At 69.7% G+C, this 81404-nt stretch carries 78 protein-coding genes and 4 pseudogenes (1 of these 82 only partly in view); 61 read left to right on the forward strand and 21 right to left on the reverse strand.

The annotated features are described in order from the left end of the window. Nucleotides 1-425, reverse strand: partial view of an N-acetylglutaminylglutamine amidotransferase gene (locus tag JDV09_RS01820; RefSeq protein ID WP_221367375.1) — the start only. It extends 1393 nt beyond the left edge of the window; only the first 425 of its 1818 coding nucleotides appear in the window; its start codon is at nucleotides 423-425; its stop codon lies off the left edge, out of view. Nucleotides 426-595: 170 nt separating this feature from the next. Next, nucleotides 596-2125, reverse strand: a complete 1530-nt coding sequence (locus JDV09_RS01825; RefSeq protein WP_221367376.1) for an amino acid permease — start codon at nucleotides 2123-2125, stop codon at nucleotides 596-598. A 207-nt stretch (nucleotides 2126-2332) separates the two neighbouring features. Here JDV09_RS01825 and JDV09_RS01830 point away from each other — a divergent pair, with 207 nt between their 5' ends. The 9 genes from JDV09_RS01830 to JDV09_RS01870 all read left to right on the forward strand — a co-directional run bounded on the left by JDV09_RS01830 (nucleotide 2333) and on the right by JDV09_RS01870 (nucleotide 12063). Continuing rightward, complete coding sequence (locus JDV09_RS01830) at nucleotides 2333-3700, forward strand: glutamine synthetase family protein (protein ID WP_221367377.1); 1368 nt, start codon at nucleotides 2333-2335, stop codon at nucleotides 3698-3700. After that, nucleotides 3687-4460, forward strand: a complete 774-nt coding sequence (locus JDV09_RS01835) for a gamma-glutamyl-gamma-aminobutyrate hydrolase family protein (RefSeq protein ID WP_221367378.1) — start codon at nucleotides 3687-3689, stop codon at nucleotides 4458-4460. The genes JDV09_RS01830 and JDV09_RS01835 overlap by 14 nt, the downstream gene beginning before the upstream one ends. Next, nucleotides 4457-5833, forward strand: coding sequence for an aldehyde dehydrogenase family protein (locus JDV09_RS01840; protein WP_221367379.1), 1377 nt, complete (start codon nucleotides 4457-4459; stop codon nucleotides 5831-5833). The genes JDV09_RS01835 and JDV09_RS01840 overlap by 4 nt, the downstream gene beginning before the upstream one ends. Continuing rightward, the gene (locus JDV09_RS01845; RefSeq protein ID WP_221367485.1) at nucleotides 5830-6606 is read left to right on the forward strand and encodes a 3-oxoacyl-ACP reductase; all 777 of its coding nucleotides are present in this window, start codon (nucleotides 5830-5832) and stop codon (nucleotides 6604-6606) included. Before JDV09_RS01840 ends, JDV09_RS01845 begins: the two co-directional genes overlap by 4 nt. Nucleotides 6607-6615: 9 nt before the next feature. Next, the gene (locus tag JDV09_RS01850) at nucleotides 6616-7347 is read left to right on the forward strand and encodes a FadR/GntR family transcriptional regulator (protein ID WP_221367380.1); all 732 of its coding nucleotides are present in this window, start codon (nucleotides 6616-6618) and stop codon (nucleotides 7345-7347) included. Nucleotides 7348-7436: 89 nt separating this feature from the next. Then, nucleotides 7437-7757, forward strand: a complete 321-nt coding sequence (locus JDV09_RS01855; protein ID WP_221367381.1) for an ArsR/SmtB family transcription factor — start codon at nucleotides 7437-7439, stop codon at nucleotides 7755-7757. Nucleotides 7758-7781: 24 nt separating this feature from the next. After that, nucleotides 7782-8582, forward strand: a complete 801-nt coding sequence (locus tag JDV09_RS01860; RefSeq protein ID WP_221367382.1) for a GntR family transcriptional regulator — start codon at nucleotides 7782-7784, stop codon at nucleotides 8580-8582. A gap of 57 nt (nucleotides 8583-8639) precedes the next feature. After that, complete coding sequence (locus JDV09_RS01865; protein WP_221367383.1) at nucleotides 8640-9563, forward strand: phosphotransferase; 924 nt, start codon at nucleotides 8640-8642, stop codon at nucleotides 9561-9563. A 28-nt stretch (nucleotides 9564-9591) separates the two neighbouring features. After that, nucleotides 9592-12063: a GcvT family protein gene (locus JDV09_RS01870; RefSeq protein WP_221367384.1), complete on the forward strand. Its 2472-nt coding sequence runs from the start codon at nucleotides 9592-9594 to the stop codon at nucleotides 12061-12063. A gap of 39 nt (nucleotides 12064-12102) precedes the next feature. Here the strand turns inward: JDV09_RS01870 and JDV09_RS01875 are convergent. Further along, nucleotides 12103-13088 (reverse strand): annotated as a pseudogene (locus JDV09_RS01875) (IS110 family transposase). A gap of 297 nt (nucleotides 13089-13385) precedes the next feature. Continuing rightward, nucleotides 13386-13967, reverse strand: a complete 582-nt coding sequence (locus JDV09_RS01880; RefSeq protein ID WP_255604632.1) for a hypothetical protein — start codon at nucleotides 13965-13967, stop codon at nucleotides 13386-13388. A gap of 147 nt (nucleotides 13968-14114) precedes the next feature. On the opposite strand from JDV09_RS01880, the gene JDV09_RS01885 reads away from it, so the two are divergent. The 7 genes and pseudogenes from JDV09_RS01885 (at nucleotide 14115) to JDV09_RS01915 (ending at nucleotide 19088) form a co-directional block, all read left to right on the forward strand. Then, entirely contained in the window at nucleotides 14115-14846 is a 732-nt protein-coding gene (locus JDV09_RS01885) for a Crp/Fnr family transcriptional regulator (protein ID WP_221367487.1), read from the forward strand. A 50-nt stretch (nucleotides 14847-14896) separates the two neighbouring features. Further along, nucleotides 14897-15439, forward strand: a complete 543-nt coding sequence (locus JDV09_RS01890; RefSeq protein WP_221367385.1) for a protein disulfide oxidoreductase — start codon at nucleotides 14897-14899, stop codon at nucleotides 15437-15439. Continuing rightward, nucleotides 15436-16325 (forward strand): annotated as a pseudogene (locus JDV09_RS01895) (cytochrome c biogenesis CcdA family protein). The gene JDV09_RS01890 and the pseudogene JDV09_RS01895 overlap by 4 nt, the downstream one beginning before the upstream one ends. Before the next feature lie 111 nt (nucleotides 16326-16436). Next, the gene (locus JDV09_RS01900; RefSeq protein WP_221367386.1) at nucleotides 16437-17141 is read left to right on the forward strand and encodes an energy-coupling factor ABC transporter permease; all 705 of its coding nucleotides are present in this window, start codon (nucleotides 16437-16439) and stop codon (nucleotides 17139-17141) included. Next, complete coding sequence (locus JDV09_RS01905; RefSeq protein ID WP_221367387.1) at nucleotides 17138-17506, forward strand: PDGLE domain-containing protein; 369 nt, start codon at nucleotides 17138-17140, stop codon at nucleotides 17504-17506. The genes JDV09_RS01900 and JDV09_RS01905 overlap by 4 nt, the downstream gene beginning before the upstream one ends. 1 nt (nucleotide 17507) lies before the next feature. Continuing rightward, on the forward strand, nucleotides 17508-18287 hold the full coding sequence (gene cbiQ, locus JDV09_RS01910) for a cobalt ECF transporter T component CbiQ (RefSeq protein WP_221367388.1): 780 nt from the start codon (nucleotides 17508-17510) through the stop codon (nucleotides 18285-18287). Nucleotides 18288-18347: 60 nt separating this feature from the next. Continuing rightward, the gene (locus tag JDV09_RS01915) at nucleotides 18348-19088 is read left to right on the forward strand and encodes an energy-coupling factor ABC transporter ATP-binding protein (RefSeq protein WP_221367389.1); all 741 of its coding nucleotides are present in this window, start codon (nucleotides 18348-18350) and stop codon (nucleotides 19086-19088) included. A 115-nt stretch (nucleotides 19089-19203) separates the two neighbouring features. Here JDV09_RS01915 and mtr read toward each other — a convergent pair whose 3' ends face one another. Then, entirely contained in the window at nucleotides 19204-20628 is a 1425-nt protein-coding gene (gene mtr, locus JDV09_RS01920) for a mycothione reductase (RefSeq protein WP_221367390.1), read from the reverse strand. Next, nucleotides 20621-21652, reverse strand: coding sequence for an alpha/beta hydrolase (locus JDV09_RS01925; protein ID WP_221367391.1), 1032 nt, complete (start codon nucleotides 21650-21652; stop codon nucleotides 20621-20623). The genes mtr and JDV09_RS01925 overlap by 8 nt, the downstream gene beginning before the upstream one ends. Before the next feature lie 133 nt (nucleotides 21653-21785). Here JDV09_RS01925 and mqo point away from each other — a divergent pair, with 133 nt between their 5' ends. The 9 genes from mqo to JDV09_RS01970 all read left to right on the forward strand — a co-directional run bounded on the left by mqo (nucleotide 21786) and on the right by JDV09_RS01970 (nucleotide 34066). Continuing rightward, the gene (gene mqo, locus JDV09_RS01930; RefSeq protein WP_221367392.1) at nucleotides 21786-23339 is read left to right on the forward strand and encodes a malate dehydrogenase (quinone); all 1554 of its coding nucleotides are present in this window, start codon (nucleotides 21786-21788) and stop codon (nucleotides 23337-23339) included. Between the two features lie 3 nt (nucleotides 23340-23342). Further along, nucleotides 23343-23789, forward strand: coding sequence for a GNAT family N-acetyltransferase (locus JDV09_RS01935; protein ID WP_221367393.1), 447 nt, complete (start codon nucleotides 23343-23345; stop codon nucleotides 23787-23789). 68 nt (nucleotides 23790-23857) lie between these two features. Next, nucleotides 23858-25660, forward strand: a complete 1803-nt coding sequence (locus JDV09_RS01940; protein WP_221367488.1) for a magnesium chelatase subunit D family protein — start codon at nucleotides 23858-23860, stop codon at nucleotides 25658-25660. Nucleotides 25661-25670: 10 nt separating this feature from the next. After that, nucleotides 25671-26285, forward strand: a complete 615-nt coding sequence (gene cobO / locus JDV09_RS01945; RefSeq protein ID WP_221367394.1) for a cob(I)yrinic acid a,c-diamide adenosyltransferase — start codon at nucleotides 25671-25673, stop codon at nucleotides 26283-26285. Between the two features lie 91 nt (nucleotides 26286-26376). Further along, a complete protein-coding gene (locus JDV09_RS01950) occupies nucleotides 26377-27771 on the forward strand; it encodes a cobyrinic acid a,c-diamide synthase CobB (RefSeq protein ID WP_221367395.1) in 1395 nt (464 codons plus the stop codon). A gap of 80 nt (nucleotides 27772-27851) precedes the next feature. Beyond that, nucleotides 27852-29051 (forward strand): uroporphyrinogen-III C-methyltransferase, encoded by a 1200-nt coding sequence (gene cobA, locus JDV09_RS01955; protein WP_221367396.1) that lies wholly within the window; start codon nucleotides 27852-27854, stop codon nucleotides 29049-29051. Nucleotides 29052-29084: 33 nt separating this feature from the next. Beyond that, nucleotides 29085-30692, forward strand: a complete 1608-nt coding sequence (locus tag JDV09_RS01960; protein ID WP_221367397.1) for an MFS transporter — start codon at nucleotides 29085-29087, stop codon at nucleotides 30690-30692. A gap of 110 nt (nucleotides 30693-30802) precedes the next feature. Further along, nucleotides 30803-32284 carry an MFS transporter gene (locus JDV09_RS01965; protein ID WP_221367398.1) on the forward strand — a complete coding sequence of 494 codons (1482 nt, stop codon included), beginning with the start codon at nucleotides 30803-30805 and terminating at the stop codon, nucleotides 32282-32284. A gap of 27 nt (nucleotides 32285-32311) precedes the next feature. After that, nucleotides 32312-34066, forward strand: a complete 1755-nt coding sequence (locus JDV09_RS01970) for a proline--tRNA ligase (RefSeq protein ID WP_221367399.1) — start codon at nucleotides 32312-32314, stop codon at nucleotides 34064-34066. A 9-nt stretch (nucleotides 34067-34075) separates the two neighbouring features. On the opposite strand, the gene JDV09_RS01975 is transcribed toward JDV09_RS01970, so the two are convergent. Next, nucleotides 34076-34546, reverse strand: a complete 471-nt coding sequence (locus tag JDV09_RS01975; RefSeq protein WP_221367400.1) for a ferritin-like domain-containing protein — start codon at nucleotides 34544-34546, stop codon at nucleotides 34076-34078. Then, nucleotides 34543-35076, reverse strand: coding sequence for a hypothetical protein (locus JDV09_RS01980; protein WP_221367401.1), 534 nt, complete (start codon nucleotides 35074-35076; stop codon nucleotides 34543-34545). Before JDV09_RS01980 ends, JDV09_RS01975 begins: the two co-directional genes overlap by 4 nt. A 156-nt stretch (nucleotides 35077-35232) precedes the next feature. Between JDV09_RS01980 and rimP the strand changes: the two genes are divergently transcribed. From rimP to JDV09_RS02015, 7 genes are all read left to right on the forward strand, one after another. Beyond that, complete coding sequence (gene rimP / locus JDV09_RS01985; protein ID WP_221367402.1) at nucleotides 35233-35766, forward strand: ribosome maturation factor RimP; 534 nt, start codon at nucleotides 35233-35235, stop codon at nucleotides 35764-35766. Further along, nucleotides 35763-36818, forward strand: a complete 1056-nt coding sequence (gene nusA / locus JDV09_RS01990; RefSeq protein WP_221367403.1) for a transcription termination factor NusA — start codon at nucleotides 35763-35765, stop codon at nucleotides 36816-36818. The genes rimP and nusA overlap by 4 nt, the downstream gene beginning before the upstream one ends. A gap of 68 nt (nucleotides 36819-36886) precedes the next feature. Next, nucleotides 36887-37261: a YlxR family protein gene (locus tag JDV09_RS01995; RefSeq protein ID WP_221367404.1), complete on the forward strand. Its 375-nt coding sequence runs from the start codon at nucleotides 36887-36889 to the stop codon at nucleotides 37259-37261. Nucleotides 37262-37339: 78 nt separating this feature from the next. Continuing rightward, a complete protein-coding gene (infB, locus tag JDV09_RS02000) occupies nucleotides 37340-40084 on the forward strand; it encodes a translation initiation factor IF-2 (RefSeq protein WP_221367405.1) in 2745 nt (914 codons plus the stop codon). A 264-nt stretch (nucleotides 40085-40348) separates the two neighbouring features. Then, nucleotides 40349-40873, forward strand: coding sequence for a 30S ribosome-binding factor RbfA (gene rbfA / locus JDV09_RS02005; protein WP_221367406.1), 525 nt, complete (start codon nucleotides 40349-40351; stop codon nucleotides 40871-40873). Beyond that, nucleotides 40854-41846 carry a DHH family phosphoesterase gene (locus JDV09_RS02010; RefSeq protein WP_221367407.1) on the forward strand — a complete coding sequence of 331 codons (993 nt, stop codon included), beginning with the start codon at nucleotides 40854-40856 and terminating at the stop codon, nucleotides 41844-41846. Before rbfA ends, JDV09_RS02010 begins: the two co-directional genes overlap by 20 nt. Before the next feature lie 8 nt (nucleotides 41847-41854). Further along, nucleotides 41855-43174 (forward strand): MATE family efflux transporter, encoded by a 1320-nt coding sequence (locus JDV09_RS02015; protein WP_221367408.1) that lies wholly within the window; start codon nucleotides 41855-41857, stop codon nucleotides 43172-43174. A gap of 66 nt (nucleotides 43175-43240) precedes the next feature. Here JDV09_RS02015 and JDV09_RS02020 read toward each other — a convergent pair whose 3' ends face one another. Both JDV09_RS02020 and JDV09_RS02025 read right to left on the reverse strand, forming a co-directional pair. Further along, a complete protein-coding gene (locus JDV09_RS02020; RefSeq protein WP_221367409.1) occupies nucleotides 43241-43855 on the reverse strand; it encodes a class I SAM-dependent methyltransferase in 615 nt (204 codons plus the stop codon). 184 nt (nucleotides 43856-44039) lie between these two features. Beyond that, nucleotides 44040-44813, reverse strand: a complete 774-nt coding sequence (locus JDV09_RS02025) for an enoyl-CoA hydratase (RefSeq protein ID WP_221367410.1) — start codon at nucleotides 44811-44813, stop codon at nucleotides 44040-44042. Between the two features lie 45 nt (nucleotides 44814-44858). Here JDV09_RS02025 and JDV09_RS02030 point away from each other — a divergent pair, with 45 nt between their 5' ends. Beyond that, nucleotides 44859-45125 (forward strand): DUF2277 domain-containing protein, encoded by a 267-nt coding sequence (locus JDV09_RS02030; protein ID WP_221367411.1) that lies wholly within the window; start codon nucleotides 44859-44861, stop codon nucleotides 45123-45125. After that, nucleotides 45122-45691: a DUF1802 family protein gene (locus JDV09_RS02035; RefSeq protein ID WP_221367412.1), complete on the forward strand. Its 570-nt coding sequence runs from the start codon at nucleotides 45122-45124 to the stop codon at nucleotides 45689-45691. Before JDV09_RS02030 ends, JDV09_RS02035 begins: the two co-directional genes overlap by 4 nt. A 5-nt stretch (nucleotides 45692-45696) precedes the next feature. On the opposite strand, the gene JDV09_RS02040 is transcribed toward JDV09_RS02035, so the two are convergent. Both JDV09_RS02040 and JDV09_RS02045 read right to left on the reverse strand, forming a co-directional pair. Next, the gene (locus tag JDV09_RS02040) at nucleotides 45697-47373 is read right to left on the reverse strand and encodes a CocE/NonD family hydrolase (protein WP_221367413.1); all 1677 of its coding nucleotides are present in this window, start codon (nucleotides 47371-47373) and stop codon (nucleotides 45697-45699) included. A gap of 10 nt (nucleotides 47374-47383) precedes the next feature. After that, nucleotides 47384-48001 carry a TetR/AcrR family transcriptional regulator gene (locus JDV09_RS02045; protein WP_221367414.1) on the reverse strand — a complete coding sequence of 206 codons (618 nt, stop codon included), beginning with the start codon at nucleotides 47999-48001 and terminating at the stop codon, nucleotides 47384-47386. 41 nt (nucleotides 48002-48042) lie between these two features. On the opposite strand from JDV09_RS02045, the gene JDV09_RS02050 reads away from it, so the two are divergent. The 5 genes from JDV09_RS02050 (at nucleotide 48043) to truB (ending at nucleotide 52877) form a co-directional block, all read left to right on the forward strand. Then, nucleotides 48043-49194, forward strand: coding sequence for a sulfotransferase family protein (locus JDV09_RS02050; protein WP_221367415.1), 1152 nt, complete (start codon nucleotides 48043-48045; stop codon nucleotides 49192-49194). Further along, nucleotides 49184-50248, forward strand: a complete 1065-nt coding sequence (locus tag JDV09_RS02055) for a DUF7064 domain-containing protein (protein ID WP_221367416.1) — start codon at nucleotides 49184-49186, stop codon at nucleotides 50246-50248. The genes JDV09_RS02050 and JDV09_RS02055 overlap by 11 nt, the downstream gene beginning before the upstream one ends. Nucleotides 50249-50332: 84 nt before the next feature. Then, a complete protein-coding gene (pptH, locus tag JDV09_RS02060; protein ID WP_221367417.1) occupies nucleotides 50333-51283 on the forward strand; it encodes an ACP phosphodiesterase PptH in 951 nt (316 codons plus the stop codon). Then, a complete protein-coding gene (pptT, locus tag JDV09_RS02065) occupies nucleotides 51280-51957 on the forward strand; it encodes a 4'-phosphopantetheinyl transferase PptT (protein WP_221367418.1) in 678 nt (225 codons plus the stop codon). The genes pptH and pptT overlap by 4 nt, the downstream gene beginning before the upstream one ends. Then, a complete protein-coding gene (truB, locus tag JDV09_RS02070) occupies nucleotides 51954-52877 on the forward strand; it encodes a tRNA pseudouridine(55) synthase TruB (RefSeq protein WP_221367419.1) in 924 nt (307 codons plus the stop codon). The genes pptT and truB overlap by 4 nt, the downstream gene beginning before the upstream one ends. Nucleotides 52878-52889: 12 nt before the next feature. Here truB and JDV09_RS02075 read toward each other — a convergent pair. Then, nucleotides 52890-53320 (reverse strand): annotated as a pseudogene (locus JDV09_RS02075) (type II toxin-antitoxin system Rv0910 family toxin). A 21-nt stretch (nucleotides 53321-53341) separates the two neighbouring features. Further along, a complete protein-coding gene (gene mntR / locus JDV09_RS02080; RefSeq protein ID WP_221367489.1) occupies nucleotides 53342-54013 on the reverse strand; it encodes a manganese-binding transcriptional regulator MntR in 672 nt (223 codons plus the stop codon). Nucleotides 54014-54126: 113 nt separating this feature from the next. Between mntR and JDV09_RS02085 the strand changes: the two genes are divergently transcribed. The 5 genes from JDV09_RS02085 to JDV09_RS02105 all read left to right on the forward strand — a co-directional run bounded on the left by JDV09_RS02085 (nucleotide 54127) and on the right by JDV09_RS02105 (nucleotide 59978). Then, nucleotides 54127-55101 (forward strand): bifunctional riboflavin kinase/FAD synthetase, encoded by a 975-nt coding sequence (locus JDV09_RS02085; RefSeq protein ID WP_221367420.1) that lies wholly within the window; start codon nucleotides 54127-54129, stop codon nucleotides 55099-55101. A 144-nt stretch (nucleotides 55102-55245) separates the two neighbouring features. Next, nucleotides 55246-55515 (forward strand): 30S ribosomal protein S15, encoded by a 270-nt coding sequence (gene rpsO / locus JDV09_RS02090; protein ID WP_067799314.1) that lies wholly within the window; start codon nucleotides 55246-55248, stop codon nucleotides 55513-55515. A gap of 22 nt (nucleotides 55516-55537) precedes the next feature. Continuing rightward, nucleotides 55538-56038 carry an LppU family putative lipoprotein gene (gene lppU, locus JDV09_RS02095; protein ID WP_221367421.1) on the forward strand — a complete coding sequence of 167 codons (501 nt, stop codon included), beginning with the start codon at nucleotides 55538-55540 and terminating at the stop codon, nucleotides 56036-56038. Between the two features lie 333 nt (nucleotides 56039-56371). Then, on the forward strand, nucleotides 56372-58654 hold the full coding sequence (locus tag JDV09_RS02100) for a polyribonucleotide nucleotidyltransferase (protein ID WP_221367422.1): 2283 nt from the start codon (nucleotides 56372-56374) through the stop codon (nucleotides 58652-58654). Then, nucleotides 58632-59978, forward strand: coding sequence for a M16 family metallopeptidase (locus tag JDV09_RS02105; RefSeq protein WP_221367423.1), 1347 nt, complete (start codon nucleotides 58632-58634; stop codon nucleotides 59976-59978). Before JDV09_RS02100 ends, JDV09_RS02105 begins: the two co-directional genes overlap by 23 nt. A 36-nt stretch (nucleotides 59979-60014) precedes the next feature. On the opposite strand, the gene JDV09_RS02110 is transcribed toward JDV09_RS02105, so the two are convergent. Continuing rightward, nucleotides 60015-60572, reverse strand: coding sequence for a DUF4334 domain-containing protein (locus tag JDV09_RS02110; RefSeq protein ID WP_221367424.1), 558 nt, complete (start codon nucleotides 60570-60572; stop codon nucleotides 60015-60017). A 45-nt stretch (nucleotides 60573-60617) separates the two neighbouring features. On the opposite strand from JDV09_RS02110, the gene JDV09_RS02115 reads away from it, so the two are divergent. Then, the gene (locus JDV09_RS02115; protein ID WP_221367425.1) at nucleotides 60618-60995 is read left to right on the forward strand and encodes a YchJ family protein; all 378 of its coding nucleotides are present in this window, start codon (nucleotides 60618-60620) and stop codon (nucleotides 60993-60995) included. Between the two features lie 17 nt (nucleotides 60996-61012). On the opposite strand, the gene ald is transcribed toward JDV09_RS02115, so the two are convergent. Then, nucleotides 61013-62128: an alanine dehydrogenase gene (gene ald / locus JDV09_RS02120; protein WP_221367426.1), complete on the reverse strand. Its 1116-nt coding sequence runs from the start codon at nucleotides 62126-62128 to the stop codon at nucleotides 61013-61015. A 108-nt stretch (nucleotides 62129-62236) separates the two neighbouring features. Here ald and aldR point away from each other — a divergent pair, with 108 nt between their 5' ends. Then, nucleotides 62237-62752, forward strand: coding sequence for an HTH-type transcriptional regulator AldR (gene aldR, locus JDV09_RS02125; protein ID WP_221367427.1), 516 nt, complete (start codon nucleotides 62237-62239; stop codon nucleotides 62750-62752). Between the two features lie 12 nt (nucleotides 62753-62764). Here the strand turns inward: aldR and hypB are convergent, their stop codons facing one another. Both hypB and JDV09_RS02135 read right to left on the reverse strand, forming a co-directional pair. Next, on the reverse strand, nucleotides 62765-63535 hold the full coding sequence (gene hypB / locus JDV09_RS02130; RefSeq protein ID WP_221367428.1) for a hydrogenase nickel incorporation protein HypB: 771 nt from the start codon (nucleotides 63533-63535) through the stop codon (nucleotides 62765-62767). Continuing rightward, nucleotides 63528-63896, reverse strand: coding sequence for a hydrogenase maturation nickel metallochaperone HypA (locus tag JDV09_RS02135; protein WP_221367429.1), 369 nt, complete (start codon nucleotides 63894-63896; stop codon nucleotides 63528-63530). Before JDV09_RS02135 ends, hypB begins: the two co-directional genes overlap by 8 nt. Before the next feature lie 182 nt (nucleotides 63897-64078). Between JDV09_RS02135 and hypF the strand changes: the two genes are divergently transcribed. From hypF to hypE, 4 genes are read left to right on the forward strand one after another with little or no spacing between them, the layout of a single operon-like run. Then, a complete protein-coding gene (gene hypF / locus JDV09_RS02140) occupies nucleotides 64079-66475 on the forward strand; it encodes a carbamoyltransferase HypF (protein ID WP_221367430.1) in 2397 nt (798 codons plus the stop codon). Further along, complete coding sequence (locus tag JDV09_RS02145) at nucleotides 66448-66759, forward strand: HypC/HybG/HupF family hydrogenase formation chaperone (RefSeq protein WP_221367431.1); 312 nt, start codon at nucleotides 66448-66450, stop codon at nucleotides 66757-66759. Before hypF ends, JDV09_RS02145 begins: the two co-directional genes overlap by 28 nt. Then, nucleotides 66756-67889: a hydrogenase formation protein HypD gene (hypD, locus tag JDV09_RS02150; protein ID WP_221367432.1), complete on the forward strand. Its 1134-nt coding sequence runs from the start codon at nucleotides 66756-66758 to the stop codon at nucleotides 67887-67889. Before JDV09_RS02145 ends, hypD begins: the two co-directional genes overlap by 4 nt. Further along, nucleotides 67882-68958 (forward strand): hydrogenase expression/formation protein HypE, encoded by a 1077-nt coding sequence (hypE, locus tag JDV09_RS02155; protein WP_308123970.1) that lies wholly within the window; start codon nucleotides 67882-67884, stop codon nucleotides 68956-68958. The genes hypD and hypE overlap by 8 nt, the downstream gene beginning before the upstream one ends. A 66-nt stretch (nucleotides 68959-69024) precedes the next feature. Here the strand turns inward: hypE and JDV09_RS02160 are convergent, their stop codons facing one another. Next, on the reverse strand, nucleotides 69025-70086 hold the full coding sequence (locus tag JDV09_RS02160; protein ID WP_221367433.1) for an AraC family transcriptional regulator: 1062 nt from the start codon (nucleotides 70084-70086) through the stop codon (nucleotides 69025-69027). Between the two features lie 246 nt (nucleotides 70087-70332). Between JDV09_RS02160 and JDV09_RS02165 the strand changes: the two genes are divergently transcribed. The 11 genes and pseudogenes from JDV09_RS02165 to JDV09_RS02215 all read left to right on the forward strand — a co-directional run bounded on the left by JDV09_RS02165 (nucleotide 70333) and on the right by JDV09_RS02215 (nucleotide 80624). Beyond that, complete coding sequence (locus JDV09_RS02165) at nucleotides 70333-70884, forward strand: DUF1641 domain-containing protein (RefSeq protein ID WP_221367434.1); 552 nt, start codon at nucleotides 70333-70335, stop codon at nucleotides 70882-70884. Between the two features lie 96 nt (nucleotides 70885-70980). Beyond that, on the forward strand, nucleotides 70981-71946 hold the full coding sequence (locus JDV09_RS02170) for an NADH-quinone oxidoreductase subunit B family protein (RefSeq protein WP_221367435.1): 966 nt from the start codon (nucleotides 70981-70983) through the stop codon (nucleotides 71944-71946). Nucleotides 71947-71973: 27 nt separating this feature from the next. After that, the gene (locus tag JDV09_RS02175) at nucleotides 71974-73584 is read left to right on the forward strand and encodes a nickel-dependent hydrogenase large subunit (protein WP_221367436.1); all 1611 of its coding nucleotides are present in this window, start codon (nucleotides 71974-71976) and stop codon (nucleotides 73582-73584) included. Nucleotides 73585-73702: 118 nt separating this feature from the next. After that, nucleotides 73703-74476, forward strand: coding sequence for a hydrogenase maturation protease (locus JDV09_RS02180; RefSeq protein WP_221367491.1), 774 nt, complete (start codon nucleotides 73703-73705; stop codon nucleotides 74474-74476). Nucleotides 74477-74481: 5 nt separating this feature from the next. After that, complete coding sequence (locus tag JDV09_RS02185) at nucleotides 74482-74745, forward strand: hypothetical protein (protein ID WP_221367437.1); 264 nt, start codon at nucleotides 74482-74484, stop codon at nucleotides 74743-74745. Nucleotides 74746-74771: 26 nt separating this feature from the next. Further along, on the forward strand, nucleotides 74772-76040 hold the full coding sequence (locus JDV09_RS02190) for a tetratricopeptide repeat protein (RefSeq protein WP_372452824.1): 1269 nt from the start codon (nucleotides 74772-74774) through the stop codon (nucleotides 76038-76040). Continuing rightward, a complete protein-coding gene (locus JDV09_RS02195; protein ID WP_221367438.1) occupies nucleotides 76037-76900 on the forward strand; it encodes a NifU family protein in 864 nt (287 codons plus the stop codon). The genes JDV09_RS02190 and JDV09_RS02195 overlap by 4 nt, the downstream gene beginning before the upstream one ends. Continuing rightward, nucleotides 76897-78096 (forward strand): NHL repeat-containing protein, encoded by a 1200-nt coding sequence (locus tag JDV09_RS02200; RefSeq protein WP_221367439.1) that lies wholly within the window; start codon nucleotides 76897-76899, stop codon nucleotides 78094-78096. Before JDV09_RS02195 ends, JDV09_RS02200 begins: the two co-directional genes overlap by 4 nt. Next, nucleotides 78093-78923, forward strand: coding sequence for a hypothetical protein (locus JDV09_RS02205; RefSeq protein ID WP_221367440.1), 831 nt, complete (start codon nucleotides 78093-78095; stop codon nucleotides 78921-78923). Before JDV09_RS02200 ends, JDV09_RS02205 begins: the two co-directional genes overlap by 4 nt. A gap of 87 nt (nucleotides 78924-79010) precedes the next feature. Next, nucleotides 79011-79307, forward strand: a pseudogene (locus JDV09_RS26510) (GNAT family N-acetyltransferase); the annotation flags it as partial. A gap of 492 nt (nucleotides 79308-79799) precedes the next feature. Next, nucleotides 79800-80624, forward strand: a complete 825-nt coding sequence (locus JDV09_RS02215) for a crotonase/enoyl-CoA hydratase family protein (protein ID WP_255604633.1) — start codon at nucleotides 79800-79802, stop codon at nucleotides 80622-80624. Here JDV09_RS02215 and JDV09_RS02220 read toward each other — a convergent pair. Together JDV09_RS02220 and JDV09_RS02225 are read right to left on the reverse strand one after the other, a co-directional pair. Further along, a complete protein-coding gene (locus JDV09_RS02220) occupies nucleotides 80619-80990 on the reverse strand; it encodes a DUF222 domain-containing protein (protein ID WP_372452825.1) in 372 nt (123 codons plus the stop codon). The genes JDV09_RS02215 and JDV09_RS02220 overlap by 6 nt on opposite strands. Before the next feature lie 6 nt (nucleotides 80991-80996). Then, nucleotides 80997-81272, reverse strand: coding sequence for a hypothetical protein (locus JDV09_RS02225; RefSeq protein WP_221367443.1), 276 nt, complete (start codon nucleotides 81270-81272; stop codon nucleotides 80997-80999). Between the last annotated feature and the right edge of the window lie 132 nt (nucleotides 81273-81404).

The raw sequence follows: 81404 nt of genomic DNA on the forward strand, positions 1-81404 counted from the left end.
AGGCGGTCGCGGCCCAGCAGCACCCGGCCGCTGTCGCGCTCGACGATGGCGAACGCGTACATGCCCTTGAGGTGCTCGACGAACCCGTCACCCCAGTGGTGGTAGGCCTTGATCAGCACCTCGGTGTCGCTGTGCGAGAAGAACCGGTAGCCGTGGCCCATCAGGTCGGTGCGCAGCTGCTCGTAGTTGTAGATGCAGCCGTTCCAGGCGATCGACAAACCGAGTTCGGAGTCGACCATCGGCTGGGCACCGGCCTCGGACAGATCGATGATCCTCAGGCGCCGGTGGCCGAGTGCGACCCTGCCTTGCGACCACACTCCCGCGGAGTCGGGCCCGCGGGGGACCATGACCTCTGCCATCGCAGCGACGGCACCGATATCTGGGGTTCTTCCGTCGAGGCGTACCTCGCCGGTGGCTCCACACACCCGTTCGACCCTACTCCGTGACGTCCCACAACGACCGACTTTGTCGTCCCCGCGACCGGCCGGGCCGACGCGGTTGCCGATTGTTTACCCCAGGGCAACTCGATCGAACGGGGGCCCTGAGATCAAGATCGAGATCCTCGTCACAGGCCGCAACGGCCCATCCGGGCGGCTCAGTCGGTGTGGCCCTTGAGGATCTCATCCTCGATGGTGCCGCCCAGGCCCTCGGACTCCGGGTCGTAGCCGTGCAGACCGCCGGTGACCGCGTACTCCTCCTCGGGCGAGAGCACCAGCCGGTGGCGGCCGTAGAGACCGAACACCAGCAGGCCGATGACGTAGAAGATCACGATGGTGATGACGGCGGGCCGGTAGGCCGGGTTGATCAGCACCGCGACGAAGGTGACGGCGGCGATGACGAACGCCACGACGGCGCCCGCGTTGCCGGTGGGGCTGACCCACGGCCGCCGGGCGTTGGGGAACTTGCGGCGCAGCAGTACGAACGACACCATCTGCAGCATGTAGGCCAGCACCGCACCCCAGACCGCGATGTTGAGCACCACGTCGCCGGCGCCTTCGTTGAAGTTGACGATCAGCAGCGCGACGAAGCCGATGATCGCGCCGGTGACCAGCGCGACGTAGGGCGTCTGACGGCTACCGGTCAGCGACAGCACCTTGGGGTAGTAGCCGGCCCGGCTCAGCGAGTACAGGTTGCGGCCGTAGGCGTACATGATGCCCTGCAGGCTGGCCAACAGGCCGATCAGCGCGAACGCCGACAGGATGGCGGCCCAGCCGCTGGGCAGGAACGCCCGGAAGCCGTCCAGCAGTGGTTCGTCGGACGCGCCGAGCGCCTCGGCGCCGGTGACCGCGGGGTTGAGGAAGTAGACGATCGCCGCGCAGGCGACCAGCGAGATCATCCCCCAGATGCCGGCCTTGGGGATGTCCTTGCTCGGGTTGTGGGCTTCCTCGGCGGCCAGCGGCAGCTCTTCGATGCCCAGGAAGAACCACATCGCGAACGGCAGCGCGTAGAGCACGCCGACGATGCCGAACGGCAGGAACGTGCTCGAGCCCGCGGCGGCCGGATCCGCCGCGATGTCGAACAGCTTGCCGAAGTCGACCGCGCCGTTGGCCAGCGCCAGCACGCCGAACAGCACCAGGATGCCCACCGAGATGACCGCGACGGCGATGGCGAACTTGAACGACACCTCCGCGCCCCACGAGTTCAGGCCGACGAAGATCGCGTAGAGGATGATCCACCACACCCAGCCCGGCATCGACAGCCCGAACAGGTCGTTGGTCACCGCATCGGCGTAGCTCGCCGAGAAGTAGACCACCACCCCGGTGGTGAACACGTACTCGATGGACTCGGCGAAGCCGGTGATGAACCCGCCCCACGGCCCCATCGCGGCGCGGGCGAACGAGTAGGCGCCGCCGGTGTGCGGCATGGCCGCCGACATCTCGCCGATCGAGAACAGCATGCCGAAGTACATGACGATGATGACGATCGACGCGATGCCCAGGCCGCCCCAGCCGGCCTCGCCGATGCCGAAGTTCCATCCGGAGAAGTCGCCGGAGATGACCGCCGCGACGCCGATGCCCCACAGTCCCCAGAATCCGGCGGTGCGCAGCAGCGTGCGCTTCTCGAAGTAGTCCGATCCCGCCGATGTGTAGGTGACCCCGGATGTCTTCAGTCGCTCATCGGCCATGGCGGTCCTCCTCGTGTCCGGTGGGGGCCGCCCCGCCCATGCGGGTGCGCCCTCTGAAGAGGCACAATAGGATTCCAAAGGTCTGTTGTCCTACCTTTGGCGGTGAAAATGTTGTAAATGCAGCCTGTGAAGGACCTGTGATCGGTCTTTCGGCTCTGGCCGTGGCGGCACAGTGGTGGGAGCCGGAAGGTGTGGCGAGGAGGATTGATGGGTCAAGAGTCGGGCAAGCTCACGCTCGCCGACCTCGAACGACTGGTCGCCGTCGGCGACATCGACACGGTGATCGTGGGGTTCTGCGACATGCAGGGCCGGCTCACCGGCAAGCGGGTCGCGGCCCGGCTGTTCGTCGAGGACGTCGCCCAACACGGCGCGGAGTGCTGCAACTACCTGCTGGCCGTCGACGTCGACATGAACACCGTCGGCGGCTACGCCATCTCCAGTTGGGAGACCGGCTACGGCGACATGGTGATGACCCCCGACTTCGCCACGCTGCGGCTGCTGCCGTGGTTGCCCGGCACCGCGCTGGTGATGGCCGACCTGTCCTGGATCGGCGGCGACCCGGTGAAACAGGCGCCGCGCAGCATCCTCAACCGTCAGATCGACCGGCTCGCCGAGCGCGGCCTGGAACCCTTCGTCGGCACCGAGCTGGAGTTCATGGTGTTCGACGACACCTTCCGCGACGCCTGGAAGGCGGGCTACCGCGGCCTGACGCCGGCCACCGACTACAACGTCGACTACGCGATGCTGGCCTCCACCCGGATGGAGCCGTTGCTGCGCGACATCCGCCTCGGCATGGCCGGGGCCGGGATGTACTGCGAGGGCGTCAAGGGCGAGTGCAACCTCGGGCAGCAGGAGATCGCGTTCCGCTACGACCATGCGCTGGTGACGTGCGACAACCACACCATCTACAAAAACGGCGCCAAGGAGATCGCCGACCAGCACGGCAAGAGCCTGACCTTCATGGCCAAGTTCGACGAGCGCGAGGGCAACAGCTGCCACATCCACATCTCACTGCGCGGCACCGACGGTTCGGCGGTCTTCGCCGACGACGGCGATCCGCTCGGGATGTCGGCGATGTTCCGCAGCTTCGTCGCGGGCCAGCTGGCCACGTTGCGCGAGCTGACGCTGTTCTATGCGCCGAACATCAACTCCTACAAGCGATTCGTCGACGGCAGCTTCGCGCCGACCGCGATCGCCTGGGGCATGGACAACCGCACCTGCGCGCTGCGGGTGGTCGGCCACGGCCACGGCATGCGGATGGAGTGCCGGGCCCCCGGTGGTGACGTCAACCAGTACCTCGCGGTCGCGGCGCTGATCGCCGGCGGCCTGCACGGCATCGATGCGGGCCTGCAGCTGCCCGAGGCGATGACGGGCAACGCCTACACCAGCGGAGCGGCGCGGCTGCCCACCACGCTCGCCGAGGCCGCCGAGCTGTTCGGCAACTCGGCGGTCGCCCGCGACGCGTTCGGCGACGACGTCGTCGATCACTACCTCAACAACGCCCGCGTCGAGCTCGACGCGTTCAACTCGGCGGTCACCGACTGGGAACGGGTGCGTGGCTTTGAGCGGCTCTGATCCCGAGGGGCGCCGGCCCGTCGTCGGGCTGACCACCTATCTGCAGCAGGCCCAAACCGGCGTGTGGGACGTGCGGGCCAGCTTCCTGCCCGCCATCTACTTCGAGGGTGTCGGGATGGCCGGCGGCATCCCGGTGCTGCTGCCGCCGCAGCCGGCCGACGCCGCGGTCGCCGAGCGGGTCGTCGGCGGTCTGGACGGCCTGATCATCACCGGCGGGCGCGACGTGGACCCGTCGGCGTACGGCCATCAGCGTCATCACACCACCGACGAGCCCATCGACGACAGCCGCACCAGGGACAGCTTCGAGTTCGCGCTGCTGCGGGCGGCGCTGGCCCGCGGCGTGCCGGTGCTGGGCATCTGCCGCGGAGCGCAGGTGCTCAACGTCGCGCTCGGCGGAACGCTGCACCAGCATCTTCCCGACGTGCTCGGCCACACCCGCCATCAGCAGGGCAACGCGGTGTTCAGCACCTCGGAGGTCACCACCGTGCCGGGTAGCCGGGTGCATGCGCTGGTCGGCCCGAGCACCGAGGCGCAGTGCTATCACCATCAGGCCATCGACCGGCTCGGCGACGGACTGGTGATCAGCGCTTGGGACGCCGACGGTGTGGTCGAGGCCGTCGAGGTCGACCCGGCCCACCACCCGCGGCGCTGGGTGGTGGCGGTGCAGTGGCACCCGGAGGAACGGCTCGACGACCTGCGGCTGTTCGCCGGCCTGGTCGGGGCCGCGGCCGCGCACGCAACCGGGAAGGTGAGCTCATGACGTCCTGCGATGTGATCAACCCGGCGACCGAGGAGTTGCTGCGCACGGTCGAGCTGACCGACGTCGCCGGCGTCGACGCTGCGGTGGCGCGGGCACGGGCGGCGCAGCGGGTGTGGGCACGCCGGGCACCGGCCGAGCGGGCGGCCGCGCTGCGTGCGTTCGCCGCGGTGGTGGACGCGCACATCGAGGAGCTCGCCGCGCTGGAGGTGGCCAACTCCGGGCACCCGATCGGCAGTGCCCGGTGGGAGGCCGGCCACGTCCGCGACGTCCTGCAGTTCTACGCGGCCACCCCGGAACGGTTGTCCGGCAAGCAGATTCCGGTGGCAGGCGGTTGGGACGTCACGTTCAACGAACCGCTCGGCGTGGTCGGGGTGATCACCCCGTGGAACTTCCCGATGCCGATCGCCGCCTGGGGGTTCGCCCCGGCGCTGGCCGCGGGCAATGCGGTACTGGTCAAACCCGCCGAATGGACGCCGCTGACGTCGATGCTGCTCGGCGAACTCGCCGTGGCGGCCGGGCTGCCCGCCGATCTGTTTCAGGTACTGCCCGGGAAGGGCTCGGTGGTCGGGCAGCGGTTCGTCGAGCATCCCGACGTGCGCAAGATCGTGTTCACCGGGTCGACCGAGGTCGGCACGGCGGTGATGGCCGGTGCCGCCGCGCAGGTCAAGCGGGTCACGCTGGAGCTGGGCGGCAAGAGCGCCAACATCGTGTTCGACGACTGCGATCTGGAACGCGCCGCCGCGACGGCCCCCTACGGGGTGTTCGACAACGCCGGCCAGGACTGTTGCGCGCGAAGCCGGATCCTGGTGCAGCGCAACGTCTACGAGCGGTTCATGGAGTTACTCGAACCCGCGGTCAAGGGGGTGGTCGTCGGCGATCCGGGCATCGACGGCACCGAGATGGGTCCGTTGGTGTCCAGGGCGCACCGAAATTCGGTGGCCTCCTACGTGCCCGACGACGCGCCGGTGGCCTTCCGCGGGCAGGCACCGACGGGCCCGGGGTTCTGGTTCCCGCCGACGGTGCTGACCCCGCAGCGCGGCGACCGTGCGGCCACCGAGGAGATCTTCGGCCCGGTGGTGGCGGTGCTGCCGTTCGAGGACGAGGCCGACGCGATCGCGCTGGCCAACGCCACCGAGTACGGGCTGTCCGGATCGATCTGGACCGACAACCTGTCGCGTGCGCTGCGGGTGTCGCGTGCGGTCGAGGCCGGCAACCTGTCGGTCAACTCGCACTCGTCGGTGCGCTACAACACCCCGTTCGGCGGCTTCAAGCAGTCCGGGCTCGGCCGCGAGCTCGGCCCCGACGCCCCGCTGTCGTTCACCGAGACGAAGAACGTGTTCATCGCCGTACCCGCCGAAGAGGAGACACCCTGATGGATCTGACCCAACGACTGGCCGGCAAGGTCGCGGTCATCACCGGCGGCGCCAGCGGCATCGGCCTGGCCAGCGCGCGGCGGCTGCGCGCGGAGGGCGCGACGATCGTGATCGGCGACATCGACCCGGCCACCGGAAAGGCGGTCGCCGACGAGCTCGGCGGAATCTTCGTCGCGGTGGACGTCGCCGACGAGGCGGCGGTGGACACGCTGTTCGACACCGCCGCGCTGACCTACGGCTCGGTCGACATCGCGTTCAACAACGCGGGCATCTCGCCGCCCGACGACGATCTGATCGAGCACACCGGGCTCGAGGCCTGGCAGCGCGTGCAGGACGTCAACCTCAAGTCGGTGTTCCTGTGCTGCAAGGCCGCGTTGCGGCACATGGTTCCGCGGCAGCAGGGGTCGATCATCAACACCGCGTCGTTCGTCGCGGTGATGGGATCGGCGACCTCGCAGATCTCCTACACCGCGTCCAAGGGCGGGGTGCTGGCGATGTCGCGAGAACTCGGGGTGCAGTTCGCCCGGCAGGGCATCCGCGTCAACGCGCTGTGCCCGGGGCCGGTCAACACGCCGCTGCTCAAGGAGCTGTTCGCCAAGGATCCCGAGCGTGCCGCCCGCCGCCTCGTGCACGTTCCGGTCGGCCGGTTCGCCGAGCCCGAGGAGCTCGCGGCCGCGGTGGCGTTCCTGGCCAGCGACGACGCCTCGTTCATCACCGCCTCGTCCTTCCTCGTCGACGGCGGGATCAGCTCGGCCTACGTCACCCCGCTGTAGCGCCCGGTGATGGCAGCAGAACCGCACCCCGATGACCGGGCCGATGCCAGCGACGCGCTGTTGCGCCCGGTGCGGCCCCTCAACGCGTTCGAGGACACGGTGGAACGGCTGCTGCAGACGATTCGTCTCGGGGTGCTGCACCCCGGTGACTCGCTGCCGCCCGAGCGGGAACTGGCGGCCCGGCTGGGGGTGAGCCGGGACACCGTGCGGGAGGCGATCAAGTCGCTGGCCGACGCCGGATACCTGGTGTCGCGGCGCGGCCGGTACGGGGGCACGTTCCTGGCGGACGAGCTTCCCGTGCACAGCGGTGACGAGATCCGGATCAGCCGCGCCGAGATCGACGACGCCCTGCGGCTGCGGGAGGTGCTCGAGGTGGGTGCCGCCCGGATGGCCGCCGGGCGGACCCTGACCGCCGCCGAGCGGGAGGCGTTGGGCAGCAGGCTCGCCGACGTGTGCGGTGCGGCCGCCGAGGACTACCGCAGGCTGGACTCCCGGTTGCACCTGGCCATCGCCGAGGCCGCCGGGGTGCCCTCGCTGGTGCCGCTGGTCGCACAGAACCGGATGCGGCTCAACGAGTTACTCGACCGGATCCCGTTGCTGGCCCGCAACATCGCACACTCCGACCAGCAGCACCGGACGATCGTGTCGGCGATCCTGGCCGGTGACGCCGATCGGGCGGCGGCCGCGATGTCGGCTCACGTGTGGGGTTCGGCCGCCCTGCTGCACGGCTTCCTGGACTGAGTCATCTGCGCGAGCGAGCGCGTCTGAACACCGACACGCCGCACGCGCTGGCATTTTGCGCGCGCTCGCGGGGGTCTAGATTTGCCTGTGTGGAGGACGAACAGCTGGTCGATCGGGCGTCGTCGGCGCTGGCCGAGGTCGACACACCCGGCTGGGCCCAGCGCTTCGACCTGCTTTCCGATCCGCACCGCCTCGAGATCCTGCTGTGCCTGCACCGCGCGCCGGGGATCTGCGTCAGCGATCTCGCCACGGCGCTGGGCCGCTCCGAGAACGCAGTCTCCCAGGCGTTGCGGGTGCTGCGCCAGCAGGGCTGGGTGACCAACACCCGGTCCGGCCGCTCGGTGACCTACCGGCTGGACGACGAGGTGGTGCACGACCTGCTGCACTGGATCGGTGCCCGCCACGGGTGAGGCCGCGGCACCTAGACTTCTGGCGTGCGCGTGTTGAGCGTCGACCAGCCGCCGCTGGCGCCCCCGCCGCACCTCGGCGGCGGGTCCGGCCTGCCGGTCCACGCGCGCATCGGCCGATGGCTGGAGACCCTGATCGCCTCGGGGGAGCTGGTGCCCGGCGACCGGCTGCCCCCTGAGGTGGAGATCGCCACCGCGCTCGGGGTCAGCAGGATGACCCTTCGGCAGGCGCTGGGCGCGGTCGAGGCCAAGGGCCTGATCGACCGGCGCCGCGGGCGTTTCGGCGGAAACTTCGTCGCCGCACCGCGTTTCGAGTTCGACCACGCCAGCCTGCCGGGGTTCACCGAGCAGATGCGCCGGTTCGACGTGGCGCCCGGAGCCCGGGTGCTGCGGGCCGCGACCCACCGGCCCGATGCGGCGGTGGGCCGGGCGCTGGGGTTGCGGCGGGCCGGGCAGGTGCACGAGATCCACCGCGTCCGCACCGCCGACGGGGAGCCCATCCTGCTCGAGGAGGCCTATCTGCCTGCGGCGGCGTTCCCGGAGGTGCTCTCTCGGGACCTGCAGGGCTCGCTGTACGCGCTCATGCGTGACTACGGCCGCCCACCGGTCTCGGCGGACCAGCGCATCGAGGCCACCCAGGCGACCCCGGAACAGGCGCAGGTCCTGCACGTCGCACCCGGAAGCCCGCTGCTGCTCATCGTGCGGACGTCGTTCGCCGACGACGGCACGGCCGTCGAGTTCTCGCGCGACTACCATCGCTCGGACCGCACGGCCATCCGGATCCGCTCCCGCGCGGGGGACGACCTCGCCGGCCCGTCGAATCCATAAGTCTAGACCTTTGACGGGCCTCGGTTTACACTGAAGCCCCCCGCGCCGAGGACCCGGATGTCGTCACCGCTCTCCGATGAACAACTGGATAAGACGTTCGACCAGATCCCGACTCTGGCCGGGCGGCCGAGGACGGTCGAAGAACTCTCCGGCGGCCTGACCAACCGCAACGTCAAGATCACCACCCCGGACGGGGTCTACGTCGCGCGCTGCGTTGACACCGGCCGCAACCTGCTCGGCATCGACCGGGGCCGGGAGTACCACAACACCCTCGCCGCCCAACGGGCCGGCGTCGGTGCTCCGGTGATCGACTACCGCCCCGACCTCGGTATCCTCGTGCTCGGCTTCCTCGCTGGAAAGACGCTGGAAAATCACGATTTCCAGCGCGCAGGCGTGATCGCCAAGGCCGCGGCGGCCTGCCGGGCGCTGCACCGGGGCCCGCGCTTCGACGGCCGGTTCGACATGTTCGAGCGTCAGCCCGCCTATCTGGCCACCATCCGGGCACACGGATTCCGGATCCCGGACGGCTATCTCGAGCACGCCGACGCGTTCGCCGCCGCGCGGCGCGTGCTCACCGCGACCGACCGGACGACGGTGCCCTGCAACAACGACCTGTTGGCCGGCAACTTCATCGAGGACGGCGACCGGATGTGGCTGATCGACTACGAGTACTCCGGCAACAACGACCCGTGCTTCGAGCTGGGCAACATCTGGAGCGAGTGCGGGCTGTCGCTGGACCAGCTCGACGAGCTGGTGACCGGGTACTACGGCCGGCCGCTGCGCCACAAGACCGCCCGCGCGCACCTGCAGGGGATCGTCGCGAAGTACGGGTGGACACTGTGGGGCTGCATCCAGCACGGTTCCAGCGGAATCGAATTCGACTTCCGGGACTGGGCGATGGAGCGCTACGAGGCGGCCGTCGCGGAGTTCCGCAGCCCGGGCTATGCCCGGCTGCTCGACGACGTCGCGGCGAGCGACTGAACCGCAACCCGCCCGAAAGCGAGATCGCATGACATCGGCAAAACCGTTGCCCGAGCGCGCCCGCGTGGTCATCGTCGGTGGCGGGGTGATCGGCACCAGCGTCGCCCATCACCTCACCAAGCTCGGCGTCACCGACGTCGTGCTGCTCGAACAGGGGCAGTTGTCCAGCGGAACCACCTGGCACGCAGCGGGTCTCGTCGGTCAGCTGCGGGCATCGGAGGGGATGACCCGGTTGGTCCAGTATTCGACCCGGTTGTACGCCGAGCTGGAGGCCGAGACCGGGCTGTCGGCGGGATACAAACAGTGCGGCGGTGTCACCGTCGCCCGCACCGAGGACCGGATGGTGCAGCTGCGCCGCACCGCGGCCAACGCCGCCGCATTCGACCTGGACTGCGCACTGCTGACCCCGGAGCAGGCGCTCGAGCACTACCCGGTGATGCGGGTCGACGACCTCGTCGGTGCGATCTGGCTGCCCGCCGACGGCAAGGCCAACCCGACCGATCTGACCTTCGCGCTCGCCAAGGGGGCCAGGGCCCGCGGATGCTCTATCCACGAGCGGGTACGCGTGCTCGACGTGCTCACCGCCGGCGGCGAGGTGCGCGGGGTACGCACCGACGCCGGCGACGTCGAGGCCGAGATCGTCGTCAACTGCGCCGGGCAGTGGGCCAAACAGGTCGCCGCGATGGTGGGCACCAACGTGCCGCTGCACTCGGCGGAGCACTTCTACGTGGTGACAGAGGGTATCGACGGCGTGCACCCCGATCTGCCGATCCTGCGTGACCCCGACGGCTACACCTACTTCAAGGAGGAGGTCGGTGGCCTGGTCATCGGCGGCTTCGAACCCGAGGCCAAGCCGTGGGTGGCACCCGACCAGATCCCGTACCCGTTCGAATTCCAGCTGCTGGAGGAGGATTGGGAGCACTTCGAGGTGCTGATGAACAGCGCGCTGCTGCGCATCCCGGCGCTCGAGGTGACGGGTATCAAGAAGTTCTACAACGGCCCGGAGAGCTTCACCCCCGACAACCAGTTCGTCCTCGGCGAGGCGCCGGAATGCCGGAACTTCTTCGTCGGCGCCGGATTCAACTCGGTCGGTATCGCCACGGCGGGCGGTGCCGGTCGGGCATTGGCCGAGTGGATCGTCAACGGTGCGCCGACCACCGACCTGACCGGGGTGGACATCCGCCGGTTCGCCCCGTTCAACGGCAACAACCGGTGGCTGCACGACCGGGTCGCCGAAGTGCTCGGCATCCACTACGAGATCCCGTGGCCGAACCGCGAGATGACCACCGCCAGGCCGTTCCGGCGCTCCCCGGTGCATCATCTGCTCGACGCCGCCGGCGCCAACTTCGGCAGCAAGATGGGTTGGGAGCGCGCCAACTTCTTCGCCCCGCCGGGCTGCGAGCCGGTCATCGACTACACCTGGGGCAAGCCGAACTGGCTGTCGTGGTCGGCCGCCGAACAGCACAGCACCCGGTGCGGGGTCACGGTGTTCGACCAGACCTCGTTCTCGAAGTACCTGATGGTCGGCCGGGACGCCGAGGCCGCGCTGCAGTGGCTGTGCACCGCCGACGTCGGAGTCGAGGTGGGCCGCTCGGTCTACACCGGCATGCTCAACGCGCGCGGCACCTACGAGGCCGACGTCACCGTCACCAGGACCGGCGCCGAGGAGTACCTGATCGTCAGCGGAGCCGCGAGCACCGAGCGCGACAAGGACCACATCAGACGGCACGTCCCGGACGGAGCCGACGCCAGCCTGGTCGACGTCACGTCGGCCTACGCGGTGTTCGGCGTGATGGGCCCGCGCTCGCGTGCGCTGTTGTCGACGCTGACCGGAGGGGACCCGGCGGCGCTGTCGGATGACGCGTTCGGTTTCGGCGCCAGCCGGATGCTGTCCCTCGGCTACGCCACCGTGCGCGCCACCCGCATCACCTACGTCGGCGAACTGGGCTGGGAACTCTACGTGCCCAGCGAGTTCGCGGTCGGGGTGTACGAGGACCTGATGGCCGCGGGAGAGGCCTTCGGCGTTCGCCGCGGCGGCTACTACGCGATCGAGTCGCTGCGGCTGGAGAAGGGCTACCGGGCGTTCGGGCGGGAGCTCTCGCCCAGCGAGAACCCGGTCGAGGCGGGGCTGCTGTTCGCGTGCAAGCTCGACACCGACATTCCGTTCCTCGGCCGCGACGCGGTGGAACGTGCCCGTGGCGACGGCCCGCGACGGCGGCTGGTGAGCTTCCGGGTCGAGTCGCCCGAACCGATGCTGTGGGGTGGTGAGCTGATCCTGCGCGACGGCCAGGTTGCCGGCCAGGCCACGTCGGCGGCCTGGGGACACACGGTGGGATGCTGCGTCGGGCTGGGCTATGTGCGCGACTCCGGGGGCGCGGTGACCGACGCGGACTGGGTGAGCGCGGGTGACTACCGGATCAACGTCGGTGGGGACTGGTACCCGATCACGGTGTCGCTGCGCGCGCCCTACGACCCGGCCGGTGAACGCGTTCGCGCCTGACGAGAAGATTCAGGTGGGTTGGCGTTGTGAGTGGTTCGGTCAGGACGCCTGCTCGAGGGTGACGTGGTAGCCCATGGCTTCGAGTTGGTGAACAGCGTTGCTGCGCGCTTTCTGCGGGTTGAGGCGGGTGAAGTAGTCACCGCCGGGGTCGTGGTAGACGGTGTTGATGGTGGCGATATTCCAGATCGCGACCAGCAGTGCGCGTTGCACGGCGACGTTGGCGCGCAGGGGGCCGCGGCGAGCGGCGATCCATCGGTACTTGGCGGCCAGGTAGGTGTCGCGGGTGCGTGAGATCGACATCGCTGCGGTACCGAGGGCACCTTGTAGGTAGGGGTTGCCGGGCCGGGTGCGTCGCGATTTGACCTTGCCGGCCGATTCGTTGTTGCCCGGGGTGGTGCCCGCCCACGACGCGAGGTGCTGGGCGGTGGGGAATCTGGTCATGTCCGCGCCGGTTTCGGCGACCACGACGTCGGCGGTGAACCCGCCGATGCCGGGGATGGTGCAGACCAGGTCCCGGAAGCCACGAAAGGGTTCCATCACCACCTTGATCCGCTCGGTGAGCTGCTCGATGGCCGCGGTGAGCTGGTCGATGAGATCCAGGTGCATACGGGTCAGGAACGCATGATGAGAGGTGAACCGACCGTAGAGCGCTTCGGTCAGCTGCGGGATTTGGCCCGCAGTTGTTTCTTGGCCAGATCAGCCATGGCCGCCGGATCGGTCTCGGTCTTGCGCCCTGGCAGGTTCTTGACGTGGCAGGCGTTGACCAGCATGACGTCGACGCCGGCCAGGTCCTCCAGCAGGTAGTAGAACGGCTTCCAGTAGTCGCCGGTAGCTTCCATGACCACGCAGGTCACCTGCTGCGCGGCGAGATGATCACGCAACGCCATGATCTGGCGGGTGGTCGACCCAAACGTGGTGACCGTTTCGGTGGTTTTTCGGCGGCCGGCGCCGTTGATGCGGACACACACCTTGGCGTCCTTCGTGGAAATGTCCAGGCCCGCGCAGCGCGGATGAATGACGTCCACGGCGATTCTCCCTTCTCTGGTAGCCCACTGTCGAAGGTGTCCGTCGTGGGGAGGGCAGGGAGAGTCGGAAGTCTGACGCGCGGGCTCAAGGCACCAATCCACGGTTCCCGTGGAAGCCCTCCGCCACCATGCTGACTTACAGGCTCACAGGCACCAAGGTGCTACCGGGGACAACCACGACGAACAGCGATAATGATCCCGCCGCCCCTGAGGTGAGCACAACAAGTGACCACCGCCCAATCTTCACGCCCCACGGTGCGCCAACGGCGCTGGTCTGCTGACTTCCGGTACGCCCGACTACCGGCGTGTGCGCGGCGCCGCTGCGAGCACGCCGCCGAGCACCCCGCCGTAGAGAACGTGTTCGACGATGAACGTCGGATACCCCACCATCGCGGCCATGTCGGCGATCGGCGCTCCGCCACCGAACGCCCACGCCGCCAGCGGAAGCCCGATCCACGTGCTGGCACCGAACACCACCAGGCCCCAGACCAGCGCCGCAGCCACCACGGCGCCCCCGTGGAGGCGCGCGCGGTGGGCGATGGCCCCAAAGACCGCGCCGTAGCCGGCCCCGACTGCCAGGTGAATGAGAAGGCCCAGCAGTGCGGGACCGGCGACGAATATGACGGAGTCGCCGGCCATGGCGCCCTCCATCGATTGCATCATTGCCGAGCCGGGCGCGATCGCCGACGCGATGTGGTAGAGCGGTGTGAAAAACCCGGTGCCCTGGTAGGTCAGCGCGGCGATCATGGCGAACATCGCCATCGTCAGTGCCGCCACCATGCCGGCGACCGCGCCCCAGGCGATCGACTTGCCGAAGGTGCCACGGCGGTGCGGAATTGTCGTTTGGGTGCCAGACGGTGATGACGGCGATGTGGCCATGGGTCCTCAACCTCCCGAAGAAATCGTTCTACCGAACCAGTAGAGGACCGACCCCACGGTGGTGGGCGAGGAGTGTCAGCGTGATGACAGTACGGGCGCATCGACTGTCACTTTGCTGACACCATGGCGATGAGCGAAGGAGTGATGATGCCCGAGCGGCCCGGCCCGTTGCGGCAGGCACTGCGAACCCTCACAGGTGGTGAGAGTCCGGCTGACGACCAGATCCGGCATGCGGCGTGGGTGGCGCGCTGTGTCGGCCGCGGTGCGGCTGCTCCGCTGCTGCGGGCGGATGTCGCGGCACTGGCGGGCACGCTCGAGACGATGACCTTCGAAACCGGCGAGGTGTTGTTCGCGGCCAACCAGCCGTCGACAGGGGTGTGGATCGTGCGGCAGGGTCACATTGAGCTCACGGTCGGGTCGGGACGGCGTCGGGTGGTCGTCGACGTGCTGCGAACTGGCGACGTCGACGGGGATATCGCGCTGCTGCTCGCCATGCCGACGCCCTACACCGCGCGCGCCCTCGTCGACTGCACATGTCTGTATCTCGACCGGCCGGCGTTCGAGGAGCTGCTGGCCACTCGGCCCAACATCGCCCGGCGGTGGCTGTCCTCGGTGGCCCAGCGGGTTTCGGCGGGGCAGAGCCGGCTGGTCGCGATGCTCGGCCGACCATTGTCCGGTCAAGTGGCGCAGTTGCTGATCGACGAGGCGGTAGACGGTTCCGTGCCTCTGGCCCAGCGCACACTGGCCGCGATGCTCGGGGTGCAGCGTCCCTCGCTGAACAAGGTGCTCAAGGAATTCGAGCGCAACGGATCGATCGCCATCCGGTACGGCGGCATCGAGATCGTGGACGTGGCGCGGTTGACCGAGATGGCCGGATAGTCGCCCGGCACGCTGGAACTGTGGAATCGACAGTAAGGAGACGTGCCTTGATGTGGCGCGCTTTCCCGGCTTTGGCGGCGACGGCGGGACTGGTGACGGCGTGCGGAGCCGGGGAACAGTCCCCGCCGTCGGTGGCGTCGTCCTCGCCGGCCGCTGTGCAAGACGACTCGTCCTCGGGCTCCCCGGTTCCCGAGCAGCTGCAGTTCTCGGCGACGACGCTCGACGGCACCCGGTTCGAGGGCGCGAGCCTGGCCGGCCGGCCCGCGGTGTTGTGGTTCTGGGCACCGTGGTGCCCGACCTGTCAGCGCGAGGCGCCGATCATCGGGCAGGCCGCCGCGGACAACCCCGACGTGCGCTTCGTCGGAGTCGCCTCGCTGGACGAACACCCGGCGATGCAGGAGTTCGTCGACCGCTACCCGGTCGGGGGTTTCGTGCACCTGGCCGATGTCGACGGCTCGGTGTGGACGCGGTTCGGCGTCACCGCCCAACCTGCCTATGCGTTCGTCGATGCCGATGGAGCGGTGCTGGTGGTTCGCGGCACGCTGACCGAAACGGAGCTCGACCGGCGGATCTCCGCGCTGACCGGGGCATGATCGACGCCACCACGGTGGGGTTCGGCCTCGGTGCGGGGCTGCTCGCTGCGCTGACCCCGTGCGGTTTCGCGTTCTTGCCCGGCTACCTGGGCCTGGTCATCGCCGGCGGGGTCGACGCCCGGTCACGCTCGGCGGCGCTGGCGCGTGCGGGCGGGGCGACCCTGGTGATGGCTGCCGGCTTTGTCGGCGTGTTCGGCCTGTTCGGGCTGGTGATCTCTCCGCTGATCGCGTCGGTGACACGCTATTTGCCGTTCGCCACCGTCGCCGTCGGCGTGCTGCTCGTCGGCATGGGTTTGTGGCTGCTGGCGGGCCGGGACGTCACGGTCATGCTGCCCAGGACCTCCGGCGGAGCCCCCACGGCCCGGCTCCGGTCGATGTACGGGTACGGGGTGGGTTATGCGGTGGCGTCGTTGTCGTGCACGATCGCACCGTTTCTGGCGGTGATGGGCACGACCTTCCGGCAGGGCGATGTGCTGGCCGGGGCGGCGGCCTTCCTGGCCTATGCGGCCGGAATGACGATCACCGTCGGTGTCGCGGCCCTCGCGGTGGCGCTCGTCGGCCGGGCCCCGGCGGCGCGATGCGCCGGCTGCTGCCGCGCATCAATCGGATCGTCGGCGTGATAGTACTGCTCATCGGGCTGTGCGTGACCTACTACGGCGTTTACGAGATTCGGCTATTCTTTGCCGGTGGGGACGCCGCCGACCCGGTCATCGAGGCGGCAGGCGTGCTGCAGGGCTGGCTGGCCGACGGTGTGTACGCGCTCGGGGTGTGGCCGTTGCTCGCCGCCTTGGCAGTGCTGGCGGCCGCCGCGGTGGCACGGTGGTACCGGACCGCCGGCCGCGCGGCATCGCGTTGCGCCGACCTGGGCGATCCCGATGAACGGTGAGTGCCGTCATGAGCGCCGTCGTGCGGGCAGCGGTCCTCTCCGATCGGGCAGGACCACACTGTTCATCTGATCAGCTAGACAGATGTTCAGATGGCGGAATAGGCTCGCCGTGTGAACGCCACCTATGTCGCGATGCACATGAGCGACGGCATCGTCAACGCCCCGATTTCGGTGCTGTTCGCCGTCATCGCCGTGGTAGCGCTCGGGGTCTGCGCCTACCGGGCCCGTACCGAACTCGACGAACGGACCGTGCCGCTGGCCGGCCTGGTCGCCGCCTTCATCTTCGCCGTCCAGATGGTGAACTTCCCGATCCTGCCGGGCGTGAGCGGGCACCTGCTGGGTGGCGCGCTCGCCGCCATCCTGGTCGGCCCGTACACCGGCGCGCTGTGCGTGTCCGTCGTGCTGATCGTGCAGGCGCTGCTGTTCGCCGACGGCGGGGTGACGGCGCTGGGTACCAACATCACGAACATGGCGATCATCGGCGTCGCCGCCGGGTACACCACCGCGGTGGTGCTGTACCGGCTCGCCCGCAGGCGCGGCGAGGTCGCGGTGCCGCTGGTCGGTGGGATTGCGTTCGTCTCGGCGGTCATCGGAACGGTTTGCGCCGCAATGGGCTTCGTGCTGGAGTATGCGCTCGGCGGCGCGGCCTCGGCGTCACTGCCCACCGTGGCCGCCTACATGTCCGGCACCCACGTTCTGATCGGCATCGGCGAGGGGATCATCACCGCTCTGACGGTGATGGCGGTGGTCCGGGCCCGGCCGGATCTGGTCTATCTGTTGCGCACCAACCGAGTCGAAGCGGGGGTGGCGGCATGACCGAGCCCAAGCAACGCCGATGGGCATTCTGGCTCGGATTCGTCATCGTCACACTGCTCGTGGCCGGCGGGGTGTCCTACCTCGCCAGTTCCAGCCCGGACGGCCTGGACTCGGCGACCCTGAAGGGTTGCCAGGTCATCGAGACCCCTGAGGGGGAGGCGCTGCAGGGCGACTGCATCGCCCAGCATGCCCAGGAGCACGCGATGGCCGGGTCCCCGCTGGCCGACTACGCGGTGGGCGGTCAGGATGGCACCGGCGGGCTGGCCGGGGTCGTGGGTGTCGCGGTCACCGTCATGATTGCCGGGGGAATCTTCTGGCTGATCGCGCGCACCAGGACGAAACCCAAGACCACGGTCGGGCAGTAACGTGGGGGCAGGCCACGCGCATCCGCTCTATCGCGACGGTGACTCCCCGGTGCACCGGCTGCCCGCGGAGGTCAAGGTGGTCTGCCTGGTGGTGTTCGTGCTGGCGGTGGTCGCCACGCCGCGGGAACTGTTCTGGCCGTTCGGAATCTACGCGCTGATCATCCTGGCGATCTGGCGGGTGGCGCAGATCCCGCTGCGCTGGATCCTGCCGCGCATGCTGATCGAGGTGCCGTTCGTCGTGCTGGCGCTGTTGCTGCCGTTCGCCGAGGGGGGCGAGCGGGTGACCGTGGCAGGATTCGAGCTGTCGGTCGCCGGCCTCTACGCGGCGTGGGGCATCGTGGTCAAGGGCACATTGGGGGTGGCCGCCTCGCTGACCGTCGCGTCCACGACGACCGCGCGGGAGCTGCCCGTCGCGCTGAGCCGGCTACGGGTGCCGGGCGTGATCGTGTCGATGCTGACGTTGATGATCCGCTACATCGACGTGCTCGCCGCCGAGGCTCGCAGGATGCGGATGGCGAGGGTTTCGCGGGGCGACTCGCCGCGGATGCTGCACCAGATCGGGGCCACCGCGAAAGGGGTGGGCTCGCTGTTCCTGCGCTCCTATGAGCGGGGCGAGCGGGTGTACCTGGCGATGCTGTCGCGGGGCTTCGACGGCCACGTCCCGCCGATGGCGGTCGGCGCGGGCTGTGCCGCGGCCGCGTCGTCGCGCCAATGGGTCGTCGCGCTGTTGCCGGCCTCGGCCGCGGTGTTGGTCGCGATGAGCGCCTGGGTGGTGCGATGAGCGCCTGCGCGAAGAGCAGAGGGACCCGATGAGCGCCTGCGCGAAGAGCAGTGGGACCCGATGAGCAGCCCGGCGGTGCGGGTGCGCGGGCTGCGCTACGCCTATCCCGACGGCCACGTCGCGCTCGGCGGCATCGACCTCGATGTCGTGCCGGGGGAGCGGGTGGCGTTGCTCGGGCCCAACGGTGCGGGCAAGACGACGCTCATGCTGCATCTCAACGGGGTGCTCGGCGCGGCGGCGGGCACCGTCGAGATCGGTGGGACGGCGTTGTCGCGCACGACGCTTCGCGACATCCGGCGCAGGGTCGGCTTGGTGTTCCAGGATCCCGACGACCAACTCTTCATGCCGACGCTGGCGCAGGATGTGGCCTTCGGCCCGGCCAATTTCGGGCTGCGCGGCGACGAACTACAGGCCCGGGTGGCGAATGCGCTGGCGGCCGTGTCGATGACCGAGCTCGCCGACCGCAGTCCGGCCCACATGTCCGGCGGCCAGCGGCGGCGTGCCGCGCTTGCCACCGTATTGGCCTGTGAGCCCGAGGTTCTGGTGCTCGACGAGCCGTCGGCCAATCTCGATCCGGTCGCTCGCCGCGAGCTCGCCGAGACGTTGACGGGGCTGGACGCGACGATGCTGATCGTCACCCACGATCTGCCCTATGCCGCACAGCTGTGCGACCGGGCCATCGTCATGGACGGCGGCGTCATCGTCGCCGACGGCGCGATCGACGAGGTGCTGTCCGACGTGGAAATGCTTGCCACGCATCGGCTCGAGCTGCCCTGGGGCTTTGTGGTCGGGTCGCGCTGACCGGCCACCCCACTCTCTGCCGAACTGGCATTCCGGCAGGCCTGCACCCGAAATTCCCCTGCCGGAATGCCATTTCGGCGCTGGGGCGCGGCGATTTCGGCGGGAGACGGGGGCGTCAGTGCCGTCGGGGCGGCGGCCACGGCGGCTCGCCGCACAGCGCCAGCAGCGCGTTCTCGATGACCTCGGGCAGCGCCGGGTGGATCCAGTACTGACCGCGCGCCATGTCCTGGGCCGGCAGGTCGAACGCCATCGCCTGGATGATCGGCTGGATGATCGAGGACGCCTGGTGGCCCATGATGTGCGCGCCGAGCAGCAACCCGGTGTCGTCGTCGATGATCAGCTTGGCGAAGCCGTTGGAGTCCTCCATCGCCCAGCCGTAGGCGACATCACGGTAGTCCTGCACCTTGGAACGGATCCGGTAGCCCGCGGCACGGGCCTCGTTCTCGGTCAGTCCGACACAGGCGATCTGCGGATCGGTGAACACCGCCGAAGGCACATTGAGGTGGTTGGCGGGCATCAGGTTGACGGTGTCGTCCCAGTCCTGCAACAGGTTGTGTTTGACGACCCGTGCCTCGTGGTTGGCGACGTGCTTGAGCTGATAGGGCGAGCTGACGTCGCCGAGCGCGAAAACGTTACGGGCCGTGGTGCGTTGGTACTGGTCGACGACCACCAACCCGTCATCGACCCGGACACCGGCGTGGTGGGCGTCGAGCAGATCGCCGTTGGGGATCCGGCCGGTGGCCACCAGCAGCGTGTCGGCGTGCAGCGTCGAACCGTCGTCGAGATGCAGCGCCAGCCCGCCGGAACCGTCCGGTCCGTCACCGGATCCGCCGACGATGTTGCGGCGGCTGTGGATCTCCCACTTGCGGCTGGCGATGTCGGTGAAACGCTCACAGATCGTGTCGTCGCAATGGCTCAGCATCGTGCTGCCGCGCAGCACGATCGACACCCGCGAGCCCAGCGACGAGAAGACGTGTGCGAACTCGGCGGCGACGAACCCGCCCCCGACGATGACGATGTGCCCGGGCAACTCGGGGATACGCATGATGGTGTCGCTGGTGTGGTAGGCCACACCGGATTCGGCGATGGCCGGCGGGATGGTCGCGCGGGCACCGGCGGCGATCACCACCTGCTCGGCGGTGAACTCGTCGCCGTCGTCGGTCCGCAGCCGGTACGCCCTGTCCGCGCCGGACGGGACGAACCGGGCGTGGCTGGCGAACACCTCGACACCGGGAGACGAGCGCCGGTACTGTTCACCGCCGTTGGCGATCGGATCGATGCGGCCGAACACCCGGGAGACGATGTCGGCCCAGCGCACCCCGTCGACGTGGGCGTCGACGCCGAACGGGCCGGACTCGCGGATCTGCTGGGCCACCCCGGCGGCATAGACGAACATCTTGGTCGGGATGCACCCGACATTGAGGCAGGTGCCGCCGAACACGCCCTGCTCGCAGATGGCCACCCGCTTGCCGGCATACCGTTCGTCGAGGATCGAGTTGCCCGAACCGGTTCCGATGATCGCGATGTCGAAGTCAGTCACGGCTCGGGCTCCCGTCGGGTGGTGGCGCCGGAGAGTCCCCGGCATCGGTCAGGTACCAGTCCAGCCAGCGGTCCAGTTCGGCGTAGGCGACGCGCCGAGGTTCGGACACCGACAGGAACACATCGTGTTTGGCGTCGACGATCGGCACCACCGTCGACCGGTTGCCGATGCAGCCCGCCCAGCGCGCGATCTGGGCGACGTCGAGCACCGCGTCGCCGCGCTGGATCGAGTCGGGGTCGTCCACCTCGCGGACGCTGCGGTCCGAGCGCAGGATCAGGTTGGGCACACCGACGTCGAGCCCGCGGTGCAACCGGGCCTGCCCCCGCCGGATGGCGTGGATCCAGCCGAAGGTGACCGGGAAGCCGCCCAGCGGCTTCCAGTCCAGGTTGTATTCGAATTCGCCGGCGTAGTCGCGGTGCAGGGTGGTTCCGTAGCCGCCACCGGTCGGGTGGCGCACTACCATGAGCTTGCGCAGGCGCCGCATCGCCCTGATCGCCGCCGACGTCGGCGGGGTGCGCAGGATCGCCGGGCCCTGCAGGTCCAGCCAGGGGCTGTTGAGGATCAGCCCCGCCACGTTGGTTTCGACCCGCCCGGTGGCGGCCCGGCGGCGCAACCGGTCCAGCCACAGCGACACCACCAGCCCGCCGGCCGAATGGCCGTAGACCAGGACCCGAGCCGGCCCCACCGCGGCGATCACGGCCAGCGCACGCTCGAGTTCCGCGTCGTATACCGACAGGTCGGTGGTGAAGTGCGGGGTCTGGCCCGCCCGATGCGATCGTCCGCATTTGTGCAGGTCGAGAGCGTAGAACGCGAAACCGCGCCGGGCCATGTGATCGGCGAACTCGTTGTTGAAGAAGTAGTCGGTGAACCCGTGCACCACCAGCACCGCGTGGCGGGCCGACGGGTCGGCCTCGCCGCGGCGGACCAGGGTGGCCACCAGGTCACCCTCGCCGTGCGGGTCGGGGCCGAGGTCGAACGTGAATCGCTGGTATCCGGGCAGCACGTCGGGCTCCCATCCAGACACGACAGCCACCCTAATCCCGGTGCCGCGGATCCGGTGGGCAGTGGTCGGCACGCTGCCTCGTGGTGTGGCGGGATAACCTGAACACCGGCAAGCCGTGATCAACGGGATACGACCACGAAGGATCGACGACACCGTGTCTGAACCCGAGAAGACCGACGTCCTGCTGGTAGGGGCGGGCATCATGAGCGCCACGCTCAGCGTGCTGCTGCGCCTGGTGGAGCCGGACTGGTCGATGACGTTGGTCGAGCGCCTCGACGGTGCGGCCGCCGAGAGCAGTGATCCGTGGAACAACGCGGGAACCGGCCACTCCGCGCTGTGTGAGTTGAATTACACCCCGGCGCGTGCGGACGGCTCGATCGACATCAGCAAGGCGGTCAACGTCAACGAACAGTTCCAGGTGTCCCGGCAGTTCTGGGCCTATGTCGTGGAGAACGGGGTGCTGCCCGACGCGCGCAGCTTCCTCAACCCGATTCCGCACGTCAGCTTCGTGACCGGTGCCGACAACGTCGACTACCTCAAGCGCAGGCGCGAGACGCTGGCCGCCAACCCGCTGTTCGCCTCGATGGAGTTCATCGACGACCGCGACGAGTTCGCCCGCCGGCTACCGCTGATGGCCGCCAAGCGCGACTTCTCCGATCCGGTCGGCCTGAACTGGACCCAGGACGGCACCGACGTCGACTTCGGTTCGCTGTCACGACAGCTGATCGGGTACGGCGCCCAGCACGGGATGGACACGCTGTTCGGCCACGAGGTCATCGACCTCGACCAGGGCTCCGACGGCAGCTGGACGGTGAAGGTCGTCAACCGCCGCACCGGGCTCAAGCGCACCTTCAACGCCAAGTTCGTCTTCGTCGGCGCCGGCGGTGGCGCGCTGCCGCTGCTGCAGAAGGCGGGCATCAAGGAGGCCAAGGGCTTCGGCGGGTTCCCGGTGGGTGGCCAGTTCCTGCGCACCGACCGCCCCGAACTGACCGTGGGCCATCAGGCCAAGGTGTACGGGCTGCCGCCGCTGGGAGCCCCGCCGATGTCGGTGCCGCACCTGGACACCCGGGTGATCAACGAGAAGTCTTGGCTGCTGTTCGGGCCGTTCGCCGGCTGGTCGCCGAAGTTCCTCAAGCAGGGCAAGCTCACCGACCTGCCGTTCTCGGTCAAACCCGACAACCTGATGTCGATGCTGGGCGTCGGTCTCACCGAGATGGGCCTGCTGAAATACCTGATCGGTCAGCTGCTGCTCAGCGAGCCGGCGCGGGTCGAGAACCTGCGTGAATTCGCTCCCAGTGCAAAGGATTCCGACTGGGAGATGGACATCGCCGGACAGCGTGTGCAGGTCATCCGCCGAGCCGGGGGCAAGGGCGGAGTGCTCGAGTTCGGCACCACCGTGCTGTCGGCGAGCGACGGCAGCATCGCCGGGCTGCTCGGCGCCTCACCCGGCGCGTCCACCGCGGTGCCGGCGATGTTCGACGTCATGGAGCGCTGCTTCCCCGATCGCTACGAGGGCTGGGCCCCCAAGCTCAAGGAGATGGTGCCGTCGCTGGGTACCAAGCTGTCCGGAGAGCCCGGGCTGTTCGACGAGGTGTGGGCCTGGGGCACCAAGGTGCTCAAGCTGGACCAGCCCGCCAGTGGAGTTCCCGACGTCGCAGCGCTGGACCCGTCCGCTTCCGCCGACCCTGCCACCGCTGCGACCGTTTGACGGATGACGGTCGCGCTACGCCGCAGCTGGGCCAAGGACCTCGACGCCGCCACGCTCTACGAGCTGCTCAAGCTGCGCGTGGAGGTGTTCGTGGTCGAACAGGCGACGCCCTACCCGGAGCTCGACGGCCGCGACCTGCTCAGGGAGACCCGGCATTTCTGGCTGGAGAACGACGAGGGAGAGGTCATCTCGACGCTGCGCCTGATGGAGGAGTATCCCGCGGGCCAGAAGGCGTTCCGGATCGGCCGGGTGTGCACCAAGCGCGGCGACCGAGGGCAGGGGCACGCCGCGCGGCTGCTGCAGGCGGCGCTGGCCGAGGTGGGCGACTATCCGTGCCACATCAACGCACAGACCTACCTCGCGGATATGTACGGCGGGCACGGGTTCGTCCGCGACGGTGACGAGTTCCTCGACGACGGCATCCCGCACGTGCCGATGGTGAAGCCGTGAACGCCGCCGCCGACCCGATCTACCCGTTCAGCGCGCTGGTCGGTCACGACCGGCTGCGGCTGGCGCTGATGCTGTGCGCCGTGCGGCCCGACATCGGCGGGGTGCTGATCCGCGGCGAGAAGGGCACCGCGAAATCCACCGCCGTGCGGGGGCTGGCGAAGGTGCTGACCGTGGCGTTCGAGGCGTCCGGTGATCACGGTGGGCAATTGGTGGAGTTGCCGATCGGCGCCACCGAAGACCGGGTGGTCGGATCGCTGGACCTGCAGAAGGTACTGCGCGACGGCGAGCACGCGTTCTCGCCGGGGTTGCTGGCACGGGCGCACCGCGGGGTGCTCTACGTCGACGAGGTCAACCTGCTGCACGACCACCTCGTCGACGTGCTGCTCGACGCGGCGGCGATGGGCCGGGTGCACATCGAACGCGACGGTGTGTCGCACAGCCATGAGGCGCGGTTCGTGCTGATCGGCACGATGAACCCCGAAGAGGGCGAGCTGCGCCCACAGCTGCTGGACCGGTTCGGCCTCACCGTCGACGTGCAGGCCTCCCGCGACGTCGACGTGCGCGCCGAGGTGATTCGGGCGCGGCTGGCCTACGAAGCCGACCCCGCCGGGTTCGCCGCCCGGTTCGCCGGCGCCGACGCCGAGCTGGCCGGACGCATCGCCGACGCGCGGGCGAGCCTGCCCGGTGTGGTGCTGCCCGACACCGAGTTGCGGCGCATCGCCGCGCTGTGTGCGGCGTTCGACGTCGACGGGATGCGCGCCGACCTGGTGGTGGCCCGCACCGCGGTGGCGCACGCCGCGTGGCGGGGTGCGGGCACCGTGGACGAACAGGACATCCGGGTGGCCGCCGAGCTGGCGCTGCCACACCGTCGCCGCCGGGATCCGTTCGACGACCCCGGTCTGGACCCCGAGCGTCTCGACGACGCGATGCAGCAGGCCGCGGAATCCACCGACGGGCCGCCCGACACCGAGCCCGACCCGCCCGGTGGCGGATCGCAGCCCGACGGTGCGGCCGACGGGGGACCTCCCCGGCAGGGCCAGGCTCCTGGGACCCGGCCGAGTGCGCCGCCGTCGCCCGTGTTCCGTACCAAGGCTCTGGTGGTTCCAGGGGTCGGTGAGGGTGCCCCGGGGCGCCGTTCGCGCGCCCGCAACCGCACCGGCACCGTGGTGTCGTCGACCACCGAACCCGGCGCCGGGCACGGCGTGCACGTCTTCGCCACCGTGGCCGCCGCCGCGGGCCGGCAGGACGGACCCGGCCGGCTGCGCCCAACTCCCGATGACGTACGCCGAGCGGTCCGCGAAGGCCGCGAGGGCAACCTGGTGATCTTCGTCGTGGACGCCTCGGGCTCGATGGCGGCGCGGGACCGGATGTCGGCGGTCGGCGGGGCCACGCTCTCGCTGCTGCGCGACGCCTATCAACGCCGGGACAAGGTCGCGGTGATCACGTTCCGCGGGCAGGATGCCAGGGTGCTGCTGCCGCCAACGTCGTCGGTCTACATCGCCAGCCGCAGGCTGGCCCGGTTCGACACCGGTGGCAAGACCCCGCTGGCGCACGGCCTGCTGGCGGCCCGCGACATGGTGGTCCGCGAACGGGCCCGCGACCGGGCCCGCCGCAGCCTGGTGGTGGTGCTCACCGACGGTCGTGCCACCGGCGGTCCCGACCCGGTCGACCGCGCCCGCGCGGCCGCGGCCCGGCTGGTGTCCGAGGGGGCCGCGGCGGTCGTCGTGGACTGCGAGACGTCCTATATCCGGCTCGGACTGGCCGCGGATCTGGCCGGGCACCTGGACGCGCCGGTGGTGCGGCTGGATCAGCTACGCGCCGACACCCTGACCGAGCTGGTCAAGGGACAGTCCGACCGGGGCGCGGCGTAGGAGGGATGACATGCCGCAAGGCCGACCGCTGACGGTTCCCCGCGACGGGCTGACCACTCGCCAGCGACGCAACGCCCCGTTGCTCGCGGTGCACACCGGGGCGGGTAAGGGCAAGTCGACCGCGGCGTTCGGGATGGCCCTGCGCGCCTGGAACCAGGGCTTCGACATCGCGGTGTTCCAGTTCGTCAAGAGCGCCAAGTGGAAGGTCGGCGAGGAGACCGCGCTGTGCGAGCTGGGCCGGGTGCACGACGAGCGGGGCATCGGGGGCCCCGTCGAGTGGCACAAGATGGGCTCGGGCTGGTCGTGGTCGCGCAAGGACGGCACCGAGGAGGATCACGCGGCCGCGGCGGCCGAGGGCTGGGCCGAGATCGCGCGCCGGCTGGCCGGGGAGCGGCATGACTTCTACGTGCTCGACGAGTTCACCTACCCGCTGAAGTGGGGCTGGGTGGACACCGACGAGGTGATCGCCACGTTGGCGGCGCGTCCGGGCACCCAGCATGTGGTGATCACCGGCCGCGATGCGCCGCCGGCCCTGATCGACGCCGCGGACCTGGTTACCGAGATGACGAAGGTGAAGCACCCGATGGACGCCGGCCGCAAGGGCCAGAAAGGCATCGAGTGGTGAGCGGGGACGCTGTCGACCGGTGCGAGCGCGCGCGAAATGACGACCGGCGCGGCGTGTCGCTGTACAGACCCGCGCGCTCGCGGGAACGAGGGTGAGCACGCCGGCGGTGGTGATCGCCGCGCCGGCGTCCGGCAGCGGCAAGACCACCGTGGCCACCGGCCTGATCGGCGCGCTGCGCCGGTCGGGCAGCCGGGTGGCGCCGTTCAAGGTCGGTCCCGACTTCATCGACCCCGGCTACCACGCGCTGGCCGCGGGCCGGCCGGGCCGCAACCTGGACCCGGTGCTGGTCGGCGACGCGCTGATCGGCCCGCTGTACCGGCATGGCAGCGACGACGCCGACATCGTCGTCGTCGAGGGTGTGATGGGGTTGTTCGACGGCCGCATCGGCGCCGCCGCCACCGGCACCGCCCGAGGCTCCACCGCGCACGTCGCCGCGCTGCTGGGTGCACCCGTCGTCCTCGTGGTCGACGCGCGCGGGCAGAGCCACAGTGTGGCGGCGCTGCTGCACGGTTTCGCCACCTTCGACCACAGCGTCCGCATCGCCGGGGTGATCCTCAACCGGGTCGGGTCGGCCCGCCACGACGACGTGCTGCGCCAGGCCTGCGAGCAGGCCGGGGTGCCGGTGCTGGGATCGATTCCGCGCGCCGACGAACTGAGCGTCCCATCGCGACATCTGGGTCTGGTGACCGCCGTCGAGCACGGGCGGCTGGCCGGCGCGGCCGTCGACGCGATGACCTCGCTGGTCGCCCGCCATGTCGACCTGGCCGCGGTCCAGCGGGCGGCCGCGGCGCGGGTCGGCGACGGCGCGTGGAGCCCGGCCTCGGCCGACCCGATCAGCGGCCCGGTCACCGTCGCGCTGGCCGCGGGCAAGGCGTTCAGCTTCGGCTACCCGGAGCACGCCGAGCTGTTGCGCGGAGCGGGGGCCACGGTCGCGGAGTTCGATCCGCTGGCCGATCCGCTGCCCGCCGACGCGGCCGCCCTGGTGCTGCCAGGCGGATTCCCCGAGCAGTACGGTCCCGAACTGTCGGCCAACGACGGCGTGCGCGGGCAGATCAGGGCGCTGGCCGAGCGCGGAGCGCCGGTGCACGCCGAGTGTGCGGGGCTGACCTATCTGGTCGACGATCTCGACGGTCATCCGATGTGCGGGGTGCTGAGCGGGTCCGCCACGTTCACCGACACGCTGACGCTGGGCTACCGGGATGCCGTCGCGGTCACCGACTCCCCGCTGCACGCCATCGGTGAGCGTGTGGTCGGCCACGAGTTCCACCGCACCACCGTGCGATTCGGCTCCGGCCGGCAGCCCGCGTGGCGCTATTCGGGCCGGGCGGGGGAGATCGTCCAGGACGGCGCGGTGCGCGCCGGCGTGCACGCCGGCTACCTGCACACCCATGCCGCTGCACATCCCGAGGCGATCGCCCGGTTCGTCGCGACCGCCGCCTCGACCACTAGGCTCGCCCGGTGCCGCGCACGCGAGGAGCAGAAATGACGGCCGCGCACGCGAGGAGCAGAAATGACGGCCGCGCACGCGAGGAGCAGAAATGACGGCCGCGCACGCGAGGAGCAAGAGTGACTTCTGAGAACGCGTATCTGGCCGGCCTGCGCCTGACGGGCAAGAAGGTCGTCGTCGTCGGTGGCGGCACCGTGGCACAACGCCGCCTGCCCCTGCTCATGGCCAGCGGCGCCGACGTGCACGTCATCTCCCGCCACGCCACCCCTGCCGTCGAGGGGATGGACGGCATCACGCTGACGCTGCGCGAGTTCCGCGAGGGCGACCTGGACGACGCGTGGTATGTGATCGCCGCGACCGACGATCCCGGTGTCAACGCCGCCGTCGTCGCCGAAGCCGAGCGCGGGCGCATCTTCTGCGTGCGGGCCGACTCGGCCAGGGACGGGACCGCGGTCACCCCGGCGTCCTTCGAGTACGAGGGCCTGGCCGTCGGGGTGCTGGCGGGTGGCGAGCACCGCCGGTCCGCGGCGATCCGATCGGCGATCCACGAGGCGTTCCAGCAAGGTGTCATAGGCGCCGAGGCGCCCGGTGTGGTCCGTGGTGGTGTCGCGCTGGTCGGCGGCGGTCCCGGCGATCCGGAGCTGATCACCGTGCGCGGCCGGCGGCTGCTGGCACACGCCGACGTCGTCGTCGCCGACCGGCTGGCCCCGCAGGAACTGCTCGCCGAGTTGTCGCCGGATGTCGAGGTCATCGATGCCGCCAAGATTCCGTACGGCCGCGCGATGGCGCAGGACGCGATCAACGAGGTGCTGATCGACCGGGCCAGGGCGGGCAAGTTCGTGGTGCGCCTCAAAGGCGGCGACCCGTTCGTGTTCGCCCGAGGCTACGAAGAGGTCGTCGCGTGCGCCGAAGCCGGTATTCCGGTCACCGTCGTACCCGGTGTGACCAGCGCCATAGCGGTTCCGGCGCTGGCCGGCGTCCCGGTCACCCATCGCGGCATGACGCATGAGTTCGTGGTGGTCAGCGGCCATGTTGCGCCCGGGCATCCCGAATCGTTAGTGAATTGGGATGCGCTGGCCGCGATGAACGGCACAGTTGTTTTGCTGATGGCGGTCGAGCGGATCGAGCTTTTCGCCAAAGCATTGCAGAAAGGCGGTCGACCTGCGGATACGCCGGTACTTGTGGTCCAGCACGGCAGCACGGCGGGACAAAGGACTTTGCGGTCGACCCTTGCGGATGCGCCGGAACGCATCCGTTCCGAGGGCATTCGGCCCCCGGCGATCATCGTCATAGGGCCGGTCGCGGGCTTCGCCGCTTAAAGGATTCTTAAGATTACTGTAAGGTAACCCGTTATGACGGCTCTCAACGATGCGGAGCGTGCCGCCATCCATCGTGACGAAGAAGTCCAGGGGCAACGGCGCTCGGACCGGGCGCTGCCCGCGCGGGTGTCCGCCGGTGGTCGCGGTGCTGACGTGCCGCTGCCCGGCAAGTCGCCGGCCGCCTGGTGGCCATCGCGGCGTTTCATCGCGGCGGTCATCGCCATCGGCGGCATGCAGCTGCTGGCCACCATGGACAGCACCATCGCCATCGTGGCGCTGCCGAAGATCCAGGACGAGCTGAGCCTGTCCGACGCCGGCCGGAGCTGGGTGATCACCGCCTACGTGCTGACGTTCGGCGGACTGATGCTGCTGGGCGGTCGGCTCGGCGACACCATCGGCCGCAAGCGCACCTTTATCGTGGGCGTCGCGCTGTTCACCATCGCGTCGGTGCTGTGCGGGATCGCCTGGGATGAGGCGACCTTGGTGGTCGCGCGGCTGCTGCAGGGCGTCGGCGCGGCGATCGCGTCGCCCACCGCTCTGGCGCTGATCGCGACGACCTTCCCGAAGGGCCCGGCGCGCAACGCGGCGACAGCGGTGTTCGCCGCGATGACCGGTGTCGGTTCGGTGATGGGCCTGGTCGTAGGCGGTGCGCTGACCGAGGTGTCGTGGCGGCTGGCGTTCCTGGTGAACGTGCCGATCGGCCTGCTGATGATCTACCTGGCCCGCAAGACGCTGCGGGAGACCAACCGTGAGCGGTTGAAGCTGGACGCCGCGGGCGCGTTGCTCGCCACGATGGGCTGCACCGCCGCGGTGTTCGCGTTCTCGATGGGGCCCGAGCAGGGCTGGGTCTCGCCGGTGACGTTGGGTTCCGGGGCGGCCGCATTGGCCTGCCTGGGCGCCTTCCTGTGGGTCGAACGCACCGCGGAGAACCCCGTCGTGCCGTTCAGCCTGTTCCACGACCGCAACCGGGTCGCCACGTTCGCGGCGATCTTCCTGGCGGGCGGGGTGATGTTCACGCTGACGGTGCTGATCGGGCTGTATGTGCAGGACATCATGGGCTACAGCGCACTGCGGGCCGGCATCGGTTTCATCCCGTTCGTGATCGCGCTCGGGATCGGTCTGGGGCTGGCTTCGGCGCTGGTGTCGAAGTTCCCGCCGCGGGTGCTGGTGATCGGCGGTGGAGTGCTGGTGCTCGGGGCCATGGTCTACGGCTCGACGCTGGACGCCGGCATTCCGTACTTCCCGAACCTGGTGCTGCCGATCGTGGTCGGCGGCTTCGGTATCGGCATGATCGTGGTGCCGCTGATGATCTCCGCCATCGCCGGTGTCGGCTTCGATCAGATCGGCCCGGTGTCGGCGATCGCGTTGATGCTGCAGAACCTGGGCGGCCCGGTCGTGCTGGCGGTCATCCAGGCGGTGATCACCTCGCGCACGCTGTACCTGGGCGGCACCAACGGCCCGGTCAAGGACATGAACCCGGTACAGCTGCACGCGCTGGACCAGGGCTACACCTACGGTCTGCTGTGGGTGGCCGCGGTGGCCGTCGTGGTCGGCGGTGCCGCGCTGTTCATCGGCTACACGGCCGAACAGGTGGCCCACGCCCAGGAAGTCAAGGACGCGATCGACGCCGGAGAGCTGTAGAGCTCGACATCGGGCTCCTGCGAGCCCCAGCCCCAAGCGATTTCGGCGTGATATTCGTCGCTCACCGTCGATAATCACACCGACATCGCCACTCGGTAGGGTGGCTGTCCATGTCATCCGAGCGCGCGGCGACGCCGCTGTCGTCCTCGGTGCTCGGCGTCGCGATCGTCGCGATCACCGGTATGCAGCTGATGGCCACGCTGGACGGCACCATCGTGATCGTCGCGTTGCCCCGGATGCAGGCCGAGCTGGATCTCTCCGACGTGGCCAAGAGCTGGGTCATCACCGCCTACGTGCTGGCGTTCGGCGGTCTGCTGCTGCTGGGCGGCCGTATCGGCGACGCGATCGGGCACAAACGCGCATTCCTGTCCGGCGTCGGCACCTTCACCATCGCTTCGCTGGTGTGCGGTGTGGCCACCGACGGGATCACGCTGATCGTGGCGCGCGCCGTGCAGGGTGTGGGGGCCGCGGTGGCGGCGCCGACCGGGCTGGCGCTGATCGCGACGACGTACGCGGTCGGTCACGCGCGTAACCGCGCCCTGGCGGTGTCGGCGGCGATGCAGGCCACCGGTTCGGTGCTGGGCCTGGTGCTCGGCGGTGCGCTGACCGTCGTCTCCTGGCGGCTGGCGTTCCTGATCAACGTTCCCATCGGCATCGTCATCGTCACCACCGCGGTGCTCAGCCTCGCCGAGACCCACCACGAACGCCTCAAACTGGACGTCACCGGCGCGCTGCTGGCAACCCTGGGTTGTACATCGGCGGTCATGCTGTTCACCCAGGGCCCCGCGCGCGGCTGGGTGGACCCGTTCGTCATCGGCGCGGGCGTCGCCGCCGCGGTGTTCTTCCTGGCGTTCCTGATCGTGGAGCGCTCCGCGGAGCACCCGATCGTTCCGCTGGCGGTGTTCGACAACCGCAACCGGGTGATGACGTTCGTCTCGCTGTTCCTCGCGGGTGGGGTGATGCTGACCGCGACCGTGATGATCGGGCTCTACGTGCAGGACGTGATGGGTTACTCCGCGCTGCGGGCGGGGGTGTGCTTCATCCCGTTCGCCCTCGCGCTGGGCGCGGGGACGATCATGGCGGCGCGGATCGCCCCGCACGTCGCACCCCGCTGGCTCGTCATCGCCGCCGGGATGCTGGTGGTCGGCGCGATGCTCTACGGCTCCACCCTCAACCGCGGTGTCCCGTACTTCCCGGATCTGGCCATGCCCCTGGTGGTGGGCGGCTTCGGCATCGGGGTGATCTCGGTGGTCCTGCCGCTGTGCGCGGTCGCCGACGTGGGCCCCCGCGAGATCGGACCGGTCTCGTCGATCACGCTGATGGTGCAGAACCTGGGCGGCCCGATCGTGCTGGTGGTCATCCAGGCGGTGCAGGTGTCGCGCACCCTGTATCTGGGGGGCGCGACCGGGCCGGTGGCCGCGATGACGCCCGCCCAACTCGATGCGCTGGACGCCGGCTACACCTACTCGCTGTTGTGGGTGGCCGCGGTCGCGGTGCTGGTCGGGTTGCCGGCGTTGTTCATCCGGTTCACCGCGCGCGAGATCGCCACCGCGCAGCACACCCGCGAGGCGGTGGAGGCCGGTGAGTTGTAGCCGCACCGGTAAGTAAGGTGGTCGGCTGTGATCACCCGCATGTCCGAGCTGTTCCTGCGTACCCTGCGAGACGATCCGGCCGACGCCGAGGTGCCCAGCCACAAGCTGCTGATCCGGGCCGGCTACGTGCGCCCGATCGGGCCGGGCCTGTACAGCTGGCTGCCGCTGGGGCTGCGGGTGCTGCGCAAGATCGAGAAGGTCGTGCGCGACGAGATGATCGGCATCGGGGGCCAGGAGATCCTGTTCCCGGCGTTGCTCCCGCGCGCGCCCTACGAGACGACGAACCGCTGGACCGAGTACGGCGACAACCTGTTCCGCCTGCAGGACCGCCGCGGTAACGACTACCTGCTCGGCCCCACCCACGAGGAGCTGTTCACCCTGACGGTGAAGGGGGAGTACTCCTCTTACAAGGACTTCCCGCTGCTGTTGTTCCAGATCCAGACCAAGTACCGCGACGAGGCCCGTCCGCGGGCGGGCATCCTGCGCGGGCGCGAGTTCATCATGAAGGACTCGTATTCGTTCGACGTCGACGACGACGGGCTGAAGAAGGTCTACCAACACCACCGCGAGGCCTATCAGCGGATCTTCGATCGGCTCGGGGTCCGCTACGTCATCGTCTCCGCCGTGTCCGGCGCGATGGGCGGCAGCGCTTCCGAGGAGTTCCTGGCCGAGAGCGAGGTCGGCGAGGACACGTTCGTGCGCTGCCTGCAATCGGGCTATGCGGCCAACGTCGAAGCGGTGCTCACCGCGGTGCCGCCGTCGATCCCGATCGACGGTCAGCCCGAGGCCACGGTGTACGACACGCCCGACGCCCCGACCATCGCCGCGCTGGTGGACTGGGCCAACGCCGCGACCCTGCCCGAGTTCGGTGGCCGCGAGGTGGTGGCCGCCGACACGCTGAAGATCGTGCTGCTCAAGGTGCGCGAGCCCGACGGCGACTGGGAGCTGCTGGCCGTCGGCGTCCCCGGTGACCGCGAGGTCGACGAGAAACGGCTGGGCGCCGCACTCGAACCGGCCGAGCACGCGCTGCTCGACGACGCCGACTTCGCCGCCAACCCGTTCCTGGTGAAGGGTTACGTCGGTCCGAGGGCCCTGCTGGCCAACGGTGTTCGGTATCTGGTCGATCCGCGGGTGGTGGACGGAACGTCGTGGATCACCGGTGCCGACGAGCCGCACAGACATGTGGTCGGTTTGGTGGCCGGGCGCGACTTCACCCCCGACGGCACCATCGAGGCCGCCGACGTACGCGACGGGGATCCGTCGCCCGATGGTGCCGGGCCGCTGGTGTCGGCGCGCGGCATCGAGATCGGTCACATCTTCCAGCTGGGCCGCAAGTACACCGACGCATTCACCGCCGACGTGCTCGGCGAGGACGGCAAGCCGGTCCGGTTGACCATGGGCTCCTATGGGATCGGGGTCTCCCGGCTGGTGGCGGTCATCGCCGAACAGCACCACGACCAGCTCGGTCTGCGCTGGCCCGCGACGGTGTCACCGTTCGACGCGCACCTGGTGATAGCCAACAAGGACGCCCAGGCGCGTGCGGGAGCCCTCGAGCTGGCCGACGAGCTCGACCGGCTGGGCATCGAGGTGCTGCTGGACGACCGGCAGGCCTCGCCGGGGGTCAAGTTCAAGGACGCGGAGCTGTTGGGCGTGCCCCGGATCGTGGTGGTGGGCCGCGGCTGGGCCGACGGGGTGGTCGAGCTGCGGGACCGGTTCAGCGGCGAGACGCGCGAGATCCCGGTCGGTACAGCGGCGACCGACATCGCCGCGGCGCTCGGCTGACCCGGCCGGTCACTCCGATCCGCCGGGGAACGCCACGGTGGTCTGTGTCCGACCGAACAGGCGCCGCCACCGCGCCGCCATCACCGCGCACTCGGTGAGCGCGGTGACCCCGAAAGCCCGCACGTTCTGATCGGTTGCCTGCTCCACGACCGCCCGCCAGGCCACCGCCGCGTCCTGCTCCATCCCGACAGCCAGCTCGAAGGCCCCGGCGGGGTCGTCGACCTCGGCGGGCAGCTGATAGCCGGCCGCGGGCAGCGGGACCTCGGCGCCGCGCTCCTCGAGCAGGGCGATGGCCGCTTCCCGGCGCGCACGGTGCTGGGCCATCGCGTCGGAGACCAGATAGTTGACCTCCGGCGTCGAATGCGCCGACACCAACCCGTACCCGTAGATGGTGGCGTGCTCGGTGGCCACCGCGTCGAACAGCGCCCCGTCGGCCGGGTCGCCCGGGCGGTTCGGGTCCCGGGGCTCCGGTGAGGTCACCGCTTCCCCCCGACCGGCACCAGCGCCACGGCGTAGGCCGATGTGCAGGCCGCCGCGATCGACGCGAGCAACCCGGCCCGGTAACCCGACAGCGCGGTCGCCGCGGTGGTGGCGCTGTCGGCGGAGACGCGCAGCGCCCCGATCACGTCGTCGACGGTGGGCGCGGGTGCCGCGACCGCCGAGGTCGTCGTGGTGGTGCTCGCGACGACGCTGGTCGAGGGCGCCGGCCGACCCGTGAGCCGGACGATCTCGTCGGCCAGCGCATCGGCGTGCGCAGAGCGTTCGGCGGCCACCGTATTCAGCGTCGCGGCGATCGGACCGCGGGTGGTCGCGGCGGTCCGGGCGGCGAGTTCGCTGTCCGCGCGCGCCCGGTCGAGCGCGGTGGTCAGGTCGTCGAGGTCCGGGGGTGGTGGTTGGGTGCCGCACCCCGCCGAGGTCGCTGCGGTCACCCCGAGCGCGGCGATCGCGCTCGCGCCGACGAGCAGGCGTCGGCGGCTGACGGTCGGCTGGCGGCGCGGCACGTGTGCCATCCTGCCATTGCCGGGTGGCCGGCCGGGGAAGCCCTGTTCGGGTCCTCGGCTCTTTTCGTCGATTGGCCCGGTGGCGCTGGCGTATCGTGGTGACTCAGGTTCGCGGGGTTCAGCGTGCGAACCGAGGTCCGGACAACTCAAGACGAGGAGCTCGCCGTGGCGGAGCGGTCAGCGGGATTGCCGTCGCAACGACAGGTGGTCGAACTGCTCGAGGGCGAGTTCGGGCGCGCAGGATTCGACATCGAGGACGTGGTCATCGACGCCGGCGCGCGGCCACCCCGGATCACCGTGGTGACCGACGGTGACAACGGACTGGACCTCGACTCGATCGCCGAACTGTCCCGTACGGCATCGGCGCTGCTCGACGACCTCGACACACCCTCCTATGTCCTGGAGGTGACCTCGCCCGGGGTGGACCGGCCGCTGACCACCGCGAAGCACTTCCGGCGCGCGCAGGGACGCCTGGTGGAGATGACGTTGTCCGACGGGTCGAGCCTGAGCGGACGGCTCGGCGGCAGCGGCGACGACACCGTGCGGCTGGTGGTGCGCGAAGGCGCCCGCGGTGGCCTCGCCGTCCGGGAGGTCCCGTTCGAATCGATCGCCAAAGCCGTTGTCCAGGTGGAGTTTTCGTCACCGAACCCACGCGAGCTGGAACTGGCCGGCCAGTCCGGAAAGGATGCCCGAACGTGAACATCGACATGGCCGCCCTGCATGCGATCGAGGCCGACAAGGGAATCTCGGTCGACATCGTCGTCGACACAATCAAATCGGCACTGCTGACCGCGTACAAGCACACCGAAGGCCATGAGCCCGATGCCTATATCGACATCGACCGCAAGACCGGTGTGGTCAAGGTGATCGCTCGCCAGACCGATGACGACGGCAACGTGCTGCACGAATGGGACGACACCCCTGAGGGTTTCGGGAGGATCGCGGCGACCACGGCGCGCCAGGTGATCCTGCAGCGACTGCGCGACGCCGAGAATGAGAAGAACTTCGGGGAGTTCTCGGCCCGCGAGGGCGACATCGTCGCCGGGGTCATCCAGCGCGACGCACGGGCCAACGCCCGCGGTCTGGTGGTGGTCCGAATGGGCAGCGAGACCAAGGGTTCCGAGGGGGTGATCCCGGCGGCCGAACAGGTTCCGGGGGAGCGCTACGAACACGGCGACCGGGTGCGCTGCTATGTCGTCGGCGTCACCCGGGGTGCCCGCGAACCCCTCATCACGCTGTCGCGCACGCATCCCAATCTGGTGCGCAAGCTGTTCTCGCTGGAGGTCCCCGAGATCGCCGACGGCTCGGTCGAGATCGTCGCCGTCGCCCGAGAGGCCGGCCACCGCTCCAAGATCGCCGTCGCCTCGCGCGCGCCCGGGCTCAACGCCAAGGGCGCCTGCATCGGGCCGATGGGGCAGCGGGTGCGCAACGTGATGAGCGAACTGTCCGGGGAGAAGATCGACATCATCGACTACGACGAGGACCCGGCCCGGTTCGTCGCCAACGCCTTGTCGCCCGCCAAGGTGGTGTCGGTGACGGTGATGGACGAGGCCAACCGCGCGGCGCGGGTGATCGTGCCCGACTTCCAGTTGTCGCTGGCGATCGGCAAGGAGGGCCAGAACGCCCGGTTGGCGGCGCGGCTGACCGGATGGCGCATCGACATCCGCAGCGACGACGCGTCGAGCGATCGGCCGACGGGCCGGCCCGAGCCCAGGCCCGACGCCGCGCACGGCGCGGTGGGCGACCGCTAGGGCAGCGCGCTCGCGCGGGTTTCGGCACCGGTTTTCGTTTCGGCTCTCCGGTGACGGTAGACTCAGCTGTGATCCAGCGCGAGACATCGGCTCGGATACGGAAAAGCACCCTCGACCCGTCGGGTGGACCGGTGCGGACCTGCATCGGATGCCGGAAACGAGGGCTGGCCGTCGAACTGCTTCGGATGGTCGCTGTAGACGGCGGGAACGGCGAGATCGCCGTGACCGTTGACGCAGCGAGAAGACTGCCGGGGCGGGGTGCCTGGTTGCACCCCGATCCGGACTGTCTGGCCGCAGCGGTTCGCCGGCGGGCGTTCGGTCGAGCGTTGCGGATCACCGGTTCACCGGACATCACCGCGGTGTTGGAGCGCTTCGAAGCATCTTCGGAACGTGAGGGCGCCCGGGTAAGAGAACAGGTAGCGAAGAACATGAGCACACCGTGAAGTCCCGATGACCATGCGTCATAGCTAACCCGAGGCGCGGCGCCTACCACCGCTGTCGCCTCCAGACGAGGAGATGTAGTGGCAGGTAAGGCCCGTGTGCACGAGTTGGCCAAGGAACTCGGTGTCACCAGCAAGGAAGTGCTCGCCCGACTGAGCGAACAGGGCGAATTCGTCAAATCGGCGTCGTCGACGGTGGAGGCCCCCGTCGCTCGCCGGCTTCGTGAGTCGTTCGGCGGCGGCAAATCCGCCGAGAAGATCAAGAGCAGCGGCAACGGCGCGCCCGTGAAGCCGTCGGCGCCGGACCGCCCGCCGGTGCCCAAGCCGTCCGCGCCGCAGGTGGTCAAGCAGCCCGCGCCGCCGGCCGAGATGCCCGCGCCCCCGGCTGCGCCGCCCGCCCCGGCGGCGGCGACCCCGCCGTCGGCCGTCACCCCCGCGCCGCCGGTCAGGCCCACTCCCGGTCCGCGACCCGGCCCGACGCCGGGACCCAAGCCCGGACCCAGGCCCGCAGCGCGGACCCCGCGCGTGGGCAACAACCCGTTCTCCTCGCAGCAGCCCGTCGAGCGGGCCATGCCCAGGCCTCAGGGCCCGGGGGGCCCCCGCCCCGGCCCCGGCGCCGGCGGACCCCGCCCCGGCGGCGGACCGCGCCCGGGTGCCACCCCGGGAAGCATGCCGCCGCGCCCGCAGGGCGCGCGCCCGGGTCCCGGGGGTGGCACCCGTACCGGTGGGCCGCGGCCGGGCAGCGGACCCCGTCCCGGTCCCGGTGGCGGCGGTCGTCCCGGTGGGGGCGGCGGTAACTACCGTGGCGGTGGCGGCGCCGGAGCCGGTGCCGCCGGCGGTGGCGGCGCTCCCGGAGGTTTCCGGGGCCGTCCCGGCGGTGGTGGCGGCCGTCCCGGCCAGCGCGGTGGTGCGGCCGGTGCGTTCGGTCGTCCCGGTGGCGCGCCCAAGCGCGGTCGCAAGTCGAAGCGGGCGAAACGCGCCGAGTACGAGAACATGCAGGCGCCGGTCGTCGGTGGGGTGCGGTTGCCGAAGGGCAACGGCGAGACCATCCGGCTGGCCCGCGGGGCATCGCTGAGCGACTTCGCCGAGAAGATCGACGCCAACCCGGCATCGCTGGTGCAGGCGCTGTTCAACCTCGGTGAGATGGTCACCGCCACCCAGTCGGTCGGCGACGAGACCCTCGAGCTGCTCGGCAGCGAGATGAACTACGTCGTGCAGGTCGTCTCGCCCGAGGACGAGGACCGCGAGCTGCTGGAGTCCTTCGACCTTTCCTACGGCGAGGACGAGGGCGGCGAGGAAGACCTCGAGCAGCGCCCGCCGGTGGTCACCGTCATGGGTCACGTCGACCACGGCAAGACCCGACTGCTGGACACCATCCGGCAGGCCAACGTCCGCGAGGGCGAGGCCGGTGGAATCACCCAGCACATCGGCGCCTACCAGGTGGCCGTCGACCACGACGGCGACGAGCGCCTGGTCACCTTCATCGACACCCCGGGTCACGAGGCGTTCACCGCCATGCGTGCCCGCGGCGCGAAGGCCACCGACATCGCGATCCTGGTGGTCGCCGCCGACGACGGCGTGATGCCGCAGACGGTGGAGGCGGTCAACCACGCCCAGGCCGCCGACGTGCCGATCGTGGTGGCGGTCAACAAGATCGACAAGGAGGGTGCCGACCCGGCCAAGATCCGTGGTCAGCTCACCGAATACGGTCTGATCCCCGAGGAGTACGGCGGCGACACCATGTTCGTCGACATCTCGGCCAAGCAGGGCACCAACATCGAACAGCTGCTGGAGGCGGTCGTGCTGACCGCGGACGCGGCGCTGGACCTGCGGGCCAACCCCGACATGGAGGCCCAGGGCGTGGCGATCGAGGCACACCTGGACCGTGGCCGCGGCCCGGTGGCCACCGTGCTGATCCAGCGCGGCACGCTGCGGGTCGGCGACTCGGTGGTCGCCGGCGACGCGTACGGCCGCGTCCGCCGCATGGTCGACGAGCACGGCGAGGACGTCGACGAGGCGCTGCCGTCACGGCCGGTGCAGGTCATCGGCTTCACGTCGGTGCCGGGTGCCGGTGACAACTTCCTGGTCGTCGACGAGGACCGCATCGCCCGCCAGATCGCCGACCGGCGCAGCGCGCGCAAGCGCAACGCCATGGCGGCCCGGGCCCGCAAGCGGATCAGCCTGGAGGACCTGGATTCGGCGCTGAAGGAGACCAGCCAGCTCAACCTGATCCTCAAGGGCGACAACGCCGGTACGGTCGAGGCGCTCGAAGAGGCCCTGCTGGGTATCCAGGTCGACGACGAGGTCGAGCTGCGCGTCATCGACCGCGGGGTCGGCGGTGTCACCGAGACCAACGTCAACCTGGCGTCGGCCTCGGATGCGATCATCATCGGCTTCAACGTGCGTGCCGAGGGCAAGGCCACCGAGCTCGCCAACCGCGAGGGTGTGGAGATCCGCTACTACTCGGTGATCTACCAGGCCATCGACGAGATCGAGGCGGCGCTCAAGGGCATGCTCAAGCCGGTCTACGAGGAGAAGGAGCTCGGCCGCGCCGAGATCCGGGCGATCTTCCGGTCGTCGAAGGTCGGCAACATCGCCGGCTGCCTGGTCACCTCGGGCATCATCCGCCGCAACGCCAAGGCGCGGCTGCTGCGCGACAACGTGGTCGTCTCGGAGAACCTCACGGTGTCCTCGCTGCGACGCGAGAAAGACGATGTCACCGAGGTCCGCGACGGCTACGAGTGCGGTCTGACGCTCACCTACTCCGACATCAAGGAAGGCGACGTCATCGAGACCTACGAACTGGTCGAGAAGGAACGCGGCTAGTGATGAGCGCTTGCGCGAAGAACCGCGAACTCAGGATGAGCGCGTGCGCGACGAACCGCGACCTCAGGATGAGCGCTTGCGCGACGACCCGCGAACTCCGGATGAGCGCGTGCGCGACGAACCGCGACCTCAGGATGAGCGCTTGCGCGACGACCCGCGAACTCCGGATGAGCGCGTGCGCGACGAACCGCGACCTCAGGATGAGCGCTTGCGCGACGAACCGCGAACTCAGGATGAGCGCTTGCGCGACGAACAGGGGGCACGGTGGCTGACCCCGCACGGGCGAAGCGGCTGGCCAAGCGGATCTCCACGGTGGTCGCCTCGGCGATCGAGTACGAGATCAAGGACCCCCGGCTGGCCGGGGTGACGATCACCGACGCGAAGGTCACCAACGACCTGCACGACGCGACGCTGTACTACACGGTGATGGGACGATCGCTGGACGAGGAACCCGACTACGCAGGTGCCGCCGCGGCACTGGACAAGGCCAAGGGTGTGTTGCGCACCAAGGTCGGCGCCGCGACGGGCGTCCGGTTCACCCCGACGCTGGCGTTCGTCCGCGACACGGTGCCCGATACCGCGCACCGGATGGAGGAGCTACTGGCCCGTGCCCGGGCCGCGGATGAGGATTTGGCAAGAGTTCGACAGGGTGCCAGGCACGCCGGCGACGCCGACCCGTACCGTGTAAGCGGGGCGGAGGGCGACCCAACCGGGGTAGTGGACGAGAGCACAGACGGGCCGGACGCTGAGGGTGACTTCGACTCAATCGATGACGGACGCGGCGATTGACGCTGCGGCGACGGGCGCGCGTGTCGACGCCCGCGCCGCCGCGGCGCTGCTGTCGGCGGCCCGCTCGGTCACCGTCCTCTGCCACGTCCACCCCGATGCGGACAGCGTCGGAGCCGGGCTCGCGCTCGCGCTGGTGATCGATGACCTGGGCAAGGACGTCGAGGTCAGCTTCGCCACCCCGGACAAGCTGCCGGAGTCGCTGCAGACGCTGCCCGGATGCCATCTGCTGGTGGCTCCGGACGACCTGCGCCGAGACGCCGATCTGGTGGTCACCGTGGACGCCCCGAGCGCCGACCGGCTCGGCTCCCTGCGTGACCTCATCGCCGACGGCCGCGACGTGCTCGTCATCGACCACCACGCCTCCAACGGCCTCTTCGGGTCGGCCAACCTCGTCGACACGTCGGCGGACTCCACCACGGTGGTGGTTGCCGACCTGCTGGACACCTGGGGTCAGCAGATCGACGCGAAGGTGGCGCACTGCCTCTACGCCGGGCTGACCACCGATACCGGTTCCTTCCGGTGGGCCAGCGCGCGTGGACATCGGCTCGCGGCCCGGCTGGTCGACCTCGGCGTCGACAACGCCGGAATCACCCGGACCCTGCTCGACACCCACCCGTTCGCGTGGCTGCCGATGCTGTCGCGGGTGTTGGGTTCGGCGCGGTTGATCCCCGACGCGCTCGGCGGTCGCGGTCTGGTCTACGCGGTGGTTCCGCACGACGAATGGGTGTCGGCCCGGTCGGAGGAGGTCGAGAGCATCGTCGACATCGTCCGGACCACGCAGCAGGCCGAGGTGGCCGCGGTTTTCAAGGAGATCAGGCCACGGCACTGGTCGGTGTCGATGCGCTCAAAGTCTGTGGACCTCACCCCGGTCGCCGGTGGATTCGGGGGTGGTGGGCACCGCCGGGCAGCCGGGTACTCGGCCGACGGCACCGCGGAGGACGTCGTCGCCGGGCTGCACCGGGCCCTCGGCTGACCCTGGTCTTGACTGACCCGTTGGAGCCGGCGACCAGCCGGCGGATCGCCGCGCTGGCGTTCCCGGCGCTCGGTGTGCTGGCCGCCGAGCCCATCTATCTGCTGTTCGACCTGGCCGTGGTCGGTCGGCTCGGTGCGCTGAGCCTGGCCGGCCTGGCGATCGGCGCGCTGATCATGGGGGTGTTGAGCTCCCAGCTGACGTTCCTGTCCTACGGCACCACTGCGCGGGCCGCGCGCTTCTACGGCGCCGGGGACCGGCCCGCCGCCGTCGCGGAGGGGGTCCAGGCCACCTGGCTGGCGCTGGGGATCGGCGCCACCATCGTGGTGGTGGTCCAGGCCACGGCGGTGCCGCTGGTCTCCGTGCTGGCCGCGGGCGGCGACATCACCGAGACGGCGTTGCCGTGGGTGCGGATCGCCAGCCTGGCGGTGCCCGCGATCCTGGTGGCCGCCGCCGGCAACGGGTGGATGCGCGGCGTGCAGGACATCGTGCGGCCGCTGCGCTATGTGGTGTTCGGTTTCGCGGTGTCCGCGGTGCTGTGCCCGGTGCTGGTGTTCGGTTGGCTCGGCGCTCCCCGGCTCGAGCTGGCCGGCTCCGCGGTGGCCAATGTGGTGGGTCAGTGGCTGGCCGCGGGGCTGTTCTTCCGCGCGTTGGTCGTCGAGCGGGTGGGCCTGCGGTTGCAGCCCGCGGTGCTGCGCGCCCAGGTGGTGATGGGCCGGGACCTGGTGCTGCGCACGATGGCCTTCCAGGCCTGCTTCGTCTCCGCCGGTGCGGTGGCCGCCAGATTCGGCGCCGCGGCGGTGGCCGCTCACCAGGTGGTGCTGCAGCTGTGGAGTTTCCTTGCGCTGGTGCTCGATTCGTTGGCGATCGCCGCGCAGGCCCTGGTCGGCGCGGCGCTGGGCGCCGGACAGATCGAGCACGCGAAGTCGGTGGCGTGGCGGGTGACGATCTTCTCGACCGTGGCCGCCGCCGTGCTGGCCGCGGTCTTCGCGCTCGGCTCGTCGGTGCTGCCGGGCATCTTCACCGACGACCGGTCGGTGCTCGACGAGATGGGGGTGCCGTGGTGGTTCCTGGTCGCCCAGCTGCCGGTCGCGGGGGTGGTCTTCGCGCTCGACGGGGTGCTGCTGGGCGCCGGCGATGCGACGTTCATGCGCAATGCGACGCTGATCAGCGCGCTGGTCGGGTTCCTGCCGTTGATCTGGCTGTCGTTGGCGTTCGGCTGGGGGCTGCTGGGTATCTGGTCGGGGCTGAGCACGTTCATGGTGCTGCGGCTGCTGTTCGTGGGCTGGCGCGCGTTCTCCGGGCGCTGGCTGATACCCGGCTCCTCCTGACGTTCGGCGAGCGGGCGTGTCTGTACGCTCCCGCTCCGCGAGTCGCGTACCGATCGGCGCGCTCGATCAGGGCCGGCGAGCGCTCACCGTCCACACCCGACGTCGTCCGGCCCGGTGTGCGTCCACCACCACGTCGTCGAAACCGGCCGAACGGCACAGTGCGGCAAAGGATTCCGCCTGTCGCCCGGTCCAGCCGTGGCTGGCGAACCCGGTCGCACCCTCCTCGACCTGCCGTTCCACTGCGAGCAACCGGCCGCCCGGCGTGAGCACCCGGTGGATCTCGGTGAGCGCGGCCTCGACGTCGCGCCAGTGGTGCACCGTCGCCAGCGCCCACACCAGCGTGGCCGCACCTTCGTCGACCGGAACGGCTTCGGCGCTGCCCTCGGCCCAGCGGGCCTGCCCGCCCCGGGTGACCGCTCGCGCCACCCGAAGCATGGTCGGGGACGGATCGACCCCGGTGGCCCGTGCGCCGCGACTGGTCGCTGTGCGCACGGCGTTGCCCGGTCCGCAGCCGATGTCGACGACGTGGTCGGCGTCCGACACCTGGGTCAGGTCGGCGGCCAGTCGGGCGCTGTCACGGCCGACGAGAAGGAAGACTGCCGCGCACAGCATGCCGGTGATGCCGGCGAAGCCCGGGTGATCGGCGTGGTGGTTGACCGTCGTCGGGTCCGGTTCACTCATGGCGTCCACCTTGCCGTCTCAGGCCGCGCTGAAGTCAAGGGCTGCGCTGGAACCCATGTGTGTCGAGGCGGCGCGCTGACCGTTGGCGAGCGCGCGGTGTTGCACGCGACACGCGGAGCGGGAGCGGGCAAACACGCGCCCTCGCGGCACAAAGCCTATGGCCGCACCTGCGTGCGGCTTCTGCCTATGGCCGCACCTGCGTGCGGCCGCGTTCCATGACGCCGCTGCGGCTCGCGGCGATGTCGTCGCCCGTCGTGGTGCTCATCCAGTCCCGCGCCGAGGCGGCCTCCAGCCACAGCGCCGAGCTGTTCTGCGACTCGTCGATGAGGTGGTAGGACGCCATCAGCGCGCGCACCGCCTTCTGGTTGTTACCGACGATCGAGGTCGCCACCTGCCGGGCGGTGATGAGCAGCTCGGAGTGCGGCACCACCTGGGTGGCCAACCCGCAGCGCAGGGCCTCCTCGGCCGACAGGTAGTCGCCGGTCATGCTCATCCGCCTGGCCATCCCGACGCCCACCTTCTGCGGCAGCCGAACCGACAACCCCCAGGTCGGCAACAGCCCGACCCTGGCGTGGGTGTCGGCGAAGCGGGCCTCCTCGGAGGCGATCAGGATGTCGCAGTACAGCGCGATCTCGAGGCCACCGGTGACCGCTGCGCCGTTGATCGCGCCGATCACCGGCTTGCTCATCGGCGGCCACTTCGGCGAGATGTCGGGCAGCTCGGTGGTGTCGCCGAGCTCCTTGAGGTCGAGTCCGGCGCAGAACACCGGGTCGGCGCCGGTGAGAATGACGACGTCGACGTCGTCGTCGGCCTGAGCCTGGCGCAGCGCGCCAAACAGCCGGCCGCGCAGCGCCGAGGACAGCGCATTGCGCGACTGCGGCCGGTTCAAGGTCAGGGTGCGGATCCGATCGGTGGTGTCGACCAGCAGGACGTCGGCGTCGAGGGCGGAGTCGGTCATCCGCTCACCGTATCTGCCAGTCGGCGCGCGCCTATCGTGGAGTCCATGTGCCGAAACATCACCGAGCTGCGGGGCCTGGAGCCGGCCGCCACGCCCGAGGAGATCGAGGCCGCCGCCCGCCAGTACATCCGCAAGGTCAGCGGGATCACCCGGCCCTCCGGTGCCAACCTCGAGGCGTTCGACGCGGCCGTCGCCGAGGTCACCGCGACCACCGAACGGCTGCTCGCCGGGCTGCAACCGCGCCGGCAGCCACCGAAAACCGTTCCGCCGCTGCGTCGTCCGGAGGTGCGCGCCAGGCTGGGGCTGCGATGACCGCAACGCTGACGCAGCCCGCGCTCAAGGAGTGGAGCGCGGCGGTGCACGCACTGCTCGACGGCAGGCAGACGGTGCTGCTGCGCAAGGGCGGGATACACGAGAAGCGCTTCGAGGTGGCGGCGTCGCGGTTCCTGCTGTTCCCGACGGTCGCGCACGGTCACGCGCAACGGGTGCGCCCCGAACACCGCGACCTGTTGGAGGCATCCGCGGCCGACAGTACCGACGACGAGGTGGTGCTGCGCGCCGGGGCCACGGTTGTCGCGGCTGTCGAGGTGATGCGCCCCGAGGCGCTGCCCGACCTGGCGCCGTTGCACATCTGGACCGATGAATCGGTGCGGACCGACCGGCTCGATTTCCGTCCCCGTCACCGTCTCACCGCGTTGGTGGTCTCGGCGGCACCGCTGGTCGAGCCGGTGCGGTTGACGCGCACCCCCGACTTCCGGGGTTGCGCGAGCTGGGTCCAGGTACCGGTGCACCCGCGGTGGGCCGCTCCTGTGCACGACGACGCGACGCTCCGCGGGGTCGCCGAGCGGCTGAGCCGCTCAGTGGGTGAGAGCGGCTGAGCCGCTCAGTGGGCTGACGGCGGCTGCTCGCCGGCGGGAAGGATCAGCCGCGAGGCCTCGCCGAGATGGATGGTGTGCCGCGCGGTCGCGAAGGTCGTCGCGCTGACCGTCGATTCGCTGGTGCCTACGTTGCGCACGAACCGGGGATGCGAGCCGCCGGCCACCAGGACGCGGATGCGTGAACCCGCCGGGAAGGTGTGCCCGATCGCGTCGAGCTCGATGCGCACCAGCCCGGAATCGGGCGCCGAGGCGAGGTATCCGTCGCTGATGTTGTGCGACCGGCCGTGTTCGTCGACCTGGCTGATCCGCACGAACACGTCGTTGTGCGGGTTCGCGCAGGCGTGCGACAGCTCCATCACCGGCGTACCCGCCACATAGAGGTCCGCCGGCAACGGTTGACCGGTGAACGTCACCACGTCGGCACGGCGGGACAGCTCGGTGTCGTCGCGGTAGCCGCCGACCGGCGACAGCAGCCTGCCGCCGATTGTGGGGGTCGGGTCGGCGGGGTTGTAGACGAATGTCACGCTGCCGGAGTCCGGACCGGGTGCCGCACCGGAGAGCCCTCCGCCGGGCACCGGCCAGAGCACAAGTCGGGGCATGGGCGGCGGCCAGTCGGCCAGGTCCAGCCATCCCGGCCCGGTGAGGTGGATCCGTACCGGTGAGCGCCGTTGCGCGGGCGCGCCGGTGAGGTGGGTGCCCAACCAGTCCAGGGTCTCGCGGACGACGGTCGGGCCGGCCTTGGTCATCATGTGCGAGTGGGTCCACGGGCCGATCGTCATCCCCACCGGAACGTTGCGTTCGCGCAGGCGCTGGTACTGGTGCAGGGTCTGCTCGAGGAACAGGTCCTGCCAGCCCGTCAGCAGCAGCACGGGTACGTCGGAGCGATCCAGCGCGTCACGGAGGTGCATTCTCGTCCAGAACGGGTCGTCGGCGTGCGGGTGCTCGAGCCACGACTCGAACCAGTCCGCGCCCTCGCCGAGCATTGCGCGACTGGATTCCCCCAGCGGCACACCGAGCGACGCCCGCGTCACCAGGCGCTGGGCCCGCAGTTGCCGCACCAGCACGCCGATGCGGTTCGGGTGTTCCTGGCGTGCCACCAGGTCGCTCCAGCCCAGGAAGTCGTTGAGGGCGAAAGACCCTTTGCCCCAACGTGGTCCGCTGACATCGTGCGGTCCGACGGTGATCACCGCGGCCTTCATCTCCGGCGGCGGGTCGGTGAGCAGGGCCCACTGGGTGAACCCCAGATAGGACAGGCCGACGGTGCCGAACGTTCCGGTGAACCAGGGCTGTTCGCGCAGCCAGGCCACCGTGTCGGCACCGTCCTCGATCTCGTTGACCATCGGGTCGAAGTCACCGCCCGACCCGAAGGTGCCGCGCACGCTCTGGATCACGACGTGGTACCCGCGCGTGGCGTACACCGAGCCGAACAACGCGGCGAACGGCCAACCGCGGCCGTACGGGCCGCGGACCAGCAGCGTGCCCGCCGGTGCCGCAGTCCGGGGCTCGTAGTGGTCGGCGATCAGCACGACACCGTCGCGCATCGGCACCCGCAGTCCGCGGTGGACGGAGACATCGGTGGTCGGGGACGGAAGGTCGAGCAGGTTGCTGAGCGCGCGTCCGGTGAACCCCGCGATGCCGGACGGGGCCGATGAGCTGGCCACGGCGTCGGATACTGCGTTCATCCTGGACAGGCTACGCAGGTGGCGGTTCGCCCTGTTCGATCGCGTCGACGATCTTGGCCATCAACCAGGTGATCGCGCGGGTGGCCGCCGGGCCGTCGAGGCCCCACGCCCCGACCATCCGCTCGTAGGCGGGCACGTTCCACAGCACGTCGAGCAGGCCGGCCGCCATCCGCCGCTCGGTGTCGGACCACTGTGGCGCCGCGGTGAGAACCGATCTGCGCAGGGCCTCGCGGCGGCGCTGGTCGACGGTCGCGAACGTCGGGTCGTGGGGATCGTTGACCGACCCGCGGACCGAGAACCGGTGCAGCGAAGCGAAGACCCGGCCGGTGACCCGGTCGAGATTGGTCAGGTCGACGTCCTCGTACGCGATGCCCGCATCCTGCTCGAGTCGTTCCATCACGGCGTCGTGCAGGAGGCGTTCGGTGGGGAAGTGGCGGTAGACGGTCCGCTCGCCCACGCCGGCGCGCTGGGCCACCGCCCGGAACGTCAGGCCCCGCCAGTCCCAGCTGTCGAATTCGTGCGCCAGTTCGCTGCCCGCGGTGACGATGCGGTCGCGCGTCCGGGCGGCTTTCTCCCGGCGTGCGCGGTTGTCGTAGCTGCGCCTGGGGGCAATTGACGGTTCGCCCATAATCGTGACAGTGTACTGTCACGAAATCTGGGAGGTGCGCCATGGCTTCATCGGTGGGATCGGGCGCGTCGGGTGAGTTGATGGCCGCCGCGGTCCAACGGACCGGTCTCGACGACTTCGGCGAGGACTCGTTTCGTGAGGGGCTGGAGATCCTGCTGCGCGCGCTGGACGCGGAGGCCCGCCTCAACGCCCGGGGCGAGGCGTTCATCTACGACCGCATCGGGCTGCACCTGTCCCAGCGGCTGCAGGTGGAGGACTGGTTCCGTCGTCACCCCGAGATCGCCGACGAGCAGATCACCGCACCGCTGTTCGGGCTCGGGTTGCCCCGCACCGGGTCGACGGCCCTGTCGTTCCTGCTGGCTCAGGATCGGGACATCCGCTATGTGCGCAGCTGGGAATCCAGCCGACCCTGCCCGCCGCCGTCGACCGTGCTCGGCGACGATCCGCGGATCCCCCCGGACCAGCGGCCGGTCGTCGTCGGCAGCAGGCACCACGTTCCCAACGACGTCCAGGGGCCGATGGAATGTCTGGATCTGATGGCGCTGGACTTCAAGTCTCAGATATTCCAGGCATTCGCGCAGGTGCCGTCCTACTCCGAGTGGCTGCTCGAGCAGGCCGACTTCACGTCCACCTACCGGTACCAGCGGCGGGTCCTGCAGTTGCTGCAGTGGGGCGAGCCCACTCGGCGATGGCGGCTCAAGTCGCCCGCGCACATGATCTCCCTCGACTACCTGGACCGGGTCTTCCCGGACGCGCGTTTCGTCATGACTCATCGCGACCCCACCGACGTGATGCTGTCGGTGGCCGACGTCTACGGCGACATCGTCGGTGGTTTCAGCGATGACGTCGACCGCCACTATCTCGGCGAGCTGAACGTGACCCAGTGGTCGACGGGCGTCGAGCGCACGCTGAGGTTTCGGGACGCCGGCGGCGACGATCGTTTCTACGACATCGACTTCCGCTCGATGCAGAGCGACCCCGTCGGTCAGGTGCGCGGTCTGTACGCCTGGCTCGGCGAACCCGTGACCGAGACATTCGAAGCCGCCATGCGCGCATGGTGGGCCGAGAACGCGGAGAAACGCGAACCCCACCCGAAGGCCGACCCGCAGTCATTCGGCCTGGACCTCGACGAGATCCGGCCCCGCTTCGCCCACTACGTGGACCGCTACCTGAGGAGCGCACATGTCGATTGACCTCACGGGCGGGATCGACCCCGGCCGCGAATTCGTCTTCGCCGAGCGGCCCCAGGACCCCGAGATGCGGGACTCGGTCAGTTTCTGGGTCTTCGACGACCGCGGCACGGTGGGCCTGCCGCGCATCGGCATCGAAGCAGTCTCGGCCGGCTGGGAAGCGCACCAGATCCAGGTCAACGTCGCCTTCGCCGACGGCCGGGTCTACCGGCTCCGCGACGAGGCCACCGCCAGATCGCCGTTCGGCGCGGACGGCAGGCCCACGGTGTTGGGGGCCGGTCCGATCGCCTTCACCTGCGTCGAGCCGTTCGACGTGTGGACGGTCGCGTTCGACGGCGTCGCGACGCAGACGTCGTCGGCGGATCTGGCCGCCGGACGCAAGACGGGCCCGTCGGTCGATCTGCGGTTTCAGGTGGAGACCAAGATGGCGGTGCCGCCATGGGTACAGGGCGCGCTGCGGGCCGACGCCGATTCGCAGCTGAGGACGTCGATCGTGGGGGACCTGATGGGCGGTCCCCGTTACGAGCAGCTGTTCCGGGCGACCGGCTCGATCGAGGTGGCCGGGCAACGGCACGACTTCACCGGCAGCGGGCTGCGGATCCGCCGCCAGGGGGTGCGCCGGCTCGAGGGCTTCTGGGGCCACTGCTGGCAGTCGGCGCTGTTCGGCAGCGGCCGGGCGTTCGGCTACATCGCCTACCCTCCGCGGTCCGACGGCGAGCCCGCATTCAACGAGGGATACCTGTTCGACGGCGACGGTGAACTCATCCCCGCCCGGGTGGTGCACGCGCCGTGGCTGAGCCGGCTGCAACCGGTGGGCGAAGACGTCTCCCTGGTCCTCGAGACCGAGCGTGGCGAGGTGCACATCGCCGGGGAGACGGTGGTGTCGACGCACGACATCACCGATCCGAGCGAGGTGCCGGCCGAGATGCTGGCGAAGATGGCCAACTGGTCGTTCCCGGCACTGCAGCAGGCCGGAGTGCGCTACCGCTGGGACGGCGAGGAGACGGTCGGCATGCTGGAGCGCTCGATCCCGACGGACAAGCTGATACGCGACTGAACCACCCGCCGCGGGATGCCAACCTGGAACTTGTTCTAGTTGCCGAAAGGTCGGCGATGCGGTCGGGCAGTAGGCTGGTCGGTTGTGACCAGTGACGACCGACGTCCGACGCTGTGGGCGGTCAGCGACCTCCACACCGGGCACACCGGCAACAAGCCCGTGGCGGAGTCGCTGCACCCTGCCTCGCCCGACGACTGGCTGATCGTGGCCGGCGACGTTGCCGAGCGCACCGACGAGATCCGCTGGTCGCTGGATCTGCTGCGCAAGCGGTTCGCGAAGGTGATCTGGGTGCCGGGCAACCACGAGCTGTGGACCACCAACCGTGACCCGATGCAGATCTTCGGCAGGGCCCGCTACGACTACCTGGTCAACATGTGCGACGAGATGGGCATCGTCACCCCCGAGCACCCCTTTCCGGTGTGGACGGAGGAGGGTGGCCCGGCCACCATCGTCCCGATGTTCCTGCTCTACGACTACTCGTTCCTGCCGCGCGGAGCGGGCACCAAGGCCGAGGGGCTGGCGATCGCGCGCGAGCGCAACGTGGTCGGCACCGACGAGTACCTGTTGTCGTCGGAGCCGTACTCCACCCGCGACGCCTGGTGCCGTGACCGGGTCAACCGCACCCGTAAGCGGCTCGAGGACCTGGACTGGATGATGCCCACGGTGCTGGTCAACCATTTCCCGATGGTGCGCGAGCCCTGTGACGCGATGTTCTATCCCGAGTTCGCGATGTGGTGCGGCACCACGGCCACCGCGGACTGGCACACCCGCTACAACGCCGTCTGCTCGGTGTACGGCCATCTGCACATTCCCCGCACCACCTGGTACGACGGGGTGCGCTTCGAGGAGGTGTCGGTCGGCTATCCGCGGGAGTGGCGACGTCGCAGGCCCTACCGGTGGCTGCGCCAGATCCTGCCCGACCCGAAGTATGCGCCCGGCTACCTCAACGAGTTCGGCGGGCACTTCCAGATCACCCAGGAGATGCGCGACCACGCCGCCAAGGTGCAGCAGCGGATCACGAGCGGCCGGGCATGATCGCCGCGACGATGCTGGCCGGTGTGCTGCCCGGCTCCGTCGATGCGCTCGCCGCCGCCGAATTGTACGGCGACCCGCTGGAGCTCGCCGCGCTGCCGGAGGAGGAGCCGCTGATCGCCAAGTCGGTGGCCAAGCGGCGCAACGAGTTCGTCACGGCGCGACACTGCGCCCGTCAGGCGCTGGTGGAACTCGGATTGGAGCCGGTCCCGATCCTGAAGGGGGACAAGGGTGAACCCTGCTGGCCCGCCGGGGTCGTGGGCAGCCTGACCCATTGCGAGGGATTCCGCGGGGCGGTGGTCGGCCGCCGCGAGTACGTCCGGTCCCTGGGCATCGACGCCGAACCGCACGACGTCCTCCCGCGCGGCGTGCTGGACGCCATCAGCCTGCCGGCCGAACGCCACGAACTGACCGGGATGCCGGGCGGGGTGCACTGGGACCGGGTGTTGTTCTGCGCCAAGGAGGCCACCTACAAGGCGTGGTTCCCGTTGACGCACCGGTGGCTGGGGTTCGAGGACGCCCACATCGCGTTCGAGGTCGACGCAACCGGGAAGGCCGGGACCTTCACGTCGCGGATCCTGATCGACCCGTCGGCGGAGTCGGGTCCGCCGCTGGCGGCGCTGTCCGGTCGCTGGTCGGTCCGGGATGGGCTGGCGCTGACGGCAATCGTGCTGTGAGTTCCGCGGGGGGGCCTGCGCCCGCGCACGCGAGGAGCAGTCCGAAACCCGGCCTGGTCATCGTCGACAAGCCGGGTGGGCTGACCAGCCACGACGTGGTAGGCCGGTGCCGGCGCCTGTTCGGCACCCGCAAGGTCGGCCACGCCGGCACGCTGGACCCGATGGCCACCGGTGTGCTGGTGGTGGGTGTCGAGCGGGCGACGAAGATCCTCGGTCTGTTGACCGCGACGGACAAGTCGTACTCGGCGACCATCCGGCTGGGTCAGACGACCAGCACCGAAGACGCTGAAGGCGAAGTGCTGCAGGAGGTCTCGGCTGCGGGTCTCGACAGTGCCCAGATCGAGTCGGCGGTCGCGGCGCTGCGCGGCAAGATCGACCAGGTGCCCTCGGCGGTCAGCGCGATCAAGGTCGATGGCAAGCGTGCCTACCGGATGGTGCGGGAGGGCCAGGAGGTGGAACTGGCCCCGCGCCGGATCCGCATCGACCGCTTCGACGTGGTTGCGGTCCGCCCTGCCGGTGATGTGGTGGACGTCGACGTGGAGGTGGACTGCTCGAGCGGCACCTACATCCGCGCCCTGGCCCGTGACGTCGGGGCGGCGCTCGGAGTCGGTGGCCACCTGACCGCGCTGCGCCGGACCCGCGTCGGCCGCTTCGGCCTCGACAACGCCCGCACACTGGAGCAGCTCGCGGAGACGCCCACCCTGTCCTACAGCCTCGACGATGCCTGTCTGCAGGCCTTCCCGCGTCGCGATCTCACCGATGGCGAGGCGGTCGACGTCAGCCATGGCCGGGCCCTGGCGCCGGCCGGTCTGGCCGGGATCTATGCGGCGACGCGGCCCGACGGTGCCGTGATGGCGCTTCTGGAGGATGCCGGTGAACGAACCCATTCGGTGGTGGTGATCCGTCCGGCGACGTTGTGAGGCCGAGGCCGGCTAGCAATAGAGCCGCTCGAACTCGCCGATCGACTTGTCGATGTCGCCCTTGACCGCGCGGACCGCCGCAGCGCCGATCGGGCCGAACAGCGGTGCGCCGCCCAGGTCCATCCGCACGGTGAAGGTGCAGCCGTCGCCGCTGGGGGCCGCCTTCATCGCCAGCCGGTAGCGCGTGCCACCCACACCGTCTCCGCTGATCGTCAGCGCCGACGGCGGTCGTACTCGCGGACGGTCCACGTCACCCGGTTGCGCATGCCCTTGGCGCCGGCCACCCCGACCACCGTCGCGCCGACGTAAAGCTCGTCGGGAACTTCCGAGCGCCAGCCCTGGTGCATCGTCATCCAGTCGCCGAGGGTCGACAGGTCGGACACGTGCGCCCAGGCGTCCTCGGCCGGCATCGCCAGCGACCGGGACAACTCCAGCTTCGCCATCGGCGACCCCCTCTATCCGACCTATCCGACGACCCAGATCGCCTGTGCGGCTGGTCTTCCCAGGTCCACGGTGGTCTCGGCGGACTCGTCGCTGCCGGTGGGGTTGCGCACCGCGACCGAGATCATCCCGGCGAAGTCGCGGCGGGCGAGCACCCGCAACCGGGAGTCCAGGCTGATCCCGACGGAGTCGAAGTAGCGCAACATCTCGGGGTCGGCGTCGGAGATGCGCGCGACCGTGCCCGTCTCCCCGTCCTTGCAGACCGACAGCTGGCGAGCCGGCGGGGTCGGCACCTGGCCGTCGGCGGCCGGGATCGGGTCGCCGTGCGGGTCGCGGGTCGGGTGGCCGAGCTTGGCGTCGATACGGTCGAGCATCCGGTCGGACACCGCGTGCTCGAGCACCTCGGCCTCGTCGTGCACCTCGTCCCAGCTGTAGCCGAGCTCGCGGACCAGGAACGTCTCCATCAGCCGGTGCCGGCGCACCATCGCCAGCGCCACGCGCCTGCCCGCCTCGGTGAGCGTCACCGCACCGTACTTCTCGTGATCGACCAGGCCCTGGTCGGCGAGTTTGCGGATGGACTCCGACGCCGTGCTCGCCGAGACGCCGAGACGCTCGGCCAGCAGCTTGGTGCTGACCTTGTCGGGTGACCATTCCTGGGCGGTCCAGATGACCTTCAGATAGTCCTGAGCCACCATCGACACATCGGCGGGGTTTCCGTCAGGACTCACGAACACAAAGTTTAGGCAATCACCACTTGATCCGGTGGTCCTGCTGGGCCGGCGTTGCGATCGGGCCGTAGGCTACGGCTGTGCAGCGCTGGCGGGGGCAGGACGAGATCCCGACGGACTGGGGCCGATGTGTGGTGACCATCGGCGTGTTCGACGGTGTGCACCGCGGGCATCAGGAACTGATCAGTCGGGCGGTGAAATCGGGCCGCTCACGCGGGGTGCCGACGGTGTTGATGACCTTCGACCCGCACCCGATGGAGGTCGTCTTCCCGGGCAGCCACCCCGCACAGCTGACCACGCTGACCCGGCGCGCCGAGCTGGTCGAGGAGATGGGCGTCGACGTCTTCCTGGTGATGCCGTTCACCACCGATTTCATGAAGCTGACCCCCGAGCGCTACGTGCACGAGCTGCTGGTCGAGCGCTTGCACGTCGTCGAGGTGGTGGTCGGCGAGAACTTCACCTTCGGTAAGAAGGCGGCCGGCAATGTAGCCCTGCTGCGCACGGTCGGCGACCGGTTCGGGTTCGCGGTGGATTCCCTTTCGCTGGTGGCCGAGCATCATCGCGACGAGACGGTGACGTTCTCGTCGACCTACATCCGGTCCTGCGTGGACGCGGGTGACATGGTCGCCGCGGCCGAGGCGCTCGGTCGCCCGCACCGGGTCGAGGGCGTGGTGGTGCGCGGCGACGGGCGCGGGAAGGTGCTCGGGTTCCCGACCGCCAACGTCGCTCCGCCGATGTACTCGGCGATCCCCGCCGACGGGGTGTACGCCGCGTGGTTCACGGTGCTCGGGCACGGGCCGGTGGTGGGGAGCGTGATCCCCGGCGAGCGCTATCAGGCCGCCGTCTCGGTCGGCACCAATCCGACCTTCTCCGGGCGCACCCGCACCGTGGAGGCGTTCGTGCTGGACACCAGCGCAGATCTGTACGGGCAACACGTCGCCGTCGACTTCGTCGCCCGACTGCGCGGACAGGAGAAGTTCGACTCGGTCGCCGACCTGGTGGTCGCGATGGGCGCCGACACCGAACGTGCGCGCACCATCCTGTCGGCCCGCTGACGCCGCCATCAGCGATTTCCGGCCGGCCGTCACCCGCTGCTAGACTGCCTGCCGACCCGGCGTGTGCTGCAGTTCGCGGTGGCCACGCTCCCGGAGCCCGCTCCGGCCTTTCCTGATCGCGGACCGAATTGATGGAGTTGTTTCGTGGCGCTCACTGCCGAACAGAAGAAGGACATCCTGGGCCAGTACGGCCTGCATGACACCGACACCGGTTCCCCCGAGGCCCAGGTCGCGCTGCTGACCAAGCGGATCTCCGACCTGACCGAGCACCTGAAGGTGCACAAGCACGACCACCACTCGCGACGCGGGCTGCTGCTGCTGGTCGGTCGCCGCCGTCGGCTGCTGAAGTACGTCGCCCAGGTCGACGTCGAGCGCTACCGCTCGCTGATCGACCGCCTCGGTCTGCGTCGCTGACGCCACCCCGGTCATCCCGGCCATGCGAACCCTGTTCGTGGTCGCGTCGTGCGCGACCGCGGCGGGGCTGGTGGCCGGTGTCCTGACATCGTGCGCGCGGCCCCCGACCGAGGACATGGTGGTGGGGGACTGCGTGAAGATGGACGGTCCGCCCGACCGGCCCGAGGCCACGGAGGCCTCCTGCGGCTCGCCCGAGTCGAACTTCAAGGTGGTGGCCACCGTCGCCGACACCGACGAGTGCCCGTCCGACGTCGACTCGTACTACTCGATGCGCGCATCGTTCTCCGATCAGCGCAGCACGATTTGCATGGACATCGACTGGGTGGTCGGCGACTGCATGAGCATCGATCCGGACGGCGCCCGCGACCCGATCAGGGTGGACTGCGCCGACGGCTCGGCTCCCGGGCGCCAGCGGGCGACCCAGATCCTGACCGACGTCGCCGGCGTCGACCAGTGCGCCAGCGGACTCGGTTATCCCTACGACGAGCGAAACTTCACCGTGTGCGTGGAGGACGTGTCCTGAGGCATCGTGCGTACCCCGCGGAGCACCCCGGATTAGGGGTTTCGCACCTGCCGGGATGTACCATGGGTGCGTTCGCCAGCCGTATGGCGCGAACAACCGGGTGCGGTCCTCGCAGATCCGCGCGCACCGCTCCCGCGTGACACGACAGATCCGCCCGATCGCGCGGTCTTCGGTAGTGGCTGCCGGAGAGAACTCCGGCCGCTTCGATCGACGGCCGTCGACGAATCCGGGCCGGGCCGACTGCCCGGGGAGTGCCCCCGGGGTGGTCGCCATCCTGGGCGTGTTCACGCGAAACAGCTGAATGATGACCCCAGAGAGGCCGTACGGACATCCATGTCTGTAGTTGAAATTGAAGACGGCGTGTTCGAGTCCACCGCCGTGATCGACAACGGGAGCTTCGGCACCCGCACCATCCGCTTCGAGACCGGCCGGCTGGCCCAGCAGGCCGCCGGCGCCGTCGTCGCCTATCTCGACGACGAGACCATGCTGCTGAGCGCCACCACCGCCAGCAAGAGCCCCAAAGAGCACTTCGACTTCTTCCCGCTGACCATCGACGTCGAGGAGCGCATGTACGCCGCGGGCCGGATCCCCGGCTCGTTCTTCCGCCGCGAGGGTCGGCCGTCCACCGACGCGATCCTGACCTGCCGTCTGATCGACCGGCCGCTGCGCCCGTCGTTCGTCAGTGGCCTGCGCAACGAGATCCAGGTCGTGGTGACCGTGCTGAGCCTGGATCCCAAGGATCTCTACGACGTGCTGGCCATCAACGCCGCGTCGGCGTCCACCCAGATCTCCGGGCTGCCCTTCTCGGGCCCGGTCGGCGGCGTGCGGGTCGCGCTGATCTCCACTCCCGAAAACAAGGGCGGCCAGTGGGTGGCGTTCCCGACCGTCGAGCAGCTCGAGTCGGCGGTGTTCGACATGGTGGTCGCCGGCCGTGTCGTCGGCGAGGGCTCCGATAAAGACGTCGCGATCATGATGGTCGAGGCCGAAGCCACCGAGAACGTCATCGACCTCGTCGCCGGCGGTGCCGGCGCACCGACCGAGACCGTGGTGGCCGAGGGCCTGGAAGCGGCCAAGCCGTTCATCGCGGTGCTCTGCGACGCCCAGGCCGAGCTGGCCGGCGCGGCGGGCAAGGACACGGCGGAGTACCCGCTGTTCCCGGACTACGCCGACGACGCGTACCAGTCGGTCGCCGCGGCGGCCACCGATGCGCTGGCCGAGGCGCTGACCATCGCCGGCAAGAACGAGCGCAACGAGCGCACCGACGAGATCAAGGTCGAGGTTCTCGACCGGTTGGCCGAGCAGTACGCCGGTCGGGAGAAGGAGATCGGTGCGGCGTTCCGCTCGCTGACCAAGAAGCTGGTCCGCCAGCGCATCCTGACCGATCACTTCCGTATCGACGGCCGTGGCATCACCGACATCCGCGCGCTGAGCGCCGAGGTCGCGATCATCCCGCGGGCACACGGCAGCGCGCTGTTCGAGCGCGGCGAGACCCAGATCATGGGTGTCACCACGCTGGACATGATCAAGATGGCCCAGCAGATCGACTCGCTGGGGCCCGAGACCAGCAAGCGCTACATGCACCACTACAACTTCCCGCCGTTCTCGACCGGTGAGACCGGCCGGGTCGGTTCGCCGAAGCGCCGCGAGATCGGCCACGGTGCGCTGGCCGAGCGGGCGCTGGTGCCGGTGCTGCCCGGCGTCGAGGAGTTCCCGTACGCGATCCGCCAGGTGTCCGAGGCGCTCGGCTCCAACGGTTCGACCTCGATGGGGTCGGTGTGTGCCTCCACGCTGTCGCTGCTCAACGCCGGTGTGCCGCTGAAGGCGCCGGTCGCGGGCATCGCGATGGGCCTGGTGTCCGACGACATCGAAGTTGACGGGAAGACCGAGCGCCGCTTCGTCACGCTGACCGACATTCTCGGCGCCGAGGACGCGTTCGGCGACATGGACTTCAAGTGCGCAGGAACCAAGGACTTCGTCACCGCGCTGCAGCTGGACACCAAGCTGGACGGCATCCCGTCCCAGGTGCTGGCGGGTGCCCTCGCCCAGGCCAAGGATGCCCGGATCACCATCCTGGAGGTGATGGCCGAGGCCATCGACGGGCCGGACGAGATGAGCCCGTATGCACCGCGGATCACCACGATCAAGGTGCCGGTCGACAAGATCGGCGAGGTGATCGGGCCCAAGGGCAAGATGATCAACTCGATCACCGAGGAGACCGGCGCCCAGATCTCGATCGAGGACGACGGCACGGTGTTCGTCGGCGCCGCCGACGGGCTCTCGGCCCAGGCCGCGATCGACAAGATCAACGCGATCGCCAACCCGCAGCTGCCCAAGGTCGGCGAGCGCTTCCTCGGCACGGTGGTGAAGACTACTGACTTTGGAGCTTTCGTTTCCTTATTGCCGGGCCGCGACGGCCTGGTCCACATCTCCAAGCTGGGCCGGGGCAAGCGGATCGCCAAGGTCGAGGATGTCGTCAAGGTCGGCGACAAGCTTCGCGTCGAGATCGCCGACATCGACAACCGCGGCAAGATCTCGCTGATCCTCGTCGACGAGGAGTCGGAGAAGACGGACAGCCCTGCCGACGTTCCCGTTGATGCAGCGACCGCCAGCAGCTAGCTCGGGGGCGCTGCGCCGCGGGCGCCGCAACGACGAGGCCGCGGCGGCGGTGCGCCGCACGGAGTTGCCCGGTGGCCTGCGCGTGGTTACCGAGCACGTCCCGTCGGTGCACTCCGCCTCGGTCGGGGTGTGGGTCAACGTCGGCTCCCGCGACGAGGGCCGAAGCGTCGCCGGGGCAGCGCACTTCCTCGAGCACCTGTTGTTCAAGGCGACCCCGACGCGCAGCGCGGTGCAGATCGCGCAGGCGGTCGACGCCGTCGGCGGCGAGCTGAACGCGTTCACCACCAGGGAGCACACCTGCTACTACGCACACGTGCTCGACTCCGACCTGGAGCTGGCGGTGGACCTGGTCGCCGATGTCGTGTTGCGCGGACGGTGCCTCGTCGACGACGTGGAGGTCGAGCGCGACGTGGTGCTCGAGGAGATCGCCATGCGCGACGACGATCCCGAGGACACCCTGGGTGACGTCTTCCTGTCGGCGATGTTCGGTGAACACCCGGTGGGCCGGCCGGTGATCGGCAGTGTCGAGTCGGTCTCGGCGATGACGCGCCATCAGCTGCACTCGTTCCACGTCCGGCGCTACACCCCGGAGCGGATGGTCGTCGCGGTCGCCGGCAACGTCGACCACGACGAGGTCGTCGGCCTGGTGCGGGAACACTTCGGCGCGCGTCTGGTGCGCGGCCGCACCCCGGTGCCGCCGCGCAAGGGCGCGGGCCGGGTGCCGGGCCGGCCGGGGTTGCAACTGATCCGCCGTGACGCCGAACAGGCCCATCTGTCGCTCGGCGTGCGCACCCCGGGGCGGCACTGGGATCACCGCTGGGCCCTGTCGGTGCTCAACGCCGCACTCGGTGGTGGCCTGAGTTCCCGTCTGTTCCAACAGATCCGGGAGACCCGGGGGCTGGCCTACTCGGTGTACTCGACTGTCGACACGTTCGCCGACAGCGGTGCGCTGTCGATCTATGCGGGCTGTCTGCCGGAGCGCTTCGACGAGGTCGTGCGGCTCACCACCGACGCGTTGGCCGAGGTCGCGCGCGACGGTATCAGCGCCGACGAATGCCGCATCGCCAAGGGTTCGCTGCGCGGCGGACTGGTGCTGGGTCTGGAGGACTCCGCATCCCGGATGCACCGAATCGGGCGCAGTGAGCTCAACTACGGTGCGCACCGCAGTATCGCCGACACCCTGGCCAAGATCGACGACGTGACCCTCGACGAGGTCAATGCCGTTGCGCGCCAACTGCTCACCCGCCCGTTCGGCGCCGCGGTGCTCGGCCCGGTGGCCGGCAGGCGGTCGCTGCCCCGGCCGCTGCAGTCGATCGCGGGCTGACCGCCGCAGTCGATCGCGGGCCGACCGCCGGGTGGGTTACACCACGCGCAGTGAGCCGTCGCGGTGCAGCACGAAGAAGTACGGCTTGGTGATGCCGCGGAGATCCATCGCGCCGAGCAGGGTGTCGTCGTCGAGCCTGCGGAACACGTCGTTGATCGGCAGCTGGTCGTAGATCATCGTCGCGGAGTCGACCCCGCGGTAGCGCGTGGTCCGCAGCCGGGCCTTGGGGCCGCGTGCCTGTAGCACCGGCCGCAGCGCCGCGATGGTGCCGGCGAAGTTGCGGCGCTTGAGCGCGGGGATCCGGGTGGCCACCCCGAGCCCGGTGAACGCCGGCAACGGGTTGAGCGCCCACAGCGCGGACCCGTCGGCGGTGGGAAACAGCAGCGGGTGCACGCTCTCGCGGTCCCGGAACTGCTTGCCCCACCAGCCGCTGGCCTCGAGCATGCCATCGAGCGGGTGGCCGGTCGGCAGCTCCGCGCCGTGCCAGGTCCCGAGCATGAACTCGGGTTCCACGGCGGGCAGCGAGTCGAAGAGCGCCAGCGCGTCGGCCGTGCTGGTCGGGGCGTCGGGCAGGACTTCGGCGAGGGAAAGCATGCCCCGACTGTACTTGACAGCCGTCAAGAGGGGCACACTGTGGGGGTGCGCCCCGACGAACCGTGCCCCTGCGGCGCCGCAACGCCGTACGGCAGCTGCTGTCTGCCGCTGCACCTCGGCGAGCGGCAGGCGCAGACCGCCGAACAGCTGATGCGGTCGCGCTACAGCGCCTATGTGGTCGGTGACGGCGACTACCTGTGGCGCACCTGGCATCCACGGACCCGGCCGCAGGACGTCGCCTCCGACGCCACCGTGACGTGGACCGGTCTCGAGATCGTCGACCGGGTCGGGGGAGGGCCCGGCGACGACACCGGTGAGGTGGAGTTCCTGGCCCGCCATCCGGCCGGGGTGCTGCACGAACGGTCCCGGTTCGCGCGCCGGGCCGGCCGGTGGTTCTACGTCGACGGCGACATCAGCGACTGACGGGAGCCGCCATCGGCTCAGGCCAGCAGTTCGGCCGGATCGGCGAACGGCAGCTCCAGGTCGGTCGCCACCTGCTCGGACAACAGCGCACCCTCGTGCGTGGACAGGCCCTTGGCCAGCGACGCGTCGGCGCGGCAGGCCTCCCGCCAGCCCTTGTCGGCGAGCTTGAGGACGTAGGGCATCGTCGCGTTGGTCAGCGCGTAGGTCGAGGTGCGCGGCACGGCGCCGGGCATGTTGGCCACGCAGTAGAACACGGTGTCGTGCACCGCGAACGTCGGATCGTCGTGCGTGGTGGGGCGGGAGTCCTCGAAGCAGCCGCCCTGGTCGATCGCGATGTCGACCAGCACCGCGCCGGACTTCATGTGCGCAACGGTGGAGTTGGTGACCAGCTTGGGGGCCTTGGCGCCGGGCACCAGGACGGCGCCGATGACCAGGTCGGCCTGCTTGACCGCATCCTCGAGGTCCAGCGCCGAGGAGTACCGGGTCTCCAGCGCGCCGTTGAACTCGTTGTCGATCTTGCGCAGCGTGTTGACGTTGACGTCGAACACGGTGACGTGGGCGCCCATGCCACGCGCGATGCGCGCGGCGTTGTAGCCGGCCACCCCGCCGCCGATCACGACGACCTCGGCCGGCGCGACGCCGGGGACCCCGCCCATCAGCACGCCGCGGCCGCCCTGGGTGCGCATCAGGTGATAGGCGCCGACCTGGGCCGACAGTCGTCCGGCGACCTCGCTCATCGGCGCCAGCAGGGGCAGCGCACCTTCGGGAGTCTGCACCGTCTCGTAGGCGATCGACGTGGTGCCCGAGGCCATCAGCGCATCGGTGCACGGCCGGGACGCCGCCAGATGCAGGTACGTGAACAGCGTCTGGCCCGCCCGCAACCGCGCGTACTCCGGTTCGATCGGCTCTTTGACCTTCAGCAGCAGATCGGCCTCGGCCCACACCTCGTCGGCGCTGGTGATCATCTGCGCGCCGGCCCGCTTGAAGTCGGCGTCGGAGATCGCCGAACCGTCGCCGGCGCCGGCCTCGATGAGCACCTCGTGTCCACGGCGGACCAGTTCGGCAACCCCGGACGGGGTGATCGCGACGCGGAATTCGTTGTTCTTGATCTCGGTCGGGATGCCGACGCGCATGATCGCTCCTCGAAATCGTGGGCAGACGGAGAAATTGCGTTACGTAGATTGTGAAGAACCGACGAAAAAATGGCAATCACCATGAAAATTATTCGATAAAGTGCGCCTATGTCGAAAGAATCAACCAAACTGGTCGGTGGTCCGCCCCGGCCGCCGAAGGATGTTCGGCCTGCGGCGATCGACGACGTCGACCGGCGCATCCTCACCGCGTTGCACGCCGACGCCCGGATGTCCAACAGCGCACTGGCCGAGTTGGTCCGGATCGCCCCGTCGACGTGTCACGGCCGGGTGCGGCGACTCCAGGACCTCGGGGTGATCCGCGGGTTCTACGCCGACATCGATCCCGCCGCGATCGGGCTGAACCTGCAGGCGATGATCTCGGTCAGCCTGCAGTCCAACGCGCGCGGCAAGATCCGCAGCTTCATCCAGCAGATCCGCGGCAAACCGCAGGTGATGGACGTGTACTTCCTGGCGGGTGCCGACGACTTCATCCTGCACGTGGCCGCGCGTGACACCGAGGATCTGCGGTCGTTCGTGGTGGAGAACCTCAACGCCGACCAGGACGTGGCGGGCACGCAGACCTCGCTGATCTTCGAGCATCTGCGGGGCGCCTCGCCGCTGTAGGCCGCCAGGGCCTCAGCCGGCGGCGAAGGCCCGCAGCCAGGAGAACCAGTCGGCCATGCCCTCGCCGGTCTTGGCGCTGACCGGCAGCACCGTGGCGGTCGGGTTGACCTGCCGGATGTGCTCGGTGTAGGTGGCGACGTCGGCGTCCAGGTACGGCGCGAGATCGATCTTGTTGAGCAGCACCACATCCACGCTTCGGAACATCACCGGGTACTTCAACGGCTTGTCCTCGCCCTCGGTGAGCGAGTACACCATCGCCTTGGCGTGCTCCCCGACGTCGAACTCGGCCGGGCACACCAGGTTTCCGACGTTCTCGATGATCACCAGATCCAGCGGGCCCAGATCCAACCCGGCCAGCGCCCGGTTGACCATCGGGGCATCGAGGTGGCACTCACCGCCGAAGCCGTTGTCGGTGTTGAGCAATGAGATCTGGGCACCGCGCCCGGCCAATCGTGCCGCGTCGATGTCGGTGGCGATGTCTCCCTCGATCACCCCGACCGCGAGCTCGCCGGCGAGCTCGTCGAGGGTGGCGGCGAGCACCGTGGTCTTGCCCGACCCCGGCGAGCTCATCAGGTTCAGGGCACGAATGTTGTTCGACTCGAAGGCATCCCGGTTGACGGCGGCTCGCAGATCGTTCTCGGAGAAGATCGCCTCCAGGACGTCGACCCGCTCGTGGCCGGTGTCGTAGCCGCTGTGGTCGCCGTGCTCGTGCGTGTGGTCGTGGTCGTGATCGTGCGAGTGGCTGTGCACCGTGCCGTCGTCGTGGCGGTGGAACCTACCCATGGCTGACCACATCGCCGGACGCCTGGCTCGCGACGTCGATCGAGGTCACCAGGAACTCCTCGCCGCGCAGCACGGTGACCGCACCGCTGCCGCACGCCGGACAGCAGACCGAGAACCGCGAGGTGATCTCGGACTCCGCACTGCAGGAGTGACATTCGACGGCGGCCGGGACCGGCTCCACCTCGAGAACCGCCCCGGCCAGGCCTTCGTGGTCCGCGACGATGGTCCAGCAGAACGTCAGCGAGTCCGTCACCACCTGCCGCAGCGCGCCGACGCGCACCCGCACCACCTCGACCGGCCGGCCCGCCGCGTGTGACTTGACCACGCCGGCGATGGCGTGACACAGCGACAACTCATGCACATTCGCAGGGTAGTCCCGCGCCGACGCGCGGCGCACGGTCAACAGGCGTCGGAAATGCGCAGAGGTGTGTGCCCGATTGCGATTGTTGGGTCAACGGGACAGAGCTAGCCTTGACTCAGCCGATCTGTGCCGACAGCCCACTGGCACAGGTGGCGGCAGTGGCTGAGGAGACCCCGCGCCCTATGAGCGCACGTGCAGAGATCGGCGGTGCGGCCCGTACCGGTGACATCGTGCGGCTGCGGCTGCGCGCCACCGGGCTGGTGCAGGGTGTCGGCTTCCGGCCCGCGGTGGCCCGGCTGGCCGCCGAGCACGGGCTGGCCGGATTCGTGCTCAACGACTCGCGGGCGCTGCGCTGCGAGTTCGAGGGGCCACAGGCGCAGGTAGAGGCAGTGGTGGCCGCGATCCGTACCGCTCCGCCGCCGCTGGCCCGCATCGATTCCGTGCACGTCGAGGACGCCGACCCCCTCGGCGACACGCAGTTCCGCATCCTGGCCAGCGCGGCCGACCCGGGGGCCACCGGGCGGACCCTGGTCCCGCCCGACATCGCGACGTGCGCCGACTGCCTGCGTGAACTGTTCGACCCCACCGACCGCCGTCATCTGCACCCGTTCATCACCTGCACCAACTGCGGTCCGCGGTACACGGTGATCAGCGATCTGCCCTACGACCGGCCGGCGACGACGATGGCCGGGTTCCCGATGTGCGCGGCGTGCGCGGGCGAGTACCGCGATCCGGCCGACCGGCGCTATCACGCACAGACGATCGCCTGCCCGGACTGCGGCCCGCGGCTGAGCTGGCGCGGCCCGGACCGTGGTGAGTCGCCGCTGGCGTCGGCGGCGGCGGCGTTGCGCGACGGCCTGATCGTCGCGATCAAGGGCATCGGCGGTTACCACCTGGCCTGCCGGGCCGACGACGACGCCGTGGTGGCGCTGCTGCGCCGCCGCAAGAACCGCCCCGCCAAGCCGTTCGCGCTGATGACGGCCGACCTGGCCGCCACGCGGTCGATCGCCGACGTTCCCGACGCCGCGGCGCGCTCGCTGGCCTCCCCGTCCGCGCCGATCGTGCTGCTGCCCGCCCGCCCCGGCGCGGTCAGCGCCCAGGTCGCCCCCGGCCTGGGCGAGATCGGCGTGATGCTGGCCTATTCGCCCATTCATCACCTGCTCTTCCGCGCCCTCGACGAGCTCGGCGGGCTGGGGCGCCGCCCGCTGGTGATGACGTCGGCCAATCAGGGCGGCTCGCCGATCGTGTTCCGCGACGGCGACCTGGACTGGATCGACGGCCTCGCCGATGCGGTGCTGACCCACGACCGGCCGATCCACGTGCCGTGCGAGGACTCGGTCATCGCGGTCGATGACGACGGAATCGAGCTCCCGCTCAGGAGATCTCGTGGCTACGCGCCGCTGCCCGTCGCGGTGGGTCCGGGTGCCTCCGGCATCCCGTCGGTGCTGGCCACCGGTGGTGACATCAAGACCACGTTCGCGCTGGCCGGCCCCGACGGGCGGGCGCACCTGTCGTCGCATCTGGGCGACATGGCCGATCCCCGCACGCAGCAGGCCTTCACCGCCGCGGTGGACCACCTGGCGTTCATGACCGGCAGCAGGCCGGCCGTGTTGGCCACCGACATGCACCCGGGATACGCGACGACGCGATGGGCGAAACTTCGCGCCGACCGGGACGGCTCGGTCAGCGAGATCATCGCCGTGCAGCACCATCACGCCCACGCGGTGTCGTTGCTGGCCGAGCACGGCCGGCTGGGCGATCCGATCGTCGCGGTCACCTACGACGGCACCGGGTACGGCCCGGACGGCACGATCTGGGGTGGTGAGCTGCTGGCGATCGGCGACCCCACCCGGTTCACCCGGGTGGGCCATCTCGCGCCGTTCTCGCTTCCGGGCGGCGACGGCGCGGTGCGCCAACCCGCCCGGATAGCGCTGGACCTGATCGCCCGGGCCGGGCTGCCGGCGGGCGAGGACCTGCCGCCGGTCGCGGCGCTGGGCGCAGCGGGCATGCACATCCTGACCCAGCAGCTGCGCCGTGGCGTGGGCTGTGTGCCGACCACCAGCATGGGCCGGCTCTTCGACGCGGTTTCCAGTCTGCTGGGCGTCTGTCAGCAGGTGAGTTACGAAGGTCAGGCGGCCATCGAACTGGAGCACCTGGCCCGCCGCGCCCGCGACTGGCCCACCATCGATTTTGACGTGCGGGACGGGGTGCTCGACCCGGCGCCGGTGATCGTCGCGCTGGTCGACGGACTGCGTGGCGGTGTCGGCACCGCCGAGCTGGCCGCGGCCTTTCACAAGGCGGTGGTGCGGGCGACGGTGCGGGCCGCCGCCGAGGCCGCCGCGGCGGCGCACATCCCGACGGTCGGACTGTCGGGCGGGGTCTTCGCCAACCGCAGACTGTTGGCCGGTATCGCGGTCGGACTGCGGGCCGGCGGGCTGGAGGTGCTCACCCACCGGGTGGTGCCGTGTAACGACGGAGGTCTGGCACTCGGGCAGGCGGCGGTCGCGACCGTCACGCTGTCCGGGCGCTCGACGAGTGAAAGGAGTGGCCCGTGTGCCTCGGGATCCCCGGCAAGGTGATCGAGATCTGGGACGAAGCCGGAACGCGCATGGCGACGGTCGAATTCGGCGGAACCACCAAGACCGTGTGTCTGGCGTACCTGCCCGACATGGAGGTCGGTGAGTACACGATCGTGCACGCCGGCTTCGCGATCACCCGGCTGGACGAGGCCTCGGCCAACGAGACTCTGCAGATGTTCGCCGATCTCGGGGTGCTCGAGGAGGAACTCGCCGGCGAGCAGCCGCCGAGCAGCGGGTACCGCGAAACGGACATCGAAACGGACATCGAAAGGGATACAGCATGAGATACCTCGACGAGTTCCGTGACCCGGCCGCGGCCAAGACGCTGGTCGACGCGATCCGGCGGCGCGCCACGAAGACCTGGACGATCATGGAAGTCTGCGGCGGACAGACGCATTCGATCATCCGCAACGGCATCGACCAATTGCTGGACGGGGCCGTGGAGTTCATCCACGGGCCCGGCTGCCCGGTGTGTGTGACCCCGTTGGAGATGATCGACCGCGCCCTGGAGATCGCCTCGCGCGACGACGTCATCTTCTGCTCGTTCGGCGACATGCTGCGGGTGCCGGGAAGCCACCGCGACCTGTTCGGGGTGCGCGCCCGTGGGGGCGATGTGCGCATCGTGTACTCGCCGCTGGACGCCACCCGCATCGCCGCCGACAACCCGGACAAGCAGGTGGTGTTCTTCGGGGTCGGCTTCGAGACCACCGCTCCGGCGAACGCGATGGCCGTCGTGCACGCCCAGCGCCTCGGGCTGACGAACTTCTCGATGCTGGTGTCGCACGTGCTGGTGCCCCCGGCGATGACGGCCATCCTGTCGTCGCCGACCAACCGGGTCCAGGGCTTCCTGGCGGCCGGGCACGTGTGCTCGGTGATGGGCACCTCCGAGTACGAGCCGCTGGTCGAGCGTTTCGGGGTACCGATCGTGGTGACCGGGTTCGAACCCCTCGACCTGCTCGAAGGCGTCCGCCAGGTGGTGGACCTGCTCGAGGCCGGGACACCGGAACTGCGCAACGCCTACCCGCGGGCGGTCAGCGCACGGGGCAACCTGGTCGCCCAGCAGACGCTGGCCGAGGTCTTCGCCGTCACCGACCGGCAGTGGCGCGGCATCGGGATGATCCCGAAGTCGGGGTGGACGCTGTCGCCGCAGTACGCCGAGTTCGACGCCGAACGCCGGTTCGGCGTCGGGCACCTGCAGGTGGCGGAGTCGGCGGAGTGCCACAGCGGCGAGGTGCTGCAGGGCCTGCTCAAGCCCAACGAGTGCCCCGCATTCGGCACCAGCTGCACGCCGCGCACCCCGCTCGGGGCGACGATGGTGTCCAGCGAGGGCGCCTGCGCGGCCTACTACCAGTTCCGCAGGCTGGAGGCGACCGGAGGCGCTTCGGCGCCGACAGTGAGTACCGCGAGTGTCTGACGTGACGGTCGATCCGGCCGACTGGGTGTGCCCGCTACCGCTGCGGGAGACCCAGCGGGTGGTGATGGGCCACGGCGGCGGCGGGGTGCTGTCTGAGGAGTTGATCGAGAACCTGTTCCTGCCGGCGTTCGGGTCCGGCGGCGCACCGGGCCGCGACTCGGCGCTGCTGGACACCGGCGCCGGCCGGATCGCGCTGACCACCGACTCCTATGTGGTGCAGCCGCTGTTCTTCCCGGGCGGGAACATCGGCGACCTCGCCGTCAACGGCACGATCAACGATCTGGCCTGCAGCGGGGCCCAACCGATCGGGCTGACGGCCGGCTTCATCCTCGAGGAGGGGCTGGAACTCGACGTGCTCGGCGCGGTCGCCACCACGATGGGCCGGGCCGCCGCCGCAGCCGGCGTCGACATCGTCACCGGGGACACCAAGGTGGTTGGAAAGGGCAGCGCCGATCAGCTCTTCGTCAACACCGCGGGCGTCGGCGTGGTTCCGGCCGGGGTGACGATCGGGCCGGAGCGCGCCCGGCCCGGCGACGTGATCATCGTGTCGGGGCCGATCGGCGAACACGGCGTCGCCATCCTCAGCGTGCGCGAGGGCATCGACTTCGGCACGGTCGTGACGACCGACAGCGCGCCGCTGCACGGGCTGGTGGCCGCGATGCTGGCGGGCGCCGCGGAGGCGGGCGACCCCGGCGCGGTGCACGCACTGCGCGATCCCACCCGGGGCGGGCTGGTCGCCTCGATCGTCGAGATCGCCCGGGCGTCGGGGGTGGGGGTCGACCTCGACGAGGCCGCCATCCCGGTGCCCGACACCGTGTCCTCGGCCTGCTCGTTCCTCGGGCTGGACCCGCTTCAGGTGGCCAACGAGGGCAAGATGGTCGCGTTCGTCGACCCCGCGCACGCCGACGCGGTGCTGGCCTCGATGCGGGCCCGGCCCGAAGGCGCGGGTGCCGCGGTGATCGGGCGGGTGGTCGCCGAGCATCCCGGCATGGCGGTGGCCCGCACCGCATTCGGCACCACCCGCGTGGTGGAACGCGAACTGGGCGAGCAGCTTCCCCGGATCTGCTGATCGCGCTCGGCACCGCAGTGCCGTCGGCGACGCTCGTCGGCGCCGCAGTGTCGTCGGCGACGCTCGTCAGCGCCGCAGTGTCTCCGAGGGCGTCTCCCCCCACCGTTTGCGGTATTCGACGGCGAAGCTGCCAAGGTGGTGAAAGCCCCAGCGTTCGGCGACGGCGGTCACCGTCACGCCGTCCGCGGGGATCGCATCGGTCAGTTCCTCGTGCACCCGCTCGAGGCGCCGCTCCCGGACGAACGCCATCGGTGACATGCCCAGCTCCGAGCGAAAGCCCTGCTGGATCGACCGCACGCTCATGTGCACCGCGCGGGCCAGCGCCTCCATCGTGATCCGTTCGGCGAGATGGTCGTCGATGAAGTCCATCGCCTGCTGGATCACCGTGCGGCGGGGGTCCGTCGAGACCGGCTGGGTGATGTCGGCGTGGTAGTTCGACGGCTGCAGGTACAGCAGGCTGCTCATGACGAGTTCCTCGACCGGGCCGATGCCGCGTCCCTTCTGGATCAGCGATCCCGCGTGGTACACCTCGGTGTGCACCAGCTGCACCGCGGCGTGCCAGCGCATCGCCGCCTCGGTGGCCAGGTCGAACTCGGGCTCGAACACCAGCGGTTTGACCATGTTGCGACCGATGAGCCGGGTGACGTGCGCGGTCATGGCCTGCTGCTCGATCCTGATCAGCAGCTGTGGGGCGTCCACCCCCAGCTCCAGGCGCAGCGGCACGCCGGGGCTGGACACCAGCGAGCGCATCGTGTTGGCCTGGAACCTGGCGGCCGGATGGTGCACGGTCGCAACGCCGTTCATCGGCATGTGCACCGCGTAGTAGCGGCCGGACTCGGGGATGTCGATGGTCGCCGGCACGTGCAGATCGATGTAGAGCATGCTGACGTTGCGCAACCGGACCCCGTGCATGGTGGCGGCGAAGCCGTCGGCGTCCTGCGGTTCGACGGTCAGCGTCAGCGGGGTCAGCGCCTTGCCGAGCAGCCGGGTGGCGTTGGCGATGTCCTCGGTGTAGAAGATCTCGTGTTCGGCCAGCGCCGGCGGGACGCCGCGGGAGCGCACCTTGCGGCGCACCGGATCGCTGGTCCGGCGGATGTCGATGAACCCCAGCCGGGTCAGTCGGGACATCAGCGCGACCGCGCCGCCCGCGGCCACCGCAATATATAGGTAAGGCTAACTTTTCTGCGGGACAAACGAATTCGCGGCGACAAGGCAAGGCTCCTGATCAGCGGTCGCGTTTCAGCGTAGCCAGCTGTGCGCAATCCTGATAGCGGTTGCGCGAAACCGATAGGCACCGCCGTAACCGCTGAGTACGTTGGGGTGACACAAGTCACGTGGCCCCGCTCGGCGGGGGGTCCCGGCAGGGAGGTTCGGATGGGCGCCAACGGCCAGGCAACTACTCCGGTACTGGAACCGTCCGGCCCCGCCGATGCCGTCCGGGCGCGCCTGGACGACCCGCGCGTGGCAGAGGCCCTCGACACCCTGCTCGACCATGCCGACCTACTCGCGGTGCTGGTCAGCGGGTTGGACGGGTTCGTCCGCCGCGGTGACGACATCACCGCCAACCTCAACATGGCCCTCGGTGAGCTCGGTGCGCAGAGTGGCCAGGTCCCCGCCCTGGCGTCGCTCAAGCAGGTCGATCTGGGTCAGCTGTCGACCAGCCTGGCGGTGCTGACCGGCGGCCTGGTCAAGGCGACGCCCGCGATCAACACGCTGCTCAACTCCGCGCTCACCGACCAGCAGAGTGCCGAGGTGGTCTCCGCGCTCGGCGAGGCGCTGGTGTCGGCGCGTGCTTCGGTCCCCGCCCCGCCCACCGGGATGCGCGGCCTGTGGAAGACGCTGCGGGCGGCGTCCAAAGACCCCGACGTCACCCGCGGCCTGGCATACCTGATCGAGGTCGCCCGCCAGTTCGGGAAGAAAGTCTGAGCACATCCGCGACCACCAAAACCCTTCGCTGACAAGTGAATCAACAGCCCAACCGCACCGGGCGTCGACCCGTCCGGTGAGTCGAGAGGAGTCCCCATGGCATCGGTGCTCTGGTTTCAGGGCGGAGCGTGTAGCGGCAACACAATGTCGTTCCTCAACGCGGACGAGCCCAATGTCGTCGACCTGATCGTCGACTTCGGGCTCGACCTGCTCTGGCACCCGTCGCTGGGCCTGGAGCTCGGGGACAACGCGCAGAAGGTGTTCAGGGATTGCGCCAGTGGCGAACGGCCACTTGACATCTTCGTCTTCGAGGGCACCGTGATGCAGGCCTATGACGGCCGCACCGACATGTTCGCCGACCGGCCGATGAAGGACTGGGTGACCGAGTTGGCCGCGGCGGCCCAGATCGTGGTGGCGATCGGCGACTGTGCGTGCTGGGGCGGCATTCCGGCGATGGAGCCCAACCCGTCGGGATCGACGGGGTTGCAGTTCCACAAGCGGGAAAAAGGCGGATTCCTGGGTCCGGACTTCCGGTCCAAGATGGGGTTGCCGGTGATCAACGTGCCGGGTTGCCCGGCGCATCCGGACTGGATCACCCAGGTGATCGTGGCACTGGCGACCGGCCGAGCCGGCGACATCACGCTCGACGACCTGCATCGGCCGGAGACGTTCTTCAAGACGTTCACCCAGACCGGGTGTACCCGGGTGCAGTTCTTCGAGTACAAGCAGTCGACCATGTCCTTCGGCGAGGGCACCCGAACGGGTTGCCTGTTCTACGAATTCGGGTGCCGCGGTCCGATGACGCACTCGCCGTGCAACCGGATCCTGTGGAATCGGCAGAGCTCCAAGACGCGCGCCGGCATGCCCTGCATCGGTTGCACCGAGCCCGAGTTCCCGCACTTCGATCTCGCTCCCGGGACGCTGTTCAAGACCCAGAAGGTCAGCGGCATGATCCCCAAGGAAGTCCCCGAGGGGACCGACCATCTCACCTATATGGGCCTGGCGGCGGCCGCACGTATCGCGGCGCCGCAGTGGTCCAAAGAAGACATGTTCGTGGTCTAGGGCTGGCAGAGAAAGGATCCCCTACGCATGACCGATCAGCTCGATCTCTTCGTCAGTCCGTTGGGTCGCGTCGAGGGCGACCTCGACGTGCGGGTCACCATCGAGGACGGTGTGGTCACCTCGGCGTGGACCGAGGCGGCGATGTTCCGTGGTTTCGAGATCATCCTTCGGGGCAAGGATCCGCAGTCGGGGCTGGTGGTGTGCCCGCGGATCTGCGGTATCTGCGGCGGCAGCCATCTCTACAAGTCGGCGTATGCGCTCGATACCGCGTGGCGGACCCACATGCCGCCGAATGCGACGTTGGTGCGCAACATCTGTCAGGCCTGTGAGACGTTGCAGTCGATCCCGCGGTATTTCTACGCGTTGTTCGCCATCGACCTGACCAACAAGAACTATGCCAAGTCCTCGTTGTACGACGAGGCGGTGCGCCGGTTCGCGCCGTACGTCGGCACGAGTTATCAGCCGGGCGTTGTGCTTTCGGCCAAGCCGGTCGAGGTGTACGCGATCTTCGGCGGGCAGTGGCCGCATTCGAGCTTCATGGTGCCCGGCGGGGTGATGTGCGCGCCGACGCTTTCGGATGTGACCCGCTCGATCGCCATCCTCGAGCACTGGAACGACAACTGGCTCGAGGGGCAGTGGCTGGGCTGCTCGGTGGACCGCTGGCTGGAGAACAAGACCTGGAACGACGTGCTGGCCTGGGTCGACGAGAACGAGGCCCAGTACAACAGCGACTGCGGGTTCTTCATCCGCTACTGCCTCGACGTCGGGCTGGACAAGTACGGTCAGGGTGTCGGCAACTATCTGGCCACCGGCACCTACTTCGATCCGACCATGTACGAGAACCCGACGATCGAGGGCCGCAACGCCGCCCTGATCGGCCGTTCGGGGGTCTTCGCCGGCGGCGACTACTACGAGTTCGACCAGGCCAACGTCCGTGAGGACGTCACCCACTCGTTCTACCAGGGCGACCGCCCGCTGCATCCGTTCGACGGGGAGACCATCCCGATCGATCCGGAAGCCGGACGCAAGCAGGGCAAGTACAGCTGGGCCAAATCCCCGCGCTACGCAGTGGGCGATCTGGGCAACATCCCGCTCGAAGCCGGGCCGCTGGCCCGCCGGATGGCCGCCGCCGGCCCCAACGCCGCCGCCCACCAGGACAACGACCCGCTGTTCGGCGACATCTACAACACCATCGGCCCGTCGGTGATGGTGCGCCAGCTCGCGCGCATGCACGAAGCCCCCAAGTACTACAAGTGGACCCGGCAATGGCTCGACGCGCTGGAACTCAAGGAGAGCTTCTACACCAAGCCCACCGAATACGCCGAAGGCAAGGGCTTCGGCTCCACCGAAGCCGCCCGCGGCGCCCTGTCGGACTGGATCGTCATCGAGGACTCCAAGATCAAGAATTACCAGGTGGTCACCCCGACCGCCTGGAACATCGGACCCCGAGACGGCTCCGAGGTTCTCGGCCCGATCGAACGCGCCCTGGTCGGCTCGCCGATCGTCGACGCCGACGACCCCGTCGAACTCGGCCACGTGGCCCGCAGCTTCGACTCCTGCCTGGTCTGCACCGTGCACGCCTACGACGGCAAGACCGGACGCGAACTCAACAAATTCGTCATCAACGGGATGGTGTGAGTCGGCTTTCTCGGGTAATGAGGCAGGGGTGAACCCCACGACCGGCAACCCGGCGGCGGCACCCCTGAAGCCGCCGGGTTGCAGCCCGGATGTCGAGGTGAACGGGCCCGACGTGCTGATCGCGGGATGCGGCAACCTGCTGCGCGGCGACGACGGGGTCGGTCCGGTGCTGATCCGGCATCTCTGGGAACGGGGCGTCCCCGACGGCGCGAAGCTGGTCGACGGCGGCACCGCCGGAATGGACGTCGCCTTCCAGATGCGGGGCGCCCGCCGGGTGGTGATCATCGACGCGGCCGCCACCGGTTCGGCGCCCGGCACGGTGTTCCGGGTGCCCGGTGCGGAACTGGCCGAACTCCCGCCCCTGCAGGGACTGCACACCCACGCGTTCCGCTGGGACCACGCCATCGCGTTCGCGCGCTGGGCGCTGGCCGACGACTGCCCGACCGACATCACCGTGTTCCTGATCGAGGCCGCCGGTGTCGAGTTGGGCGCCGACCTGTCCGAACCGGTCACCGCGGCCATGGAACAGGTCATCGACCTCATCGAGCGCGACTTCCTGGCCCCGCTACGGCCACAGCCGCGCAGTGAGACCACGGTCGAGTTCACCGCCGACGGATACCTGCGCCTGGACGCGGAGCTGGCGGCGGCCCGGTTCCCGTCCGACGCGGTGGTCGCGATGCTCCGCGACGACGTGTTCTGGTTGATCCCGCTGCGGGGCCCGCGCAGCGGTGGCCTGCTGCTCAAGCAGCGGAATCCGGCCGGAGACCGGTCGGTGCTGGTGAGCGAACAACTTAGGGAGACCTCACTCAACGGCGTTTTTAGGGCATTCTGGGACGATGAACAGTCGGCACTGCGCATCCCGATCGGCGGACAGCAGGGGCGGGGCCGGTGATCGTCATGTCTGAACGTCAGTCGCCGTTCCCGGAGGAGAGACCACCGACCGTCGCGCGCGCCGACAGTTCCGCCGATGACGCCTGGGCGGTCGAGACCGTCGTCGTCCACGAGCGCGGCCACTGGGCCGTCGACATCCTCGTCGTGTTCGACGACGGAGTCGTCCGTAAACGCATCAACACCCATCGCACCCGTGGGCGGGCCGAACTGGCGGCCAGCCTGATCAAGCGCGCGGCCGAGCGCGACCTGAAGGGGCCCCGGTTTGGGTGAGCTGAGCTGAGTCTGGTGGGAGGGCCGTGACCGATATCGTCGAAGCAGCCGACAGCGTCTCCGCGGATGCCGTCGGTGGTCTGGCAGTGCGTCCGCAACCGCTCGGAGCGTTCGGCCTTCCGCTGGGGTACCTGCTGATCCCGGCCGGAGCGGACACCGAGGCGGCCCGCGCCGAGCTGGTGGCCGGCCGGCTGCCGCAGACCTGGCCGCAGCGGCTGACCGCGCACCGTCACGCGATGGCCGGCGATCGGGACGCGGCGCTGGCGGCGCTGGACGGCTCCGATCCGGTGACCTGCTACAACCGGTTCGTCCTCGATCCCGATTCGGCCGATCCCGATTCCGTGCGCGCGACCCTCGGCGAGTTCGGTGTGCTGGTCGATGTGGTGCTGTTCGCGCTGGGCAGGACCGATACCGTGCCCGAGACCGGCGGCGCCGACGGCGAGCTGGCCGCCGTCGTGCTGGCGGCCCAAGCCTCGGCGGCGCTGGATCGGCAGGACCCCGGCCTGGCGGTGCAGCTGCTGGACCGGGCCACCGAGCTGGCCGCGCCGGTGGGTGCGCCGTTCGCCGGTGTGCTGCAGGGCGCCGCCGCGGGCATCTGCCGGGACGCCGGCGACCCGTCGGCGGTGCAGCGCTTCGACCGGGCGCTGAAGTTGCTTTCCGATGCCGACGCCCTGAAGGTGGCGCGGGCCGAACTGCACCTGGCGGTCGCGGGCATGCTGCACGAGCAGGCCGCCGAACGACCGGAGCTGCTGGCCTCCACCGTGCCGCACTACCATTCGGCGCTGCAGTTGATTCAGCGCGAGGACGCCCCGCTGCTGTGGGCCTCCGGGCACGCCGACCTGGCCACCGCCTACCTGACGATGCCGATGGTGGAGGCCTCCGGTCAGCTGCGGCTGGGCATCGCGGCGCAGTCGCTGCGCCAGGCGCTGACGGTGTTCACCCGCGAGCAGCACCCCCAACGCTGGGCCAGCGTGCAGCTGAACCTGGCGAACTCGCTGGTCTACAGTCCCTCGAAGCACCGCCAGGACAACCTCGTCGAGGCCGTCGAGATCTACGAGGCCCTGCTCGATGCGCGTGATCGCGACTGCGATCCGCTCGGGCGGGCGCGGGTGCTGGCCAACCAGGGCAACGTGCTCGCCCACCTCGGCATGTTCGACCAGGCCAAGGCCAAGCTCTACGAGGCACGGTTCCTGTTCGAGGAGCACGGCGACACCGATTCGGTGCGCGCCGTGCGCGGCATCCTCGACGAGGTGGCACGCGAGACCGCGCTGGCCCGCAGCGAGGACCCGCAGTGACCGACCTGCGCGACGACACCGACCTGGAATCGCTGGCGCGGCGGGTCGATGCGGCGGTCACCGCGCTGGCCGACCTGGACCCGGCCGCCCGCGCCGCGGCCGAGGAACTGAAAGCCGCGCTGGAGGACATCCACCGCGCCGGGCTGGTCACGATCGTGACCCGGATGCGGGCCGACGACGGCGCCCGGCCGCTGCTGTTCGACCTCGTCGACGACCCGGTGGTGCGGATGCTGTTGACGCTGCACGGCATCATCCGGCCCGATCCCGTCACCCTCGCCGAGCGGGCCCTGGCCGGGGTCCGGCCCCAGCTGCACAGTCATGGCGGTGACGTGACGCTGGCGCGTATCGAGGACGGCGTGGCCTACGTCCGCCTGGAGGGCGCGTGCAACGGCTGCTCGATGTCGTCGGTCACGCTGCGCGAGCTGGTGGAGGCGGCGCTGCTGCAGAACGTCCCGTCGGTCAACTCGGTCGAGGTGCTGCCCACCGAGCCCACCCCGACGCTGATCCCGCTCGAGGCGCTGTCCTTCCGGCCCGGCGCCAACCGTCTCGAGGACGACGGCTGGGTGAAAGTCGCTCGTGCCGAAGAGGTTCCGGCCGGCGAGGTCAGTGTGCACGGTTCCGGCGTGCTGGTCGTCAACGTCGACCAGCGGTTGTCGGCCTACCGCAACGAGTGCGCGCACGAGGCCCTGCCGCTGGACAACGCGGTTCTCGACACCGCGGCGGGCACCCTGACCTGCCCGTGGCACGGGTTCTGCTACGACGCGGGTTCGGGGGAGTGTCTCTCGGCGCCCGGCGCACAGCTCGAGGCGCTTCCGCTGCGGGTCGACGACGGGGATGTCTGGGTCCGGGTCGGCGGATGAGTCGCTACACCGTGCGGCACAACGTCGGTGGCCGCCCGGCGGGCAGCGCCCCCGTCGCCGTCCTGGCAGATGACCACAGCGGCGGCTGGATGCCGCGCGTCTGGTTGGGTGCGCCCGCCCCCGGCGGTCTGGCCCTGCCGCCGGCGAGCCCCACGATGGCCTGGATGTATTCTCCGCGAGGAGTTTTCATCGATGACCGGCATGTGGTGGTCGCCGACTCCGGAAATCACCGCGTGCTGATCTGGCACGGTGTCCCGCAGTCCGACGAACAGCCCGCCGACGTCGTGCTCGGTCAGCCACACGGCGGGTCCGAGGGCCGGGCCGCGGGCGGACGCGGCCCCGAACGGGGCATGAACCTGCCGACCGGCGTCGCGGTGATCGACGGCCGGCTGATCGTGGCCGACGCCTGGCATCACCGGATCCTGATCTGGGACGAGGTGCCGACGCAGTCCGACGTCGCCCCCGACGTCGTCCTCGGGCAACGCGACGCCTCGTCGGTCGAACCCAACGCCGACGGGCCCTGCTCGGCCGCGACGCTGTACTGGCCCTTCGGTTTCGCGATGCTCGGCGGCCGGTTCTGGGTAGCCGACACCGGCAACCGCCGGGTGCTGGGCTGGCTCGACGGCGTCCCCGGTCCTGGACAGCCCGCCGACATCGTGCTGGGCCAGCCCACCGCGGGTGGCCGCGAGGAGAATCGCGGCGAAGCGGTCGGCCCGGCGAGCTTCCGCTGGCCACACGCCATCACCGGCACGGCCGAACGCATGCTGGTCGCCGATGCCGGAGATCACCGGCTGTTGGGTTGGTCGCCGCTGCCCGATGCCGACACTCCCGCCGATTCCGTTCTGGGACAGCCGGATTTCGCCTCGGCCAACGAGTGGCCGTATGGCCCGCACACCGGGGACCGATTCCGCTTCCCGTACGCCGCCGCCCTCGACGGCGGCCGGCTGGCCGTCGCCGACACGGCCAACAACCGCATCCTGATATGGGACGAACTGCCCGGCGAGCCCCGCGGTGGGCGGCCGGCCGACCACGTGCTCGCCCAGCCGGATTTCGGGTCCAACGGCGAGAATCGCTGGGCGCTGGTCGGACGGGACACGTTGTGCTGGCCCTACGGGCTGTGCATGCACGGTGACCGGTTGGCCGTCGCCGATTCGGGCAACAACCGCGTGATGCTCTGGGAGCGCGACCGCCGATGAGGCCGAGGATCGTGCAGACCGACGACCAGATCGGATTCTTCTGGGCCACACCGGACGGCCGGCCCACGACGTTGCGGGCGCTGGTCGCCGACGACGACGAGCCCGACCGGCTGGTGGCCACGCATTTGTCCGCACTGGACGACGCCATGATCGACGCCGCCACCCGGTTCGGTGAGCTGCTGGGCGGTGGCCGACGGCCCACGGTAGGGGAACGCGACGTGCTGTCCGAGCTGTATCGCACCCTGGACCGGCTGTGCCTGGACTACGCGAGCGCGATCGACGAGATCGGATCGGCCCCGGACAACAGGGCCGGACAGATCATCGGCACCGCGACGCTGATGTCGATCCTGGCCCGCCAGCCTCTCGACCTCCTCGGTCCCGCGCCGCTCGACGGTGAGCTCGACGAGCCCGGTCTCGGCGTGGTCGGCGGCTACGGCGACATGGTGCAGGCCGACCCGGCCCGCCCATGGAAGGGCGGACGATGGGTGGTGCGCACCGACACCGGGGCGCGGTTGCCGCTGACGCTGTCGATGCTGTTGTTCGACAGCTCGGGGGTGAACAAGGACGCCGCCCGTCGCGAGCACCGGGAGGCGTTGCAGACGGTGATTGCGGCCGCGGAGCATCCCGACGCCGATGCGTTCGACGTGGCCTGTGCGCTGGACTGGTTGCTCTACGACTGGCTGATGGCGCACCGCCAGGGCCCCGACAGCGCCGAGATCGTGTTCGCCAAGGGCCAGGAGGGCGATGCCGCGGTCGTGGTGGCGGCCGCAGCCGCATCGGTCGCCGCGCGCTCGAAGTTCGACCCGGCTCTGAGCGCGCTGGCGTAAATCGCTTCGGCGCAGCGCCGGCGGTGTGTTGCGATGACGGCATGGACCAACCGTTGTGGCCGCTGATGGATCTGGCCGCCGCCGGAGTTGGAGCGAAACACCCTGCGGTTCTACTGGCGGTCGCGGGCCGAGACCACGATCGAGCACTGGGATCTTCAGCTGTGCGCGCTCGTCGACGACGTCGTGGTCGGCATGTGCTCGGTCGCCGCCGACGACTTCGCCGTGCACCGCCACGCCGAGACCGGCTCCTGGGTCGGGCGGCGATACCAGCGTCGGGGGATCGGTCGGGAGATGCGGCACGCGGCACTGCACCTGATCTTCGCCGGTCTGGAGGCCGATCACGCCACCACCGGCGCCTGGCACGACAACGCCGCGTCGCTTGCCGTCACCCGTGCACTGCCCTACACCCAGACCGCCACCGCGGTGCAGCCGCGCCGCACGGCCCGAGAGCGCGTACCGGTTCACGATGACGCGGACGCAGTGGGAGACGGTGCGTCGCGACGACATCGAACTGATCAGTATCGATGGGGTGTGCACACAGCTGGCGACCGGGCGGCCCAGCCGGCGTCGGTCCAGTCGTCGACGGCGTGGCGGGCCTGGCACCGGTAGCCGGGGGCGCTGCAGCCGGGACGGGTGCAGCCGCGGTCGCGGGAATGACTGTCTAGGTCGTGCACCCTAACGGTCGCAACTGGCGGCGGCGCTCATCGAGGCGGCCGACGAGCGGCCCGGGTAAAGGACTTTGGACCACTAGTGCCCGCACGTTGGCTGCGATTAGCGTCGGCACCGTCAACACTAGCTTGCACGGGTTCTGCAACCTTGCCGGTTCGGGCCAACTGAAGCCAACGCTTGACCAAGGTGGTCCAGAGGAGATTGAGCATGGGGCAAGCATCACAGCCTGAAGTGCCCGTCTCATTCCGGCGTTTGAGCAAGCTGCCCGTGCCAGCCAGACGCGCCCTTGTATGGGCGCGTCGGTGGAGCCACTTTGGTCCGCGGCCGCATCCCAGGGTCGCTGTCGACGTCAAGAACGGCGTCGCGGTGATCACATTCGACGACGGCAAGGTGAACGCGTTTTCCAAGCGGATGAACCACGTGTTCGCCGAAGCCCTCGACCGCGTGGAGGCCAATGATCAGGTTCGTGCGCTGGTCGTCTCGGGCCGACCGGGGCAATTCAGCGCAGGCTTCGACCTCGACACCCTCATGGTCGGGGGTAAACAGCGTGACACGCTCATACGCGATGGCTGGACCCTTCTCGAGCGCCTGTTCACTCTGCCGGTGCCCGTCGTAATCGCATGCACCGGCAACGCCGTGGCCCTCGGAGCAGCCATTTTGCTCGCCGGTGATCGGCGTCTGGGCGCTGACGGTGACTTCAAGATCGGCTTCAACGAGGCCTCCATCGGGTTGCCGCTCCCCGAGACCTTGCTGATACTGATCCGAGATCGGCTTCGAGAAGACATCTTCGAGGAAGCTACGTACGGCGCGCGGTTGTACCGGCCGCAGGAGGCAGTCACCGCAGGCTTTCTTCACCGCGTCGTCGCGCCCCCGGATCTTCTCGACACCGCGATCGCCGAGGCCCAGGCGCTCAGCGCCGGTCCCGCCGACACGTTCCGCCGCGAGAAGGAGACGCGCATCGGTCCGATTTCCGAACGAATGCGCCGTCAACTCGAGGAGGACATGACGCTGATCAAGCGGATCGGCTCATGAGAACGGATAAACTGCGAATCTCGGCGGCACTAAGCCCCATTCGCGGGCGACAAGCACGATGCGTCGGGCGGTGGTGGCGAGTCGTTTCGTGCGGCCCAGGTAGAGGCTTGGCTTTGGCCGGTGTGCTTGTCGTAGATGTATGAGGTAGTGGTGTGCCGGGGAGGCCATCGGGATCAGGTCGGGGATCGGCAGCAGCGATCCGCCGCCGGTGACCACGACCCCGGCGGCCTTTTCGAGTTCCTGCAAAGTGGTGGACACGATCACCATCGTCGTTAGAACAATGCACTGTGAGGATTCACCATGACCGCCCGACTCGGCGTGGACGTGACCGTGATCCGCCGCGATGTCCAAGCCCGGTGTGGGCACACGTCGTCACCGTTTCCGGGACAAGACCAACCTGGTCGCTTGGACAACCGCGACGGTGGCCGCCACCGCGGAAAGCAGGTCGTACGTCGTGACGCCGTTATCGGGGGTGAGAGTGAGAAGAATGCGTCCCTCGAACACCTCATTGGCGGCCGGCCACAGTGCGGCAGACACAACCACGGCGAGGATCGAAGCCCAGTTCGGCCTTGCCATACACCATGCAAGCGATGCGAAAAGAGCGTTCAGCGCCAACACTGCACGGAATACCATATGCGGATCTTGCACGGACGCACCCTAGTACTGCAGCCGTAGATCGGGATCATTGATTCTGGCGTCGTCGGTAGTGGGATTGTCGGGCTCGGTAGTGGGATTGTCGGGCTCGGTATTGGTGTCGTCTTCGCCATCGTGACCAGGCCA

Source organism: Mycolicibacterium xanthum, from assembly GCF_019710635.1.
GTDB classification, from domain to species: Bacteria; Actinomycetota; Actinomycetes; order Mycobacteriales; family Mycobacteriaceae; genus Mycobacterium; species Mycobacterium xanthum.

What these genes read in the sequence shown, in the direction of transcription:
- JDV09_RS01825 (WP_221367376.1), bottom strand. Translation starts at nt 2,125, where the DNA reads ATGGCCGATGAGCGACTGAAGACATCCGGGGTCACCTACACATCGGCG.
- JDV09_RS01830 (WP_221367377.1), top strand. Translation starts at nt 2,333, where the DNA reads ATGGGTCAAGAGTCGGGCAAGCTCACGCTCGCCGACCTCGAACGACTG.
- JDV09_RS01840 (WP_221367379.1), top strand. Translation starts at nt 4,457, where the DNA reads ATGACGTCCTGCGATGTGATCAACCCGGCGACCGAGGAGTTGCTGCGC.
- JDV09_RS01850 (WP_221367380.1), top strand. Translation starts at nt 6,616, where the DNA reads ATGGCAGCAGAACCGCACCCCGATGACCGGGCCGATGCCAGCGACGCG.
- JDV09_RS01865 (WP_221367383.1), top strand. Translation starts at nt 8,640, where the DNA reads ATGTCGTCACCGCTCTCCGATGAACAACTGGATAAGACGTTCGACCAG.
- JDV09_RS01870 (WP_221367384.1), top strand. Translation starts at nt 9,592, where the DNA reads ATGACATCGGCAAAACCGTTGCCCGAGCGCGCCCGCGTGGTCATCGTC.
- JDV09_RS01880 (WP_255604632.1), bottom strand. Translation starts at nt 13,967, where the DNA reads ATGGCCACATCGCCGTCATCACCGTCTGGCACCCAAACGACAATTCCG.
- JDV09_RS01885 (WP_221367487.1), top strand. Translation starts at nt 14,115, where the DNA reads ATGCCCGAGCGGCCCGGCCCGTTGCGGCAGGCACTGCGAACCCTCACA.
- JDV09_RS01890 (WP_221367385.1), top strand. Translation starts at nt 14,897, where the DNA reads ATGTGGCGCGCTTTCCCGGCTTTGGCGGCGACGGCGGGACTGGTGACG.
- JDV09_RS01905 (WP_221367387.1), top strand. Translation starts at nt 17,138, where the DNA reads ATGACCGAGCCCAAGCAACGCCGATGGGCATTCTGGCTCGGATTCGTC.
- JDV09_RS01915 (WP_221367389.1), top strand. Translation starts at nt 18,348, where the DNA reads ATGAGCAGCCCGGCGGTGCGGGTGCGCGGGCTGCGCTACGCCTATCCC.
- JDV09_RS01935 (WP_221367393.1), top strand. Translation starts at nt 23,343, where the DNA reads ATGACGGTCGCGCTACGCCGCAGCTGGGCCAAGGACCTCGACGCCGCC.
- JDV09_RS01940 (WP_221367488.1), top strand. Translation starts at nt 23,858, where the DNA reads ATGCTGTGCGCCGTGCGGCCCGACATCGGCGGGGTGCTGATCCGCGGC.
- cobO (WP_221367394.1), top strand. Translation starts at nt 25,671, where the DNA reads ATGCCGCAAGGCCGACCGCTGACGGTTCCCCGCGACGGGCTGACCACT.
- JDV09_RS01960 (WP_221367397.1), top strand. Translation starts at nt 29,085, where the DNA reads ATGACGGCTCTCAACGATGCGGAGCGTGCCGCCATCCATCGTGACGAA.
- JDV09_RS01965 (WP_221367398.1), top strand. Translation starts at nt 30,803, where the DNA reads ATGTCATCCGAGCGCGCGGCGACGCCGCTGTCGTCCTCGGTGCTCGGC.
- JDV09_RS01980 (WP_221367401.1), bottom strand. Translation starts at nt 35,076, where the DNA reads ATGGCACACGTGCCGCGCCGCCAGCCGACCGTCAGCCGCCGACGCCTG.
- JDV09_RS02010 (WP_221367407.1), top strand. Translation starts at nt 40,854, where the DNA reads ATGACGGACGCGGCGATTGACGCTGCGGCGACGGGCGCGCGTGTCGAC.
- JDV09_RS02020 (WP_221367409.1), bottom strand. Translation starts at nt 43,855, where the DNA reads ATGAGTGAACCGGACCCGACGACGGTCAACCACCACGCCGATCACCCG.
- JDV09_RS02025 (WP_221367410.1), bottom strand. Translation starts at nt 44,813, where the DNA reads ATGACCGACTCCGCCCTCGACGCCGACGTCCTGCTGGTCGACACCACC.
- JDV09_RS02030 (WP_221367411.1), top strand. Translation starts at nt 44,859, where the DNA reads ATGTGCCGAAACATCACCGAGCTGCGGGGCCTGGAGCCGGCCGCCACG.
- JDV09_RS02035 (WP_221367412.1), top strand. Translation starts at nt 45,122, where the DNA reads ATGACCGCAACGCTGACGCAGCCCGCGCTCAAGGAGTGGAGCGCGGCG.
- JDV09_RS02040 (WP_221367413.1), bottom strand. Translation starts at nt 47,373, where the DNA reads ATGAACGCAGTATCCGACGCCGTGGCCAGCTCATCGGCCCCGTCCGGC.
- JDV09_RS02045 (WP_221367414.1), bottom strand. Translation starts at nt 48,001, where the DNA reads ATGGGCGAACCGTCAATTGCCCCCAGGCGCAGCTACGACAACCGCGCA.
- JDV09_RS02050 (WP_221367415.1), top strand. Translation starts at nt 48,043, where the DNA reads ATGGCTTCATCGGTGGGATCGGGCGCGTCGGGTGAGTTGATGGCCGCC.
- JDV09_RS02055 (WP_221367416.1), top strand. Translation starts at nt 49,184, where the DNA reads ATGTCGATTGACCTCACGGGCGGGATCGACCCCGGCCGCGAATTCGTC.
- pptT (WP_221367418.1), top strand. Translation starts at nt 51,280, where the DNA reads ATGATCGCCGCGACGATGCTGGCCGGTGTGCTGCCCGGCTCCGTCGAT.
- mntR (WP_221367489.1), bottom strand. Translation starts at nt 54,013, where the DNA reads ATGGTGGCTCAGGACTATCTGAAGGTCATCTGGACCGCCCAGGAATGG.
- lppU (WP_221367421.1), top strand. Translation starts at nt 55,538, where the DNA reads ATGCGAACCCTGTTCGTGGTCGCGTCGTGCGCGACCGCGGCGGGGCTG.
- JDV09_RS02100 (WP_221367422.1), top strand. Translation starts at nt 56,372, where the DNA reads ATGTCTGTAGTTGAAATTGAAGACGGCGTGTTCGAGTCCACCGCCGTG.
- JDV09_RS02105 (WP_221367423.1), top strand. Translation starts at nt 58,632, where the DNA reads ATGCAGCGACCGCCAGCAGCTAGCTCGGGGGCGCTGCGCCGCGGGCGC.
- JDV09_RS02110 (WP_221367424.1), bottom strand. Translation starts at nt 60,572, where the DNA reads ATGCTTTCCCTCGCCGAAGTCCTGCCCGACGCCCCGACCAGCACGGCC.
- ald (WP_221367426.1), bottom strand. Translation starts at nt 62,128, where the DNA reads ATGCGCGTCGGCATCCCGACCGAGATCAAGAACAACGAATTCCGCGTC.
- aldR (WP_221367427.1), top strand. Translation starts at nt 62,237, where the DNA reads ATGTCGAAAGAATCAACCAAACTGGTCGGTGGTCCGCCCCGGCCGCCG.
- hypB (WP_221367428.1), bottom strand. Translation starts at nt 63,535, where the DNA reads ATGGGTAGGTTCCACCGCCACGACGACGGCACGGTGCACAGCCACTCG.
- hypF (WP_221367430.1), top strand. Translation starts at nt 64,079, where the DNA reads ATGAGCGCACGTGCAGAGATCGGCGGTGCGGCCCGTACCGGTGACATC.
- hypD (WP_221367432.1), top strand. Translation starts at nt 66,756, where the DNA reads ATGAGATACCTCGACGAGTTCCGTGACCCGGCCGCGGCCAAGACGCTG.
- JDV09_RS02160 (WP_221367433.1), bottom strand. Translation starts at nt 70,086, where the DNA reads ATGTCCCGACTGACCCGGCTGGGGTTCATCGACATCCGCCGGACCAGC.
- JDV09_RS02165 (WP_221367434.1), top strand. Translation starts at nt 70,333, where the DNA reads ATGGGCGCCAACGGCCAGGCAACTACTCCGGTACTGGAACCGTCCGGC.
- JDV09_RS02170 (WP_221367435.1), top strand. Translation starts at nt 70,981, where the DNA reads ATGGCATCGGTGCTCTGGTTTCAGGGCGGAGCGTGTAGCGGCAACACA.
- JDV09_RS02175 (WP_221367436.1), top strand. Translation starts at nt 71,974, where the DNA reads ATGACCGATCAGCTCGATCTCTTCGTCAGTCCGTTGGGTCGCGTCGAG.
- JDV09_RS02185 (WP_221367437.1), top strand. Translation starts at nt 74,482, where the DNA reads ATGTCTGAACGTCAGTCGCCGTTCCCGGAGGAGAGACCACCGACCGTC.
- JDV09_RS02200 (WP_221367439.1), top strand. Translation starts at nt 76,897, where the DNA reads ATGAGTCGCTACACCGTGCGGCACAACGTCGGTGGCCGCCCGGCGGGC.
- JDV09_RS02205 (WP_221367440.1), top strand. Translation starts at nt 78,093, where the DNA reads ATGAGGCCGAGGATCGTGCAGACCGACGACCAGATCGGATTCTTCTGG.
- JDV09_RS02215 (WP_255604633.1), top strand. Translation starts at nt 79,800, where the DNA reads ATGGGGCAAGCATCACAGCCTGAAGTGCCCGTCTCATTCCGGCGTTTG.